Annotated in this window: 113 protein-coding genes (2 of these 113 running past the window's edge); 72 read left to right on the top strand and 41 right to left on the bottom strand. The window is 70.1% G+C overall.

Annotated features, from left to right (window positions below; translation table 11 throughout):
• From FNH21_RS05105 to FNH21_RS05090, 4 genes are all read right to left on the bottom strand, one after another.
• Positions 1 to 209 carry the start of a dipeptide ABC transporter ATP-binding protein gene (locus tag FNH21_RS05105; protein WP_152812764.1) on the bottom strand. 1708 nt of this gene lie to the left of the window's left edge, so only the first 209 of its 1917 coding nucleotides appear in the window; it begins with the start codon at positions 207 to 209; its stop codon lies off the left edge, out of view.
• A 98-nt stretch (positions 210 to 307) separates the two neighbouring features.
• Positions 308 to 775, bottom strand: a complete 468-nt coding sequence (gene aroQ, locus FNH21_RS05100; RefSeq protein WP_152812762.1) for a type II 3-dehydroquinate dehydratase — start codon at positions 773 to 775, stop codon at positions 308 to 310.
• 7 nt (positions 776 to 782) lie between these two features.
• Positions 783 to 2108 (bottom strand): MFS transporter, encoded by a 1326-nt coding sequence (locus tag FNH21_RS05095; RefSeq protein ID WP_338403156.1) that lies wholly within the window; start codon positions 2106 to 2108, stop codon positions 783 to 785.
• A 75-nt stretch (positions 2109 to 2183) separates the two neighbouring features.
• Positions 2184 to 2765 (bottom strand): TetR/AcrR family transcriptional regulator, encoded by a 582-nt coding sequence (locus FNH21_RS05090; protein ID WP_152812760.1) that lies wholly within the window; start codon positions 2763 to 2765, stop codon positions 2184 to 2186.
• A 117-nt stretch (positions 2766 to 2882) separates the two neighbouring features.
• Here FNH21_RS05090 and FNH21_RS05085 point away from each other — a divergent pair, with 117 nt between their 5' ends.
• On the top strand, positions 2883 to 3305 hold the full coding sequence (locus tag FNH21_RS05085; RefSeq protein ID WP_152812757.1) for an organic hydroperoxide resistance protein: 423 nt from the start codon (positions 2883 to 2885) through the stop codon (positions 3303 to 3305).
• A 73-nt stretch (positions 3306 to 3378) separates the two neighbouring features.
• Here the strand turns inward: FNH21_RS05085 and acs are convergent, their stop codons facing one another.
• On the bottom strand, positions 3379 to 5337 hold the full coding sequence (gene acs / locus FNH21_RS05080; protein WP_152812756.1) for an acetate--CoA ligase: 1959 nt from the start codon (positions 5335 to 5337) through the stop codon (positions 3379 to 3381).
• A 294-nt stretch (positions 5338 to 5631) separates the two neighbouring features.
• Between acs and FNH21_RS05075 the strand changes: the two genes are divergently transcribed.
• From FNH21_RS05075 to FNH21_RS05065, 3 genes are read left to right on the top strand one after another with little or no spacing between them, the layout of a single operon-like run.
• Positions 5632 to 6969 carry a hypothetical protein gene (locus FNH21_RS05075; RefSeq protein WP_152812754.1) on the top strand — a complete coding sequence of 446 codons (1338 nt, stop codon included), beginning with the start codon at positions 5632 to 5634 and terminating at the stop codon, positions 6967 to 6969.
• 60 nt (positions 6970 to 7029) lie between these two features.
• On the top strand, positions 7030 to 7833 hold the full coding sequence (gene nth / locus FNH21_RS05070) for an endonuclease III (protein WP_338403155.1): 804 nt from the start codon (positions 7030 to 7032) through the stop codon (positions 7831 to 7833).
• A 51-nt stretch (positions 7834 to 7884) separates the two neighbouring features.
• Complete coding sequence (locus FNH21_RS05065) at positions 7885 to 8604, top strand: NUDIX hydrolase (protein WP_338403154.1); 720 nt, start codon at positions 7885 to 7887, stop codon at positions 8602 to 8604.
• Here the strand turns inward: FNH21_RS05065 and FNH21_RS05060 are convergent.
• Together FNH21_RS05060 and FNH21_RS05055 are read right to left on the bottom strand one after the other, a co-directional pair.
• Positions 8516 to 10009: a WXG100-like domain-containing protein gene (locus tag FNH21_RS05060; RefSeq protein WP_152812750.1), complete on the bottom strand. Its 1494-nt coding sequence runs from the start codon at positions 10007 to 10009 to the stop codon at positions 8516 to 8518. The two genes, FNH21_RS05065 and FNH21_RS05060, sit on opposite strands and share 89 nt — an antisense overlap.
• Positions 10010 to 10102: 93 nt before the next feature.
• Positions 10103 to 11794 (bottom strand): bifunctional 3'-5' exonuclease/DNA polymerase, encoded by a 1692-nt coding sequence (locus FNH21_RS05055; RefSeq protein ID WP_152812748.1) that lies wholly within the window; start codon positions 11792 to 11794, stop codon positions 10103 to 10105.
• Positions 11795 to 11910: 116 nt separating this feature from the next.
• Here FNH21_RS05055 and ssd point away from each other — a divergent pair, with 116 nt between their 5' ends.
• From ssd to FNH21_RS05020, 7 genes are all read left to right on the top strand, one after another.
• Positions 11911 to 12987, top strand: a complete 1077-nt coding sequence (gene ssd / locus FNH21_RS05050; protein WP_152812746.1) for a septum site-determining protein Ssd — start codon at positions 11911 to 11913, stop codon at positions 12985 to 12987.
• Positions 12984 to 14294, top strand: coding sequence for a TadA family conjugal transfer-associated ATPase (locus FNH21_RS05045; RefSeq protein WP_152812744.1), 1311 nt, complete (start codon positions 12984 to 12986; stop codon positions 14292 to 14294). The genes ssd and FNH21_RS05045 overlap by 4 nt, the downstream gene beginning before the upstream one ends.
• Positions 14291 to 15091 (top strand): type II secretion system F family protein, encoded by an 801-nt coding sequence (locus tag FNH21_RS05040; protein ID WP_241742733.1) that lies wholly within the window; start codon positions 14291 to 14293, stop codon positions 15089 to 15091. Before FNH21_RS05045 ends, FNH21_RS05040 begins: the two co-directional genes overlap by 4 nt.
• Positions 15092 to 15174: 83 nt before the next feature.
• The gene (locus FNH21_RS05035) at positions 15175 to 15693 is read left to right on the top strand and encodes a type II secretion system F family protein (protein WP_206687027.1); all 519 of its coding nucleotides are present in this window, start codon (positions 15175 to 15177) and stop codon (positions 15691 to 15693) included.
• A gap of 348 nt (positions 15694 to 16041) precedes the next feature.
• The gene (locus FNH21_RS17030) at positions 16042 to 16578 is read left to right on the top strand and encodes a DUF4244 domain-containing protein (protein ID WP_241742731.1); all 537 of its coding nucleotides are present in this window, start codon (positions 16042 to 16044) and stop codon (positions 16576 to 16578) included.
• Positions 16578 to 17048 carry a TadE family type IV pilus minor pilin gene (locus FNH21_RS05025; protein ID WP_152812740.1) on the top strand — a complete coding sequence of 157 codons (471 nt, stop codon included), beginning with the start codon at positions 16578 to 16580 and terminating at the stop codon, positions 17046 to 17048. Before FNH21_RS17030 ends, FNH21_RS05025 begins: the two co-directional genes overlap by 1 nt.
• Positions 17041 to 17427, top strand: coding sequence for an Rv3654c family TadE-like protein (locus tag FNH21_RS05020; protein ID WP_152812738.1), 387 nt, complete (start codon positions 17041 to 17043; stop codon positions 17425 to 17427). The genes FNH21_RS05025 and FNH21_RS05020 overlap by 8 nt, the downstream gene beginning before the upstream one ends.
• 125 nt (positions 17428 to 17552) lie before the next feature.
• Here FNH21_RS05020 and FNH21_RS05015 read toward each other — a convergent pair whose 3' ends face one another.
• Complete coding sequence (locus FNH21_RS05015; RefSeq protein ID WP_191931629.1) at positions 17553 to 19943, bottom strand: DEAD/DEAH box helicase; 2391 nt, start codon at positions 19941 to 19943, stop codon at positions 17553 to 17555.
• A gap of 48 nt (positions 19944 to 19991) precedes the next feature.
• Complete coding sequence (locus FNH21_RS05010) at positions 19992 to 20642, bottom strand: GNAT family N-acetyltransferase (RefSeq protein WP_191931628.1); 651 nt, start codon at positions 20640 to 20642, stop codon at positions 19992 to 19994.
• Between the two features lie 92 nt (positions 20643 to 20734).
• Between FNH21_RS05010 and trhO the strand changes: the two genes are divergently transcribed.
• The 6 genes from trhO to proC all read left to right on the top strand — a co-directional run bounded on the left by trhO (position 20735) and on the right by proC (position 29408).
• Positions 20735 to 21655, top strand: a complete 921-nt coding sequence (gene trhO / locus FNH21_RS05005) for an oxygen-dependent tRNA uridine(34) hydroxylase TrhO (protein ID WP_152812732.1) — start codon at positions 20735 to 20737, stop codon at positions 21653 to 21655.
• Complete coding sequence (locus FNH21_RS05000; protein WP_152812729.1) at positions 21655 to 23520, top strand: DUF7059 domain-containing protein; 1866 nt, start codon at positions 21655 to 21657, stop codon at positions 23518 to 23520. Before trhO ends, FNH21_RS05000 begins: the two co-directional genes overlap by 1 nt.
• A gap of 123 nt (positions 23521 to 23643) precedes the next feature.
• Positions 23644 to 26391 (top strand): type I DNA topoisomerase, encoded by a 2748-nt coding sequence (topA, locus tag FNH21_RS04995; protein ID WP_191931626.1) that lies wholly within the window; start codon positions 23644 to 23646, stop codon positions 26389 to 26391.
• A 55-nt stretch (positions 26392 to 26446) separates the two neighbouring features.
• Positions 26447 to 27460: a Ppx/GppA phosphatase family protein gene (locus FNH21_RS04990; protein ID WP_152812726.1), complete on the top strand. Its 1014-nt coding sequence runs from the start codon at positions 26447 to 26449 to the stop codon at positions 27458 to 27460.
• 1 nt (position 27461) lies between these two features.
• Positions 27462 to 28262, top strand: a complete 801-nt coding sequence (locus tag FNH21_RS04985; protein WP_152812724.1) for a sugar phosphate isomerase/epimerase family protein — start codon at positions 27462 to 27464, stop codon at positions 28260 to 28262.
• Positions 28263 to 28550: 288 nt separating this feature from the next.
• A complete protein-coding gene (gene proC / locus FNH21_RS04980; RefSeq protein ID WP_152812722.1) occupies positions 28551 to 29408 on the top strand; it encodes a pyrroline-5-carboxylate reductase in 858 nt (285 codons plus the stop codon).
• On the opposite strand, the gene FNH21_RS04975 is transcribed toward proC, so the two are convergent.
• From FNH21_RS04975 to FNH21_RS04965, 3 genes are read right to left on the bottom strand one after another with little or no spacing between them, the layout of a single operon-like run.
• Positions 29374 to 30561 carry a glycosyltransferase 87 family protein gene (locus FNH21_RS04975; protein ID WP_206687026.1) on the bottom strand — a complete coding sequence of 396 codons (1188 nt, stop codon included), beginning with the start codon at positions 30559 to 30561 and terminating at the stop codon, positions 29374 to 29376. The genes proC and FNH21_RS04975 overlap by 35 nt on opposite strands.
• Before the next feature lie 46 nt (positions 30562 to 30607).
• Positions 30608 to 31276: a potassium channel family protein gene (locus tag FNH21_RS04970; RefSeq protein WP_055767514.1), complete on the bottom strand. Its 669-nt coding sequence runs from the start codon at positions 31274 to 31276 to the stop codon at positions 30608 to 30610.
• Positions 31269 to 32681, bottom strand: a complete 1413-nt coding sequence (locus FNH21_RS04965; protein WP_152812719.1) for a TrkH family potassium uptake protein — start codon at positions 32679 to 32681, stop codon at positions 31269 to 31271. Before FNH21_RS04965 ends, FNH21_RS04970 begins: the two co-directional genes overlap by 8 nt.
• Before the next feature lie 128 nt (positions 32682 to 32809).
• Here FNH21_RS04965 and FNH21_RS04960 point away from each other — a divergent pair, with 128 nt between their 5' ends.
• From FNH21_RS04960 to FNH21_RS04945, 4 genes are all read left to right on the top strand, one after another.
• On the top strand, positions 32810 to 34012 hold the full coding sequence (locus tag FNH21_RS04960) for an acetoin utilization protein AcuC (protein WP_241742730.1): 1203 nt from the start codon (positions 32810 to 32812) through the stop codon (positions 34010 to 34012).
• 50 nt (positions 34013 to 34062) lie between these two features.
• A complete protein-coding gene (locus FNH21_RS04955; protein ID WP_152812717.1) occupies positions 34063 to 34581 on the top strand; it encodes an ArsR/SmtB family transcription factor in 519 nt (172 codons plus the stop codon).
• A gap of 251 nt (positions 34582 to 34832) precedes the next feature.
• Positions 34833 to 35045: a helix-turn-helix domain-containing protein gene (locus tag FNH21_RS04950; RefSeq protein WP_152812715.1), complete on the top strand. Its 213-nt coding sequence runs from the start codon at positions 34833 to 34835 to the stop codon at positions 35043 to 35045.
• 207 nt (positions 35046 to 35252) lie between these two features.
• Positions 35253 to 35351: a 30S ribosomal protein bS22 gene (locus FNH21_RS04945; protein WP_003792170.1), complete on the top strand. Its 99-nt coding sequence runs from the start codon at positions 35253 to 35255 to the stop codon at positions 35349 to 35351.
• Positions 35352 to 35618: 267 nt separating this feature from the next.
• Here FNH21_RS04945 and FNH21_RS04940 read toward each other — a convergent pair whose 3' ends face one another.
• Complete coding sequence (locus tag FNH21_RS04940; RefSeq protein ID WP_152812713.1) at positions 35619 to 36431, bottom strand: HAD family hydrolase; 813 nt, start codon at positions 36429 to 36431, stop codon at positions 35619 to 35621.
• Between the two features lie 60 nt (positions 36432 to 36491).
• On the opposite strand from FNH21_RS04940, the gene FNH21_RS04935 reads away from it, so the two are divergent.
• Together FNH21_RS04935 and FNH21_RS04930 are read left to right on the top strand one after the other, a co-directional pair.
• Positions 36492 to 36755: a glutaredoxin family protein gene (locus tag FNH21_RS04935; protein WP_152812711.1), complete on the top strand. Its 264-nt coding sequence runs from the start codon at positions 36492 to 36494 to the stop codon at positions 36753 to 36755.
• Positions 36756 to 36973: 218 nt separating this feature from the next.
• Positions 36974 to 37660, top strand: a complete 687-nt coding sequence (locus tag FNH21_RS04930; protein WP_152812709.1) for a redox-sensing transcriptional repressor Rex — start codon at positions 36974 to 36976, stop codon at positions 37658 to 37660.
• A gap of 16 nt (positions 37661 to 37676) precedes the next feature.
• Here FNH21_RS04930 and FNH21_RS04925 read toward each other — a convergent pair whose 3' ends face one another.
• Complete coding sequence (locus FNH21_RS04925; RefSeq protein WP_152812707.1) at positions 37677 to 38348, bottom strand: hypothetical protein; 672 nt, start codon at positions 38346 to 38348, stop codon at positions 37677 to 37679.
• A gap of 288 nt (positions 38349 to 38636) precedes the next feature.
• Positions 38637 to 39194, bottom strand: a complete 558-nt coding sequence (locus FNH21_RS04920; RefSeq protein ID WP_152812704.1) for a YceI family protein — start codon at positions 39192 to 39194, stop codon at positions 38637 to 38639.
• A 171-nt stretch (positions 39195 to 39365) separates the two neighbouring features.
• Here FNH21_RS04920 and FNH21_RS04915 point away from each other — a divergent pair, with 171 nt between their 5' ends.
• The 5 genes from FNH21_RS04915 to ccsB all read left to right on the top strand — a co-directional run bounded on the left by FNH21_RS04915 (position 39366) and on the right by ccsB (position 44354).
• Complete coding sequence (locus FNH21_RS04915; protein ID WP_152812702.1) at positions 39366 to 40037, top strand: histidine phosphatase family protein; 672 nt, start codon at positions 39366 to 39368, stop codon at positions 40035 to 40037.
• Between the two features lie 90 nt (positions 40038 to 40127).
• Positions 40128 to 40697: a TlpA family protein disulfide reductase gene (locus FNH21_RS04910; protein ID WP_152814048.1), complete on the top strand. Its 570-nt coding sequence runs from the start codon at positions 40128 to 40130 to the stop codon at positions 40695 to 40697.
• A gap of 33 nt (positions 40698 to 40730) precedes the next feature.
• Positions 40731 to 41534: a cytochrome c biogenesis CcdA family protein gene (locus FNH21_RS04905; protein WP_152814046.1), complete on the top strand. Its 804-nt coding sequence runs from the start codon at positions 40731 to 40733 to the stop codon at positions 41532 to 41534.
• Positions 41535 to 41589: 55 nt separating this feature from the next.
• Positions 41590 to 43320 (top strand): cytochrome c biogenesis protein ResB, encoded by a 1731-nt coding sequence (gene resB, locus FNH21_RS04900; RefSeq protein ID WP_422108745.1) that lies wholly within the window; start codon positions 41590 to 41592, stop codon positions 43318 to 43320.
• Positions 43320 to 44354, top strand: a complete 1035-nt coding sequence (ccsB, locus tag FNH21_RS04895; RefSeq protein ID WP_152812700.1) for a c-type cytochrome biogenesis protein CcsB — start codon at positions 43320 to 43322, stop codon at positions 44352 to 44354. Before resB ends, ccsB begins: the two co-directional genes overlap by 1 nt.
• 367 nt (positions 44355 to 44721) lie before the next feature.
• Here ccsB and FNH21_RS04890 read toward each other — a convergent pair whose 3' ends face one another.
• Entirely contained in the window at positions 44722 to 45168 is a 447-nt protein-coding gene (locus tag FNH21_RS04890) for a PLD nuclease N-terminal domain-containing protein (protein WP_152812698.1), read from the bottom strand.
• 30 nt (positions 45169 to 45198) lie between these two features.
• Here FNH21_RS04890 and FNH21_RS04885 point away from each other — a divergent pair, with 30 nt between their 5' ends.
• The gene (locus FNH21_RS04885) at positions 45199 to 45495 is read left to right on the top strand and encodes a DUF4229 domain-containing protein (protein WP_191931625.1); all 297 of its coding nucleotides are present in this window, start codon (positions 45199 to 45201) and stop codon (positions 45493 to 45495) included.
• 38 nt (positions 45496 to 45533) lie between these two features.
• Here the strand turns inward: FNH21_RS04885 and FNH21_RS04880 are convergent, their stop codons facing one another.
• The 4 genes from FNH21_RS04880 to FNH21_RS04865 all read right to left on the bottom strand — a co-directional run bounded on the left by FNH21_RS04880 (position 45534) and on the right by FNH21_RS04865 (position 49307).
• Complete coding sequence (locus FNH21_RS04880; protein ID WP_191931624.1) at positions 45534 to 46418, bottom strand: 1,4-dihydroxy-2-naphthoate polyprenyltransferase; 885 nt, start codon at positions 46416 to 46418, stop codon at positions 45534 to 45536.
• A gap of 53 nt (positions 46419 to 46471) precedes the next feature.
• A complete protein-coding gene (locus FNH21_RS04875) occupies positions 46472 to 47602 on the bottom strand; it encodes an AMP-binding protein (protein WP_191931623.1) in 1131 nt (376 codons plus the stop codon).
• A 7-nt stretch (positions 47603 to 47609) separates the two neighbouring features.
• Positions 47610 to 48563 (bottom strand): 1,4-dihydroxy-2-naphthoyl-CoA synthase, encoded by a 954-nt coding sequence (locus tag FNH21_RS04870; protein ID WP_191931622.1) that lies wholly within the window; start codon positions 48561 to 48563, stop codon positions 47610 to 47612.
• Positions 48564 to 48665: 102 nt separating this feature from the next.
• On the bottom strand, positions 48666 to 49307 hold the full coding sequence (locus FNH21_RS04865; protein WP_338403201.1) for a GAF and ANTAR domain-containing protein: 642 nt from the start codon (positions 49305 to 49307) through the stop codon (positions 48666 to 48668).
• A gap of 208 nt (positions 49308 to 49515) precedes the next feature.
• Between FNH21_RS04865 and FNH21_RS04860 the strand changes: the two genes are divergently transcribed.
• Positions 49516 to 50370, top strand: a complete 855-nt coding sequence (locus FNH21_RS04860; RefSeq protein ID WP_152812695.1) for a tyrosine-protein phosphatase — start codon at positions 49516 to 49518, stop codon at positions 50368 to 50370.
• A gap of 268 nt (positions 50371 to 50638) precedes the next feature.
• On the opposite strand, the gene FNH21_RS04855 is transcribed toward FNH21_RS04860, so the two are convergent.
• On the bottom strand, positions 50639 to 51502 hold the full coding sequence (locus FNH21_RS04855; protein WP_152812693.1) for an SGNH/GDSL hydrolase family protein: 864 nt from the start codon (positions 51500 to 51502) through the stop codon (positions 50639 to 50641).
• 20 nt (positions 51503 to 51522) lie between these two features.
• The gene (locus FNH21_RS04850; protein ID WP_152814035.1) at positions 51523 to 51873 is read right to left on the bottom strand and encodes a PaaI family thioesterase; all 351 of its coding nucleotides are present in this window, start codon (positions 51871 to 51873) and stop codon (positions 51523 to 51525) included.
• A gap of 530 nt (positions 51874 to 52403) precedes the next feature.
• Here FNH21_RS04850 and FNH21_RS04845 point away from each other — a divergent pair.
• Genes FNH21_RS04845 through FNH21_RS04825 form a run of 5 tightly spaced genes read left to right on the top strand, consistent with a single transcriptional unit; the run spans position 52404 to position 58142 of the window.
• A complete protein-coding gene (locus FNH21_RS04845) occupies positions 52404 to 53696 on the top strand; it encodes an extracellular solute-binding protein (RefSeq protein WP_191931620.1) in 1293 nt (430 codons plus the stop codon).
• Between the two features lie 3 nt (positions 53697 to 53699).
• On the top strand, positions 53700 to 54686 hold the full coding sequence (locus FNH21_RS04840; protein ID WP_152812691.1) for a carbohydrate ABC transporter permease: 987 nt from the start codon (positions 53700 to 53702) through the stop codon (positions 54684 to 54686).
• Between the two features lie 11 nt (positions 54687 to 54697).
• Positions 54698 to 55597 carry a carbohydrate ABC transporter permease gene (locus FNH21_RS04835; protein ID WP_152812689.1) on the top strand — a complete coding sequence of 300 codons (900 nt, stop codon included), beginning with the start codon at positions 54698 to 54700 and terminating at the stop codon, positions 55595 to 55597.
• Positions 55594 to 57063, top strand: coding sequence for a GH1 family beta-glucosidase (locus FNH21_RS04830; RefSeq protein ID WP_152812687.1), 1470 nt, complete (start codon positions 55594 to 55596; stop codon positions 57061 to 57063). The genes FNH21_RS04835 and FNH21_RS04830 overlap by 4 nt, the downstream gene beginning before the upstream one ends.
• Positions 57063 to 58142, top strand: a complete 1080-nt coding sequence (locus tag FNH21_RS04825; protein ID WP_055767590.1) for a LacI family DNA-binding transcriptional regulator — start codon at positions 57063 to 57065, stop codon at positions 58140 to 58142. The genes FNH21_RS04830 and FNH21_RS04825 overlap by 1 nt, the downstream gene beginning before the upstream one ends.
• On the opposite strand, the gene FNH21_RS04820 is transcribed toward FNH21_RS04825, so the two are convergent.
• Entirely contained in the window at positions 58073 to 60268 is a 2196-nt protein-coding gene (locus tag FNH21_RS04820) for a S9 family peptidase (RefSeq protein ID WP_152812685.1), read from the bottom strand. The two genes, FNH21_RS04825 and FNH21_RS04820, sit on opposite strands and share 70 nt — an antisense overlap.
• 186 nt (positions 60269 to 60454) lie before the next feature.
• On the opposite strand from FNH21_RS04820, the gene FNH21_RS04815 reads away from it, so the two are divergent.
• The 4 genes from FNH21_RS04815 to paaZ are packed head-to-tail and all read left to right on the top strand — an operon-like array spanning position 60455 to position 65431.
• Entirely contained in the window at positions 60455 to 61663 is a 1209-nt protein-coding gene (locus FNH21_RS04815) for a thiolase family protein (protein WP_152812683.1), read from the top strand.
• Entirely contained in the window at positions 61663 to 62409 is a 747-nt protein-coding gene (locus FNH21_RS04810) for an enoyl-CoA hydratase/isomerase family protein (RefSeq protein ID WP_152812681.1), read from the top strand. The genes FNH21_RS04815 and FNH21_RS04810 overlap by 1 nt, the downstream gene beginning before the upstream one ends.
• Positions 62409 to 63347 carry a 3-hydroxyacyl-CoA dehydrogenase family protein gene (locus FNH21_RS04805; RefSeq protein ID WP_152812680.1) on the top strand — a complete coding sequence of 313 codons (939 nt, stop codon included), beginning with the start codon at positions 62409 to 62411 and terminating at the stop codon, positions 63345 to 63347. The genes FNH21_RS04810 and FNH21_RS04805 overlap by 1 nt, the downstream gene beginning before the upstream one ends.
• The gene (paaZ, locus tag FNH21_RS04800) at positions 63344 to 65431 is read left to right on the top strand and encodes a phenylacetic acid degradation bifunctional protein PaaZ (protein WP_152812678.1); all 2088 of its coding nucleotides are present in this window, start codon (positions 63344 to 63346) and stop codon (positions 65429 to 65431) included. The genes FNH21_RS04805 and paaZ overlap by 4 nt, the downstream gene beginning before the upstream one ends.
• 125 nt (positions 65432 to 65556) lie before the next feature.
• On the opposite strand, the gene FNH21_RS04795 is transcribed toward paaZ, so the two are convergent.
• Both FNH21_RS04795 and FNH21_RS04790 read right to left on the bottom strand, forming a co-directional pair.
• Positions 65557 to 66366, bottom strand: a complete 810-nt coding sequence (locus tag FNH21_RS04795; RefSeq protein ID WP_152812676.1) for a hypothetical protein — start codon at positions 66364 to 66366, stop codon at positions 65557 to 65559.
• 266 nt (positions 66367 to 66632) lie between these two features.
• A complete protein-coding gene (locus tag FNH21_RS04790; protein ID WP_055767609.1) occupies positions 66633 to 67247 on the bottom strand; it encodes a TetR/AcrR family transcriptional regulator in 615 nt (204 codons plus the stop codon).
• A gap of 146 nt (positions 67248 to 67393) precedes the next feature.
• Between FNH21_RS04790 and FNH21_RS04785 the strand changes: the two genes are divergently transcribed.
• The 8 genes from FNH21_RS04785 (at position 67394) to FNH21_RS04750 (ending at position 73043) form a co-directional block, all read left to right on the top strand.
• Entirely contained in the window at positions 67394 to 67837 is a 444-nt protein-coding gene (locus FNH21_RS04785; protein WP_152812674.1) for a helicase associated domain-containing protein, read from the top strand.
• A 115-nt stretch (positions 67838 to 67952) separates the two neighbouring features.
• Positions 67953 to 68357 (top strand): DUF7793 family protein, encoded by a 405-nt coding sequence (locus FNH21_RS04780; protein WP_152812672.1) that lies wholly within the window; start codon positions 67953 to 67955, stop codon positions 68355 to 68357.
• A gap of 79 nt (positions 68358 to 68436) precedes the next feature.
• Positions 68437 to 69417 carry a 1,2-phenylacetyl-CoA epoxidase subunit PaaA gene (gene paaA / locus FNH21_RS04775; protein ID WP_152812670.1) on the top strand — a complete coding sequence of 327 codons (981 nt, stop codon included), beginning with the start codon at positions 68437 to 68439 and terminating at the stop codon, positions 69415 to 69417.
• Complete coding sequence (gene paaB / locus FNH21_RS04770; protein WP_055767621.1) at positions 69418 to 69765, top strand: 1,2-phenylacetyl-CoA epoxidase subunit PaaB; 348 nt, start codon at positions 69418 to 69420, stop codon at positions 69763 to 69765. It begins immediately after the preceding gene.
• Entirely contained in the window at positions 69762 to 70586 is an 825-nt protein-coding gene (gene paaC / locus FNH21_RS04765; protein WP_191931619.1) for a 1,2-phenylacetyl-CoA epoxidase subunit PaaC, read from the top strand. Before paaB ends, paaC begins: the two co-directional genes overlap by 4 nt.
• The gene (paaD, locus tag FNH21_RS04760; RefSeq protein WP_338403153.1) at positions 70583 to 71092 is read left to right on the top strand and encodes a 1,2-phenylacetyl-CoA epoxidase subunit PaaD; all 510 of its coding nucleotides are present in this window, start codon (positions 70583 to 70585) and stop codon (positions 71090 to 71092) included. Before paaC ends, paaD begins: the two co-directional genes overlap by 4 nt.
• Complete coding sequence (gene paaE / locus FNH21_RS04755) at positions 71092 to 72222, top strand: 1,2-phenylacetyl-CoA epoxidase subunit PaaE (RefSeq protein WP_152812668.1); 1131 nt, start codon at positions 71092 to 71094, stop codon at positions 72220 to 72222. The genes paaD and paaE overlap by 1 nt, the downstream gene beginning before the upstream one ends.
• Before the next feature lie 41 nt (positions 72223 to 72263).
• Positions 72264 to 73043, top strand: coding sequence for an enoyl-CoA hydratase/isomerase family protein (locus tag FNH21_RS04750; protein WP_152814027.1), 780 nt, complete (start codon positions 72264 to 72266; stop codon positions 73041 to 73043).
• Positions 73044 to 73178: 135 nt separating this feature from the next.
• Here FNH21_RS04750 and FNH21_RS04745 read toward each other — a convergent pair whose 3' ends face one another.
• Positions 73179 to 73904: a hypothetical protein gene (locus FNH21_RS04745; RefSeq protein WP_152812666.1), complete on the bottom strand. Its 726-nt coding sequence runs from the start codon at positions 73902 to 73904 to the stop codon at positions 73179 to 73181.
• Positions 73905 to 74503: 599 nt separating this feature from the next.
• Between FNH21_RS04745 and FNH21_RS04740 the strand changes: the two genes are divergently transcribed.
• Positions 74504 to 75730 (top strand): MalY/PatB family protein, encoded by a 1227-nt coding sequence (locus FNH21_RS04740; protein ID WP_152812664.1) that lies wholly within the window; start codon positions 74504 to 74506, stop codon positions 75728 to 75730.
• An 81-nt stretch (positions 75731 to 75811) separates the two neighbouring features.
• Positions 75812 to 76468, top strand: a complete 657-nt coding sequence (locus tag FNH21_RS04735) for a dihydrofolate reductase family protein (protein ID WP_152812662.1) — start codon at positions 75812 to 75814, stop codon at positions 76466 to 76468.
• Between the two features lie 79 nt (positions 76469 to 76547).
• On the opposite strand, the gene FNH21_RS04730 is transcribed toward FNH21_RS04735, so the two are convergent.
• Positions 76548 to 76991: an Lrp/AsnC family transcriptional regulator gene (locus tag FNH21_RS04730; protein ID WP_055767641.1), complete on the bottom strand. Its 444-nt coding sequence runs from the start codon at positions 76989 to 76991 to the stop codon at positions 76548 to 76550.
• 206 nt (positions 76992 to 77197) lie between these two features.
• Between FNH21_RS04730 and pdhA the strand changes: the two genes are divergently transcribed.
• Genes pdhA through FNH21_RS04715 form a run of 3 tightly spaced genes read left to right on the top strand, consistent with a single transcriptional unit; the run spans position 77198 to position 81073 of the window.
• Positions 77198 to 78409, top strand: coding sequence for a pyruvate dehydrogenase (acetyl-transferring) E1 component subunit alpha (pdhA, locus tag FNH21_RS04725; protein WP_152812658.1), 1212 nt, complete (start codon positions 77198 to 77200; stop codon positions 78407 to 78409).
• Positions 78406 to 79482 (top strand): alpha-ketoacid dehydrogenase subunit beta, encoded by a 1077-nt coding sequence (locus FNH21_RS04720; RefSeq protein WP_152812656.1) that lies wholly within the window; start codon positions 78406 to 78408, stop codon positions 79480 to 79482. Before pdhA ends, FNH21_RS04720 begins: the two co-directional genes overlap by 4 nt.
• A gap of 1 nt (position 79483) precedes the next feature.
• A complete protein-coding gene (locus tag FNH21_RS04715; RefSeq protein ID WP_152812654.1) occupies positions 79484 to 81073 on the top strand; it encodes a dihydrolipoamide acetyltransferase family protein in 1590 nt (529 codons plus the stop codon).
• Between the two features lie 24 nt (positions 81074 to 81097).
• Here the strand turns inward: FNH21_RS04715 and FNH21_RS04710 are convergent, their stop codons facing one another.
• Positions 81098 to 81373, bottom strand: a complete 276-nt coding sequence (locus tag FNH21_RS04710) for a hypothetical protein (RefSeq protein ID WP_152812652.1) — start codon at positions 81371 to 81373, stop codon at positions 81098 to 81100.
• Between the two features lie 569 nt (positions 81374 to 81942).
• On the opposite strand from FNH21_RS04710, the gene FNH21_RS17395 reads away from it, so the two are divergent.
• The gene (locus FNH21_RS17395) at positions 81943 to 82752 is read left to right on the top strand and encodes an ANTAR domain-containing protein (RefSeq protein ID WP_338403152.1); all 810 of its coding nucleotides are present in this window, start codon (positions 81943 to 81945) and stop codon (positions 82750 to 82752) included.
• A 140-nt stretch (positions 82753 to 82892) separates the two neighbouring features.
• Here FNH21_RS17395 and FNH21_RS04700 read toward each other — a convergent pair whose 3' ends face one another.
• On the bottom strand, positions 82893 to 83393 hold the full coding sequence (locus tag FNH21_RS04700) for a MarR family winged helix-turn-helix transcriptional regulator (RefSeq protein WP_152812648.1): 501 nt from the start codon (positions 83391 to 83393) through the stop codon (positions 82893 to 82895).
• A gap of 108 nt (positions 83394 to 83501) precedes the next feature.
• Between FNH21_RS04700 and FNH21_RS04695 the strand changes: the two genes are divergently transcribed.
• Genes FNH21_RS04695 through FNH21_RS04685 form a run of 3 tightly spaced genes read left to right on the top strand, consistent with a single transcriptional unit; the run spans position 83502 to position 87182 of the window.
• Positions 83502 to 83906, top strand: a complete 405-nt coding sequence (locus tag FNH21_RS04695) for a RidA family protein (RefSeq protein WP_152812646.1) — start codon at positions 83502 to 83504, stop codon at positions 83904 to 83906.
• Between the two features lie 52 nt (positions 83907 to 83958).
• Positions 83959 to 84573: an NAD(P)H-dependent oxidoreductase gene (locus tag FNH21_RS04690; protein WP_152812644.1), complete on the top strand. Its 615-nt coding sequence runs from the start codon at positions 83959 to 83961 to the stop codon at positions 84571 to 84573.
• Positions 84574 to 84623: 50 nt separating this feature from the next.
• Positions 84624 to 87182, top strand: a complete 2559-nt coding sequence (locus FNH21_RS04685) for an excinuclease ABC subunit UvrA (RefSeq protein ID WP_422108744.1) — start codon at positions 84624 to 84626, stop codon at positions 87180 to 87182.
• 36 nt (positions 87183 to 87218) lie between these two features.
• Here FNH21_RS04685 and yczR read toward each other — a convergent pair whose 3' ends face one another.
• Positions 87219 to 88631 carry a MocR-like transcription factor YczR gene (gene yczR, locus FNH21_RS04680; RefSeq protein ID WP_152812642.1) on the bottom strand — a complete coding sequence of 471 codons (1413 nt, stop codon included), beginning with the start codon at positions 88629 to 88631 and terminating at the stop codon, positions 87219 to 87221.
• A gap of 61 nt (positions 88632 to 88692) precedes the next feature.
• Between yczR and yczE the strand changes: the two genes are divergently transcribed.
• Both yczE and FNH21_RS04670 read left to right on the top strand, forming a co-directional pair.
• Positions 88693 to 89331 carry a membrane protein YczE gene (gene yczE, locus FNH21_RS04675; RefSeq protein WP_152812640.1) on the top strand — a complete coding sequence of 213 codons (639 nt, stop codon included), beginning with the start codon at positions 88693 to 88695 and terminating at the stop codon, positions 89329 to 89331.
• Between the two features lie 134 nt (positions 89332 to 89465).
• On the top strand, positions 89466 to 90329 hold the full coding sequence (locus tag FNH21_RS04670; RefSeq protein WP_152812638.1) for an MBL fold metallo-hydrolase: 864 nt from the start codon (positions 89466 to 89468) through the stop codon (positions 90327 to 90329).
• Between the two features lie 21 nt (positions 90330 to 90350).
• On the opposite strand, the gene FNH21_RS04665 is transcribed toward FNH21_RS04670, so the two are convergent.
• Positions 90351 to 91625: an FAD-binding protein gene (locus tag FNH21_RS04665; protein ID WP_152812636.1), complete on the bottom strand. Its 1275-nt coding sequence runs from the start codon at positions 91623 to 91625 to the stop codon at positions 90351 to 90353.
• A 140-nt stretch (positions 91626 to 91765) separates the two neighbouring features.
• On the opposite strand from FNH21_RS04665, the gene FNH21_RS04660 reads away from it, so the two are divergent.
• The 6 genes from FNH21_RS04660 to FNH21_RS04635 all read left to right on the top strand — a co-directional run bounded on the left by FNH21_RS04660 (position 91766) and on the right by FNH21_RS04635 (position 98897).
• Positions 91766 to 92785 carry a LacI family DNA-binding transcriptional regulator gene (locus FNH21_RS04660; RefSeq protein WP_152812634.1) on the top strand — a complete coding sequence of 340 codons (1020 nt, stop codon included), beginning with the start codon at positions 91766 to 91768 and terminating at the stop codon, positions 92783 to 92785.
• A gap of 309 nt (positions 92786 to 93094) precedes the next feature.
• A complete protein-coding gene (locus tag FNH21_RS04655) occupies positions 93095 to 94447 on the top strand; it encodes an ABC transporter substrate-binding protein (RefSeq protein WP_152812632.1) in 1353 nt (450 codons plus the stop codon).
• A 99-nt stretch (positions 94448 to 94546) separates the two neighbouring features.
• Positions 94547 to 95497 (top strand): carbohydrate ABC transporter permease, encoded by a 951-nt coding sequence (locus FNH21_RS04650; protein WP_152812630.1) that lies wholly within the window; start codon positions 94547 to 94549, stop codon positions 95495 to 95497.
• A 3-nt stretch (positions 95498 to 95500) separates the two neighbouring features.
• The gene (locus tag FNH21_RS04645) at positions 95501 to 96430 is read left to right on the top strand and encodes a carbohydrate ABC transporter permease (protein ID WP_152812628.1); all 930 of its coding nucleotides are present in this window, start codon (positions 95501 to 95503) and stop codon (positions 96428 to 96430) included.
• A gap of 50 nt (positions 96431 to 96480) precedes the next feature.
• Positions 96481 to 97992, top strand: coding sequence for an arabinosylfuranosidase ArfA (gene arfA / locus FNH21_RS04640; RefSeq protein ID WP_152812626.1), 1512 nt, complete (start codon positions 96481 to 96483; stop codon positions 97990 to 97992).
• Entirely contained in the window at positions 97989 to 98897 is a 909-nt protein-coding gene (locus tag FNH21_RS04635) for an aldose 1-epimerase family protein (RefSeq protein WP_152812624.1), read from the top strand. The genes arfA and FNH21_RS04635 overlap by 4 nt, the downstream gene beginning before the upstream one ends.
• A gap of 18 nt (positions 98898 to 98915) precedes the next feature.
• Here FNH21_RS04635 and FNH21_RS04630 read toward each other — a convergent pair whose 3' ends face one another.
• A complete protein-coding gene (locus FNH21_RS04630) occupies positions 98916 to 99545 on the bottom strand; it encodes a nucleoside/nucleotide kinase family protein (protein WP_338403151.1) in 630 nt (209 codons plus the stop codon).
• 319 nt (positions 99546 to 99864) lie between these two features.
• Here FNH21_RS04630 and FNH21_RS04625 point away from each other — a divergent pair, with 319 nt between their 5' ends.
• Entirely contained in the window at positions 99865 to 100125 is a 261-nt protein-coding gene (locus tag FNH21_RS04625) for a DUF2630 family protein (RefSeq protein ID WP_152812622.1), read from the top strand.
• Here FNH21_RS04625 and FNH21_RS04620 read toward each other — a convergent pair.
• Together FNH21_RS04620 and FNH21_RS04615 are read right to left on the bottom strand one after the other, a co-directional pair.
• A complete protein-coding gene (locus tag FNH21_RS04620; protein WP_152812620.1) occupies positions 100122 to 101099 on the bottom strand; it encodes an NAD-dependent epimerase/dehydratase family protein in 978 nt (325 codons plus the stop codon). The genes FNH21_RS04625 and FNH21_RS04620 overlap by 4 nt on opposite strands.
• A gap of 54 nt (positions 101100 to 101153) precedes the next feature.
• Positions 101154 to 101570, bottom strand: coding sequence for a hypothetical protein (locus FNH21_RS04615; RefSeq protein ID WP_152812618.1), 417 nt, complete (start codon positions 101568 to 101570; stop codon positions 101154 to 101156).
• A gap of 89 nt (positions 101571 to 101659) precedes the next feature.
• Between FNH21_RS04615 and FNH21_RS17265 the strand changes: the two genes are divergently transcribed.
• Positions 101660 to 101785, top strand: a complete 126-nt coding sequence (locus tag FNH21_RS17265) for a hypothetical protein (RefSeq protein WP_277819704.1) — start codon at positions 101660 to 101662, stop codon at positions 101783 to 101785.
• A gap of 33 nt (positions 101786 to 101818) precedes the next feature.
• On the opposite strand, the gene FNH21_RS04610 is transcribed toward FNH21_RS17265, so the two are convergent.
• Positions 101819 to 102355 carry a GNAT family N-acetyltransferase gene (locus tag FNH21_RS04610; protein WP_191931617.1) on the bottom strand — a complete coding sequence of 179 codons (537 nt, stop codon included), beginning with the start codon at positions 102353 to 102355 and terminating at the stop codon, positions 101819 to 101821.
• A 74-nt stretch (positions 102356 to 102429) separates the two neighbouring features.
• Between FNH21_RS04610 and FNH21_RS04605 the strand changes: the two genes are divergently transcribed.
• The 5 genes from FNH21_RS04605 (at position 102430) to FNH21_RS04585 (ending at position 105220) form a co-directional block, all read left to right on the top strand.
• Complete coding sequence (locus tag FNH21_RS04605) at positions 102430 to 102954, top strand: GNAT family N-acetyltransferase (protein ID WP_191931616.1); 525 nt, start codon at positions 102430 to 102432, stop codon at positions 102952 to 102954.
• Positions 102955 to 103129: 175 nt separating this feature from the next.
• Positions 103130 to 103876: a dienelactone hydrolase family protein gene (locus FNH21_RS04600; protein ID WP_152812613.1), complete on the top strand. Its 747-nt coding sequence runs from the start codon at positions 103130 to 103132 to the stop codon at positions 103874 to 103876.
• Complete coding sequence (locus FNH21_RS04595) at positions 103869 to 104354, top strand: fluoride efflux transporter FluC (RefSeq protein ID WP_241742728.1); 486 nt, start codon at positions 103869 to 103871, stop codon at positions 104352 to 104354. Before FNH21_RS04600 ends, FNH21_RS04595 begins: the two co-directional genes overlap by 8 nt.
• A complete protein-coding gene (gene crcB / locus FNH21_RS04590) occupies positions 104351 to 104734 on the top strand; it encodes a fluoride efflux transporter CrcB (protein ID WP_152812611.1) in 384 nt (127 codons plus the stop codon). Before FNH21_RS04595 ends, crcB begins: the two co-directional genes overlap by 4 nt.
• 183 nt (positions 104735 to 104917) lie before the next feature.
• Complete coding sequence (locus FNH21_RS04585) at positions 104918 to 105220, top strand: hypothetical protein (protein WP_152812608.1); 303 nt, start codon at positions 104918 to 104920, stop codon at positions 105218 to 105220.
• Positions 105221 to 105230: 10 nt separating this feature from the next.
• Here the strand turns inward: FNH21_RS04585 and FNH21_RS04580 are convergent, their stop codons facing one another.
• The 3 genes from FNH21_RS04580 to FNH21_RS04570 all read right to left on the bottom strand — a co-directional run bounded on the left by FNH21_RS04580 (position 105231) and on the right by FNH21_RS04570 (position 106891).
• Positions 105231 to 105515, bottom strand: a complete 285-nt coding sequence (locus FNH21_RS04580; protein ID WP_152812606.1) for a DUF6510 family protein — start codon at positions 105513 to 105515, stop codon at positions 105231 to 105233.
• Between the two features lie 69 nt (positions 105516 to 105584).
• Complete coding sequence (locus FNH21_RS04575) at positions 105585 to 106301, bottom strand: FAD-binding oxidoreductase (RefSeq protein WP_338403150.1); 717 nt, start codon at positions 106299 to 106301, stop codon at positions 105585 to 105587.
• Positions 106298 to 106891 carry a sulfite oxidase-like oxidoreductase gene (locus FNH21_RS04570; protein ID WP_152812602.1) on the bottom strand — a complete coding sequence of 198 codons (594 nt, stop codon included), beginning with the start codon at positions 106889 to 106891 and terminating at the stop codon, positions 106298 to 106300. Before FNH21_RS04570 ends, FNH21_RS04575 begins: the two co-directional genes overlap by 4 nt.
• A 189-nt stretch (positions 106892 to 107080) precedes the next feature.
• Between FNH21_RS04570 and FNH21_RS04565 the strand changes: the two genes are divergently transcribed.
• The gene (locus FNH21_RS04565; RefSeq protein WP_191931614.1) at positions 107081 to 108319 is read left to right on the top strand and encodes an MFS transporter; all 1239 of its coding nucleotides are present in this window, start codon (positions 107081 to 107083) and stop codon (positions 108317 to 108319) included.
• Positions 108320 to 108397: 78 nt separating this feature from the next.
• Here FNH21_RS04565 and FNH21_RS04560 read toward each other — a convergent pair whose 3' ends face one another.
• The 3 genes from FNH21_RS04560 to FNH21_RS04550 all read right to left on the bottom strand — a co-directional run.
• Positions 108398 to 108991, bottom strand: a complete 594-nt coding sequence (locus tag FNH21_RS04560; RefSeq protein ID WP_152812600.1) for a hypothetical protein — start codon at positions 108989 to 108991, stop codon at positions 108398 to 108400.
• A gap of 10 nt (positions 108992 to 109001) precedes the next feature.
• Positions 109002 to 110150 carry a zinc-dependent alcohol dehydrogenase gene (locus FNH21_RS04555; RefSeq protein WP_152812598.1) on the bottom strand — a complete coding sequence of 383 codons (1149 nt, stop codon included), beginning with the start codon at positions 110148 to 110150 and terminating at the stop codon, positions 109002 to 109004.
• 105 nt (positions 110151 to 110255) lie between these two features.
• Positions 110256 to 111062, bottom strand: partial view of a phosphatase PAP2 family protein gene (locus FNH21_RS04550; protein WP_152812596.1) — the 3' portion only. The gene runs 108 nt beyond the window's last position; the window shows 807 of its 915 coding nt (coding positions 109–915); the start codon falls outside the window, past its right edge — the gene reads right to left on this strand; its stop codon occupies positions 110256 to 110258.

The raw sequence follows: 111062 nt of genomic DNA, 5'->3' as shown, positions 1-111062 counted from the left end.
GCCATCGCCGTCGTCGACTTGCCGGAGCCGGACTCACCGACGATGGCCAGCGCACTGCCGCGCTTCAGGCTGAAACTGGCGTTCTCGACTGCCTGGACCTCGCCGTGCGTGGTCCGGAAACTGACTGCGAGGTCCCGTACCTCCAGCAGGGGTGCGTCGAGATCCTCGGGCCGGTCGGTCGCGTGCGCGGCGGGGGTGATGTCCGTCATAGCACCATCGTGCCCTATCGAGGGGCCTGTTCCCGCCTGGTCGGGGCCGATAGAAACAACTTTTCGGGAACGATGGACGGGCCGGTGCGGTGCGTCTGCTACGCCTCGGACGTCCGGTGCCCGGTCAGGCGGCGGGCGAGGTGATCGACGGCGAGCCGGTACCCGTCGATGCCCGCCCCCACGATCACGGCGTCGGCCACGCCCGAGATGTACGAGTGGGCCCGGAAGTCCTCGCGCCGGTGCACGTTGCTGATGTGCACCTCGACGACCGGCAGCCCGACGGCCGCGAGCGCGTCCCGCAGTGCGATGGAGGTGTGCGTGAACGCACCGGCATTGATGACGATGCCGTCAGCGGTGCCCCGCGCCGCGTGGATCGCGTCGATGAGCTCGCCCTCGTGGTTGGACTGCATCGCCGTCGTCGTGCAGCCCGCTGCCTGCGCGGACTCCTCGGCCAGGCGCACGACGTCGTCGAGCGTGGCCGTGCCGTACACGGCCGGCTCCCGGGTGCCGAGCAGGTTCAGGTTGGGGCCGTTGATCACGAGGATGCTGGGCGTGTGGTGCGTCATGCACCCACTATGCCGCACGGCTCCCGGCCGGCACCGGATCGGCGAGCCGCGTGCGCAGGCGGACGGCGCCGAGCGCGCCGGCCACCGTCACGAGGCTCATGGCGGCGAGGATGACGCCGGGGTGCCACCAGGCGCCGTCGGTCGCGATGCCGAAGCGCTGCGTGATCGAGGGTGCGAACCCGGCCACGATCGCGGCGATGCTGTAGGCGAAGGACAGGGCGGTGAACGCCGTCGCCGGCTTGAAGATGTCCGCCATGAGGCCACCGAGAGCGGCCCAGCTCGCCGTCGGCAGGATGCCGCCGAGGATGATGGCGGCGATGTACATCGGTTCGGTGGCGATGCTGATGACCCAGTACAGCGGGAAGGCGATCAACGCCGTTCCGAGGGCCCCGCCGGCGACGACCTTCGCGGACCCGATGCGCATGGCGAGGTAGCCGAACGCCGGGATGGTGCCGAGCTGGAGGATGGACCCGACGAGGGCGGCGTTGAGCACCGTGGCCTGTGAGAGGCCGAGCGTCTCGGTCCCATAGGCCTGGGTGTAGGTGACCATGAGGAAGTAGGAGCCGATCCCGAGCACCGCGGAGGCGATCGCGACGACGATCGCGACCGGCTGGGACTTCAGGACCTCGAGGAAGGGGATGCGGGGCAGCCGGTGTCCCTCGCTCGCCTGCTTGAAGACCGGGGTCTCGTCGATCGCGAGGCGCAGGTAGATCGCGACGGCGAGGAACGGGAAGGCGAGCAGGAACGGGATGCGCCAGCCCCAGGTGGTCATGACCTCGGGTGCGACGACGGCGAGGACCAGGAAGATGACCGAGATCAGCATGGTGCCGACCGGGGAGCCGAGCTGGGGGATCGACGCGTAGAGCGCGCGCTTGCGGGGTTCGGCGTGCTCGGTCGCGATGAGGATGGAGCCGCCCCACTCGCCGCCCAGGGAGAGTCCCTGCAGAAACCGGAGCGCGGTGAGGATGATGGGCGCCCAGATCCCGATGGTGTTGTAGTCGGGCAGCAGTCCCACGGTTCCTGTAGCGAGGCCCATCAGCGTGATGGTCCAGATCAGGGTCCGCTTGCGGCCGATCCGGTCACCGAGGTGGCCGAAGAGGATGGCTCCGAGGGGGCGGGCGACGAATCCCATCGCGAAGACCAGGAACGCCGAGAGGGTGCCGGTCAGCGGATCCTGCTCGGTGAAGAAGACGACATTGAACACGAGGGCGGCTGCGGTGCCGAACACGTAGAAGTCGTAGGACTCGAGTGCTGTTCCGACGAACGAGGCGCCGGCGACGCGGCGGGCCATGCGCGGATTCGATACGGGAGGCTGCTGAAGGGTAGTGGACACGCTGAAATTGTCCTCTCGGCAGTGCCGTGGGGCCACGTTTCAGGACGAACATCACACTGCCGCGGTCCAGGGAGCCTACGCGGGCAGGGACCGTCGCATCTGCGCCCCGATGATCGCCCGCCCCGCCGTCACGAGTGCGTCGGTCACGGCGGCGGGGTCCTCCATGAAACCGTGCACCATGGCGCCGTCCCGCAGCATGATGAGCTGGTCCGCGACGAGGTCCGGCTCGTCCGCGCCGAGGTCGCGCAGGAAGCCTGCGACGACGTCGTGCAGCCAGGAGCGGTACCGGGCGACGGCGGCCCGCACCGGGTTACCGGCCGCGGGATACTCGGCTGCGGCGTTGATGAAGGTGCAACCCCGGAAGCCCGGACGGCAGGCAGCGCTGCCATTGGCTTCGGCGACGTGCAGCAGGACCGTGCAGGCGTCGAGCCCGGCCGCACGCTCCTTCGCCACGGCCTGCTGCAGCAGCCCGAGCTGCTGATCGAGGTAGGCGACCACGAGGTGGTCCTTGGAGGGGAAGTGGCGGTAGAAGGTCACCTTGGTGGTGCCGGCGTCGGCGATGACGCGATCGGCGCTGACCGAGCGGATGCTCGTGGCGTCGAACAGTGCGGTGGCCGAGGCGAGGATGCGCTCGCGGACGGGCAGCTGGGCGGTCATCGTGCTCCATTCGGGGTTCAGGGGCTTCTCGGGCGACGATTTTGTCGGCGTAGAGTTACTAGTTAGTCTACAAGAGATGGGCGTCACCCTGGCACCCGGGACGAAAGGATCGACACCATGAGTGCTCTCTACACCGCAGTGGCCACGGCAACGGGCGACGGGCGCAACGGCGAGGCCCGGACCGACGACGGGCAGCTCGCCGTCGACCTGGCCGTCCCGAAGGAGATGGGCGGAGCCGGTGGCGCGACCAACCCGGAGCAGCTCTTCGCCGTCGGCTACGCCGCCTGCTTCCACAGCGCCCTGAAGCTCGTCGCGGGCCGCAGCAAGGCGAAGATCAGCGACACCGCCGTCACGGCGGAGGTCAGCATCAACCCGACCGACGGCGGCGGGTTCCAGCTCGCCGTCGCACTGCACGCCGAGATCGGCGGCGTGGACCAGGAGACGGCAGACTCCCTCGTCGAGCAGGCCCACCAGGTCTGCCCCTACTCGAACGCCACGCGCGGCAACATCGAGGTCACGGTGGACGCCACGATCGGCTGACCCGGCCTGACGGACCTGGCTTCACCGACGCGGAAGGCCCCTGCCCGCGGGCAGGGGCCTTCCGCGTGCGCTCCTACTTCCGCAGGGACACGGCGATCTGCTGCATGATCGTCGGATCCGACAGGGTGGTGGCGTCACCGACCTCGCGACCCTCCGCCACGTCCTTGAGCAGGCGGCGCATGATCTTCCCGCTGCGGGTCTTCGGCAGTTCCGGCACCACCAGGATGTTCCTCGGCTTGGCGATGGGCCCGATCTCCTTGCCCACGTGATTCCGCAGGGTGGTGACGATGTCGTCGTCGTCCTTCGCCGAGCCCCGCAGGATCACGAAGGCGACCACGGCCTCACCCGTCGTCTCGTCGCTCGCGCCGACGACGGCCGCCTCCGCCACCGACGGGTGGCTCACCAGCGCCGATTCGATCTCCGTGGTGGAGAGCCGGTGGCCCGAGATGTTCATGACGTCGTCCACGCGACCGAGGAGCCAGATGTCGCCGTCGGCATCCTTCTTGGCGCCGTCCCCCGCGAAGTACATGGCGTCGAAGCGGGACCAGTAGGTGTCCTTGAAGCGCTGGGGATCGCCCCAGATGCCTCGCAGCATCGAGGGCCACGGCTCGCGGATGACGAGGTAGCCGCCGGAGCCGTCGGGTACCGAGGCGCCGAGCTCGTCGACGACGTCGATCGCGATGCCGGGGACGGCGACCTGCGCCGAGCCCGGTTTCGTCGCGGTCACGCCGGGCATCGGCGCGATCATGTGGGCACCCGTCTCCGTCTGCCACCAGGTGTCGACGATCGGCGCCTTGCCACCGCCGATGACCTCGCGGTACCACATCCAGGCCTCGGGGTTGATGGGTTCGCCGACGGAACCGAGGACGCGGATGGAGGACAGATCGTATTTCCCGGGGATGTCGCGCCCCCACTTCATGAAGGTGCGGATGGCCGTCGGGGCCGTGTAGAGGATGGTGACGCCGTACTTCTCGACGAGTTCCCACCACCGGCCCTGGTGCGGGGTGTCCGGTGTCCCCTCGTACATCAGCTGCGTCGCGCCGTTGACGAGGGGCGCGTAGGCGACGTAGCTGTGGCCCGTCACCCAGCCGATGTCCGCGGTGCACCAGAAGACATCGGACTCGGGGCGGAGGTCGAAGGTGTTCCGGTGCGTGAAGGCGGTCTGCGCGAGGTAGCCACCGGTCGTGTGGAGGATGCCCTTCGGCTTCCCGGTGGTGCCTGAGGTGTAGAGGATGAACAGCGGGTGCTCGGCGTCGTGGGCCACCGCCTCGTGCTCGTCGGACGCCCCCTCCACGACGTCGTGCCACCAGACGTCGCGCCCCTCGGTCCATTCGACGGGTTCGTTGTTGCGGCGGACCACGACGACGTTGGTGACGGTGTGCCCCTCCTTCTCGAGCGCACCGTCGACCGCGGGCTTGAGGGCGCTGGGCTTGCCCCGACGGTAGGTGCCGTCGGAGGTGACCACGAGCTTCGCCTCGGCATCGTCGATGCGGCTGCGGAGGGCATCCGCGGAGAACCCGCCGAACACCACGGAGTGGACCGCGCCGATGCGTGCGCAGGCGAGCATCGTGACGACGGCCTCCGGGATCATGGGGAGGTACACCGCAACGCGGTCGCCCTTCTCGACGCCGAGCGATTCGAAGGCGTTGGCCGCCTTCTTCACGTCTCGCGTGAGATCCGCGTAGGTGATGGTCCGGGTGTCACCGGGCTCGCCCTCGAAGTGGATGGCCACGCGATCGCCGAGCCCGGCCTCGACATGGCGGTCCAGCGCGTTGTAGGCCGCATTGATGGTCCCGCCCACGAACCACTTGGCGAACGGCGCGTCGGTCCAGTCGAGCGTCTGCGTGAAGTCCGTGTCCCAGGACAGGAGCGCACGGGCCTGGGCGGCCCAGAACTCCGTGCCCTGCTCGCGCGCCTCGTCGTAGAGGGACGGCTGGGCCACGGCGTTCGCGGCGAACTCCGCGCTGGGCGGGAAACGGCGCTCCTCGTGCAGCAGGTTCTCGAAGGCGTCGCCCTGGCGATCGGCGCTCATGTTCTACCCCTTTTATGACGTGTCCGGTACAGATTCGATGGAGGAGCCCGGCCGGGGCCGCGAGGAACCGCAGCACCGCGACGTGCTCCACCGGAACACTATCGAGTTCTCCGCCTCGCCGTGTGCCCGCGGTCACACGGCCTAGCCGAGATGCGGCGATTGTGCGGTGAGCGGCCAGGACGCTCCAGGCCTGGTTGGTGGAGTTGCCACGGAGCGGTGGCTAGGGTGGACGAAGGCAATCAACGCCGGTGGTCGGGGGCCGCCGGCGACCAGCGCTACGAACGGGAGAAGACCATGACCGAATCATCCGAGGGGCAGCGCGCCGCCGGCGCGGACACCGGAGGGCCGGCACCCTCGTCCTCGGGGCACGGCTCGGATTCGGGTGTGTCTTCCTCCCCGGTCGGCCCCAGTACGGCGCTCGTCGGTCCCTTCACGCTCCGCGAAGCGGTCTTCGGCGGGGGCGTGGCCCTGGTCTTCATCGGCACGCTGCTGCCGTTCATCGACGGCATGGTGCGCTCTGCCACGTTCTGGAACAGCGAGCCGCTGTTCTTCATCGGCATCGGCATCCTGATGCCCGTCATCGCGCTGGCACTGCTGGCCGGTCGTCGGCTCGGCTCGCACGGGCTCCGGGTGGGATCGCTCTCCGTCGACCAGTTCGCGTCCGTGAGCGCTGTGCTGGCCGCTGCCTTCTTCTTCCTGGAAACCGTCACCGACTTCCGGGCCGGGTCCCTGCTTGCGCTGATCGGAGCCCTCGGCATGCTGGCGGCGACCGTCGTCGGCCCCTTCGTGCCCGTGGTGAGGAACGACTTCGAGGACCGGCCGGAGGTGGCGGCCCATCGCATGGCACGTCCCATGACGGCCGCCGGCCCGCGCCCGCCCAGGCCCGAGAAGGCTGAGAAGCCTGGGGCGGCGCTGAAAGCCGAGAAGCCTGGGAAGGCGCTGAAGGCCGAGAAGTCGGCAGCATCCGTGACGTCCGGACCGGCCACCGGCGGCGCCGGCAGCTCTGCGGCTCCCGGCGGGTCCGGCGCCACTGATCGCGGACGAGCGGCCGATGCCGTCAATCCGGCTGCGGCTGCCGTCCGGCAGAACGGTGCGGGCCTCTACGGTGCCGGCGGTGCGGGTGCGGTGGGAGCAGGAGCCGCAGCGTCGGGCCAGTCCGGGCTGGAGCGGTCCGGAGCACAGGCATCCGACCGCAACGCGTCGGCCGAGTCCGGCGCTCACTCCATCGGTGAGGAATCCGATGAGCGGACGGATGACCGCTCCGACCGCTCGCCGGGGTCCCGGACGGGCGCCGCGGATCAGACCCGGGTGCACGACGTCGTGCAGGACGGGTCGACGAAGACCTACGGGGCGGCCGATGCAGCGCCGGAGGAACGCGCGCGGCAGGAGCCGATCACCGCCACCCGGTCCGCGGATGAGGAACCGGTCGTCGAAGCCTTCTGGTTCGCCGTCGGATCCCCCCGTCCCGTCGTCGACGAACAGTCGGGACGAGAGATCTTCACCCTGCAACCCGGGGACTGGGAAGTGGGCATCGAGGACCGGGGGCGCGAATTCCTCGTCCAGGACAAGCGCACGGGCGCCGTCGGTATCCTGCGCGATCTCCGCAACATCGAGCGAGCCCCCCGCGACTGACGCACGGACCGCCACGGCGAACACCTGGACCGAGACGCACCGCTGGAAGGAAGCCCTATCGTGGCAGGCAGGAAAGTGAAGCTCGAGGAGGAGGCTCCGGTCACCCTCAAGCGCCGTGCTCGGAAGATCAACCGGATCCTCGGCGAGACCTATCCGTACGCAGTCGCCGAACTCGACTTCAGGAATGCTTTCGAGCTCCTCGTTGCGACCGTCCTGTCGGCTCAGACCACCGACGTCCGCGTGAACCTGACCACGCCGGCCCTGTTCGAGCGGTATCCGGACGCCAGGGCGCTGTCCGAGGCGGACGAGATGGAGCTGCAGGAGATCATCCGCCCCACCGGGTTCTACCGTGCGAAGGCGAACAGCCTGTTGTCCCTGTCCCGCCGCCTCGTCGACGACTACGACGGTGAGGTCCCTCCCTCGCTGCAGGATCTCGTGACTCTGCCCGGAGTGGGCCGCAAAACGGCCAATGTGGTGCTCGGTAACGCGTTCGGCGTTCCGGGCATCACGGTCGACACGCACTTCGGGCGTCTGGCCCGCCGCTTCCGGTGGACGGCATCGGACGATCCGGTGAAGGTCGAGATGGAGGTGGGCGCGCTGTTCGACCGCAAGGACTGGACCATGCTGTCCCACCACGTCGTCTTCCATGGCAGGCGGATCTGCCACGCCAAGAAGCCCGCCTGCGGCGTCTGCCCGGTCGCAGCCCTGTGCCCGTCCTATGGAGAGGGCGAGACGGACCCCGTGAAGGCGGCGAAGCTCCTCAAGTACGAGCTCGCGCCGGGACGCGAGGACCTCCTGGACCTCATGCGAGCGGGGCGCACCCGGGCAGAGCTCCGCGAGGCAGGGCACGGACTGGGTGCCTGAATCATTGACGCCCAGGGGAAGGGCCGCAGCCTCGTGGTCGGTCGATCGTCGGTGGCTACGACGCCCCCTGCCGATCGGCCGGCGATGAACGTCCGCGACGAGGTGTCCGTCTGGGTCCGGTCGATGCAGGGCACGGACTCTGCGCTCGTGCGGCCCGACGGCTGGCAGTTCGCTAGGCTCGATCCGGCACGAACCCGTCGTGCGGCCGTCCTGGTGCTGTTCGGCGCGCGACAGGATCGCAGCCAGGCCCCGGCGCCGGGGGACATCACCCATGACGACCTCGATCTGCTGTTCGTGGTCCGCGCCGGCTCGCTGTCCCATCATCCCGGGCAGGTGGCGTTTCCCGGCGGGACCATCGATCCCGGTGACGTCGACGAGGGCAGCGCAGCGCTCCGGGAGGCGTGGGAGGAGACCGGCCTCGATCCCGAGGGGGTCGAGCTCCTCGGCCCCCTTCCGGAGGTCGGCCTCCCGGTCAGCAATTTCATGGTCACTCCCGTTCTTGCCTGGTGGGCGCGGCAGTCGCCGACCCGCGCCGTGGACACTGCGGAGTCCGAGCTCGTTTTCCGGTGCCCCGTGAGTACCCTGCTCGACCCGGACCGCAGACGGACGGCGTTCCTGGAACGCGACGGCTTCGTCAGCCGCACCCCGGCCTTCATCACGCCCCACGCCGTGATCTGGGGATTCACGGCGATGCTCCTGGACGCGATCTTCGACGGACTGGGGTGGACCCGCGTGTGGGACCGGTCGCTGGAGATCCCCGCACCGCTGTGAGCCGGCCCGGGCCCTCCGGGAGCGGCACTGCCGAGGGTTTCGCCGGCAGGTAGCGTTCGCCCAAATGGGCCGGCAGGCCGACGAGCCCCTCGACGGTGTCGAGGCGTTCCTTCGTCCTGACCGCGGTGCCTGCCGCCGGGAGCAGCTGTGTCCCGAGGCCCTTCGCCCGGACCAGTTCGAGCACGCGTTCCGGCGTGTTCCCCTGCGGCATGACCGATCGCAGGACCGTCCGGCGGGTGGCGACCGGCAGGAGGCCGAGGGCGAGGGAGGCGGGATTGGAGAGGGCCAGGGAGACCGCTGTCGAATCAACGAACCTGACCCCGGCAACCCCGACGGGGTGTACGACCCGCACTGCCGGCGCGAGCCGTGAGAGTCGGGGGGAGGAGGCGACATGCCGGGCCATCACGGTCACCGTCTGTCGTGTCGGACCGACGAGCGAGGACAGGGCGGCCGGTGTCCGTGAGAGCGCATGCAGCCCGTCCGTCAGCCGGCCCGCCCCCGGCAGACGTGCCACGACCACACCGACCGAGCGGGCCGCCGCGGTGAGCCGAGCCAGCACGGACTGCACCCGGATCACCATCTGCGCAGCCCGCCCCGCCCCGACGAGGGACGTGATCGCCGCCGATCCGCCGAGTGTCACGAAACTCAGGGCGACGCCGACGCCCGCGAGAGCCGCGCACTCCAGCAGGAAGGATTGCGTCTCGTCGATCAGTTCTTCATGTGCGAGAGTGATGGCCCCTGCGAGCGAGCTGCATCCGCCGGCGATGTCCCGCGCTGCCAGCGCGATCAGCCGGCCGGTGTCCTGGAGTGCCGCGTTCCTCGTACGGAACTTCGTCAGGTCCACCGAGGCGAGCCCCTGCACGGCGTCGCCGGCCAAGGTCGCAGAACCGTCCATCCCCACCTCGATCTGCGCCGCGAGCTCCATCCATGCCGTGCCCGCGGACCGGAGCGACTCAGGGTCTCCGGCAGGCCAGAGGACGCCCGCGATCCCCGCGACGATGTCCCAGCCAGGCGGAGGCCAGCCCGGATTGCCATCAGCGGCCGAGGGAAACACCGAGGTCGGCCCGTCCGGACGGAACGCGGGCAGGAACGGCCTGATGAGGGCAGAGACACCCATCGACGCGACATGCTCGGCCTGGAGGTAGTTCCCGGCTGCGATGGCGAGCGCGCGCGAGGTGTCCGAGCAGGCGAGGGCGAGTTCACAGCAGGCATCAACCGCTTCAGCGGCGGCCGGATCGTACGAGGCAGCCCAGTCGGACCCCAGGGCGTCCCAGCCCGCCATTCCTCCGCTCCGGTCGAGGATCCCGCCCAGGACACCGACTGCATCGGAGATTCTGCTGCCCGCCGCCTCGGCGCATGCGGACGCCTCCTCCATCCGGTCCGTGTCGATCCTCAGCGCGTGCATCACACTCACCCTCCCCTGCGTCCGTGCCACCGTACGGGCCGGACGGTCTCCTCGGACGGGAGGGCGGGGCGATGTGGACAACTCTGCACGGCGCTACTTGGCGTCCGCGTAGGAGCTGACGATCGCCGTCGTGATCGCGAAGTCGATGGGGATGTCCCCGAAGATGAGGCGCGTCGCGGCTCGTGCTGCGTCTTCGAGGATGAACTGCGCCTCCTCGGCGCGAGCGACGGGGACGTGCAGCATCACCTCGTCGTGGAGGAAGAAGGCGATGCGGCTGCGTGGCTCAGGAAAAGCCGCCGTCGCGATGCGCCGCCGCACCTCCGCCAACCAGCACAGGGCCCATTCGGCGGCGGAGGCCTGCACCACGAAATTACGGGTGAACCGCCCGCGGGCCCGTGCCGCGCTGTCGGCGCGACGCTGTTCCTCCGCCGTCGTCGTCCGCTGCCGCGCGAACCATTCCTCGGAGGCGGGAGGACACCCGCGGCCCAGATAGCTCGAGACGCCCCCGCCCGTCTCGCCGGCCCGCGCCGCGGCCTCGACGACACCGATCGCGCGCGGGTAGGCGCGCGTCAACTGGGGCATGAGTCTGCCGGACTCACCGCTCGTGGCCCCGTACATAGCCCCGAGCATGGCCAGCTTCGCCTTCGACCGGTCACCCCCGAAGCCCTGGTCGGCGATGCCCTGGTACAGGTCCCGGCCGCGCGCCGCAGCCGCCAACGCGGAATCACGACCGAGGGCCGCCAGGACCCGGGGCTCGAGCTGCGCGGCATCGGCGACGACGAAGCACTGACCGTCGTCGGGCCGGACGGCGTCGCGGACCTGGCGTGGGATCTGCAGCGCGCCACCGCCGCGGGACGCCCAGCGACCGGAGACCACTCCACCGACGACGTACTCGGGGCGGAATCGTCCGCCATGAACCCACGTGTCGAGCCAGGTCCAGCCGTTCGCCGTGAGAAGACGGGACAGCTTCTTGTACGCCAGGAGCGGTTCGATGGCTGGGTGATCATGCTGCTCCAGCTCCCAGGAGCGGGTGGTCCTCACCTCGATGCCCGCGCGATGCAGCGCCCGCAGCATGTCCTGCGGGGAGTCGGGATTGAGTGCAGGGCTGCCCAGGGCAGTACGCAGTGCCTCGGCCAGCCGCTCGAGTTCCACCGGCCGCGCTCCTTCCCGAGGTCGCGGTCCGAGGGTCCGTTCGAGAAGGTCCTCATGGACGTCCCTCCGCCACGGCAGGCCGGAGTGCTCCATCTCCGCAGCGATCAGTCCGCCCGCGGACTCGGCGGCGATCAGGAGGGAGAGCCGGGAATGGTCCGTGGTTCCTGCGCTCGCAGCGAGCTGGTTCCGGAACTCTTCGACGACCTTGTCGAGGCGTGGGCCCGGGGGCTCCTGGGGCTGGTCGAACAGCGAATGCTGGTTGGCGGCTACCGGAGGCGGCAGCAGGGTGCGGGGCGGCTCCGTCCCATCACCACTCGGCCCGTTCGCCCTCAGCGCGACGAGGTAGGGCGACGCGCCGGAAGAAGGGGAGTTCGTCAGGATGGTGCGGGTCAGGGCCACATCCCAGCAGCGGTCCACATCCGAGCCTGCCCGCAGCAGATCCGGGTACCACTGCCGTGTACTGCTCCAGACCCACCTCGGCCGACCCGGCTCCTCGGTTGCCACGACTGACGGTAGCTCCCTGCGGGAAACCGTTCGGGCCCCGCCGACAAGCTCCCCGTCGACGTCGAGGCGCTGCAGCTCGACGTCACCGGCATCAGCGCGCCCGGACGGCGGGGCCACGGCGATGTACATGCCCATATTGTCGGCCGTCCCGGTGTCATTCCTGTAATCCGCAGCCGTCCCGGCTGCTTGTCCACATAGCCGTACGTCCGCCCCATCGTCGTCCTACGGAGAACGAGGCTTGCCCCATGACACAGCAGGGGTGGAAGGCCGATACCGCGCGGCACGGGGTCGTCCTCGCGGGTGGATCGCAGTTCATCAGGGACCAGGTCGCCCGGGCCTGCGCTGCAGCCGGTATCACTCCGGTCGTCGTGAACGGTATTGCCGAGGCCCTTCACCTCGACCCCGAGGTACTGCTGGTGGGTGTGGACGCACCCCTCGACCAACTCTCGGCGACCCGCGACGTGATCGTGGTCGCCGCGGCGGACGAGGAGGCCCGGGTGTGGGGGAAGGCGGCCCGTCTCGCATCGTCACGGGTGGTCATCGTGCCGCAGGGTGGCGGGTGGCTGGCCGAACACCTCGGGCGTCGCCTCCATCCGGGAACAGGTGGGTCCGTGATCGGATTCACCGGCGTCTCGGGTGGTTGCGGTGTCAGCTCCTTCGCCTTCTGGTGCGCGCGGACACTGTCCGCCGAAGGGCACAGGACGCTGCTGGTGGACGGACACCCCGCCGGCGGGGGACTGGAGGTGAGCATCGGTTGGGAGGAACATCCCGGCGTCCGGTGGGAGGATCTGGAGGGCATCCGGGGCATGCTCAACGCCGATCAGCTCTCCTCCGCATTGCCGACGGTCAAGGACCTGTCGGTCCTGTCCCACAGGGCGCCATCGGGAGAGCGAGCCCGAGGGGGGCTGCAGACCACGGCCGAAGCGGGCGGGATCGTCCTCGATGCCGCCCGTGCCGGATTCGACCTCACCCTCGTCGACCTGCCCTCCGGGCAGGCCGGCGGCGGCCCGCTGGCGCAGCTGTGCGATGCCCTCGTCCTCCTCGTGCCGTCCCGGCCGCGCGGCATCATGGCGGCCGGTGCCGCTCTCCGCTCCCACGCAGCCCTTCCGGTCACCGTCGTGCTGCGAGGCCCCGTCACCGCGGGACTCGATGCCTGGTGCGTCGCGGAGGTGCTGGGGGTACCGGGTCCGCTCCCGTTCCTTCCAACCGTCCGCGGGGCGTCCGCTGCCGAGGTGAGCGGCCGCCAGACCGACCTCCGGCTGCCGCGGAAGGCGCGCAGAACCGTCGATACGATCTGCCGGGTCGTCAGAGGGCCGGTATGACGGACGGGAGATCGGGGGAGGGCCGGACGCGCCGCGAGCTCCGCCTCTCGTCGGAGCAGCGGGGGAGCCGTAGCACCGATGTGTCGGGGTTCCTCCGCCCGGAGCACGGGCACCGCGATGCTGCCATCGTGGACCCCGTCAGGCGGGCTGTGCTGGCCGGAGAGGTGGCCGCGACGGACGCGGCCTTCGCCGGCGCGATCGGGTCCACCGGCAGGTTGCTCGGGTCCGAGGGCGTCCTGACCGCTCTCGACTTCGTCCGAGCCGAGCTCGAGGGTCTCGGGCCACTGGAACAGCTCGTCGCCGATCCCGCGGTCACCGACATCCTCGTGAACGGGCCCGGGGACGTATGGGTCGACGGACATGACGGGTTGCAGCGGGTCGGTCGGATCTTCGCCGCGGACGCGGAGGTGCGGACCCTGGCCGTCCGGTTGATCGCGGCCGGGGGCCGGCGTCTTGATGACGGGTGTCCGGCCGTCGATGTTCAGCTCGACGGTTTCCGTGTCCATGCGGTCCTTCCGCCGATCTCGACCGCAGGGACGCTCCTGTCCATCCGGATCCGCAGGCGGCGTGTCTTCACCCTGGAGGAACTGGTGGCGTCCGGGGCGGTGGCACCGGTGATGGCGCAGGCCCTGACCCTGATGATGCAGGCGCGGTTGAATTTCCTGATCAGCGGCGCCACGGGTACGGGGAAGACCACCTTGCTCTCCAGCTTGCTCGGGCTCGCGTCGCCGCAGGAGAGGCTGGTGCTGGTCGAGGACGCGGCGGAACTCGATCCCGCCCATCCGCACACGGTGGGTCTGCAGGCACGCCACGGGAACCTCGAGGGAGCCGGCGTCCTCGACCTCACCGCACTGGTTCGGCAGGCCCTGAGGATGCGGCCGGACCGCCTGGTCGTCGGGGAGTGCCGTGGCGCCGAGGTCAGGGAGCTCCTGGCCGCGATGAACACGGGTCACGACGGCGGCGGTGGGACCATCCATGCGAACTCCGCCGAGGCCGTACCCGCACGGCTCAGTGCGCTCGCCGCCCTGGCGGGTCTGACACCCGAGGCACTCGACCGCCAGGCGGCCAGTGCGCTCGACGTCGTCGTGCACGTCGCCAGAGATGGCCGTGGGCGGTACGTCGGGAGCCTGAACCTCCTCCGACTCGAGCGGGTTGCCGGGCTGGTCGTCGACCCCGTCCTCGTCGACACCGGGCGCGGTTGCTTCCGATCCGGCGGGTGGGTCGACTTCGCGCGGCGCGTGGGCTGGACGGGCCCCGCCCCGGAAGTCGCGGTGGAGGCACGGCTCCCGGCCCGCACGGCCCCATGAGAGGGGCAGCAGTAGCCCTGTTGCTCGCGCTCGCCGTCGTCGTGCTCGCGGACCCGGGCAGGCTTGTCCGTCACGAAGGCGCAACGGCTTCCGCCGGTCGGAGGGCCGTGGGGCGGCCGCCCGGGGTCCTCTGGCTCCGGTGGCGACTCGGGCGCATGCTGCGTTCGGGTTCGGGTTCGGGTTCGGGTTCGGGTTCGGAGTCGGTGGAGGAGCTACCCCTGTTCGTCCGCCAGATGGCCGGCCTGCTCAGGGCGGGGAGACCTCCCTCCGTGCTGTGGGCCGATCTGGACGCTGTCTACGCGGAGGAGGACACCGGGTTCGCCGCGCGGGCGAGGCCTGTGATCTCGGCGGCGCGGCGGGCGTCCGCCTTGGGCCTGAGCGTCCCGGAAGCCCTGAGCGATGCCCTCGGTCCCGCGCCGCGGGACGTCACGGGGGGCCTCCTGTCCGAAGCGGTCGGTCGTCTCTGGGGAGATCTTGCGGCATGCCTGGCCGTGGCGGAGAGGAGCGGTGCACCGCTGGCCACGATCCTGGACCACTATGCCGCTCAGCTGGAGTCCGAGTTCGCTGGGCGGGCCGCGAGGGAGACGGCTCTTGCCGGACCGCGCGCCACGGTCGTCCTCCTGACCTGGCTGCCCGTCGTGGGACTGCTGCTCGGCTTCGCGCTGGGCGTCGATCCGGTGCAGGTGCTGTCCACCGATCCCTTCGGGCGATCAGCTTTCTGCGTGGGCGTGATTCTCATGATCGTCGCGCGGTCGTGGTCGGGGCGCCTCGTCCGACGAGCGGAATCGGCGTCCTGATGGAGGGTGTGGTGACGGCGCTGCTGCTCGCTGCAGGGACTGTCCTCCTCTCTCTGCACCCACCTCGGACCAGGTGCGCATCGGTGCCGTCGGGACGCTCCCGCGAGCGGCGTGGTGTGGACGACGCGCCCCTGCTCCTCGACCTGATGGCAGCGATGCTCGACGCGGGGTCCTCGGTCGAGAATGCCTTGGCCGCGGTTGCCGCGGTCGCGGACGTCGACGTCGGTATCCCACTGAGCCGGGTCCATCAGGCACGACTTCTCGGAGCCGCCTGGGACGATGCATGGGAGATGGTCGCGATGACGTGGACGGAGCCGGGCGGCCGGTCGCGCGGTCCCCTGCGTGGAGGGGAGCAGCGCGCCGCACGGACCGTTGACGCCGTGCGTCGTGGACTCCAGTTCGCGGTCGCGACCGGGGCGCCGTCAGCCGAACTCCTGCGGGCACACGCCCTGCAGATCCGGCGTCGCCGCATCAGAGCGGGAGAACGCAAGGCAGCGGCGCTCGGCGTGCACCTCGTCCTGCCGCTGGGACTCTGCTCTCTGCCGGCGTTCATCTGCCTCGGCGTCGTTCCCGTGGTGCTCGGCCTCCTGCCGACGCTCTAGGTGGGTCCACCGGTGTGCTCCGTCGGGGCTCCGTCGGCTCCGCTCATGCCGTGCCTGGTCCGGGACGTCGATCCCGGTCCGGCCGAGTCCGATTTGGACGTCGCCCTACCCTCTGCCGTGCACGTCTGGGCCGGCGGTCCTATCCCCTGCCGTGCACGCCCGGGCCGACGGCCGCCGGACTGGCCGATGCGGTGGTCGGGCCGGAGCAGGACCTGCCACGTCTTCCGCGACCGGTTATCCACTTAGCGCCTCCGTCCGGCCGGCACATCGGTCGAGCCGACCAGAGTTGTTCGTGCGACGACCGTCGCGCACAGAGCGTGGGGAAGCCCACGACGAGAAGGAAATGTCATGGTGAAACAACTGCCCACGAGTCGCCCGGAGACCCACCAGAGGACGCTGCACGCCGGGGAGGGACTGCACCGTGATGATCCCGTTCACCCGTCGGGCCCGGCAGGAGGACGCGACCCGCGTGAAGCCGAGTCCTCCGCATCTGCCGACTGCAGCGGTGGCTCGAGGATGATCGCCGTGCCGCGCCTCCCCGTCATCCCGCATGCCGGCCCCGGCCCCGGTGATGGAGACGGTGGCGGACGTCGGTATACCAGCGGACCCGACGGAGGGACCTCGCTGCACGCAGGGGTCGACGATGCCGGGCGGAACCGGGTGGCCCGGCGCGCTTCCGCGCAGCGCCACCGCTCCAACAAGCGGATTCTCCGCGACCGCGGGGCCGGGCCGATCGATCGCGAGGCCGGTATGGCGACGGCGGAGTACGCGATCGCGACGCTCGCGGCGGTGGGTTTCGCCGCACTGCTCGTCGCGGTCCTCTCCAGCGGGGAGATCAAGGGGCTGCTCATGTCCCTCATCGCGTCGGCTTTGAACTTCGGCTGATGCGCAGAGATCAGGGCGGGTCCGACGGCGGTCATGTCGGAGCCCGGGCTGCTCCCGGCGTGGACCCCGCTCGCGACCCTGCGCGGGTCCTGCAGTCCTTCGATCACACGCGGGTGCAGGGCCGCGAGTGCTTCGAACGCGGGTCGGTCACCGCCGAGGTCGCCGTCGTGGTGCCCGCCCTGGTCCTCCTCGCAGGTCTCCTCCTCGGCATCGGCCATGTCGGCGTGCTGCAGCTGCGCATCGACGAGGCGGCGCGCGCCGGAGCGCGGGAGGCCGTTCGCGGCGAGAGCAGCGCCTCCGTGCAGCAGACCGTGCGCAGGCTGGCGGGCGAGGGCGCCGTCGCCTCCATCGAATCCCGCGGTGGCTGGACGACGGTACACGTCCGGGCCGAGGTCGTGGGGCCGGTCGTCGACCTGATGGACATCGACCTCATCGCGTCGGCGTCCGGTCGGGAGGAGGCGAATGGCTAGGTCGACCGCTCCAGGGGTCGGCCCGGATCGGCTCGACCATGAGACGGGCGCCGGGACGGTGCTGATGGCGGGACTCGCACTGCTGGCACTGCTGCTCATCGGATCGGCCGGACTACTCCTGCAGGCGGCCTCCGCTGCATCGAGAGCGGCGACGGCGGCGGACCTGTCCGCATTGGCCGCGGCGGACACAGCCCGGGGGCTGACGGCCGGGGAGCCCTGCGTGGTGGCGGCCGAGGTGGCGGCCAGGCACGGAGCCACGGTGCAGGACTGCGCTGTGGGGGCGACCGGCGAGGGAACTGTCACCGTTCGCGTGAGTATCGACGTCGTCGGCGTCCTGCCCGATGCGGTCGGAGCGGCACGCGCGGGGCCGCCGCCGTGAGGACGTTCATCTGCCCGGGAGGAGGGCCCGCCGGGCGGCGGCCGGTCGTCCTGCTGCATGCGACGATGTCCGCGACGCCGGCGCGTCACGGGCGCAGCCGGTCCGCTCCCCGGGGCGTGTTCGGATCAGTCGTCCCCGCCGGCGGGGACGGACCTGCCCGTACCTGCCGCCCGGTTCCCGGACGCAGCGCCGGGTGCGGACCCCGCCTGCTGCAGGATGAGGGACAGCACGGCGACTGCCCCGCCCTTGCTGAGCGGATTGTTGCGGTTGCCGCACTTCGGCGACTGCACGCAGGACGGGCAGCCGGACGCGCACTCGCAGGCCTCGATCGCATCGCGCGTGGCGGACAGCCATGTCCGGGCGGCCTCGAAACCACGCTCGGCGAACCCCGCCCCGCCGGGATGGCCGTCGTACACGAAGATGGTCGGCTGCCCGGTGTCCGCATGCAGTGCCGTGGACACCCCGCCGATGTCCCAGCGGTCGCTCGAGGCCACCAACGGCAGCAGGCCGATCGCCGCGTGCTCGGCCGCGTGGAGAGCGCCGGGCAGCTCCTCCGCGGAGATGCCCTCGGCCTCGAGGAGCTGCGGGCTGATCTCGAACCAGACGCCCTTGGTGAAGAGGTCCCGCGCACCGAGTTCGAGGGGTTCCTCACCCAGGATCTCGTTCGACGAGAACGCCTTGCGCTGGAAGGAGACCACCTGCGTGGTCACCTTCACGTCGCCGAAATTCGCGAGCACCCCTCCCCACAACACGCTGATGTCTCGCCCGATCACCTCGATCTGCGTGACATCGCGTGCCTGCGTGTAGTAGTCGGGGTGTGCCCTCGACACCACGGCGCAGTGGTCCTCCTCGTTGAGTTCCTGCACCACGTAGGTCCGTCCCTGGTGGACGTAGACCGCACCGGGATGAGCCTGGTAGTGGCTCTGCGGGGAGTCCATCGTCCCGAGCAGCGCGCCGGACTCCTCCTCCACGATGTTGATGGGTCCGCCGCCGTCGGCCCGCAGGTTGACCATCGCCGCCGCGCTCTGGGGATGCGTCCAGAACCACCCGGCCGGCCGGCGGCGCAGGAAGCCCTGCTCGCACAGGGTGCCGAGGAGTTCATCCGAGGTGGGACCGAAGAGGTCGAGGTCCTCGTCGGTCAGGGGACGCTCCGCGGCGGCGGCGCAGAGGTGCGGGCCGAGGACGTAGGGGTTCGAGGGATCGAACACCGTGGCCTCGACGGCGAGATCGAACACGGCCTCCGGATGGTGGACCAGGTAGGTGTCCAGGGGATCGTCGCTCGCGACGAAGGCGGCGATGGCGTCCTGACCCGACCGTCCGGCCCTGCCGATCTGCTGCATCAGGGAGGCGCGGGTACCGGGCCAGCCGGCGACGAGCACCGCATCCAAACCGGAGATGTCGATGCCGAGCTCCAGCGCGGACGTGCTGGCCACCCCGAGGAGCTCGCCGCTGCGGAGGGCGGATTCGAGGGCGCGCCGCTCCTCCGGCAGGTAGCCGGAGCGGTACGCGGCGATGCGATGGGGCAGGCTGGGGTGCACGTCCTCGAGCATGCGGCGCGACGTCTGGGCGATGCTCTCCGCTCCCCGTCTGGACTTGATGAAGGCGATGGTCCTCACCTGGGCGGCGACGAGATTGGCCAGCAGGTCGGAGGTCTCCGCGATGACGGTTCTCCGGGTGGCCGCTCCGTTCTCGCCCCTGGCACCGGTGAGTTGCGGCTCCCAGAAGGCGACCGTCGTCGAGCCGTGCGGGGAACTGTCCCGGTCGACGGCCCGCACGGGTGCCCCGATCAGCCTGCCGAAGGACGCCGCGGGCTCGGCCGAGGTGGCCGACGCCCCGATGAACACGGGATGCGCCCCGTAGCTCGCGCAGATCCGCCGCAGTCTCCGCAGCAGATTGGCGACGTGGGAGCCGAAGACACCGCGGTAGCTGTGGGCCTCGTCGATGATCACGTACTTCAGCCGCCGGAAGAACCTCGCCCACCAGGTGTGGTTCGGGAGGATCCCGTAGTGGAGCATGTCGGGGTTCGCGAGCACCAGGTTCGCATGGTCGCGGATCCAGCGGCGAGCCCCCGACTCGGTATCGCCGTCGTAGGTCTCGGCGCGCACGGTCGGCAGCTTGAGAGCGTTGATGGCGGACAGCTGGTCCGCGGCCAGCGCCTTCGTCGGGGCCAGGTACAGCGCCACCGACCCGTTGGGCGCGAGCGTGGCGCGGTTCGCGAGTTCGCTGCGGTGGATCTCGTCGAGCACCGGCAACTGGTAGCACAGGGATTTCCCGGAGGCCGTCCCGGTCGCGATGATGGTGTGCTCCCCATCGTGGGCCGACGTCGCCCCCTCGACCTGGTGCCGCCAGGGCTCACGGACGCCGCGAGCCCCGAAGGCCTCGACGACGTCGGGGTGGGCCCAGTCAGGCCATGGAGCGTGCTCCGCCTCGCGCGCCGGGATCTCCCGCACATGGAGGAGCTGCTCGGGGTCGGTTCCACCCCCGAGCAGGGGGATCAGGGGGTTCGGCGGCGCCACCCGGCAATTCTCCCATCGGGTCGGGCGCAGCGACGGGTCGGAGGGGGTTTATCCTCTGATGACGAACACGTCCGCCAGGTGTTGCCAGCCGAGGAACTCGTACAGGGCGCGGCCGTCGGCGGATGCCATGAGGAGCCCGGTCGTGACATCGTCCTCGAGGACACCGGCGGTCAGGGCCCGCATCACGTAGCTGCCGAGTCCGCGGCGCCGGAAGTCCTCCTCGGTGACGATGCGGTCGTACACCGCGTAGTCATCGACCACCGAGACCGACCCTCGTGCGGCGACGGCGTCGCCGGCCCGTACGGTCACGCGCCGGCAGGCGCCCTCGCTGTCCCGTTCGAGCGTGAATTCGTCACCCGGCGGCCGCGGGTCCTCGACGTCCTGTCCGTGCATGTCCGCGCTCATCAGCGACTGCTGCCGATCGGTCACCCGCAGCCCGGCGGATTCCGCCTCGTCGATCAACTCCCGCATCCGGTTCGTGACCACCGTGAGGATGCGCCGCGGGTCATCCTTCGTCTCGGCCGCAAGCTCCCTGAAGCGTTCAGCGGTGGGTTCGAAGAGGAAGTGCTCCGTCTGGTCCTGCTGGTCGGTCAGGAGCACGGAGGTGCTGCGCGCGTCCCGGTGCGCCTCGTACCCGCGGCACGCGGACCATCCGGTGATCCAGGTCTGGAGGAGTTCTTCGTCTGCATGTACGCCCATGTGCTGAACCATAGTTCTCGGCGGCGGCTAATCACAGGGACGGCCGCGAGGGTGACCGTTTTGAGACGCAAAGTAGGCTTTAAGTCGTGTCGATGAACCGTGTTGCCCTGTATTACGCCTTTGCGCCGCTCCCCGATCCCGACGCCATCAGACTCTGGCAGCGCGCTCTCTGCGAGAAGTGGGGGCTGCGCGGCCGGATCCTGATCTCGAAGGACGGCATCAACGGCACCGTCGGTGGGGACATCGCCGCGGTCAAACAGTACGTGAAGACCACCCGCGAGTATCCCGCGTTTAAGGGCATGGACATCAAGTGGTCCGACGGCGGCGCAGCGGACTTCCCCCGCCTCAGCGTGAAGGTCAGGGACGAGATCGTCTCCTTCGGGGCGCCGGGCGAGCTCCGCGTGGACCGCGACGGGGTGGTGGGCGGCGGCACGCACCTCGCACCCGAGGAGCTCCACGCCCTGGTCGACGCCAAGAAGGCGGCGGGGGAGGAGGTCGTCTTCTTCGACGGGCGCAACGCCCTCGAGGCGCAGATCGGGAGGTTCAGGAACGCGATCGTCCCCGACGTGCGGACGACCCACGACTTCGTCCGCGAGCTCGACTCCGGCAAGTACGACGACCTCAAGGACAAGCCGGTGGTCACCTATTGCACGGGCGGTATCCGCTGCGAGGTCCTGTCCAGCCTCATGGTCAACCGCGGCTTCCGGGAGGTGTACCAGCTCGACGGCGGGATCGTCCGCTACGGCGAGAAGTACCGCGACGGGGGACTCTGGGAGGGTTCGCTGTACGTGTTCGACAAGCGCATGCACCTCGAATTCAGCGACGACGCCGTCACTCTCGGCAGGTGTGTGCGGTGTACGGCGCCCACCAGCACCTTTCAGAACTGCTCCAATCAGGAGTGCCGGAACCTCACCCTGTACTGCGCCGGCTGCGCCGCCGACCCCGTCACCCTGCGCTGCCCCCAGGGCTGCGAGGCCGACGAGTCCGAAGCGACCGCAGCGGGTGCCGCCTGATGCGCGGACGTGACGACGCGGTCAGGTCGAGCGACGCCGACGCAGGCGCCGACGGAGACGGCGGCGTGGCGGCCGCGGCTCGGGCCGGCAGCACGTGGCCGGAGTTCGACGCTGATGTCTCCACCGCGCCGTCGAGCCGGGACCCCGCACTGCTCGTCGCATTCGCCGCCGACCTCGAGGCGCTCGACTACACGGTCGACGGCGTCGGCGCTCTCCTGGGCCCGGCCGCCTACGCGGCCCTCGCCCGGGGACAGCTGGCTCCGGCACTTCTGGAGGCCAGGAGGCTGCTCGGGAAGTCGGCGCCCGAAACCACCATCGGGCCGTCACCGCAGCGCGTCGACGGCGGCGGGCCCCCGCGGTCCGCGCCGGAGAGAGCCGTCCCCGTGCTCCTGTGGCTCCTCGGGGAAGCCCTGGACGGCACCGCGATCGATGCAGCCTTCCCCCGGACAGGACGAGCGGGACTCCTCCGGCTCCGTTTGGTCGAGGAGGGAGAGCCGGTCGAGGAGGGCAGGTTGGCCGAGGACGGCAGGTCCGCCGGCGCCGGCGGTTCCGCCGTGACGTGGGCGGACCCTGCAGCCCCCACGGGGACGACGCCCGGACCCGGCGTGGGCATCCGGGCCTCCGTAGAACTGCGCCCCTACGGCTCCGACGTGGGCGGGGACCTGTGGGTCGCGAGCGACCTCGGCTCCGAGCAGCGTCCCGGGCCCCTCCGCCACGACCACGTCCTGGGAATCGGCGGTGCGTCGCTGACCCTGGCGCAGACCGTGATGCGGACGCCGGTGGACCGCGCTCTCGATCTCGGGACGGGCTGCGGCATCCAGGCCTTCCATCTGCTGTCCCATGCCCGGCACGTCACCGCCACGGACATCTCGGAGCGGGCGCTCGCGTTCGCCCGCTTCAACCTGATGCTGAACGGGCCCGCGCTCGGGGTCGATCCGGAGCAGCCCGGGGACCGGATCACCCTGAGGCTCGGGAGCCTCCTCGACCCCGTTGCCGGCGAGCGCTTCGACCTGGTTGTCTCGAATCCGCCCTTCGTCATCACGCCGCGCACCGGTCCGCAGGAGGAGTCCTACACCTACCGCGACGGCGGACTGGCAGGGGACGCCATCGTGGAGACGCTGATCCGCGAGATCCCCGGGGTGCTCGCGCCGGGCGGCGCCGCCCAGCTGCTCGGCAACTGGGAGATCACGGAGGGCACCCCGTGGGACCGGCGGATCCGCTCCTTCGTCCCGGCGGGCGTCGATGCCTGGGTGATCCAGCGCGAGCAGCTCACGCCGGTACAGTACGCCGAGACCTGGCTGCGCGACGCGGCGGAGAACCGGGACCGCGCGGCGTACCTCGACAGCTTCTCCGCGTACCTCGCGGACTTCTCCTCACGGGACGTCGAAGCCGTCGGATTCGGCTCCGTCTGGCTCAGACGCCCTGCCGGGGAGGACGCGCTCGTCCGGGTCGTGCTCGAGGAGATCACGCACGAGATCGAGCAACCCATCGGCCCGCACCTGGCTGCCGCCGTCGAACGCGCGGACTGGCTCTCCGCGCGGACCGAGCAGTCGGCGTCGGGCCTCGGCATCGCGGACGAGTTCCTCCTCGTGGCCGATGACGTCACCGAGGAACGGCACCAGCGCCCGGGCGCCGAGCACCCCGGCGTCATCCTGCTGCGTCAGGGCGCGGGTCTCCGGCGGACCTCGCTCCTCAGCACGGAACTCGCGGGCTTCGCCTCGGCGTGCGACGGCGACCTCACGGCAGGGCAGATCGCCGGGGCTCTCGCGATGCTCCTCGAGCGGCCGGAGCCCGCGTTCAGCAGCGGGCTGCTGGTCGATGTCGAGCAGCTGATCCGCGAGGGGTTCCTGATTCCGGGGGCCTGAAACCAGCCGTTACCCTTGTGCAGGTACGCATGACGCATACTGTGTGGTGAGGCCCAGCAGGGGGTTCCGGACCGTGAACCCGCGAACCTGCCGAGGTATCGCACCCGTATATATAGGAGAGAAGTGCCGACCAAGGCCACGGACAAGAAGCACGGCAAGAAGCTCGTCATCGTCGAGTCCCCGAGCAAGATCAAGAGCATCTCGGGGTATCTCGGTGAGGGTTTCCAGGTCGCGGCCTCCATGGGGCACATCCGTGATCTCCCCCAGCCGTCGGACCTGCCGGCGGAACTCAAGAAGTCCTCGGTGGGCAAGTTCGCGGTCGATCTCGACAAGGATTTCGAGCCGTACTACGTCGTCTCCCCGGAGAAGCGGAAGACCGTCGCCGAGCTGAAAGCGGCCCTGAAGGACGCCGACGAGCTCTATCTCGCCACCGACGCCGACCGCGAGGGCGAGGCCATCGCGTGGCACCTGCTGCAGGTCCTGAAGCCGAAGGTCCCCGTGTACCGCCTGACCTTCGGCGAGATCACCAAGGAAGCCGTCACCCGCGCGCTTGGTGAACTGCGCGAGGTTGACATCCCGATGGTGGACGCCCAGGAGACCCGGCGCATCCTCGACCGGCTCTACGGCTACGAGATCTCGCCCGTCCTGTGGCGCAAGGTGGCCCGTGGGCTCTCGGCGGGACGCGTCCAGTCCGTCGCCACGCGCCTCGTCGTCGAGCGCGAACGGGAGCGCATGGCGTTCCGCGCCGCGTCCTACTGGGACCTGACCGGCACGTTCACGCCCGAGGACTCCTCGAAGGGCAGCGCGTTCCCCGCGAAGCTGGTAGCCGTCGACGGCAGCCGGATCGCCTCCGGCAAGGACTTCACCGACCGTGGCGAGCTCAAGTCGTCGGCCGTGGCGCGCCTGGACGAGGACTCCGCGCGGTCGCTGGTCGCCGGCCTCGAGTCGGCCGCGTTCGCGATCCGCTCGGTGGAGACCAAGCCCTACACGCGGCGTCCCGCCGCCCCGTTCACGACGTCGACCCTGCAGCAGGAAGCCGCGCGCAAGCTGCGCTTCAGCTCGAAGGTGACCATGCAGGTGGCGCAGCGCCTGTACGAGAACGGCTACATCACGTACATGCGTACGGATTCGTCCTCGCTCTCGGACCAGGCCATCAATGCGGCGCGCCGGCAGGCGTCGGAGCTGTACGGACCCGAGTACGTGCCCGAGGCGCGGCGCGTCTACAAGGGCAAGGCCAAGAACGCTCAGGAGGCGCACGAGGCCATCCGCCCCGCGGGTGACTCCTTCCGCACGCCCGCCCAGGTGGCGCAGTCCCTGCGCGGCGACGAGTTCCGCCTCTACGAGCTGATCTGGAAGCGCACCGTCGCCTCGCAGATGGCCGATGCCAAGGGGTCGACGGCGTCGCTACGCCTCGGCGCGACGAGCGCGGACGGCAGGGACGCCGAGTTCGCGGCGTCCGGCACCGTCATCACCTTCCGCGGCTTCATGGCCGCCTACGAGGAGGGACGCGACGCCGACCGCGCCGAGGACGGCGCCGACGACGACGCGCAGGGGACCCGCCTGCCGAACGTCGCCACGGGTGACGCACTCGGGGCGAAGGCCATCGAAGCTGTGGGCCACGAGACGTCCCCGCCCCCGCGCTACACCGAGGCCTCCCTCGTGAAGGTCCTCGACGAGCGCGGCATCGGCCGTCCGTCCACCTACGCGGCGACCATGTCCACCATCATGGACCGCGGCTACGTCCGGACACGCGGCCAGGCGCTGGTACCGAGCTGGATCGCGTTCTCCGTGGTGCGCCTGCTCGAGGAGCACTTCAACGACTACGTGGACTACGACTTCACGGCGGAGCTCGAGGAGGACCTCGACCGCATCTCGCGCGGCGAGGCCGGCCGCGTCGAGTGGCTGAACCGCTTCTACTACGGCGATCGCAAGGAGACGGGACTCCACACGATCGTCAACGACCTCGGCGAGATCGACGCACGGCGCATCAACTCGGTGGAGATCGCGGACGGCATCACGCTGCGCGTCGGCAAGTTCGGCCCCTACCTCGAGAAGCCGCTCCCCGCGGACGCGCCCGAGGGGACGGAGCCGCAGCGTGCCAACGTGCCCGAGGATCTCGCTCCGGACGAGCTGACGGCGGAGAAGGCCATCGAGCTGATGGAGGCTCCGACGTCGCAGGAGCGCGAGCTCGGGAAGGATCCGGAGACGGGGCGCACCATCGTGGCCCGCGACGGGCGCTACGGGCCCTACGTGATCGAGCTGATCCCGGAGGTGACGGCCGAGGAACTCGCGAGCCAGCCCGTGGAGTACTACAAGAACGGCAAGCCGAAGCCGCCCAAGAAGCCGGCGAAGGTCAAGCCGCGCACGGGATCGCTGTTCAAGTCCATGTCCGTGGACACCGTGACGCTCGAGGACGCCCTCAAGCTCATGAACCTGCCGCGCGTGCTCGGCACGGACGAGGAGGGCAAGGAGCTCACCGTGCAGAACGGCCGCTTCGGGCCGTACCTGAAGAAGGGCAGCGATTCCCGGTCGATCGGCTCGGAGGAGGAGATCTTCACGATCACCCTCGAGCAGGCTCTGGAGATCTACAAGCAGCCCAAGCAGCGTGGCGGCCGCACGGTCACCCCGCCGCTCGCGGAGTTCGGGGATGACCCGGTGAGCGAGAAGCCGATCGTCGTGAAGGACGGGCGCTTCGGTCCCTACGTGACCGACGGCGTCACGAACATCACCGTGCCCGGATCGATGGCGATCGAGGAGCTCACGCGCGAGCAGGCGATCGACATGCTCGCCGAGAAGCGCGCCAAGGGTCCGGCGCCGAAGAAGACGACCCGGCGGGCACCCGCCAAGCGCAAGGTCGCGGCGGGCAAGTAGCCGCGGCACTGCGGACACGGACAATGGTGGGGGCTGAGCTGGGAGCGCGGGAACAATGCGGCTAGGTGTGCTGGACATAGGGTCGAACACGGTCCATCTTCTTCTCGTGGACGCCCACCCGGGCGGCAGGCCCGTCCCGTTCGCGTCCCACAAGAAGCCCCTGCAGCTCGTCGCCTACCTCGACGAGCGCGGGTGCATCTCCCGTGAGGGCCAGGACGAGCTCGTGGGGTTCGTGCAGGAGGCACGCGCCTTCGCGGACCGGCACGACGCCGAGGACTTCCTCGCCTTCTGCACCTCTGCCATCCGGGAGGCCGGCAACGGCAGCGAGGTGCTGGCGCGGGTCCGTGCGGAGACCGGCGTCGACCTCCAGGAACTCTCCGGTGACCAGGAGGCTGCGGTCACCTTCCAGGCCGTGCGCCGCTGGTACGGCTGGGGTGCCGAGTCGATCCTCAACCTGGACATCGGTGGAGGGTCCTTCGAACTGGCGATGGGCACCGACGAGCTGCCCGAGATCGCGCTGTCCGTCCCCCTGGGTGCGGGCAGGCTGACCCGGGACTGGCTGCAGGGTGATCCTCCGTCGGCCAAGAGCGTCAAGGAACTGCGCCGATACATCAGGTCAACCCTCCGCGAGGCCGTGCCGCAGTTCGCCCACCTCGGCCGGCCGCACCTGGTCGCGGGGACCTCGAAGACCTTCCGGTCCCTCGCGCGGATCGCCGGTGCCGCGCCGTCGGCTGCTGGTCCTTTCGTCCGCCGCGAACTGCGCCGGGAGGACCTCACTCTCTGGACCAAACGGCTCGCCGCCATGAGTGCGAAGGACCGGACCAACCTCGACGGAGTCTCGGAGCTCCGCGCGCCCCAGGTGCTCGCCGGCGCGCTCGTCGCCGAGTGCGCCCTGGAACTGTTCGAGGTGCCCTCCATGGACATCTGCCCCTGGGCGCTGCGCGAAGGGCTGCTCCTGCGACGGTTCGACGCCAAGATGTTCGAGGCCGAGGAGCCGCTGCCCGGTGCGGGCGTGGGCCACGCCCAGCTCGATTCGACGCGGCGCGGCCCGCTGTCCAGCGGAGCCTGACATGGCCTTCTCGCCAGAGGCACTTCCCGCCATCCCCGTGGCGCTCTCCAGCGCCTCGGTCTACCCTCTCGCAGTGCACGATGCCTTCGCCCTGGCGCAGGATCTCGGGTACGACGGTGTCGAGGTCATGGTCACCAACAACTCGGTGAGCCAGGACCCGGACCAGCTCAATGTCCTCAGCGAGCGGTACGAGATGCCCATCCTGGCGATCCACGCGCCGACGCTCCTGCTCACGCAGCAGGTGTGGGGCAAGGCATGGACGAAGATCGAGCTCTCCGCAGCCATGGCCGCGGAGGTGGGTGCGAAGACCGTGGTCACGCATCCGCCGTTCCGCTGGCAGACGGGGTACGCCGAGGAGTTCCCCCAGGGCATCCGGCGGGTGGCGGCGGAATACGGCGTCGAGATCGCGGTCGAGAACATGTATCCCTGGAAGGTCCGTGGCCGCGAGGCGAAGGCCTACCTGCCGCACTGGAATCCCGTACCGGAGCCCTACGACCGGATCACCTGGGACTTCTCCCATGCCGCGATCGCCGGGATGGACTCCTACGAGGAGATCCGCGGGCTGGGGGACCGGCTCGCGCACGTGCACCTGACGGACGGGACACCGAACGGCAAGGACGAGCACCTGCTGCCGGGCCAGGGCCAGCAGCGGTGCGCCGAAGCGCTGGAACATCTTGCCGCCGATGCCTGGAACGGTGTGGTGGCTGTCGAGGTCAGTACGCGACGCGCCCGAGGTGCGGGCGAACGCGAGGAATGGCTCGCCGAGACCCTCCGCTTCGCGCGCGAGCATCTCGTCAGCTGACGCTGCGCGACCACCTCGCCGACCGATCGCGTACGTCCGTCCGTGGGGAGGACGCGGGGAAGGTGGCGACGATGCGACCGGGCACGGCGGCTTAAAGAGGATGGCGCCGGTGGACTGTCCAGATGTTGGGGGGATCATCTGTTGCCACCGACGCCGGACCGGATCAGGAATTCCGGTCCTCATCACTCGCACCCTTATGAGGTACCAGTAACTCTAGGACGCGTCCTTGTGCTGCAACGGCAAGGACGCTGGGAGTAGGCTGTGAGCCCCTCGTGGCAGGATGACTGCATGACTGCCGACACCTCACCGCGCATCGCCTTCCTCGGCTGCGGATCCATGAACGAGTCCATCCTGGCCGGCCTCCTGGCTGCCGGCACCGACCCCGCAGGCGTCACCGCCACGGTCCGCCGGTCGGCGCGGGCGGAGGAACTCCGTGCACGGCACGGCGTCACTGTCCTCGCCACGGGTGACGACGACGGCGCCAACGCCGCCGCGGCGCGCGGAGCCGACGTCGTCATCCTGGGGGTGAAGCCCGTGGGAATCGTCCCGCTCGCCCGCGAGATCGCTGCGGCGCTGAAGCCGACCGCCGTCGTCGTCAGTGTCGCGGCCGCGGTCTCGCTCGCCATGATCGAGGCCGCTCTGTCCGAGGGCCAGGCCGTGGTCCGCTCGATGCCGAACACGCCGTCGAGGCTGGGCAGGGGCGTGCTCTCGATCTCTGCGGGCTCGGCGTCGACGCCGGAGCACATGGGCAGGGTGCGGGAGCTCCTGGCCGCTGCCGGCACGGTGGTGGAGATCCCCGAGTCCCAGGTGGACGCCCTCTCGGCCGTCAGCGGTTCCGGCCCGGCCTACGCCTTCTACCTCGCCGAGGCCATGGCGGCGGCGGGAGTCGAGCTCGGACTCGACGCGGACCTGTCGGCGCTGATCGCCCGGGAGACCGTGGCCGGGGCAGGGTTCATGCTGGCGGAGGAGGACGCCGATGCCACAGCACTGCGGCGCGGCGTCACGAGTCCCAACGGCACCACGCAGAGCGCCATCGAGACGTTCGAGGCGATGGGGCTGCCGTCGATCATCGCGAGCGGGGCGCGGGCGGCGACGGCACGCGCCGCCGAGATCACGCGCGAACTGGCTGCTCCGGCGTCGTCCTGACCGGATGCAGGGACCAGACTGCCAGCAGGGCCACCGGCACCACGACGCCGAGGCCGGAGAAGATCGCCAGCGGCAGCGGCCCCTGACCGGACACGGTGCCCGTGAGGGTCAGGGTGACGGTGATGGAGGAGAACATCATCACCGGTAGGAGCACCGCGAGCAGGATCCACGTCACGACGCGCGTCACTCCCGCCCGCGATCGCGCGAACACGAGACCCACCGGGAACAGCAGGGCGATCCACACCCAGTGGTGGAACCAGGAGATGGGTGAGATCGCCAGCATCACGACGGCGTTCGCGGTGATCGCGCGCAGGAGGTCGCCGTCGTCGTCGGCACGCCTGATGGCGCGGTAGCCGGCCACGATCACGGCGAGCGACGCAAGGAGCCAGAGCGGGCGCTGGAGGCCGTCGGGAAGGCCGGACTGCATGACGATCGAGTTGAGCGACACGTTGTAGAGGTCCGCGGTGTCGCCCACGCGGGAGGCGTCGAAGAGCGCGCCCAGCCAGAAGATCGCCGAGTCGCGGGGTGCCACCAGCCAGGCGACCGCGACCGTGGAGCCGAAGGAGGCGGTGAGCCAGGCGAGCGAGCGCCAGTCGCGGCGGGCCAGGAACACCAGGCCGAAGGCGAGCGGCGTCAGCTTGATCCCCGCGGCGATGCCGATCAGGACCCCCGGGGGAAGCCGCGTGGAGCGCAGCAGGTCGGCGAGGACCAGCACCATCAGGAGTGCGTTGACCTGCCCGAAGCCGAGGCCCTCCCGCCACGGTCCGCTGATGCCGATCAGGAGTACCACCGCCGGCAGGGCCAGGGGCGGCCGGCTCCAGGACACACCGGCGGAGCGCAGGTACCGTACGACGACGACCGACACCCCCACGAGGCAGATGCAGGAGAGCCCGGTGACGAGTGCCAGGGCGCAGGCCTCGGGGACGAGTGCCACGGGGATGAGGAGGAGCGCCGCGAAGGGCGGGTAGGTGAAGGGCAGCCCGCGGGTGTCCGTCCGGACCAGCACGTCGTCGTACAGCTCCTTGTCGCCCGCGCGGCCCAGCAGGGCGAGCGCACCCTCCCGGTACACCGTGAGGTCCAGGCCATGGATCTGCGCGGCGAGGACGACGACGGCGAGCACCAGGGCGCAGGCGGCAGCATTGAGTGCGGCCACCCTGCCGGACGCCGTCGGTGGCGCCGGGGTCTGGAGTGCCGGCACCCTACGGCCGGCCGGCGAAGCGCTCGAGCAGGTCCACGTGCCCCGAGACGATCAGCATGTCCCGGCCCGAGACCTTCGTGTCCGGGCGGGCGTAGGTGAAGTCCTCGCCCGGCGATTTCACGCCGACCACGGTGACGCCGTACTTGGAGCGCACCGCCGATTCCGCAAGCGTGAAGCCCTGGGTCTCCTTCGGCGGGTACATCTTCACGATCGCGAAGCCGTCGTCGAACTCGATGAAGTCCAGCATCCGTCCGCCCACGAGGTGCGCTGCGCGCTGCCCGGCGTCGGCCTCGGGGTAGATGACATGGTTCGCGCCGATGCGCTTCAGGATCTTGCCGTGCGAGGGGGTGATCGCCTTGACCCACAGGTGGTCGATCCCGAGGTCCACGAGGTTCGCGGCGATGAGCACGCTCGACTCGATCGACGTGCCCACCCCGACGACGGCCGCGGAGAACTCCTGGGCGCCGAGCTGGCGCAGCGAATCGATGTTCGTGGCATCCGCCTCCACGACGTGCGTGAGGATGCTCGCGAACTTCTGCACGAGTTGCGGATCCCGCTCGATGGCGAGGACCTCGCGCCCCTGGCGGACCAGTTGCTCGGCGGTCGCCGCACCGAACCGGCCGAGGCCGATCACGAGGACGGGGGCGTTGTGGGCGGGTCTCTCAGCCAATGATCGGCCTCTCGTCGGGGTATCGGTAGAGCGTGCTGCGCTGCCTCAGCGCCAGGGCTGAGGCGAGCGTGATGGTTCCCATGCGCCCGGCGAACATCAGGGCGGACAGGACGTACTTGCCGGCGGGTGGGAGTTCGGCACTGAGGTTCGTACTGAGGCCGCAGGTCGCGAACGCTGAGATGACCTCGAACACCACCTTGTCCAGGGGCTCGTCCGTCATGCTGAGGATCAGCGCACTGCCGATCAGCACCAGGGTGGCGCCCATGAAGATCACGGAGATGGCCACCCTCATGGCGCCCGAGGGGATGGTGCGGCCCCAGGCCCTCACATCGCTGTCCCCGCGGGCCTCCGCGACGATGGCGAGGAACATGACGGCGATGGTGGTCACCTTGATCCCGCCCGCGGTCGAGGCCGAGCCGCCGCCGGCGAACATGAGGGCATCGGTGAGCAGCATCGTGGTGGACGTCATGTCGTTCTGGTCCACGAGGTTGAAGCCACCGGACCGCGTCATCACCGAGGCGAACAGGGCGTGGATCGTCTTGTCGGCGACGCTCAGGTTCGAGATGGTGCGTTCGTTCTCCCACTCGAGGAAGCCCCAGGCGAAGGTGCCCGCGACGAGCAGGATCAGGGAGACGGAGACGGTCAGCTTCGCGTGCAGCGTCCACTTGCGGAAACGGTGCCGCACCTGGACGAGCACCATCACCACGGGGAAGCCGAGACTGCCGAGGAACACGCCGACCATCAGGGGCGTGAGGATCCAGAGGTCGGTCTCGTACGGCACCAGCCCGTCACTGTGCGGGGTGAAGCCGGCGTTGTTGAAGGCGGAGATGGAGTAGAAGACGCCGTGCCACACCGCCTGCCACCATGGCTCGCCGAGGATCACGAACCGGGGGATCAGCACGATGGCCAGGACGATCTCGATCACCACGGAGGTGGTGATGACGATCCGCAGCAGCGTGCCGATCTCGCCGAGCCGGCTGGCGTTGTTGAGTGCCTCCTGGGCCAGGAGCTTCCCACGCACCCCGAGCCGCTTGCTCACGATCAGCGCGAGGAGCGACGCGAGGGTCAGGGTGCCGAGGCCGCCGATGAAGATGCCGAGGAGGATCACCAGCTGCCCGAAGAAGGACCAGTGGGTGGCGGTCGAGACGACGGTGAGGCCGGTGACGCAGACGGCGGATACCGCGGTGAAGAACGCGTCGTGCAGCGCCGTGACCTCTCCGGTGGCCGAGGACATCGGCAGGCTCAGCAGCGCGGTGAACACGAGGATGACCGCCGTGAAGATGAAGAGCGCCAGCCGGGCGGGGGAGCTGTTCGCGAAGGAGTCGACGAAGTCGCGGACCGAGGCCAGCAGCCTGACGTACCCGCGTCGATCGTCCTTCAGCCACCGTGGCTGTTGACTTACCATTGACGTCCGCTCTGCCCCGTGTGCCGGTCCTTCCGCCGAAGCGGCTGCCCCTGATTCTCCCCTGCAGTAGTAAAGCATCTCACTCCGCCCCGTCGTGGGAAGATCAGGCATCGCGTACCCTTGCAGGGATGTCTACGCACACCGGTCCGGCGGTACCCCTGCAGGTCGCCTGGGACGAGGCCATGCTGGCCTACGATTTCGGCCTGCAGCACCCCATGAACCCGGAGCGGCTGCACCTGACGGCCCGGCTCCTGGGTGATTCCGGACTGCTCGACCTCGACGGCGTCCGGGTGGTCGCCCCGTCCGTCGCCTCCGACGAGGACCTCGCGACGGTCCACAGCGAGGACTACATCCGTGCCGTCCGCGACCTGAGCTGGAATCCGGACCGATCTGACGCCGCGCACGGCATCGGCACCGAGGACAACCCCGCGTTCAGCGGCATGCACGAGGCCAGCGCGCGGCTCGCCGGCGGGTCCCTGGATGCCGCCGACGCCCTCATGAGCGGCCGCGCCGTCCGGGCCGTCAACTTCGGTGGCGGGATGCACCACGCGGCGCGGTCCCGGGCCAGCGGCTTCTGCATCTACAACGACGCCGCCGCCTCCATCCAGCGACTGCTCGACCGCGGAGCGCAGCGCGTCCTCTACGTCGACGTCGACGCCCACCACGGGGACGGCACCGAGAGCATCTTCTGGGACGATCCCCGGGTCCTGACGATCTCCCTCCACGAGACCGGGATGAGCCTGTTCCCGGGTACGGGATTCGCGAACGAGATCGGCGGGCCGGGCGCGGAGGGGTCCGCGGTGAACGTGGCACTGCCGACGACGGCCGGAGACGCCGCTCTCCTGCGGGCCTTCCACGCAGTGGTCCCACAGCTTGCCGGAGCCTTCGCTCCGGACGTGGTCGTCAGCCAGCACGGCTGCGATTCCCACCGCGAGGATCCCCTGACGAACCTGAGGGTCAGCATCGATGCCCAGCACATCCTCATGCTGGCAGTCAGGGACCTGGCGGACCGGCTCTGCGGAGGCCGCTGGATCGCGACCGGCGGGGGCGGGTACGCGCTCGCCAGCGTGGTCCCGCGGTCGTGGACGCTCCTCGTCGCCGTCGCTGCGGGGGCTCCGATGGGCCCGGCGACACCCGTCCCTGCGGCGTGGCGGGACTACGTGCTCGAACGGCACGGCGTCGATGCGCCACCCCTCATGGGTGACGGCGCCGACACCTGGTGGCGCTCCTGGGAGATCGGCTACGACCCCGACGACGAGCTGGACCGGACCGTCATGGCGACGCGCAAGGCCGTCTTCCCCCTCCACGGGCTGGACCCCTGGTTCGACTGACCATCGCGCGGCAGGATGCCGTCCGGCGTATATATCGCTAGGGTGGGCGGATGGGTATCGATGATGTTTTCGCTGTCATCGCCGAGAGCACGCGCAGACAGATCCTCGAGCATCTGCGCGACGGCGACAAAGCGGTGGGGGAGCTCGTGGTCGAGCTGCACGTGAGCCAGCCGACCGTATCGAAGCATCTCAAGGTCCTCCGGGAGGCGGGACTGGTCTCCATGCGGGCCCAGGGGCAGAAGCGGTTCTACTCGCTCGACACCGCCCCACTGGGCCTCGTGAGGGAGTGGCTCGACGGCGTGGAGCCACGACCGCTCGCCGAGGCGGAGGCGGAGGCGCCGACGGTGGAGGATCTCGTCGAAGCGCTCGGCACGCAGCCGGGGCAGGGCCGGGCCGGGGAGGGTCAGGCACAGGACGCCGTCCTGGCCGCCGCGGTCCTCGCCGGACCGGACCCGCTCGCCGAGGCGGACGGTTCGAGGGCGCAGCTCGGCCGGACCATGGGACGCGCGGCGGAGCGGGCCGCGGATCTCCTGTCGCAGCTCCGCCGGCGTCGCGATCCGTCCTCGTAGCGTCGGGCGATCGCGCCGCGCTTCGAGGCTGAAGAAGGGCAGGAGAACGGCGGGAGAACGGCTGGTCGGAGCCGGCGGGCACGGGCTCCGGGGCGCCCTTTCACTTTGGCCACATCAGCCACTACAGTGATCCCCTAGGCGGATAATCCTTATGCTTCAAGGCGACACGCCGATCAGTCGCTCAGGGGTGTCTTTCTCGATGCCGGTCTCAGGGTGAGTTACGGACCTCCATGCAAAGGAATAGTGGTGAGATGGCAGACGGGATTAACTTCTCGGATGTGCAGTTCTTGACGGTCGCGGAGGTCGCCGACCTCATGCGGGTGTCGAAGATGACCGTGTACCGGCTCGTGCACGCCGGGGACCTGCCCGCCGTGCAATTCGGTCGTTCATACCGTGTTCCGGAGTCGGCCGTCGAGGAATTCCTCCAGCGGGCCCAGGTGGAGGGTCAGTCCGAGAGCGCCTGAGCCACCGTTGCCCGGCCGGGCCGTCCTGACCCTCCACCAAACGGATGTACCCTGTTAAGGAGCGTTTTCGGCGGCCACAGGTCCGTCCGAGTCAGTGCATCATCCGGGCGATTGCCACCAGGTACACGCCTTTCGTCAACCCCGGTACCGACTCCTGGCACGTCGCCGGAGGGCGGGACCGGCACCACAACAGTCTGTGAGGACTCTATGGGTTCAGTAATCAAGAAGCGCCGCAAGCGTATGGCCAAGAAGAAGCACCGCAAGCTGCTGCGCAAGACGCGCCACCAGCGCCGCAACAAGAAGTAGACAGCCCGGCCCAGCGCCGAGGTCTGCCGAACGGCCCGGAATCCCACCCTCGTGGGGTGCCGGGCCGTCGTCGTTCCCGGGGACGGCCGGGATCGATCACCGGCCACCGGAGGTCCGAGATCGGCGGCAGGAGATCGGGGTCGCTCGTCGGCCACCGGAGATTGGAGATCGGTCACGGTCCGGGGTCGCTCGTCGGCCACCGCTCACCCGCCGCCGGATGCAGAGCGGTGTCGCGACCGCGGGGTCGGCGACCTGAGCCGCTCGGCGTCAGCGGCTCCGGAAGCGGGAGAAGCCCCGCCAGAGGCCGTAGACCGATCCCGCGACCGTCGCCGCCCGCAGCCCGAGCGTCGCGGCGCGCCGTCCGCTCCGGAAGTCGTAGACGGGCCAGTTGTTCGCGCGGGCGTGGCGGCGCAGCCTGCCATCCGGGTTGATGGCCACGGGATGGCCGACGGCGGTCAGCAGCGGGATGTCGTTGTAGGAGTCGCTGTACCCCCAGCAGCGCGAGAGATCGAGGTTCTCCCGTTCCGCGAGGTCGAGGACGGCGACGGCTTTCGCGGGTCCGTGGAGGAACTCGCCCACCAGCTTCCCTGTGTAGAGACCGTCGGCCACTTCGCCGACGGTCCCGAGGGCGCCCGTCAGGCCCAGCCTGCTCGAGATGACCGCGGCCACCTCGACCGGCGTCCCCGTGACGAGCCAGACCTGGCGGTTCGCGGACAGGTGGTGTTCGGTGAGGGCGCGTGCGCCGGGCCAGATCTTGGAGGCGATCATCTCGTCGTACACCTCTTCGCCGAGGGCGAGGATGTCCTCGTGGGCGATGCCGATGGCGAAGGCGAGGGCGGCGTCCCGCACCGAGTTGACGTCCGTCATGGTCTCGCCCCGCATGATGAAACGGAGTTGCTTCCACGCGAGGCCGGCGGCGAAGCGCAGGGTGAACGCCTTGCGCTGGTACATCTTCCGGCCGACGTGGAAGAGGCTCGCACCGCGCATCAGGGTATTGTCCACGTCGAAGAAGGCGGCCTCGCCCTGGACGGTCGCCGGAGGCCCTGGCATGGGCTGCGTGCCCCGAGCGGCGTCCGGCATGCTCCGAGTGTAGTTCGTCGTCCCGCTGCCCCCGACGTCACCCGGCAGTACGGTGGAGTGATGGAAGCATCGGCGGAGATCCCCGCGACCGGCACCGTCCTCCTGACCCGTCCGGCGTGCCATCTCTGCGAGGACGCCCGGCTCGTCGTGGCCCGCGTCGTGCAGGAGCTGGGGCTCGAGTGGCAGGAGGTCTCCGTCACCGAGGCTCCCGCGGCAGGAGCCCGCTTCGCGGAGGAACTGCCGGTGCTGTTCATCGACGGGGTGCAGCGCGATTTCTGGTCCATCGACGAGGCGAGGCTGCGGAGGCTGCTCTCCGGCGGTTGAGGTGACGACGAACGGTGCCCGCCGAGCTCCTCCGGACCTCCGCCGAGCCACGGCCGGGCTGTCCGGGGGTGTCGGGCGACGGTGGGCTTGGTGGCCCTGCGCGCTCGGCATAAAGTGGTGATACTTCCGCCCCCGCCGTCGAGGGTCCAGGATCCGCCGTCCTCCGCCGGGGTGCGGCGGCGCTAGCAACGGAGCCGCACACTGTGACACCACCGGACATGCCAGGCCTCCACCCCGTGGGCGATCCGGTGCGCCATATCCCTCCCGCCTCGGTGGCGCGCCTCACCATCTACCTGAGGGCGCTCAACACGCTGCTCGGCGAGGGGATCGAGCGTGTCTCCTCGGAGGAGCTGGCGGACGCCGCGGGGGTCAACTCGCCGATGCTCCGCAAGGACCTGTCCTACCTCGGCTCCTACGGCACGCGCGGCGTCGGCTACGACGTGCAGTACCTCAACCGGCAGATCTCCATCGCCCTCGGGCTGACGCTCGACTGGCGGGTGGCCATCATCGGCGCCGGTAATCTCGGCCGGGCGCTGGCCGGCTATTCGGGCTTCGTCTCGCGCGGCTTCGAGATCGTGGCGCTGTTCGACGCCGACCAGCTCGTCGTCGGAGCGGAGGTCGGATATCTCCGGGTCAGTGCCGTGGACGACCTCGAGACGGTCCTGGAGCGGACCCGTACCAACATGGCCGTGCTCTCCGTGCCCGGGTCCGTCGCCCAGGAACTGTGCGACCGGCTGGTGGCGGCCGGCATCTCCAGCATCCTGAGCTTCGCCCCGGTGGTGCTGCAGGTCCCGTCGCACGTGCAGCTGCGCAAGGTCGACATGTCCACCGAGCTGCAGATCCTCGCCTACCACGCGCAGAGGGCGCAGGAGCCGGACCTCGGTCCGATCTCCCGCGCCCAGTAGTCGCAGGTCGGGGCGGTCAGTACCCGAGTCGCTGCGGCGCGAAGTAGGGCCGCGCGGGCTTCAGGTAGGTCATGACGACGCCGGCCACGCCGAGCAGCATGACGAGGAGGCCGAGCGCCGTCGAGATCACGGGCGTCTCGGGGACGACGGTCCCGCTGGCCTCCGCGGCCTGGTTGATGATCGGCAGGAGCAGGAGCGACCCGACCGTGGACACCACGTTCAGCGCGGCCAGGACGGTCGCGGTGATGCGTGCCCAGTTCTGTCCCCGGCGGATGAACAGCGCCAGGACCACGTAGACGGCCGCGAACACCACGGCGAAGACCAGCCTGATCCCGACCCCGAACGAGCCGCCGGCCATCTCGGGCATGTCGATCAGCAGCGCCGAGGTGATCGAGGAGACGAGGTAGGCGACTCCGGCGGCCAGGATCAGGTAGTACGCCCGCATGACCTCTTTGGGGGCCGGGCCCTTCCCGGGCGCGTCCGAGCCGTCCGCGATGTTCCCGGAGGTCGGGTAGGCGTAGCTCGAGGGTTGGGCGGGCTGGTAGCCGTAGGGCCCTGAGCTGTCCTGCTGCCCGTACTGTTGCCCGTACTGTTGCCCGGCTTGGCGGCCGTCCTGGCTCGCGCCTCCGGGCGGGTTCCAGCCCTGCGCGTTGTTCCCCGGGCCCTGGTCATTGTGTGGCGTACTCATCGCGGCGTCCTCCGTGTGCAGTGCGTGGCTGTCCTGGATCCGCAGGATCGGCGCCGGTGCCCCCATGGACGTCCCCGCCGCCGGTGCGGTCTTCCGCCAGCCTAGTAGGTCCCCCGCGAGGGTGACAGGCCGACGGCGTCCGACGCGGGCGCGGACGTGCGGGCCGGTCACGGGGGCTCGCCACGTCCGCCGGGTCCACCGCGGGAAGCCTGTGGGACGCCGACGGCCGGCGTCGTCGGGGGACGACGCCGGCCGTCGGGCGGTGCGGCGGCGGGGAGGAGAGTCGGGTCAGACCGTCGCGGCGACGGGAGCGACGAACTCCGCTTCGATGCTGATGGTCACCTTGTCACCGACGAGGACGCCGCCGGCTTCGAGCGCGGCGTTCCAGGTCAGGCCGAAGTCCTTGCGGGAGATGGTCGTGGACGCCGAGACGCCGGCGCGGGTGGTGCCGAAGGGATCGACGGCGACGCCGTTGAAGTCGGCCTCCAGGACCACGGACTTGGTGATGCCGCGGATGGTGAGGTCACCGGTGATGGTGTAGCTCTCGCCCGAGCCGGCGTGCGACGTCGAGACGAAGGTCATCTCCGGGAACTGCTCGACGTCGAAGAAGTCGGCACTCTTGACGTGGCCGTCGCGGTTCTCGTCGCCCGAGCTGAAGGAGGCGGTCTTGATGGTGACGGTGATGGCGGAGTCCTCGAGGGAGGAGCCGACGGCGAGGGAGGCGTCGACATCCTTGAAGGAGCCTCGGACCTTGCTGATGCCGGCGTGGCGGACACTGAAGCCGACCTCGCTGTGCGCGGGGTCGAAGGACCAGGTGCCGGAGGTGAGGCCTGTGGGAACGGTCATGATGATCTCCTGGAGAAGAGGGATGGCGAATGCTTACGAGATGGAAAAGCATGCGTTTGCATGTTTTATTCCACACATCGCTCAAGTCTTCAACCAACTGATCACGAGAGCGCCCTGCGCCTCCTCGTCGGCGATTGGCCGTGACGCGGTGGCATGCGGGAAACTGGGGGCATGCAGAGATCAACCGTCCACCTGGTGCGCCATGGTGAGGTCCACAATCCGGAGGGCGTCCTCTACGGCAGGCTCCCCGAGTTCCACCTCTCCGAGCTCGGGCGGCGCATGGCGTCCCAGATGGCCGGTCACTTCGCGCAGCGACGGGACGACGGCGCGAACATCGTCCTGCTGGTGGCCTCTCCCCTGACCCGTGCGCAGGAGACGGCGCAGCCCGTCGCCGAGGCCCTCGATCTCGAGATCTCCACGGACGAGCGCATCATCGAGGCGGACAACCGCTTCGAGGGGATGTCGAGGATCAAGAGCCGCCTCCGCCAGCCCCGGTACTGGCCGCTGCTCGTCAACCCGTTCCGTCCGTCTTGGGGCGAGCCGTACAGCGAGCAGGCGGAGCGGGTCATGAGGGGCGTGCAGGACGCACGGCGCCGCGCCGTCGAGCTGGGCGGTGCGTCCGAGGCCCCGGCCGAGGCCATCCTGGTGAGCCACCAGCTGCCCATCTGGGTCACGCGACTCGCGGCCGAGCGCCGCCGTCTCTGGCACGATCCGCGCCAGCGCGAGTGCACGCTGACCTCGGTGACCTCGATCGACTTCGAGGGTGACGTCATCCGGCGGGTCCGGTACGCCGAGCCCTGCGCGGACCTCCTGCCCGGTGCCGCGAATGTCCCCGGGGCGTAATAGAATTACTACACGTCGTAGAAATCAACGGAAGAAGCCGTGACCACACTCGTCCGCTCCACCAGGCGTCACCTGCTGCTCAGGCTGGGCATGGCGCTGGCCTTCACCGTGCCGGTCTCCCTCGTGGTGACCTCGTGCGCCGCGGACGATCCCCTGGCCCAGCAGGCCGATGCGGGAGACGGCAAGAACTACATCGCCGGTGACGGCTCCGTCACGGAGTACGACCCGACGGTCCGGGGCGAGCCCGTCGCCATCGACGGCACCCTCTTCGACGGGACGGCGGTCTCCAGTTCCGACTGGGCCGGCCAGGTCGCCGTCCTCAACTTCTGGTACGCCTCGTGCGCGCCCTGTCGCGAGGAGGCACCCGACCTCGTCTCGCTGCACGACGAGTACGCGCCGCAGGGCGCGGTCTTCCACGGGGTGAACATCCGCGATGAGCAGGCGACCGCCGAGGCCTTCGAGCGCAGTTTCGACATCCCGTACGAGAGCTTCGACGACAAGGACGGCGGCGTCCTGCTGGACATGACGCAGTACGTCCCCCCGCAGGCCGTGCCGACCACCCTCGTGCTCGACAAGGAGGGGCGCGTGTCCGCACGCATCCTCGGCCTCGCGGACCGCAGCACGTTGAAGGCGCTGATCACCGATGCGCTCGCGGAGTAGCGCCGTGCGCGCACCGCGCCGATGATCACCTCGATGGTCCTGCCCGAGGCGGGTCACCTCTCCACCTCCGTTCCCCTCGTCGCGGGGAACGCGTTCGCCGATGCCGTGCTCAGCGGGTCCATGCTCCTCGCGCTGCCGGTCGCCCTGCTGGCCGGGCTCGTCTCCTTCGCCTCACCCTGTGTCCTTCCGCTCGTCCCCGGCTACCTCGGCTACGTCACGGGTCTCACCGGGGTGGACCTCGAGAAGCAGCGGCGCGGCCGGATGTTCGCCGGGATCGGACTGTTCGTGCTCGGGTTCTCCGTCGTGTTCATGGCCTACGGGGCGCTCTTCGGCCAGCTCGGGGCCTTCCTGCGCGTCTCCCAGGGCTGGCTCATCCAGGTGTTCGGCGTCGTCGTAATCCTCCTGGGCGTCGTCTTCATGGGCGGGTTGTCCTGGTTCCAGCGCGAGAGCCGCGTGCACGCGAAGGTGCCCGCCGGCCTGCTGGGAGCCCCGCTGCTCGGCGTGACGTTCGGGCTCGGGTGGGCGCCGTGCATCGGCCCCACGCTCGGAGCGGTCCAGCTCCTGGCCATCTCGGGCAATGACGCGACGGCGCTCAAGGGTGCCCTGCTGACCTTCGTCTACTGCCTCGGACTCGGGCTCCCGTTCCTCCTGATCGCACTCGGCGTCCGGCGCGGCATGGGGGCACTCGCGTTCTTCCGCAGGCACCGCCTGCTGCTGCAGCGCACCGGAGGCGGCATGCTCGTGCTCGTCGGCGTGCTGATGGTGACGGGTCTGTGGAACATCTGGATCACCCGGCTGCAGGACCTGGTGATCGGGAATGTGGTGCTGCCGATATGACGACCCCACGCGCCGGTAACAGCCACGAGGACGAAGCACGGACGGGAAGGGCACTGTGAAGCAGGACATCTCGCAGGACATCTCCGAGGACACGAGGGGCACGGCCGGCGGCGGCCAATCCGACGTCGTCCTGCCCTCCCTCGGCTTCCTCGGCACCCTGCGGTGGGCCTGGACGCAGCTGACCAGCATGCGCACCGCGCTGTTCCTCCTCCTGTTCCTCGCCGTCGCGGCGGTGCCCGGTTCGCTCTTCCCGCAGCGCCCTGCGAATCCCGCGGTCGTCACGCAGTACATCCAGAACAATCCGGACACGGGCCCGGTGCTGGACTGGTTCCAGCTCTTCGACGTCTACTCGTCCGTCTGGTTCTCCGCGATCTACCTCCTGCTCTTCATCTCGCTCATCGGCTGCGTGGTCCCCCGGGCACGGGCGCACTTCAGGGCTGTGCGCTCCACGCCCCCGAGGACGCCCAAACGGCTCTCGCGACTGCCCGTCTACGGCACGCTCGAGGTCCCCGCCCCTCGGGCACGCGCGGCCGGGCTCACGCCGTCGGCCGCTGCCGAGGAGGCCGCAGCCCTGCTGAAGAAGCGCGGATACCGGGTGGACGTGCGCGACGCCGGCACGGACCGTCCCTCGGTGGGTGCGGAGCGCGGACTCGCGAAGGAGTTCGGCAACCTCGTCTTCCACACCTCGCTCATCGGCGTGCTCGTCTCCGTGGCGGTCGGAGGGCTGTTCGGCTACAACGGCCAGAAGGTGATCGTCGAGGGCGACAGCTTCGTCAACACCCTGATCGGGTACGACAGCTTCAACCCCGGATCGAACTTCTCCGACGACCGGCTCGATCCCTTCTCGATCCGCCTCGACTCCTTCGACGTACGCTTCGACCGCGAGCAGACCAGCCACTACGGCCAGCCCCTGGACTTCACGGCGAACATCACCACGCAGGAGGGGCCGGGCGCCGACGAGGAGCCACAGGTCCTCAAGGTCAATGCGCCGGTGACCATCGGCGGCACCAACGTCTATCTGGTCGGCAACGGGTATGCGCCGGTCGTGACGGTGCGCGACGGCGAGGGCAACATCGCCTCCGAGGGGCCCGTCGTCTCGGTACCGTCCGACGGTCTCTACACCTCGCTGATCGTCATCAAGGCGCCCGACGCGAAGCCGGACCAGCTCGGCTTCGTCGGATTCTTCCTCCCCACCGCCTTCGTCGACGAGCAGGGCGTCTCCTTCTCGAGGGATCCTGATCCCTTCAACCCGCAGCTGAACCTCAACTCCTACTACGGGGACCTGGGGCTCGACGACGGCACGCCCGAGAACGTCTACGTCCTCGACACGGAGAACCTGACCGAGCTCAACAGCCGCACCAACGACGACGGCGGGATCGTGCTCGGGGTCGGCCAGACCTACGACCTGCCCGAGGGCAAGGGCTCGGTCACCTTCGACGGACTGAAGCGCTACGTGGCGCTGGACATCCACCACGACCCGGGGGAGGTCGGAGCACTCGTCTTCTCGACGCTCGCGCTTCTGGGCCTGACGGCGTCCCTGTTCATCGGCCGGCGCAGGCTCTGGGTCCGAACGGGCGAGCATCCCGACGGGCGCATCATGCTCGAGTACGGTCTGCTCGCCCGCGGCGAGGACCACCGACTGCCTGCCGAGGGCGAGGCCGTCGAGAAGCTGCTGGCCGACCGCTGGCTGGCACCCGAGGGTGCCGCGGAGGAAGATACATTGCAGGAGGCCGGGACATCGGCAGCCGGCACGGGGAATTCGCACCACACGACGAAGGACAACTGATGCCACAACCAGTCAACGCCGAGCTCGGGCAGATCAGCGAGCTCCTCATGCTGCTGGCCTCCATCGCCTATGTGGTGGCCCTGATCTTCTTCGTGCTGGACCTCGTCCGGTCCAGCACGACCATCGGCACGATCGAGTCGCGGCTCGCGAGCCAGCAGGGTGCGCCCGAGCGTGCACTCGCCGGCGTCGGGGCACGGGGCGGGGCGTCGGCAGCGGGGTCCACCCCGGCGGCCCGCTCGACCGCGGACGACTCCATGGACTACGGCGCCGGCCCCCGGCGCGGGACGGCGCGGATCGCCGTGTCGCTGACGATCCTCGCGGCCGTGATCCACGGCGCTGCCGTCGTGAGCCGTGGTGTCGCCGCGAACCGCGTGCCCTGGGGCAACATGTACGAGTTCTGCACCACGGGTGCCTTCCTCGTCGCGGCCATCTTCCTCATCACCCTCACCCGCAAGGACCTCCGCTTCGTGGGCTCCTTCGTGGTGGGCCTCGTCGTGATCATGCTGTGCGCCGCCACGGTCGGCTTCCCCACGCCCGTCGCCCGCCTGATCCCGGCCCTGCAGAGCTACTGGCTGATCGTGCACGTGTCCATCGCCGTCGCGTCCTCGGCCCTGTTCACCATCACCTTCGCGATGTCCGTCCTGCAGCTTCTGCAGACCAGCCGGGAGGCGAAGCTCCTCGCGGGCAAGGTCGACACCGCGAAGTTCCTCCGCCTGGTGCCCTCGGCCCTCAGCCTCGAGAACCTGTCCTACCGCCTGAACGCGATCGCGTTCGTCGGCTGGACCTTCACCCTCATGGCCGGCGCCATCTGGGCGGAGCAGGCCTGGGGCCGCTACTGGGGCTGGGACACCAAGGAGGTCTGGACCTTCGTGATCTGGACCGTCTACGCCGGCTACCTGCACGCTCGCGCCACCAGGGGCTGGACGGGTACGCGCGCCGCCTGGCTCTCGATCGTCGGGTACCTCTGCATCGTCTTCAACTTCACGATCGTGAACATCTACTTCTCGGGCCTGCACAGCTACTCCGGCGTCTAGGAGCAGCGGGCCCCACGACGAAGCCCCGCGGTCACGACCGCGGGGCTTCTCCGTGTCCCGTTGTATTGCGTGCCTGGCACTCGGGGAGCTGCAGGTGCTGATCTGCCCGCCGGAGGGCTCCGCACGTGGGGAGGGTTCGAACCATCGCACGTCATCCCCGTGAAGGGTGTGAGGGACCCGGCGCGGAGGTCCTGATGGAGGGTGGGAGGCATGTAGCGCACGATCGGCCGCTTGGGTAGCCACTACTGACACCGGACGTCCCTGGAAGGGCCGGACGCGGCGCTGAGAATCCTTCGAACGGACCGCGACGGGCGATGAACGCCCTCGGGACGTCCGATATGGGCGATGGGGGCCCGCCGAAGGCCCGCTAGGGGCGGTGTGCTCCCGCGGGGCCGGATCCGGCGTCGTCGTTCCCCTCGCCGTCGGCCTTGCCGTCCTCGGCAGGGCTCCGGGCTTCCCGCTCGCGTGCCTTCGCGTCGAGATCCTTCTGCTCCTGCTCACGCCGTCGGCGTTCCTGCTCGCGCGCCTGCTGCCGCCGCTGTGCCTCGAGGTTCTGGAGGAAGGCGGGATCGTCATCGGGTGCGGTGGGCTTGCGCGGTGCGGGCCGGCGCGGACCGGACGGGCCGTCGTTGCGCGGCCGGCCGAGGAGGAACCACATGCCGGCTCCGATGAGAGGCAGGACGAGGATCGTGATGAACCACGCGGTCTTGGAGATGCTGCGTACCTCGTGTTTGCGGCTCATCACGCAATCGATGAGCGCGTAGATGATGACGGCGACCCCGAGGATCGCGGCGAACAGCAGGAGGCGAGGCATGCGCCAATTGTAGGCGAGTAAACTTGGAGCGTGGCCTTCCTCAAATTCAGCGCCCTGCGCCTCCTGCTGATCGTCGTGTTCTACGTGGCCTGCGTGCTGCTGGGCCTCGGACTGTTCTTCTCCGCCGTGGTCGCCGCGGTCCTCGCCTGGTGCCTGACCTACCTCTTCGCCCGCGACCTCCGGGACGCCGCGGCAGCGACGCTCCAGCGTCGGTTCACGCCGGGGGCACCACCTGTGCGCACCGCCGTCGAGCTCGACGACGCGGCCGCGGAGGACGCACTGGACCCCAATACGCCGGTCAACTCCGACCGCAAGCCCCGCGCCTAGCAGGACCCGCGCAGGAGGACCCGCCAGGACCTCCGGAGCTAGGCGAGCGCCGTGGTGATGACGATGCCGGCGCCGAACAGGATGCTGAAGGCGAGGTTGATCAGGCCCGTCTGCTTCAGGACCGGGATCAGGCTCTTGCGCTTCTTCCCCTTCAGCATCAGCCAGCTGGGCATGAGGCAGGCCGGGATGAGCAGGAGCACCAGCAGCACCCACGGGTAGTCGTAACTGAGCGACAAGGGCAGCAGGACGGCTGCCGCCAGCATCATGACGTAGCTGATGCGGGCGGCGGTGTCGCCCAGCCGCACCGCCAGGGTCCGTTTGCCCACCACGCTGTCCGTGGGGATGTCGCGGACATTGTTGGCCATGAGGAGCGCCGTGGCGATCAGCCCGGTGCAGACGGCGCCGATCCATGCCGGTGCGGAGAGCTGGTCGGCCTGCGTGTACGTGGTGCCGAGGGTGGCGACGAGCCCGAAGAACACGAAGACGAAGACGTCACCGAGCCCCAGGTAGCCGTACGGGTTCCTGCCGCCGGTGTAGCCCCACGCCGCCGCGATGCAGCCCACGCCGACCAGCAGGAGTATCCAGGCCTGGGACAGGACGATCAGGGCGAGGCCCGCCAGCATCGCGACGCCGAACGCCGCGAAGGCCGCCCGCTTCACCTGCCGCGGCTCTGCTACGCCGGAGCCGGTGAGGCGGAGAGGCCCCACGCGCTCGTCGTCGGTCCCGCGGATGCCGTCCGAGTAGTCGTTGGCGTAGTTCACGCCGACCTGCAGCAGCACGGAGACGATCGCCGCCAGCACGGCGTTGACGGGCTTGAACCCGCCGAGCCCGAAGGCCGCCGCGCTGCCGATGATCACCGGGGCGAACGCCATCGGCAGGGTTCGGGGGCGGGCTCCTTCGAGCCACTGAGCGGCAGTCGCCACGGGGAGGTCCTTCTGGTCGGTGCGGATGTCGGAGGAGCCCTCTGCCCGGAGGGTCAGGCGCGTTCGAGCAGGGTGTGGATGGTGCGGCGGTCCGGCTTGCCGCCCGGCAGGAGGGGGAAGGCGTCCAGGGTCACGATGGCCTTCGGCACGGCGTGTGCTCCCAGTTCGACGTGGACCGCCTGGCGGATGACGTCGGCGTCCACGTCGCCCACGATCGCCGCCGCCACGGCCGTGCCCCACTCCTCGCTGCGGAGGCCGAGGACCATGGCCTGTTCGACGCCCGGAAGCGCCTCGATCACGTCGGTGACCCTCGCGGCGGAGACCTTCAGGGCGCCGGTGATGATGACGTCGTCGAGCCTGCCGTGCACCGTCACCGAGCCGTCGAGGGCCACGTCCCCGGCGTCGTCGGTCGCGAACCACCGCTGGCCGGCATTGAAGACGAACCGCTCCTCGGTGAGCTCGGGCGCGCCCAGGTACCCCTCGGCGAGGACCGTCCCACCGATGCGCAAACGTCCGTCGACGGAGCGGAGGTCGACGCCGTCGAGCGGGACGCCGTCGTACACGCACCCTCCGCAGGTCTCGCTCATGCCGTAGGTCTCGACGATCCGCAGGTCGTGGCTGCGTGCCAGGGAACGCAGGGCGGAACCGGCAGGTGCGCCGCCGAGGAGGATCCGGTCGAAGCGCCGCAGGACCCGCAGGGTCTCCGGGGAGGGATCGGTCAGCAGGCGGTGGAGCTGCGTGGGCACCAGCGATGTGAAGCGGACCTTGTCCGTCAGTTCGGCGGCCCCCGCCGTGAAGGCTGCCGGGGTGAACCCTGCCGAGGTGTCCATGACCCACGGCTGCGTCCCGGCGAAGAGCGACCGGACGAGCACCTGGAAGCCGGCCACGTAGTGCACCGGCAGGGTGAGGAGCCACTGTCCCTCGGCCTTCAGGGCGAAGGCCGTCCCCATGGCCGAGGCGGCGAGGGCGTCGACGCTCAGCATCGTCTGCTTGGGCGTGCCGGTGGACCCGGAAGTACTGATCACGGCGGCGATCTCGTCGTTGGGCAGCGTGCCCCGGAACTCCTGGTCGGGCAGCACGTGGGGCGCGACGGCGGGACCCTCGCCCGCGAGTGCCGCGGCGAGGGATGGGAGCAGCTCCAGGGGATCGGAACCGTCCGGGGTATGGACGGGAAGAAGTTCCACGCCGCTCCTAGAAGTAGTAGGGGAACGAGGACCAGTCTGGAGCGCGTTTCTCGAGGAACGCCTCCTTGCCCTCCACGGCCTCGTCGGTCATGTAGGCGAGGCGCGTCGCCTCACCCGCGAAGACCTGCTGCCCGGCGAGGCCGTCGTCCGCCAGATTGAAGGCGAACTTCAGCATACGGATGGCCTGCGGGCTCTGCCGGGCGATGTCCGCCGCGTATCCGAGCGCCACCACCTCCAGCTCCGCATGATCGACGGCCTCATTGACGGCCCCCATCTCCACCATCTCCACCGCAGAGTACTCACGGGCCAGGAAGAAGATCTCCCTCGCCTTCTTCTGCCCGATCTGGCGCGCGAGGAGCGCGGACCCGTATCCGGCGTCGAAGCTGCCCACGGTCGCGTCGGTCTGCTTGAACTTCCCGTGCTGCGCCGAGGCGATCGTCAGGTCCGCGACGACGTGCAGGCTGTGCCCTCCGCCGGCTGCCCAGCCGTTGACGACGGCGATCACGACCTTCGGCATGGTGCGGATCAGGCGCTGCACCTCGAGGATGTGGAGCCGTCCGGCGCGTGCCGGGTCGATCGTCTCCCTCGTCTCACCGTCCGCATAGCGGTAGCCGTCCCGGCCGCGGATCCGCTGGTCGCCACCGGAGCAGAACGCATGGCCTCCGTCACGAGGACTCGGCCCGTTGCCGGTCAGCAGGACCGTCGCGACGTCGAGGGTCATGCGGGCGTGGTCGAGCGCGCGGTACAACTCGTCGACGGTGCCCGGACGGAAGGCGTTACGGACCTCGGGGCGGTCGAACGCGATGCGCACCGTGGGGAGGTCGCGCACCACGTCGCCGTCGTGGTCGCGCTCCACCTGGCGGTGGTAGGTCAGGTCCGTGAAGTCCTCGAATCCCGCGACGACACGCCAGCGGGCGGGGTCGAAGGTGTCGGATACCGAGGCGGGAAGCTCTGAAGTCACCCGTCGAGTCTAGCCGCGCGGGAGGTACGCCCTGCCGTGCTTCGTGCGCGATACACGCCGCCGTGCGCCGGGGCCGAACGATCCGGGTGCCGCGGCTTCCGGTCACGGCGCAGGCGGGGGATCCGCGGTACCGCCGGCGGAGGCGACGACGGCGGCTGCCACGTCCCTCAGCTTCAGGTTGCGGACGCTGGAGGCGCGCTCGAGGAAGGTCAGCGCCTCCTTCTGCGAGCAGTGGTTCTGCGCCATCAGGATCCCGACGGCGGTGTTGATCGTCGACCGCGAACGCAGGGCGGCATCGAGATCGTCCCGCTCGGAGGCGAGCACGGCGAGGCGGACGGCGAGCCGGAGTGCATTCGAGGTCTCGCGGACGAACTCGTGCGCGACGCCGATCGACGCGGCAGAGAAGGCGTCAGGGGACGAGCTGTAGAAGTTCAGGCCCGCGTTCGCCTCGTCGGCGAGGTGGAACGGCGTGCCGAGGATGGAACGTACTCCCTGTCCGCCCGCCGTCTGCAGGTAGTCGGGCCACCGGTCGTCCTGCAGCGTGTCCGGGACGTACACCGTCTCGAGCGAGCGGGCTGCCGTGATGCACGGCCCCTCGGCCACCCGGTTCTGCTCGTCGTCCAGTCGCCGCGCGTCCTCGCTGCTCCAGGCGACGGTCATGGGGCGGCGCCGGCGCAGCAGGGAGACGGCGCACATCACCTGGTGGTCCGGCGTCGTGAGGTGGCGCGCGGCCCGGGTGGCGATCTCCTACAGGAAATCGTGGACGTCCCCCGTTTCGGTCACGAAGTCCAGGAGATCGCTGTCCACCGATTGCTCGACGGCGCTGCTGTCATCGGTCCCGTTCGGCGTCATCGGATCACCGTAGTCGGCGCCGACGGCCGATGCAGGAGTCTTCTCCGTCGACGATGGGCCGTGCGCCGCCCGCCGGACTGTGCTTGCTAGGCTTCGGCGCATGGACGCCGCACCGGTCTCGAGCCCGCTCCACCCAGTCCCGCCCGTCCGCTCCGGCGCGTCCTTGCCGCCCGCCGAGGGCCGAGCATCGTCAGGCTCGCACTCACCGGCCGCCGGAGCCACGGCGCCGGGTCCCCTCTGGGACGGAGCGGTGAACGCGCGTGACGTCGGAGCGGCCGTGTCCGCCGTGCAGCCGGGGCGCCTCTACCGGATGGGCCGGCACGAGTGGGTCACGGAGGCGGGGTGGGAGCAGGCCTGGGAGCACGGCGCCCGCACCGTGATCGACCTGCGCAATCCGTTCGAGCTGGGACGACGTTCCCAGGACCCACGCGTCCGGCCGGATGTCCTCGCCCGGTTCACGGTCCTCAACCTGCCGACCGAGGACCAGACGGACGCCGACTTCATGGCGTTGACCGGCCCGTACCTGAACACCCCCGAGCACTACCGCGAGAACCTGTACCGCTGGCCGGAGAAGTTCGGGGCCATCGCCCGGGCGTTCGTCACCGCCCCACCCGGCGGGGTCGTCATCCACTGCGCCGCCGGCAGGGACCGGACGGGCATGGTGGTGGCGCTGCTGCTGGCCGCCTCCGGCATCCCGCATCCGGAGATCGGCGCCGACTACGCGAGAGCCGTGACGGCGATCAATGACCGCTACCGGGGCCAGGAGGTGCCACACGAGACGCCACGCTCCCACGAGGAACTGGCCGAGTGGCTCGCCGTCGCGCAGGGTCACCTCGGAACGCTGCTGTCCTCACTCGACGCCGCGCGCTACCTGCTCGACGCCGGGCTCACGGAGGCCGAGCTCGACCTGCTGCGCGAGCGGCTCACCGGTTCGCGAGCGCCCGTGCAGGCCTAGCGACGCCGACCGGCGGGCGGTGTCCGGGCCGGGAGGCCGGCTCCGCAGGCCCCGAAGGAACCGCTGGAATCACAGGCCCCGAAGGAACCGCTGGAACCGAAGGCCCCGCAGGAATCACAGGAACCACAGGAACCACAGGAACCACAGGAACCACAGGAACCACAGGAACCACCGAGCATCGAGGTCCGCGGGGCCGCTCGCCCCCGACGGGAGATCGCTGCCCGACGGGACCGGGTGCTGCCTGGACCTGTCCGGCGGGAAGGGGTGATCAGCGCTGCAGCTGGGCGAGGTTGACCGAGCTGCGGACGGCGGGGAAATACCCCGACTTGTACCCCTCCGCCGTCGGGTGCAGATTGTCCACCGCGCCGGCGCGGAAGGTGATCCACGGCGACGGCGAGCCGAGGCCGTGGCCGTCGAACTTCTGCACGAGGTCCACGAAGGTGTACCCGTGCGCCTCGGCCTGCTTCCGGATGACCGCATTGAGCGCATCCGTTCCGGCGTTGAAGGCCGTCTGCGAGGCGACGGGGATGACCGGGATGCCGAACTCGGGGGAGAACAGGTGGGGGTACCCGGTGACGGCGACCGTCGCGTTCGGCGCGGCCGCGTCGATGGAATCGAAGAGCGTGTCCAGGTTCCGGTCGAGCGCCGGCAGCGCTGTCGCGTTCTTGCCGGCGATCACCTGGGCGCATACGGCCGTGGACTGCGTGGCGCACGCACCGGCGATCTCGCCGAATCCGACGTCGTTCCCGCCGGCCGAGAGGGTGACGAGGTCCGTGGCGGGGGAGAGCGCGCCTGCGGCCGCCACCCGAGCCACCTGTTCGGGGAGATCGAGCGCGCCACCCGGCTCCGTGGCGGCCTTGGCGCCTGCGCAGGTGGCGTCGGCGACGAGCTGCACCTGCTTCTTGCCATCGAGGATGCCGGGTAGGCCCAACGGTGACTGACCGCACCCGTTCACGTAGGAGCCGGCACCGAAACCGGAGGCATAGGAGTCACCGAGTGCGACATAGGAGAGCGGCTGCTTCGGCGCTGCTGCCGCGGGGGCGGCGCCACCGGCCAGGATGGCGGAGGCTGCGGTCGCGAGGACGGCGAACCTGAGGGAGTGCTGACGGAGGACACGCGCGGCGGGAGTCATGGCCTAACGGTACTCGCGGATCAGCGCTTGTCGAGGAGGAGGTTCGTGATCCTCAGGGTGCACAGGCGCCGGCCTGCCGCATCGGTGATCAGGACCTCGTGGGTGGTGAGGGTCCGGCCCAGGTGGAGCGGGGTCGCGGTGATGGTGATGACGCCCTCGCGCGCACTCCTGTGATGGGTCGCGGACACGTCGACACCGACGGCCGTCCTGCCCTGGGTGGAGGCGTGGATGACCGCCGCCCAGGAGCCGACGGCCTCCCCGACGGCCAGGGAAGCGCCGCCGTGCAGCAGTCCGAAGGACTGGCGGTTGCCCTCGACGGGCATCGTGGCGACCACGCGTTCCACCGACTGCTCGAGGATCCTCACGCCCATCTTCTCGTCGAGCTCGCCGAGGGTGATGGTCCAGGGTGCGGGGGATTCGTGGGTCACGGCTGCGGTCTCCGGGGCGGTGGAACGGGGTCGGTCGACGGCAACTCTAGCCCTTCCCCGGGGGAGTCCTCGGGTTCCCGATCGCGTCCTTCCGGTAACGATCCCATCACGAAGACCATCATGTCCCGCCCCTGACCTGCGACGATGCCGCGCTCTCGAAGTCTCTCGACTACCGTGGAAGCGCTCCCACTTGACAGTGCCGTACGTCACAGTCAGGATGATCTGACAGCGTGAGAGCGCTCCCACCGCTCCTGATCAGCGTGGCGGGAACCGACGTCTTGGGCTGCCGAATCCACTCGCTCCGGCGGCGGGTTCCGGGTGCTCCCGGTTCTCGCCGCCGCCACCCCCGTCCTGGTCCCGGTTCGTCATCCATCGCGGTGAGAGAACCCGTCCGGCCGCCAGGAAAGTCCACCCAAAGAAACCCCTCGACAGCCCTGCGCCCGCAGGTGTCGAAGCTGACAAAGGAGTCACCCGTGCACAGCAGAGCACGCATCACAGCACTTTCCGCCGCGGCGGCATGCCTCGCCCTGGCCCTCACCGCCTGCGGATCCGGCGGAACCGAGAACGCAGGAACCGAAGGCGAGACCGGCACCGAGGACGTCACCCTCTCGGTCGGCACCTTCAACGAGTTCGGCTACGAGGAGCTCTTCACCGAGTACGAGGAGCTCAACCCGAACGTCACGATCGAGCACAAGAAGGCTGCGACCTCCAACGAGGCCCGCGACAACCTCACCACGAGGCTCGCCGCCGGCTCGGGCCTGTCCGACATCGAGGGCATCGAGGTCGACTGGCTGCCCGAACTGCTCGAATACCCCGACCAGTTCGCCGACCTCAGCGATCCCGCTGTCGAGGGCCGCTGGCTGGACTGGAAGATGGCGGCCGCGACCACCGAGGACGGCCAGCTCATCGGCTACGGCACCGACGCCGGCCCCCAGGGCGTGTGCTACCGCGCGGACCTCTTCGAGAAGGCCGGCCTGCCGAGCGACCGCGAGTCCGTCGCGGACATGCTCGACGGCTCCTGGCAGGACTACTTCGACGCCGGGAAGGAATTCGTCGCCGCCAGTGACGGCGTCGCCTGGTTCGACTCCGCCGGAGCCACCTACCAGGGCATGATCAACCAGGTCCAGAACGCCTACGAGGACAACGAGGGCGCGGTCATCGCGACCGACAACTCCGAGGTCAAGGACATCTACGAGCAGGTCCTCCAGGCCTCCGTCACCGACGGCCTCTCGGCCCACCTCACGCAGTGGGAGGACGACTGGGTGGCGAGCTTCCAGTCCGACGCCTTCGCCACCAAGCTCTGCCCGGGCTGGATGCTCGGTGTCATCGAGGGCAACGCCGAAGGCATCGAGGGCTGGGACATCGCTGATGTCTTCCCCGGCGGCGGCGGCAACTGGGGCGGCTCGTACCTGACCGTCCCGACCCAGGGCGCCAACCAGGCCGAGGCGAAGAAGCTCGCCGAGTGGCTCACGGCTCCCGAGCAGCAGGTCAAGGCCTTCGAGTCGAAGGGGACGTTCCCCAGCCAGGTCGAGGCGCTCGAGAGTGACGCGCTGCTGGGCCAGACCAACGCCTTCTTCAACGACGCGCCGACCGGCGAGATCCTCGCGAACCGCGCCACCGCCGTCGAGGTCACGCCGTTCAAGGGCCCGAAGTACTTCGCCATCAACGACGCGATGCAGCAGGCGCTGACCCGCGTGGACGTCGACAAGACCGACGATCCCGACTCCTCCTGGGAGAAGTTCGTCACCGCTGTGGGCGCTCTGTAGCCGATGGCCGTCACGGACCGGGTCCACACCCCACCCCCTACGAGACAGCGGTCTCCACGCGACAAGAGCGTGAAGCGGCTGGCCTTCTCCCAGAAGGTATCGAAGTGGGACGTCAAGCTGTCCCCGTATCTCTACATCTCGCCGTTCTTCCTGCTCTTCGCCGTCACGGGCCTCTTCCCGCTGCTCTATACGGCATGGGTCTCGCTGCACTCCTGGAACCTCATCGGAGGCCAGGGCGAGTTCACCGGGCTGGAGAACTACGAGTTCGTGCTCGCGCAGCCGTTCTTCTGGAACGCGGTAGGCAATACGTTCAGCATCTTCCTCCTCTCGTCGGTCCCGCAGGTCGTCATCGCCATCGCCATCGCCGCGGTGCTGGATGCGAACCTCAGGGCCCGGACGTTCTGGCGGATGGGCGTCCTGGTTCCCTTCGTGGTGGCCCCTGTGGCCGTGGGGCTGATCTTCAACAACCTCTTCGCTGACCAGGCAGGCCTGTTCAACGAGATGTTGGTGGGGGTGGGCCTGGACCCGGTCCGTTGGCACTCCGACTCGCTGGCGAGCCACGCGGCCATCGCCACCATGGTCAACTTCCGCTGGACGGGCTACAACGCCCTGATCTTCCTCGCGGCCATGCAGGCGATCCCGAGGGACGTCTACGAGGCCGCGACCATCGACGGCGCGGGGCGGCTCCGCCAGTTCTTCTCGGTCACCGTGCCGATGCTGCGCCCCACCATCATCTTCGTGGTCATCACCGCCACCATCGGCGGACTCCAGATCTTCGACGAGGCCCGGGTGTTCGACCAGGCCGGCCTCGGCGGGGCGGACCGCCAGTGGCAGACGCTCACCATGTACATCTGGGAGCTCGGCTGGGGGCAGCGCAACTTCGGCAGGGCATCCGCCGTCGCCTGGCTGCTGTTCCTGATCATCGTCATCATCGCGATGGCGAACTTCCTCATCACCCGCCGCATCGCCAACCAGGGAGGCCGACAGTGAGCTCCGTCCCCATGATCGAGCAGACTGCGGGCAAGGGCGCTGCCCGGGCCGCCCAGCGTGGCCTGGGCGCCCGGCGCCGCGGAGGCGCCGGTGGAACCATGCGACGCCCCGGCTTCCTGACCTACGGCTTCCTCGGCGCGGTGATCCTCGGATCCGTGTTCCCGCTCTGGTGGTCCTTCCTCGTGGGCAGCCACGACAGCTCGGTGATCAGCAAGGGCGTCCCGTTGACGCCGGGCGGCAACTTCTTCGCCAATGCCGCCACCGTGCTGGACAGCATCCCGTTCTGGAAGGCCCTGAGCAACAGCATCATCGTCTCCACCGTCACGGCCGCCTCGGTGGTGCTGTTCTCCACGCTTGCCGGCTTCGCGTTCGCCAAACTCCGTTTCCGCGGCAGCAAGGTGCTGCTCGTGTTCGTCATCGCCACCATGGCGGTGCCCACCCAGCTCGGCGTGGTCCCGCTGTTCATCGTGATGGCGAAACTCGGGTGGACAGGGTCCCTCTGGGCCGTGATCGTGCCCGGCGTCGTCACGGCTTTCGGTGTCTTCTGGATGACGCAGTACCTTCGCGACGCCTTGCCGGACGAACTCATCGAGGCCGTGCGGATCGACGGCGCGTCGATGATCCAGGCGTTCTGGTACGTTGGGCTGCCGGCAGCACGGCCCGCAGCCGCGATGCTCGCACTCTTCACCTTCGTCGCCACGTGGACCAACTTCTTCTGGCCGTTCATCGTGCTGGATCCCTCCAACCCCACCCTTCCGGTGGCTCTGCAGCTGCTCCAGGCCGCGCACTTCGTCGACTACTCGATCGTGCTCGCCGGGGCCGTGCTGTCCACCATCCCGCTGCTGCTCCTCTTCGCCGTCGCGGGACGCCAACTCGTTTCAGGAATCATGCAAGGAGCAGTCAAAGGATGAGCAGCACCGACATCACCTTCCCCGAGGGTTTCCTCTGGGGAGCCGCCACCGCGGCCTACCAGATCGAGGGCGCAGCCCGGGAGGGCGGCAGGGGGCCGTCCATCTGGGACACTTTCAGCCGGGTGCCGGGAGCGGTGGCGGATGCACACAACGGCGACGTCGCGTGCGACCACTACCACCGGTCCGCCTCGGACGTCAGCCTCATGAAGAGCCTCAACCTGCAGGCGTACCGCTTCTCGACGTCGTGGTCGCGCTGCATGCCCGACGGCGTCACCCCGAACGCGGAGGGCATCGCGTTCTACTCGGCGCTCGTGGACCAGCTCCTCGAAGCGGGCATCAAGCCGTGGCTCACCCTCTACCACTGGGACCTCCCGCAGGCCCTGGAGGACGAGGGCGGCTGGACGAACCGCGAGACGGCCTACCGCTTCGCCGAGTACGCGGCGGTCATGCACGAGGCGCTCGGGGACCGGGTCCGCGTGTGGACCACGCTGAACGAGCCGTGGTGCGCGGCCTTCCTCGGCTACGCCGCGGGCATCCATGCGCCCGGCCGCCAGGAGCCGACGGCGGCACTCGCCGCCGCACACCATCTCCTGCTCGGGCACGGACTCGCCACGCAGGAACTGCGCCGGCGTGACGCGGAGGCGACCCTCGGCATCACGCTGAACCTCACCGTCCCCGACCCGCTCGATCCCGAGAGCGAGGCGGACCGCGATGCGGCCCGCCGGATCGACGGGCAGTTCAACCGCATCTTCCTCGATCCGGTACTCCGGGGCGCCTACCCCGAGGACGTCCTCGCGGACGTCGCGCACCTCGGTATGACGGAGCACATCCGTGAGGGCGACCTGGAGGTCATCGGCACGCCGATCGACGTCCTCGGGGTGAATTACTACCACGGCGAAGCCGTCACCATGACGCCGGCCGGGGAGTCCGTCCCCCAGGAGGGCCATGCGCCGCTCGAACGCCCGATCTCCTCGCCCTACGTCGCGGCACACGGCGTGCGTTCGGTCCCACGCGGCCTGCCCGTCACCGCGATGGACTGGGAGGTGCAGCCGGAGGGACTCCGCCGTCTGCTCAACCGCCTGCAGGACGAGTACACGGGACCCGCGGGGATCCCCGTGTACGTCACCGAGAACGGGGCGGCCTACGACGACGTCCCGGACGAGGGTGGCTTCGTGGACGACCAGGACCGCCTCTCCTTCTTCGACCAGCACGTCCGGGCCATGAAGGACGCGATCGATGACGGGGTGGACCTCCGGGGCTACCTGGCCTGGTCCCTCCTGGACAACTTCGAATGGGCGTGGGGCTACCACCAGCGCTTCGGGCTGGTCCGGGTGGACTACGCGACGCAGGAGCGCATCCCGAAGGCCAGTGCCCTCTGGTACGCGCGCCTCGCCGCGACCAACGCACTCAGCGCCGACGCCTCGGCCGCGGACGCGGGAAAGCCGGGTGTCGTATTGTCGAGGTGATGAACGCCTCCCCGCCCCGGTCACTGCGCCAGGTGCCAGGCCGCCCGAGCCCCACGCTCGAGGACCTGGCCCTGGCCGCCGGGGTGTCGCGCTCCACGGCCTCACGCGCGATCAACGGAGGGGACCGCGTCAGTCCCGAGGCCCAGGCAGCCGTGGACCGTGCCGTGGTGTCCCTCGGCTACATCCCGAACAGGGCTGCCCGCAGCCTGGTGACGCGGCGCACCTCGTCGATCGCGCTGGTCATCCCCGAACCCGACGTCCGGGTCATGATGGATCCCTTCTTCGCCGTCGTCATCACCGGGATCACGGAGGCGCTCCGCGAGACCGACGTCCAGCTCGTGCTGCTGATGTCGAGGACCGACGACGACTCCGCGCGCACCCTGCGCTACCTCCGCGGAGGCCACGTGGACGGCGCGATCGTCGTCTCCCACCACAAGGCCGATTCCTGGGCGAGATCGCTCTCCGAGACCGGCCTGCCCACCATCTTCATCGGCCGCCCCTGGGACACGGCGTTCGACGTCACGTATGTGGATACCGACAACGAGGGTGGCGGGCGCATCGCCGCCCGGCACCTGAGCGGCATCGGTCGCCGCAGGCTCGCGACCGTCGCCGGACCCGCGGACATGACGGCCGCCGTCGACCGCCTCCGCGGCTGGCAGGCGGGCCTCCGCGAGGCGGGCCTGCCCGAGGGGCCGGTGGTCCACGCCGACTTCACGACCGACGGGGCCGCCGCTGCTGCCCGGCGGCTGCTGGCCGAGCACCCGGACATCGACGGCATCTTCGCCGCGTCGGACCTCATGGCGCTCGGCGTCATGGAGGCCATCCAGGCGGCGGGCAGGAGCGTGCCGGGGGACATCGCCCTCATGGGCTACGACAACCACGCCGTGGCGGAGACGGCCGCCACGCCCCTCACGACCATCACGCAGCCCATGGTCGAGATGGCCGTGAAGGCGGGCACCATGCTCCTCGAGGAGATCGAGGCTCCGGGCTCGCACCCGGAGCCCGTCATCTACTCGACCGAGCTCGTGGAACGCGCCAGCACATCCGTGGCGCCGACGGCCTCGGCGGCGAAGGCGTAGTCCCACGCGATGTCGCGCCAGCGGGAGTAGCGTCCGCTGGCGCCGCCGTGTCCACCGTCCATCTCGGTCTTCAGGACGATCGGCTCCGTGCCCGTCGTCGTCTCCCTGAGCTGCGCCACCCACTTGGCCGGCTCGACGTACAGGACCCGGGAGTCGTTGTAGCTCGTGACGGCCGCGATCCGCGGGTAGGCCACGGGCCGGACGTTCTCGTAGGGCGTGTACTCCTTCATGTACCGGTACACCTCGGGGTCCGTGATCGGGTTGCCCCACTCCTCCCACTCGAGCGCGGAGAGCGGGAGCTCCGGGTCGAGGATGGTGGTCAGGGCGTCGACGAACGGGACCTGCGCCACGATCGCCCGGTACTTCTCGGGCGCCAGGTTCGCGACGGCACCCATGAGCAGTCCGCCCGCCGAACCGCCGATCGCGGCGATGCGCGCAGGGTCCGCCCAGCCCGAGGAGCCGATGTAGGTGGTCGCATCGACGAAGTCGGTGAACGTGTTCTTCTTCGCGAGCTTCTTGCCCTGCTCGTACCAGGTCCGGCCCATCTCGCCGCCCCCACGGATGTGCGCGGTCACGTAGACGATGCCGCGGTCCAGGAGCGAGAGCCGCGCGATCGAGAAGGCGGGGTCCATGCTGACCTCGTAGCTGCCGTAGGCGTAGACGACGGCGGGATGCGTGCCGTCCTGCGCGAGGTCGGCGCGGCGGACCACCGACAGCGGGATCAGCGTGCCGTCCGCGGCCGGAGCCCACTGCCGCTCGGCGACGTACTCCGCCGGGTCGTACCCGCCACGGACGTCTGTCTCCTTGCGCAGCTCCAGTGAACCGGCCGCGAGGACGTAGTCGTAGACGCGTGGCGGAGTGAGGTAGGACGTATAGGACAGCCGGATGACGGGGGACTCGAACTCGGCGTTCGCGAGGTTGCAGGTGAACAGTTCCTCGTCGAAGTCGGGTTCCGTCGGCAGCTCCTGGTCGCTCGACCCGAGACCTGCCAGCGGCAGGACCTGGACGCGCTCGATGGTGTCCTTGCGGACCGAGAGGACGAGGTGCGTCTGCGTGACGGTCAACCCGTTCACGCGGACGGCGTCGTCGTGCGGGAGGACTGTGGTCCACTCCTGGTCCGCGAGCGGGCGGTCGAACTCCGAGGCCCGTACGAGGCTGACCATCGAGTTCCTCGCGTCGCGGTCGTGGGTGAGCAGGTAGTGCGCGGCGCCGTCGATGACGACGGGCTCGGCGTCGTACAGGATCCGCTCGTCTCGGGAGATCAGCGTGGTGAGGCCGGCGTCGGGCCGCGCGAGGTCCAGGACGCGGTACTCGCTGTACTCGGAGCAGCCGATGCTGATGAGGAGCTGCGTGCGGTCCGCCGAGACCTCGAAGCCCGTCCACATGGCGACGTCGTCCTCCTGGTAGACGACGTCGTCGTCCGTCACCGCGGTGCCGAGGGTGTGCGAGCGCACCTGGTACGGGCGCCACGAGTCATCGACGACGGTGTAGTAGACGCGGGATCCGTCGGGGGAGAAGGCGAGGCCGTAGAAGACGTTCGGCACCTCGTCGGGGAGGAGCTCGCCGGTCGTCAGGTCCTTGACGCGGAGCGTGAAGCGCTCGTCGCCGGCGTTGTCCTCGCAGTATGCGAGCAGCGTCCCGTCCTCGGTCACGGACAGGCCGCCGAGGGAGAAGAAGGGCTTGCCCTCGGCGAGCTCGTTCCCGTCGAGCATGATCTGCTCGCCGGGCACGGGGCGGCCGGGCACCACCTCCGGCGGCGTCCAGTCACGGCCGACATCACCCGTGTCCGCCGCGGCGACGCGGCACTGGATGCCGTACTGCTTGCCCTCCTCGGTGCGCGAGTAGTACCACCAGCCCTTCTTGCGGGCGGGCACCGACAGGTCGGTCTCCTGGGTGCGGTCCTTGATCTCCGTGAAGATGGCCTCGCGCAGCGGCTCCTGGTGCCGGGCCACGGCTTCGGTGTAGGCGTTCTCGCGCTCGAGGTACTCGATCAGCTCCGGACTCTCCTTGTCGCGCATCCACTCGTAGTGGTCGACGAAGGTGTCGCCGTGGTGCGTGCGGTCGGAGGGGACCTTCCTGGCGGCGGGCGGGACGGGGACTTCAAGCGCGGTGGCGTCAGCGGTCATGGCTCCCATCTTGCCACTGCCCGCGCGGCGGAGGGCGACCCGCCGGGCCCGGTCTCCTGGGTCGGGTTGCCGCCGGTTGACCGTGCAGGGTGGGCATGTAAGGGTGGAGCAGGCCTTTACAGAACGAGCGTTCAGTAATTCGTTCCGAGCGACGGGGCCGAACCTGTGACGACGAGGGAGACGACCATGGCCGAGGCATTCCTGGTAGGGGGAGTCCGCACCCCCGTGGGCCGTTACGGCGGGGCACTGTCCAGTGTCCGCCCCGACGATCTCGCAGCCCTCGTCCTCTCGTCGGTGGTCCAGCGTGCCGGCCTCGATCCGGCCGCTGTCGACGAGGTGATCCTCGGCAACGCGAACGGCGCCGGCGAGGAGAATCGCAACGTCGCGCGCCTCGCGTCCCTGCTCGCAGGGTTCCCGGACACCGTCCCCGGCATCACTGTCAACCGCCTGTGCGCATCCGGCCTCTCCGCCATCATCATGGCCTCCCACATGATCAAGGCGGGTGCCGCGGACATCGTGATCGCGGGCGGCGTCGAGTCCATGAGTCGCGCGCCCTGGGTCATGGAGAAGCCGGACAAGGCTTTCGCCAAGCCGGGCGCCGTCGTCGACACCTCCATCGGCTGGCGCTTCACCAATCCGCTGCTCGCCGCACGGGAGAAGACCACCTACTCGATGCCCGAGACGGCCGAGGAGCTCGCCTCGGTGGACGGCATCACGCGCGACGACGCCGACGCCTTCGCGCTCCGGTCCCACGAGCGGGCGCTGGCCGCGATGGAGGCGGGGCGCTTCGACGACGAGATCGTGTCCGTGCAGGTCAACCGGGGCCGCACGTCCTTCGCCGTGGACACCGACGAGGGACCGCGCGCCGAGACGACCCTGGCGGTCCTCGGTGGACTCCGACCCGTCGTCCGGCCGGGCGGGATCGTCACGGCCGGGAATTCCAGCTCGCTCAACGACGGCGCGTCCGCCGTGATCGTCGCCTCGGAGGCGGCCCTGCAGCGCTACGGGCTGACGCCACGGGCCCGGATCCTCGACGGTGCCTCCGCCGGCGTACCCCCGGAGATCATGGGGATCGGTCCCGTACCCGCCACGCAGAAGGTCCTGGACCGGACCGGAGCGGGCATCGCCGATCTCGGCGCCGTCGAACTCAACGAGGCCTTCGCCACGCAGTCCCTCGCGTGCATCCGCCGCCTCGGTCTCGACGAGGAGATCGTGAACCGGGACGGCGGGGCCATCGCCCTCGGCCACCCGCTCGGCTCCTCGGGCTCCCGCATCGCCATCACCCTGCTGGGGCGCATGGAGCGGGAACTCAGCGGGGAGGCGCGCCGCCTCGGGCTCGCGACCATGTGCGTGGGCGTCGGCCAGGGCACCGCGATGCTGCTCGAGGGCGTCTGATGCCCGCCGCGCTGAAGCTCACCGAAGTCGAGGGCTCGAATGTCCTGGTCGTCGAACTCCACCGGCCCGAGGTCCGCAATGCCATCGACCGGCAGATGGTCGATGAGCTGCATGCCGTCTGCGCGGACCTCGAGCGCGCTCCGCGCACGCTGATCCTGATCGGGTACGGCGGCGTGTTCGCCTCGGGCGCCGACATCGCCGAGCTGCGGGAACGGCGGCGCGACGACGCCCTCGCGGGCATCAACTCGACCCTGTTCGCCCGCATCGCGGCCCTGCCGATGCCCGTCATCGCCGCCCTCGACGGCTATGCGCTCGGCGGCGGCGCCGAGCTGGCCTTCGCCGCCGACCTCCGCATCGGCACCCCCCGCCTGAAGATCGGGAATCCCGAGACGGGCCTCGGCATCCTGCCCGCCGCCGGAGCCACGTGGCGCCTGAAGGAACTCGTGGGGGAGCCGCTCGCGAAGGAGATCCTCCTCGCAGGGCGCATCCTCTCCGCGGAGGAGGCCCTCGACGCACGCCTCATCTCCTCGGTCCACGAGCCCGACGAGCTCCTGGCGGCTGCCCACGGACTCGCGGACCGGATCGCCCGCCAGGACCCCCTCGCCGTCCGGATCACCAAGAGCGTCTTCCACGCCCCCCGGGAGTCACACCCCGTGATCGACCAGCTGGCGCAGGCCATCCTGTTCGAGTCCGAGGCCAAGTTCGATCGCATGCAGCACTTCCTCGACCGGAAGAAGGGTTCCTGATGACCTCCCTCGACGTCCCCTCAGTCGTCGGTGTCCCCGCCTCCGTCGGTGTGCTCGGCGGCGGTCGCATGGGCGCGGGGATCGCGCACGCCTTCTGCCTCGCGGGCGCGCGCGTCGTCGTCGTCGAGCGTGACGACGCTGCAGCCGCGGCCGGGCTCGACCGCGTGACGCAGGCCCTCGGCCGCAGCGTCGACCGCGGGACGACGCCGGATGACCTCGGAACCCTGTCCGCCCGCGTCTCGGTCTCCACGGACTACGCCGCCTTCGCGGACTGCGGGCTCGTCGTCGAGGCGGTTCCCGAGGACCTGGACCTCAAGCGTCACGCACTGCGGGCCGTCGAGGACGTGCTCGACGGCGGCGCCTGGCTCGCCACGAACACGTCGTCGCTCTCGGTCGATGCGCTGGCCGGCGCCCTGCGGCGGCCGGAACGGTTCTGCGGCCTCCACTTCTTCAACCCCGTCCCCGCCTCCGCCCTGATCGAGGTGGTCGTGGGCAGCCAGACCTCCCCGGAGCTCGAGGCCGCCACGCGGACCTGGGTGACCGCGCTCGGGAAGGCGCCCGTCGTCGTGCGGGACACCCCCGGCTTCGCCAGTTCGCGACTCGGCGTCGCGATCGCCCTCGAAGCCATGCGCATGCTCGAGGAGGGCGTCGCGTCGGCGGAGGACATCGACGCCGCGATGGTCCTCGGGTACCGGCATCCGGTCGGGCCGCTGCGCACCACCGACCTCGTGGGCCTCGACGTCCGCCTCGGCATCGCCGAATACCTCGAGTCCACACTCGGCCCCCGTTTCACCCCGCCGGCCATCCTGCGTGACAAGGTGGCCGCGGGGCACCTCGGACGCAAGAGCGGCCGCGGCTTCTTCGACTGGGAGGATGCGCCGTCGTCCTCCGTCTCCCCTCCTCCCTCGGCACAACCAGCGAAAGGTGAGCGGCCATGACCACCGCCCCGGAACGAGTACAGATCGACGTCGTCCCCAGCTTCATCGAGGACGCCTGGTGGACGCCCGACCGCGCGGCCGCGGACGACGACGGCACCGTGGTTCGCGACGCCAGCACGGGCGAGGAGCTCGCCGTCGTCAGCACGGCCGGCATCGACACCGCCGCGGCGATCGGGTTCGCGCGGACCACGGGGCAGGCCGAGCTCGGTCGCTTCACCTTCCACGAGCGCGCCCTGAAGCTCAAGGAGCTCGCCCAGTACCTCAACGCCCACCGTGAACCGCTGTACGAGCTGTCCGCGAAGACCGGCGCCACGAGGATCGATTCGATGGTGGACATCGACGGCGGCATCGGCGTGCTCTTCACGTTCGGCTCGAAGGGCCGCCGCGAGCTGCCGAACTCGCACGTGATCGTCGACGGTCCGCCCGAGGTGCTCTCGAAGGACGGCTCCTTCCTCGGGACGCACATCCACACGCGGATCCCGGGCGTCGCCGTGCAGATCAACGCCTTCAACTTCCCGGTGTGGGGCATGCTCGAGAAGCTCGCCCCCGCGTTCCTCGCCGGCGTCCCGACCATCGTGAAGCCCGCCACGCCCACCGGGTTCCTGACCGCCGCCGTCGTGAAGCTCATCATCGGCTCGGCGATCCTGCCGACGGGCGCGCTGCAGCTGATCTCCGGTCCCGCCCGCGACATCCTCGACCACCTCGACTACCGCGACCTCGTCTCCTTCACCGGTTCGGCCTCGACTGCCAATCACCTCAAGTCGCACGCATCCATCGCGCGCGGCGGCGTCCGCTTCACGGGCGAGACGGACTCCCTCAATGCGGCCATCCTGGGACCCGACGCCGTCCCCGGCACCCCCGAGTTCGACGCCTTCGTGAAGTCGCTCGTCACGGAGATCACGGTCAAGGCCGGCCAGAAGTGCACGAGCATCCGGCGGTCCATCGTGCCCGAATCCCTGGTCGAGGACGTCGTCCGGGCTGCCGGCGATCGGATCCGGGAGCGGGTGACCCTCGGGGATCCACGCGCCGAGGGCGTCACGATGGGCGCGCTCGCCTCCCTCGCCCAGCTCGAGGGGGTGCAGGAATCCGTGCGCGAACTGATCGCGGGCGGCGCGTCCCTGGCGTTCGGGTCGCTGGACGCGCCCGACGTCGTGCTCGCCGACAACACCTCCGGCAAGGCGCCGGGCGGGGCGTTCATGGAACCGGTGCTGCTCACCTGGCAGGACGTCGAAGCCGGGGCGCTCCACTCGGTCGAGGCCTTCGGCCCCGTCGCGTCGGTGATCGGGTACGACGACGTCCAGCACGCCGTCCGCCTCGCGGCCCTCGGATCCGGTTCGCTCGTCGCCACGGTCTGCACCAACGACCCCGCTGTGGCGCAGCAACTGGTCCTCGGCATCGCGGCGCACCACGGCCGCGTGCTCATCCTGAACCGCGAGGACGCCCGCTCCTCGACCGGGCACGGCTCGCCCGTCCCGCACCTGGTGCACGGTGGGCCCGGCCGGGCCGGAGGCGGCGAGGAGCTCGGCGGGATGCGCTCGGTGCTGCACCACATGCAGCGCACCGCGGTCCAGGGCTCCCCGAACATGCTCACGAGCATCACCGGTGAGTGGCACACGGGAGCGGACCGCCGCTTCGACGACGTCCACCCGTTCCGCAAGGACCTCGCGACGCTGCGGATCGGCGACAGCGTCCGGTCCGCACTGCGGCAGGTGACGCTGGCGGACATCACCGCCTTCGCCGAGACCACGGGCGACACCTTCTACGCGCACACCAACGAGGAGGCCGCTGCCGCCAACCCGTTCTTCCCCGGCATCGTGGCGCACGGTTACCTGCTGCTCTCCTGGGGCGCCGGCCTGTTCGTCGATCCCGAGCCCGGGCCCGTCCTCGCCAACTACGGCCTGGAGAATCTGCGCTTCATCACGCCGGTCGCCGCGGGTGATTCCATCCGGGTCACGCTGACGGCCAAGCGCATCACGCCGCGGGAGACCGACGAGTACGGCGAGGTGGCCTGGGACGCCATCCTGCACAACCAGGACGACGAGATCGTGGCGACCTACGACGTCCTGACCCTCGTGCAGAAGTAGCCGGAGCTGCTGGTCCCGGTTCGGGGCTGCCGTTCCGCCCACTCCGGGGCCGTCGGGACGCGTTCCTCCCACTGGCCGAGGCCGGTCAGTGGGAGGAGACGCTTCTGCCCACCGACCGATCGCGGTCACGGGGCAGAGTGCGCCTCGAGGGCCGCCCTGACGAGTCGAATGAAGGTGTCCGGATCCCTCTGCAGCAGGGACCAGGTGACGCGCAGCACGGGCATCCCGCGTGCTGGCAGCAGATTCCACCGGCGACGGTCTTCCTCGAAGGCGCGCCGGTCACTGTGGTATTCGCGCCCGTCGGCCTCGACCCCCAGGACTCCATCGACAACGAGGCCGAGACGACCGACGCCGGACACCTGCACCTGCGACGCGACGTGGAAACCGGCCTCGAGCAGTCGATACCTCGCGACCGTCTCGAGGATCGACTCAGCCTGCGGATCGATCAGCGCCACGATCCGGCGCAGGGCGCCGGACCTGTGCCCGACGACGTGCTCCCGCAGGTCATCGAGCGTGACGGCGCCCCGGACGACTGCTGATTCGACGATGCACAGGGCATCGAGTTCCGGCAGGCACCGCATGACCTGCAGGCACACGACGAGATCCGTCACGCGGCGTGCCGCTCGATGAACGCGCAAGCCGGCAGTGTCGATCTGCCGCCCGTGGTCCGTGGCAACGTGCATCAGCCGGGGTTGTCGAAGGATCCAGAGCCCGCGGTGGTGCGCCGCACTGACGCAGGCGAGTTCGACGCCCAGCCGTAGCGCGTCCACGACCGCGGGATCATGGTTTGGAAGCGCACAGATACCGCGGGCAACCCGGAGGACCTGAGCCCGTTCGCACGCCGTCGTGATGGCGGCCCTCCCCGTACCGGCGGCCACGAGCTCCGTCAGCCGGGCCACCCCACCCAGCCCGGAAAGCAGGTGAACGACCGTCATGGGACCACTGTGACGGCCCGTCGGGATCCAGGGTGCCGTGTTGTCCCTCTGTGGACGACGCCACGGCCCCGTTGCGGTGACGCGTCAGCCCATTCACCGGCTTCCGTCGGTGGGAAGGAGCGTCTATTCCCACTGACCGGCAACGGTCGGTGGGAGGAGCGGGCGGCAATCCCCCACTCGGAACTCCTCAGCGATGGGAGTCTTCGCGCCTTCGTCCCCCGGGACGCCGGTGGGCGGGAGTCCTCCGACGCCGGAGAGCAGCCCGGTCAGCGCCGATGCAGGCCGTCGAAGACCATGAGGATGATGTCGTCGGCCAGCTTGTCGGCGGTGAGCGGTCCTCCGGGTCGGTACCACTCCACGATCGAGTTGATGGTCCCGAAGATGAGGCGCGTCGTTGTCCGCGGGTCGATGTCGTCGCGGATGGAGCCCTCGTGGCGGGCGGCGTCGACGAGCGCGGCGATCTCACGGTCGAACCTCCGGCGCCGGTCGAGGGCCTCACGCTCCACCTCCGTGTTGCCGCGGAGCCGCAGCAGGAGCGTGACGAAGGGGAGGCGCTCGGTCAGGACGGCGATGGTGCCACGGAGGACGAACTCCAGCCGGGCGTCCGCGGCACCGGTGCCCGCGCGGCTGTCCTCGAGCACGGCCTCCAGCCCGCCGAGCGCGTGGTCGAGCGCGAGCCGGAGCAGGTCGCCCTTCGACGGCACGTGGTGGTAGATCGCCGACTTGCTGATGCCGAGTTCCTCGGCGAGCATGCCCATCGACGTCGCCTCGTAGCCGTGGCGGTTGAAGGCCGTGACGGCGACGGCGAGGACCGACTGCTGGTCGTACCCGGGACGTCCCCGGCGGGCAGTGGGGAGCGGTGCGGCTCCGGCAGCAGTCATACGGTCATTTTTGCACGACCGTTCGGTCGGGAGAGCGGGCAGGACGGCAGGCCACGGCGTCACAATCGAACACAATCCTTAGTTTGCCTAGAGAGTAGTAGCCTTACTGTCGATACCACTGCATCACCCGTGAAAGGGCGCTCACCGTGCCGACCACCTCCTGGGACCTCCGTCTCCGCGCCCTGACCGCCTTCATGAACGCCGAAGGCCGTGAGCCCTCGTCCCGATCTGCCATTGCCGGTGAGCACCGTCTGGCCCTGTGGCTCGACGAGCAGCGGAAGTCGGTGCGTGCCGGACGGATGGGGCCCGCTCGTCGGGAAATCCTGCAGCAGGCGGGGTTGCTCACGGCGGACGAGCTCGGTAGCCCCCGCACCGGTACGGCATGGCTCAGGGTGGCCAGTGTGGCCGAATTCGTCGAGGAGGAGGGTCGGTTGCCCTCCTTCGTGGCGCCGGCCACGGCGGGGGAGAAGCGCCTTGCGGACTGGATGCATGTGCAGCTCTCCGGCCGAGCGGCCGAGACGAAGCCACTCCGCGCACTTCGTGCCATCCTCGACGCGGTGGCTGTCGACGGGCTCGCGCACACCGTCTGAGCAAGGCCCGCCCCTTACGCTGCCTCCTGACGAGTGATAGGTTCTGCGCACGTGCAGCGCTGCAACGGACCCGGACGTGCCCGGGCCGCCAGGGCAGCATTCTGCGAGGAAGCCGATGGACAGCGTGGTGGCGGCGAGCGGCCGAGCGACAGTCTCCTTGATCGCGCCCGGCCTGCAGCGCCTCTCCTGGAGTCCGGGCACGCACATCGACCACGACGACGCGCTCTCGGTGCTCGCCGCGAGCAGGGTCATGTCCTCGGACGGGCCCTACGCCATCCTGGTCGACATGACGACGACGGTCGACGTCCGGTCCGATGCACGGGCCGCCTTCAACGCGGAGTCGCTCGTGGTCGCGGCCGCCCTGCTGGGCGACGGGCCGATGGACGAGGTGCTGGCCGCGGCAGCATGCAGGGCGGTGCATCCCACCCGGTACTTCACGTCCGTCTCCCTGGCGCTCACCTGGCTGGAGGAACGCCTCGCTGACCGGCAGATCCCGTCCGGCGACCCGTCGTTCCGTTGACTGCTCAACGCCCCGCTCCCTATACTGAACGAACGGTCGGTAAATACGCCGCATACGTCCAGACGAGCGAGGTAGCACGATGACGACGACAGCGATTGATCCGCGGAGCCGCGAGGACCACGACGCCGCCGGTGAGCGTCGATTCGACGAACTGATCGCCCAGGACTCACGCATCGAACCGCGTGACTGGATGCCGGCCGACTACCGCAAGTCGCTGACGCGCCAGATCTCCCAGCACGCGCACTCCGAGATCATCGGCATGCAGCCCGAGGCCAACTGGATCACGCGCGCGCCGTCCCTCAAGCGCAAGGCCGTCCTCATGGCCAAGGTGCAGGATGAAGCCGGCCACGGGCTCTACCTCTACTCCGCGGCCGAGACCCTCGGAACGCCCCGTGACCAGATGACCGAGGACCTGATCGCCGGCAAGGCGCGCTACTCGAGCATCTTCAACTACCCCGTCCTGACCTGGGCCGACATCGGTGCGATCGGCTGGCTCGTCGACGGTGCAGCCATCTGCAACCAGGTGCCCCTGTGCCGTGCGTCCTACGGCCCGTACGGCCGGGCGATGGTGCGCATCTGCAAGGAGGAGTCCTTCCACCAGCGCCAGGGCTTCGAGATCCTGCTCGAACTGGCCAACGGCACCGAGGCGCAGAAGCAGATGGCGCAGGACGCCGTGAACCGCTGGTACGCGCCGTCCCTGATGATGTTCGGTCCGCCGGACGAGGACTCGCCCAACTCGCAGAAGTCCATGGAGTGGAACATCAAGCGCTTCTCGAACGACGAGCTGCGCTCGCGCTTCGTCGGCATGATGGTCGAGCAGATCAAGGTTCTCGGGCTCGACCTGCCCGACAAGGACGTGCGCTTCGACGAGGAGACCGGCCGCTGGCAGCACGGGCCCCTGGACTGGAACGAGTTCAAGGAGGTCCTCGCGGGCCGTGGACCCTGCAACGCCCAGCGCATGGAGCGGCGTCGCGAAGCCCACGAGGACGGCGCATGGGTGCGCGAGGCCGCTGCGGCCTACGCCGAGAAGCAGGTCCTCAAGACCGCGCAGGCGGCGTAGGTGACGGGCGGATCGACCACGGGCGACGACGGCGCGAAGGCACCGTCGTCGGGTCCGCGGGAACCACGTGCTGCCTGGCCGCTCTGGGAGGTGTTCGTGCGGTCGTCGCGCGGGCTCTCCCACGTCCACGCCGGATCGCTCCACGCGCCCGACGCCGAGATGGCCGTGCGGAACGCTCGTGACCTCTACACGCGGCGCAACGAGGGCGTGAGCCTCTGGGTGGTCCCGGCGACGGCGATCATCACCAGCGATCCCGACGCGAAGGACCAGTTCTTCGAATCCCCCCAGGGCAAGGACTACCGGCACGCGACGTACTACACCAAGAGCGAGGGAGTGAAGCACCTGTGAGCGAGGCCAACGCCAGCGCCACCCGCATCACCCCGGGCAATGCCCTGCGGCCGGAGGACATCGCACTGCTCGAGACGAAGCCAGGGGACGCCGTCGCGCAGTACGCACTGTGGCTGGGCGACGACGCCCTGATCCTCGCGCAGCGGCTCGGCTGGTGGATCTCCCGAGCACCCGAACTCGAGGAGGACGTGGCTCTCGCCAACATCGCGCTCGACCAGATCGGCCATGCCCGGTCCTTCCTCACCTATGCGGGACGGGCATGGGACAGGACGGAGGACGATCTCGCCTACTTCCGCCGGGAGCCCGAGTTCCGCTCGGTCCACCTCGTCGAGCAGCCCAACGGCGACTTCGCCCGCACCATCGCGCGGCAGTTCGTCGTCGCCCTCTACCAGTGGGAGCTCTACTCGCGGCTGGTGGATTCCAGCGATCCCACCCTCGCCGCGATCGCCGCGAAGGCGGTCAAGGAGGTGGACTACCACCGCGACCACAGCATCCAGTGGATCCTGCGCCTCGGCCAGGGCACCGAGGAGTCGCGCCACAGGATGATCGCGGGCCTCAAGCTGACCTGGCCGTACGTCGAGGAACTCTTCACCGATCACCCACTCGTCGATGAGCTCGGAGACGTCGGTGTCCGCCCGAGCACTCTCCGTGCGCCCTTCGACGCGGCGGTGCAGGTGGTCCTCGCCGAGGCCGATCTGGAGGTGCCGCAGGTGCCCGGATCCGTGGGCGGCGGGCGTCTCGGCCGGCACAGCGAACATCTCGGCTACATCCTCGCCGAACTTCAGGTGCTCGCGAGGGAGTACCCCGGGGCGTCGTGGTGACCGTCATCGACCTGCGGCCCTCGTCCGCCGTGGACGCCGCCGCCTGGGACATCGCGGCGACGGTCTGCGACCCGGAGATCCCCGTCCTCACGATCGAGGACCTCGGGATCCTCCGCGACGCCCATGTCGCGGAGACCGGGCAGGTCCTCGTGACCATCACCCCGACGTACTCGGGCTGCCCCGCCATGGACGCCATCCGCGACGACGTCACCGCGGCCCTCACGGGAGCCGGGTACGACGACGTCGCCGTGCGCCTGGTCCTCTCGCCGGCCTGGACCACGGACTGGATGAGCGACGACGGCAAGGCGAAACTCGTGGACTACGGCATCGCCCCGCCCACGGGGAAGGCCGCCGCCGGTCCGGTCCGGATCGGGCTCAGCGTCAAGTGTCCGCAGTGCTCGTCGCTCAACACCCGCGAGATGACGCGCTTCGGCTCGACCTCCTGCAAGGCCCTGTACGTCTGCAACGACTGCCGGGAACCCTTCGACTACTTCAAGGTGCACTGATGGCCGTCGTCCTCGCCCCCTCCACCCAGCGACGGAGCGCCTTCAACACGCTCACGGTCCGCGAGGTGCGCCGCCTCACCGATGACGCGGTCGAAGTCACCCTCGACGTTCCCGCCGAGCTCCAGGAGAAGTACGACTACCTCCCCGGCCAGTACGTGGCGCTCAGAGCGACGCTCGACGTCGACGGGGCGCCGAGGGAGGTAAGGCGCAGCTATTCGATCTGTGCCGATCCGCGCCCCGGCGAGCTCCGCGTGGCTGTCAAGCGCGACCTCGGCGGCGTGTTCTCGACGTGGGCCAACGAGTCGCTCGCGACGGGGGCCACCCTCGACGTCATGAGTCCGCTGGGACAGTTCACCCCGCGCACGACGCCGGGTGAGCAGGCCGTCTCCCTCGTCGCCGTCGCGGCGGGATCAGGCATCACGCCGGTGATCTCCATCGCACGGTCGATGCTCGCCGGCAGCCCCAAGGCGCGCTTCGACCTCATCTACGCGAACCGGGCGGCGATGGACGTCATGTTCCTCGAGGAACTCGCCGACCTCAAGGACCGCTACCCCGCGCGGTTCGCGCTGCACCATGTCCTGTCCCGGGAGCAGCGCATCTCGCCGCTGCTGTCCGGCCGGATCGACGCCGAGAAGTTGGAGAAGCTCCTCGGGACGGTCCTGGCCGCCGAGCGGGTGGACGAGTGGTTCCTCTGCGGGCCCTTCGAGCTGGTGCAGCTCTGCCGGGATGCGCTCGCGGAGCGAGGCGTCCCCGCTGAGAAGATCCGTTTCGAGCTGTTCACGACGGGCGAGCCCACACGTCCCGAGGGGAGCATCGGCCGGCCGGTCGCGCCCGCGGAGAGCGGCGAGAACTACACCATCTCCTTCAACCTCGACGGCCTCCAGGGATCCGTGCAGAGTCCCACCCATGCGCGGGAGTCCATCCTGAACGCCGCCCTGCGGGTGCGGCCCGACGTCCCCTTCGCATGCGCCGGTGGGGTCTGCGGCACGTGCCGCGCGAAGGTGGTCGAGGGCACCGTGGAGATGACCGAGAACTACGCGCTGGAGCCCGACGAGGTGGCGAAGGGCTTCGTGCTGACGTGCCAGGCCCATCCCACCAGCGACACCGTCACCGTCGACTACGACGCCTAGGAGCAGCGATGACCGCATCACAGGACACCACCGCCACGAGCATGGTCCGGCTGACGATCGCCGACGGCATCGCCGACGTGGTGCTGGATGCGCCCTACCGGCTCAACGCCGTCGATGCCCGGGCGCTCGAGGACCTGGCTGCCGCGTACGACGACGCCGCAGCCGGTGTGCGGGAAGGCACGGTCCGAGCCCTGGTGCTGCGCGGGGAGGGGCGTGCCTTCTGCGCGGGCCGCAACCTCGGGGCCATCACGTTCGAGGACGATGACGCGTACGAGTTCCTCGACGTGACCCTGACGCCCCTGCTCCGGAAGATGGCCGACTTCCCGGCTCCGACGTTCGCCGCGGCGCAGGGCGCGTGCCTCGGCGTCGGGCTCGGCCTGCTCATCGCGACCGACGTCGTCTACGTCGCCGAGGACGCCAAGATCGGCTCGCCCTTCGCCAATCTCGGGCTGATGCTCGACTCCGGCGGGCACTGGCTGTTCATGGAACGGCTCGGCTCGCACCGGGCCCTCGACCTGATGTACACCGGCGACCTCATGACCGGCGCGGAGGCCGTGGCCGGTGGCCTCTTCAGCCGTGCGGTGCCTGCGGCGGACCTCCTCGACCTCACGAGGGCGAAGGCCGCCCGGGCCGCCGGCGGACCGCTGCAGTCCCTCGTCGCCTCGAAGCAGCTCATCGGGCGGATCCGCGACGAGCGCCTGGGCCTGTGGGACGCCATCCGCGGCGAGAACGACGCGCAGGCCGTGCTCGGCAGGTCCGAGGACTACCGCGAGGGTCTCGCGGCCTTCCGGGAGAAGCGGGCTCCGCGCTTCGGCAGCTGATCGGCTCCCGGTTCCGGGCGTTGCCGCCGGTCCTGCCACGCACTGATCGCGCACACGTCCGGACTCCCCGGTACGTGCCCGCGACGACGGCGGCCATGACCAGACTGCAACCTAGCGCGTCGAGGTGGAGGGCTCCTAGGGAGTCGGCAGGATGTAGAGCTGCGCCATCGCCTCGGAGAAGAAGGCAGGGTCGGCGTCGAGGACGGCCTGCGGACAGGTCATGACGGCGCTGACCACCCCCTCACTCGCCGGCATGGCGCGGGTCGCGACGTAGCGCACCCCGGTATCGCCCGCGAGGGTGAGACCCGGGAGCGTCGTCGTCGAGAGGTCCATGGTGGGTCCGCCGGCGAAGTTGATGCTGAGGGGCACGGTGCCGGCCTCGCCCTCGGTCGGTCCGCCTTCGAGGTCCGCGAAGAATTCGAGCAGGTAGACCATGTAGCTCGAGGTGGCAGGAGCGTCACTCAGGAGGTCGCCGTCACCCTCGAGCGGCGGCATGTACGCCTGCTCCAGCAGGAGGTCGCAGCCGTTCGGGCTGCTGAAGGTGGAGATGCCGTCGGCCGGGATGTCGTCCATGGTCCATGTCTCCAGCGGCTGCGCCCAGGACGGCGGGGCCGTGAAGAAGGCGGACGTGTCGAGCGGTTGCTGCTCGGGAGCGTCGATCGCGCCGGCGGCGGGGTCGGGGCCGGTGCCGTCCGGGACGGGGACCCCAGGGACTTCCGACGACGGCGGAGCGGCGAACCCCGTCTCGGAGGCCGTTGTGGTGGTGAACGTCGCGGCGAGACCGAGGATGGCGAGGACCACCACCACACCGATCAGGCCGACCACGAGTGTCCCGGCACCGATCAGGACCCAGCCCCACACCGGCAGGCCCTTCCTGTGCGGACGCGGGCCACCAGGGCCTGGCGCATAGCCGCTGACGGTGCCCTGCGGAACCTGACCTGGTCCTGTGAACTGCGGCGGGGAAGGCCGGCTCCCGACGAGCTGCTCGGCGTCGCCGGGTCCGGGTGTCGCCCACAGGTTCTCCGTGCGGGGGCCGTCGGTCCGCGGCACATCATCGAAGGACGCGCCGCGGCCCGGACCATTGTCGAAAGGGCCGGGGGGAGTCGCACCGCCCCCGAGCGGGCCCGGGGGAATCGGCGGTACGCCGGACCCGCCTGCGCCGTGCGGGCGCCTCCCGTCGTCGTGCTCCTGACCGCCGGTGCTCCCTGAACCAGTCATTCTCTCCCCCACGTGGAACCACGCGAACCCGGCCCCGCGGATCTGCTTCGGTCATTATGCCGGGGTGCGGGGAGCAAACACCATGGGTAGCCCTGCCGAGGTAGCGGGAGAACCGTGACGAAGGTCGGCAGAAGCAGAAGCAGAAGCAGAATCAGAAGCAGAATCAGAAGCAGAATCAGAAGCAGAAGCAGAATCAGGCATGGCAAGCTGGCGACATCGCATCGCCCACAGGAGGAGCCACCATGGCCGGTATCGCGAATCCGCTGGAGGAGTTGTCCCTCGAGGACCTCCGGCGCCGCACGAGCGTCAAGTGGCGGACCTACCCGGAGGACGTCCTTCCCCTGTGGGTCGCCGAGATGGACGTCAGACTGGCCGAACCGATCGCCGCCGCGCTCGTACAGGCCATCGAGCACGGCGACACCGGCTACCCCTCAGGGCGGGGACTCGCCGAGGCCTACGCGGGGTTCGCCGCGCGGCGTTGGGGTTGGGCCGGCGTCGATCCGGCGAACACCGCCCTGGCACCCGACGTCATGCTCGGCATCGTCGAGGTGATCCGGCTCCTGACGTCGCCCGGCGACACCGTCGTCGTCAGCGCACCCGTCTACCCGCCGTTCTACGCGTTCGTGGAGCATGACCAGCGCCTGATCAGGCACGCGCCGTGCACCGAGGCGGGCCGGCTCGACCACGAAGCGCTCGACCGCGTGTTCGGCGAGGTCCGTGCAGCAGGCAGGCCCGCCGTCTACCTCATGAGCAACCCCCACAACCCGACCGGCACGGTCCACTCCCGCGCCGAACTGGAGCAGCTGGCGGACCTGGCGCGCCGCCACGGCGTCCGCGTGGTCTCGGACGAGATCCACAGCCCGCTCGTCCTGGCGGGTGCCGCCTTCACGCCCTATCTGAGCGTGGCCGGCGCGGAGGACGGCTTCGCCGTGGTGGCCGCGTCGAAGGCCTGGAACCTGGCCGGCCTGAAGACGGGGCTGATCGTCGCCGGTCCGGGTGCGGCGGCCGACCTCCGGCGTCTGCCCGAGGAAGTGGGACACGGTGCTAGCCACCTCGGCGTCATCGCCCACGCCACCGCTTTCGACGAGGGGGAGCCCTGGCTGGACGCCCTGCTCGCAGGACTGGCGGACAACAGGACGCTGCTGCGCGAGCTCGTCGGGGAGCGGCTCCCGCAGATCGGCCTGCGTCCGCCCGAGGGGACCTACCTCGCGTGGTTGGACTGCCGCCCGCTGGGCCTTCATGACCCTGCCGCGGACGGTGCCCCGGGTATCGTGACCGACCTGGCCGGTCCGGCACGGTTCTTCCTCGACCACGCCCGGGTCGCCCTGAGTTCGGGCCATGTCTTCGGCGCCGGCGGGGGAGGTCATGTCCGGTTGAACTTCGCGACATCGCGCGCCGTCGTCACCGAAGTGGTGGACCGGATGGCGCGGGCGCTGGAGGTTCGCGAGATGTCCCGGCCGGGCGGGTAGAAGCCGGGTGTGCAGCATCGGGTGACCCGCGACGCGGCGGGCCCTACAGTGGGTCCACGCCACCAGCACCCAGGAGCTGCCATGTCCCTCGTCCGCGTGCACAACTTCTCCATCTCCCTCGACGGGTTCGGCACCGGGGAGGGCCAGACGCTCGAGGCCCCGTTCGGGCATGCCGGCTCGCGGCTCGTCGAATGGGCGTTCGAGACCCGCACCTTCCGCGGGATGGGCCTGCACGGGGAGTCGGCGGGTTCCTCCGGCGTCGACGAGGCCTTCGCGAGCGCCTGGAAACCCGGTATCGGTGCGGAGGTCATGGGCCGCAACAAGTTCGGACCCCACCGCGGCCCCTGGGAGGACCACGAGTGGAAGGGGTGGTGGGGCGGGAATCCCGTCTTCCACACGCCCGTCGTCGTCCTCACGCACCATCCGCGGCCCGTGCTCGAGATGGAGGGTGGGACGACGTTCCACTTCGTCGATGCGGAGCCGGCGGCGGCGCTCGCGCAGGCACGCGAGCTGGCGGGAGGCCTCGACGTCCGGATCGGCGGCGGCGTCACCACGGTCCGCGCGTTCCTCGAGGCCGACCTCATCGACCACCTGCACATCGTCCTCGTGCCGATCGTCCTCGGGCGGGGCGAACGCCTCTGGGACTCTCTCGAAGGACTCGAGCAGCGCTTCGCCATCGAAGCCACGCCGTCCCCCAGCGGCGTGGTCCATCTGATCCTCACCCGCAGGGCGCGGTGACCGCCGGTCCTCGCCGGCCGCGGTGACCACCGTGACCGCCCGTCCTCCGACGGGAACGGCGACACGAGGGCGGATGCCCTCAGCGCGTGTCGAGGTCCTCGAAGACCAGGAACGTCTGGGTGTCGAGCACCCCGGGCATGGACTGCAGCTGGTCGAAGATCACGCGCCGCAGGCCCACGTTGTCCTCGGCCCGCACCAGGAGGATGACGTCGAAGTCCCCGCCCACCAGGGCGATGTGGTGGATCTCCGGGACGTCGCGGAGTTTGTCCCGGAGCTCGCGCCAGGAGTGCTGCCGTACCTTGAGGGTGACGTAGGCGGAGGAGCGGAGGCCTGCTTTCGCGGGATCGATGATGGCCGTGAACCGGGTGAGGACGCCGTCCTCGGTGAGTTTCGCGATCCTCGAATAAGCGTGAGCGCGGGAGATGTGCACCCGTTCGGCGACCGACGTGACGGACTGCCGTCCGTCCCGCGTCAGTTCGGCGAGGATCCTCCGGTCGACGTCGTCGAGTTTTCCGTCCGCCACCTGTCCACGCTCCTTCACGTAATCCAGCTCACACTAGCGATTCGTCCAAACAATACTCCTTCCTGGATTCGAACATCCAGACTTCTGCTGCTCTCTGGATACAAAAGAGGACCGCTGGCCATACTGGAGCGACACAGCATCCAGCGCCGGGGATCCCGGCGCGCGGGATCGACGCGCCGCTGCAGCGGCCGGTGACGGAGGCGGACATGAGTACGGCAACGAACGAGGGCAGGGGCATGATGGGCGTGCCTGCGGAGGACGGAACGACGTCGGCGGCAGACCGCGCGCTCCTCCCGTCGGCCCGGCCGGTGCAACTGATCGACCCCGCGGGGCGGCACACGCACGACGACCGCTACCCCCTCCCCGACGGTGAGCGCCTGCTCGGGGTCTACGGCCGGCTCGTGACGGGCCGCCGGATCAACGACCAGGCGAACGCGCTCGTGCGCCAGGGCCGCATGGCGGTCTATCCGTCCTCGCACGGACAGGAGGCGTGCCAGGTGGCCGCCGCCGTCGTGCTGGACGAGGAGGACTGGCTGTTCCCCACCTACCGTGACACGGTCGCGGTCATCACGCGCGGCGTCGACCCGCTCGAGGTCCTGACGCTCCTGCGCGGTGACTGGCACGGCGGCTACGACCCCTACGAGCACCGCGTCGCCACGCAGGCCACCCCGCTCGCAACCCAGCTGCTGCATGCCGTCGGTGTGGCGCACGCCGCGAAGCTGCGCGGTGAGCCGACCGTGGTCCTCGCCATGTGCGGTGACGGTGCGACCAGCGAGGGGGACTTCCACGAAGCCCTGAACTTCGCCGCCGTGTTCCACGTCCCCGTGGTCTTCTTCATCCAGAACAACGAGTTCGCCATCTCGGTGCCGCTCTCGAGCCAGACCGTGGCGCCGTCGCTGGCGCACAAGGCCATCGGCTACGGCATGCCGGGCGAGCGGGTGGACGGGAACGACCTCGCTGCCCTCCTCTCCGTCCTCGGCTCCGCCGTGGACCGCGCGCGTGACGGCGGGGGCCCCTCGCTCATCGAGGCACACACCTACCGCATGCAGGCGCATACGAACGCCGACGACGCCACCCGCTACCGCTCGGCCGACGACGTCGAGCAGTGGGTGCCGCGCGATCCCCTCCTGCGGATGCGCACCTACCTGCGGGACCTGAACCTGCTGACCGATGACGGGGAGCGCACGCTCTCCGACGAGGCGGAGCGCATCGCGGCCGCCATCCGCCAGGGACTCAACACGGAGGTCGACGTGAATCCGGCAGAGCTCTTCGAGTACGTGTACACCGAGAAGACGTCGCAGCTGCGCGAGCAGGCGGAGCAGCTGCGCGAGGAACTGGCGCGCGGCGCCGACCCCGCTGCGGACGACGCCGGCGACGCACCCGGCGCCGGCGACCAGGCGACGGGGGACCGGCCATGACGCAGACCACGGAGGCGCCCGCCCGCGCAACCCAGGACCGGCAGGCCGGCGTCGTACCACCCGCACCACGATCCACCTCGACGTTCGCGAAGGCCCTCAACGCCGCCCTCGCGGACGCCATGGAGGCCGATTCCGCCGTGCTCATGTTCGGCGAGGACGTCGGGAGGCTCGGCGGGGTCTTCCGCATCACCGACGGACTCACCGCCCGGTTCGGCGAGGAGCGGTGCTTCGACACCCCGCTCGCCGAGGCCGGCATCATGGGCATGGCCGTGGGCATGGCGATGAACGGCATGAAGCCCGTGGTCGAGATGCAGTTCGACGCCTTCGCCTACCCGGCCTTCGAGCAGGTGGTGAGCCATGTCGCGAAGATGCCGAACCGGACCCGCGGCAAGGTGCGCCTGCCGATCGTCATCCGGATTCCCTACGCCGGCGGGATCGGCGGCGTGGAGCACCACTGCGACTCCTCCGAGGCCTACTACGCGCACACGCCGGGCCTCACCGTGCTGGCGCCCGCGACAGTGCGCGACGCCTACTTCATGCTGCGCGAGGCGATCGCCTCCCCGGACCCCGTCGTCTTCCTCGAGCCGAAGAAGCTCTACTGGTCCAAGGAGGAGGTGGACCTCGCGGAGCTCCGCCGCACGTACGACGACGGTCAGGCGCCCCGGCGGATCGGCCGCGCCGTCGTCGCCCGCGCGGGAACCGACGCCACGCTCATCACCTACGGTCCGTCCGTGCCCACGGCGCTCGCCGCTGCGGCTGCCGCCGCCGAGGAGGGGCGCTCGATCGAGGTCATCGACCTGCGCTCCATCGTGCCCTTCGACGACGAGACCGTCTGCGAGAGCGTCCGGCGTACCGGCCGCGCCGTGGTCGTGGCCGAGGCCCCCGGGTTCGCGTCGGTGGCGTCGGAGATCGTGGCCCGCGTGCAGGAGCGCTGCTTCCACTCGCTGGCGGCACCCGTCCTCCGGGTCACCGGCTTCGACATCCCCTACCCCTCGCCCAAGCTGGAGCACTTCTACCTGCCGAGCGTGGACCGCATCCTGGACGCCGTCGACCAGCTGCAGTGGGAGGACTGAGATGAGCACGCCGACCGTTGCCGAGAAGCTCCTCGTCTTCATGCTCCCCGACCTGGGGGAGGGCCTCACGGAGGCCGAGCTGGTGTCCTGGCTCGTGGCGGAGGGGGACACCGTCGCCGTCGACCAGGCGATCGCCGAGGTCGAGACCGCCAAGTCCGTGGTGGAGGTACCGTCCCCCTTCGCGGGAACGGTCGCCGTCCTCCACGGGCGGCCGGGCGAGGTGCTCGACGTCGGCGCCCCCTTCCTGTCCGTGCGGCCCGAGGGGGCTCCCGCGACAGGATCCGGCGCAGCTACCCCCGATGCCGCAGTCACCTCTGATGCCGCGGCGATCGACGGCGCCGCCGAGGAGCTTCGCGAGGATTCCGGTGTCCCGGCGTCCGCGACACGCCCCGACGAGCAGCCACCGGTCGTGAGCGAGGGGTCGGGGAACGTCCTCATCGGTTACGGCACCCCGGGTGGGCTGACCGGCGGCCGGACGCGACCGCGCAAAGGTGCGGCCCCGACAGGCACGCGACCGGCGCTCGTAGGTGCTGTGGATTCGACGAGCAGCCCGGCGAGCGCATCCGCACACGTCGCCGGGCGGGCGCCGACCCAGGGTCCGGCTCGCACTCCGGCCGGGAGGCCGGCTCACGCCTCGACGGACCCGGGTGAGGCTCACGAGCGACGCGCACCCCTGTGCGTCTCGCCGCTCGTGCGCAAGCTCGCCCGCGACCACGGGATCAAGCTCGACGACGTCCTCGGGTCGGGGGAGAAGGGCCTGATCCTCCGGCGCGACATCGATGCCGCCATCGCCGCGCACGTCATCCCCTCCGGCCTGGCGGATGGTCCCGAAGCGGCCGCGCCCCCTGCGGAGCCATCGACGTCCCGCGACTCACGGTCCGGCCTCGCCATCCTCGAGCGGACACCACTGCGCGGCGTGCGGCGGACGATCGCGGACGCCATGTCGCGGAGCCGGCGGGAGATCCCCGAGGCGACCGTATGGGTGGACGTCGACGTCACGGCCCTCGTCGAACTCCGCGACGGCATCAAGCGACGCACGCCCGACGCCGTCCCCGGCATCCTCGCTTTCGTGGCGCGCTTCGTGGTCGCGGGCCTGGCGCACTATCCCGAGTTGAACAGCAGGATCACCACGGGCGAGGACGGCACGCAGGAGCTCGTGCGCGTGGACGGCGTGAACCTCGGCATCGCGGCCCAGACCGACCGAGGTCTCGTGGTGCCGAGCGTCCGACGCGCCGACACCCTGTCGGCGCGTGGACTCGATAACGAGATCCGGCGGCTGGCCGCCCTGGCGCGTGCCGGGAAGGCGACGCCGTCCGATCTATCCTCCGGCACCTTCACGCTGAACAACTACGGCGTCTTCGGAGTGGATGGCAGCGCCGCGATCATCAATTACCCGGAATCGGCGATCCTCGGCATGGGACGCATCATCGACCGCCCCTGGGTGGTCGACGGTGAGCTCGCCGTACGGAAGGTGACCGAGCTGACGCTCGCGTTCGACCACCGGGTGTGCGACGGCGGGACGGCCGGCGGGTTCCTCCGCTTCGTCGCCGACGCGATGGAGAACCCCGGCGGGATGCTGGCCGACCTCTGACCGGCCGCGGACGACGCTGTCCGGTCAGCCCCTGCCGGGGTCTTCCAGCAGACCGCGCTGCGCGAGGTCGGCCTCCGGAGCGGCCTCCGGGGGCAGCGGATCCGTGGCGTCGGGGACGTCGTCCGGCACGTAGTCCTTCAGGCCCAGGGCCACTTCCTCGCGTTCGGTGGCGAGCGCGAGGGCGTCGTCGTCCACGTGGTCGTCGGACTTGCCGTGGGTCCGGGGCGAGGGCCGCGGCAGGGCGTCGTTGTCGGGGTTGAGATCGTCCAGCGTCGGGAACTCTTCGTTGATGTCAGCCATCACTCCAGCCTAGGAACGCGTGCAGTCGGTCGCGACGTGCGGATCGTGCCGGTCGATGCCTTCCGCTCGATGACGGCGCGATTTATGATCCGCAGCCTCGCCCCGGGCAGTACCGAGACCCCGGTGTGCTGTTCCGGCACCATCCTTGGAGAACCCGCACGAGGATCATGTGGCGGAGGTGGTACCTCGGGCTCTCTTGGGATCACACGCCGGAACGTGACTCCATGGAAGACGTCGATCGACGACTGTTGCTGTCAGCACCTGCGGGGGAGAGGCGGTGAGCGAGGTTCCACCACCTCCGTGACAACCTGACACGTCGGCCGCTGCTCGACCGGGCAGGGTGCCTGGAGAAGCCTCAGCTGCTCAGGACGTCCCTCAGCAGTCGAGTGATCGAAAGGGGGCTGGTGCTCGGGGTCCTGGGATGGGCCGGCATCGTTCTGTGACCAGCAGGCGCACGAGCAGTGAGCGCGACCATAGTCCGTCAGGGATGCATAGGCGCATATTTTCCGGCCTGGAGGATGAGGCCTGCGGTTAGGGTTGAACGTTCTGACATCGGTCTCGATTGAAGAGTGTCGAGGTGTTGGACGAAGAGCGAGGGACGCAGCGTGGAGCGGTACGGCAGTGCAGGCGCGGAAGAAGAGGTTGATCGGATCACAGCTCATGCTCGGGGTATCTTCGACGCGACGTCGTCGGCATATTCCCTGATGGATCCCGAGTACGTGATCCTCGACGTGAATCCAGCGTTCGCAGAGTTGGTAGGGATCTCTGCCGCTGACCTCGTCGGGCGCCAGGCTTTCGAGGTGTTCGCAGAGAGCCCGTCGCAATCCGGTCAGGAGCCGGCCAGGGTGATGCGCGAATCACTGGAACGGGTGAAGAGGACCGGACAGAGGGACAGCATGCTCCTCCACCGGTTCGACATCCCTGATCCTGCCCGCCCCGGCGCCTTCCTCGAGCGGTACTGGAGTCCGGTCAACAGCCCGGTGCTGGACGGCAGCGGTCGAGTGGTCGCTCTCCTGCAGGAGGTGCACGACGTCACCGAGCACCGCGAGGACCTCGTCCGTCTCCTCGAATACCTCAAAGCTGATCCGGACGCACCCTACGCGGACCGGCATCAGCGGTTCACGGAATACTCGGCGGCGACCATGGTGACCTCCGGTCTCTACCGATCCGCGCGCCAAGAGGTGGAACAACTGCAGGAAGCGATGAACTCGCGGGCCGGTATCGAGCAGGCCAAGGGTGTTCTCATGGCCCAGCATCACTGCACCGGCGAAGAGGCTTTCCTCCGGTTGCAGAGACTGTCCAACGACACGAATGTCAGGCTGAAGGACGTCGCAGCCGCCATCATCTACCAGGCCGCAGCACCTCCCAGCGACGAATAGCCGTGCACCGGACCCGATCACCCTCGAGGCGCAAGCCAGGAGTGACTGCTGTTGCGACCTCTCGCGTCCGCCGGACCACTCGCCGAATCCGCACCGTCGATCACCCGCGGCAGGCTCTGCAGACGGCCTCGGCCCTCCGGCTACGCCAGGTCCTCGGGCCGGGTGCGGAGCTTCCGGGCGATCACGGCGAGGGCACGCTGGTCGTCCTCGTCCAGCGGGTCGAGGACCGACTCCCTGACGGCCCGGACGTGCGTGGGCGCCGCTGCCACGACGACGTCGAAGCCCGGGGCGGTGAGCGCCACGAGGGTGTAGCGCCCGTCGGCCGGATCGGGCGATCGCGTCACCCACCCCCGCTGCTCGAAGCGCTTCACCACGTTGGACAGCCGGGACAGGGAGCCGTTCGCGAGGTAGGCGAGATCACTCATGCGGATCTCGTGGTGCGGTGTCTCCGAGATGTGGCTGAGGGTCAGGTAGTCGAACAGGGTCAGGCCGGCTTCCTGCTGCAGGGGTGATTCGAGGCGTCCGGGCATGAGGAGCACCAGCGACACCAGCCCGGTCCAGGCTTCCTTCTCGTCGGGGGACAGCCAAGCGACGGGCTCCGACGCGCTGCCTACGGGGTCGATGCTCGAGGAGGAAACCATGCATCCATCGTATCGGCGGTCCCTTGACTTCACGCATGAAGTCATGCTTGAATCACTTCACGCTTGAACTCATTGAGTCACCTCGATCCCCGACCCGAAGGACATGCCATGCCCGTCACCCTGATCAACCCGGAGAACCACATCTCGGTCCCGCTCTACCACCACGTGGCCGTCGCGTCCGGCTCGCGGCAGGTGCACATCGCCGGGCAGGTGGCCTGGGACGCGGAGGGGCGGCTGGTCGCGCCGGGAGATCTCGCCGGACAGATCGTCCAGGTGCACCGCAACGTCGCGAAGGCACTCGCGGCCGCCGGGGCGACCTTCGACGACGTCGTCCGCTTCACGTGGTACGCCGCGGGCTGGAAGCGGGAGATGTACGGGGCCTTCACCGAGGGCATGGACCGGGCGCGTGAGGAGTTCTCGATCCCCGCAGTCCCTGCTGCGCTCATCGGTGTCGAGATCCTCTTCGAGCCCTGCATCCTCATCGAGGCCGAGGTGACGGCGGTCATCCCGTGAGGGCCGTGTCCGAGGGCGGTCTCGCGAGCACCAGGCCCAGCAGGTGCCCCCGATGACGGTCCTGATCGTCACGGCGCACCCCGATCAGGGCTCCCTGACGCATCACGTCGCCGACCGCCTCGGCGGACTGCTCGAGGGGCAGCAGCCGCAGTTCGCCCACCTGGACCAGGAGCAGTTCGATCCCCGTTTCACCGTCGAGGACCGGCGGCTGTACCGCGGTGCAGGGCAGCCCCAACCGTCCGTCCTGCGCGAGCAGGAACGGCTCGACGCCGTGACGGACGTGGTGCTCGTCTTCCCCCTGTACTGGTGGTCCATGCCGGCGATCCTCAAGGGGTGGATCGACCGGGTCTTCATCGGCGGGTGGGCCTTCGACGACGACGGCGACGGTCCGGTGCGGCCCCTGCTCCAGCATCTGACCATGCACCTGCTTCCCCTGGCCGGAACCGAGGAGGAGTCGATCAGGCGGCACGGGTACGCGACGTCGTTCGCCACGCAGATCGAGCAGGGCATCATCGGGTTCTGCGGGATGCGCCATGGGACCACGGCCTTCATCCACGAATCCGAGTCCACCGACCGTGCAGCGGTCGAGGCAGCGGTCGTCGCCGCGACGACGCGGGTCGCGGCCGGCATCCGGCGCACCTCCCTCGATGCGCGCATGGTGGGCTGAAGCCCGGGGGAGGTGCGCCCGGGGGCGCGGGGGACCGTAGGGTGGGACCGGTGATCGAATCGACCGAAAGCATCCCCTCCGGCACGCCGACCAGCCGACCCGGCTTCGTCCGGGTCCTCGGCGCCACCGAGAACAATCTGCGCGGAGTCGACGTCGACTGCCCCCGGGACGCCGTCGTCGCCTTCACGGGTGTCTCCGGCTCGGGCAAGTCCTCCCTCGCGTTCGGGACCATCTACGCCGAGGCCCAGCGCCGCTACCTGGAGTCGGTGGCCCCGTACGCGCGGCGGCTCATCCAACAGGGCCACACCCCGCATGTCGCCTCGATCACCGGGCTGCCTCCCGCCGTCGCCCTCCAGCAGCGGCGCGGCACCCCGAGCGCCCGCTCGACCGTCGGCACGCTGACCACGCTGTCCAACTCCCTGCGGATGCTCTACTCCCGGGCCGGCACATACCCGGCGGACGCCGCCGGACGGCTCGAGTCCGACGCCTTCTCGCCGAACACTGCGGCCGGCGCCTGCCCGCGCTGCCATGGGCTCGGCATAGCCCGAGACGTCACGGAGCAGTCCCTCGTGCCCGATCCGACGCTCAGCATCCGCGACGGCGCCATCGCCGCCTGGCCGGGCGCCTGGCAGGGCAAGAACCTGCGCGACGTCGTGAGCGAACTGGGTCACGACATCGACGTCCCCTGGCGTGAGCTGCCCGAGGACGCGAGGACGTGGCTCCTGTTCACCGAGGAGCAGCCCGTCGTCGAGGTGACCCCGCAGCGGGACCGCGTGGCCAAGCCCTACAAGGGGCGCTTCTGGAGCGCGAAGAGCTACGTGCTGCACACCCTGCACGATTCCAAGAGCCAGCAGATGCGCGAGCGCGTGCTGCCCTTCATGGAATCCGGGCCGTGCGGGGTCTGCGGCGGGAGCGGATTGCGGCCGGAGGCGCTCGCGGTGACGTTCGCCGGCCTCTCGATCGCCGCGGCCAACGCCCTGCCGCTGGCGGAGCTGGCTGCGCACCTCGAACCGGCAGCGACCCTCGTCCACCCGTCCGCCGCACACCGGTCGTGGACCTCGGGGGAGGGGACGGAGGTGTCGGTGACCATCAGCAGGGACCTCGTGCAGCGGCTCGGCACGCTCGTGGACCTCGGGCTCGGGTACCTCAGCCTCGGCCGCGCCACGCCCACGCTCTCACCCGGGGAGATGCAGCGGCTCCGGATCGCCACCCAGCTCCGCTCCGGCCTGTTCGGCGTGGTCTACGTCCTCGACGAGCCCTCGGCGGGCCTTCATCCGGCCGACGTCGAGCCGCTCCTGGCCGTCCTCGAGGAGCTCAAGGACGCCGGCAACTCGGTGTTCGTCGTCGAGCACAACATGGACGTGGTGCGCCACGCGGACTGGATCGTCGACGTGGGCCCGGGCGCGGGCGAGGGCGGTGGCACCGTCCTCTACAGCGGCCCGGTCGACGGCCTCGCCGCCATCCCGGCATCGGTGACGGCACCGTTCCTCGCCGGAAGCGGATCCGCGGACGCCGGTCCTCCCGCCCCGCGTTCGCCCGCGGGCTGGCTGCGCCTGACCGGCATCCACCGCCACAACCTCGCGGGACTCGACGCCGAGATCCCGGTCGGCGTGCTGACGGCGGTCACCGGGGTGTCCGGTTCCGGGAAGTCGACCCTGGTCAGTACGGTCCTGGCCGAGGCCGTCGGGGCGCACGTGCGCAACGACACCCCGGAGGAGATCGACGACGACGCCGACAGTCAGGCCGGCGCGGCAGAGCCGCCAGTGGCGGGCATCAGCGGCCTCGAGGCCGTCGACCGGCTCGTCAGCGTCAACCAGAAGCCGATCGGGCGGACGCCGCGATCCAACCTCGCCACCTACACGGGGCTCTTCGACGCCGTGCGGAAGGCCTTCGCCGCGACGGACGAGGCCCGGGCCAGGGGCTTCGGAGCGGGTCGCTTCTCCTTCAACGTTCAGGGCGGCCGCTGCGAGACGTGCCAGGGCGAGGGCTTCGTGTCCGTCGAGCTGCTCTTCCTGCCCGGGAGCTACGGGCCGTGCCCCACCTGTCACGGCGCGCGCTACAACGAGGAGACGCTCTCGGTCACGCTGGACGGCCGCAGCATCGCCGACGTGCTCGCCCTGACGGTCGACGACGCCGCCGGCTTCCTCGCGAACGTCCCCGCCGCAGCGCGCTCCCTCGCCACGCTCCGCGAGGTGGGCCTGGGCTACCTCCGCCTCGGCCAGCCGGCCACCGAGCTGTCCGGGGGCGAGGCCCAGCGGATCAAGCTCGCCACGGAACTGCAGCGCGCCCGCCGCGGGCACACCCTGTACCTGCTCGACGAGCCGACCACGGGCCTGCACCCGGCCGACGTCGTCCTGCTCCTCGCCCAGTTGCGCACGCTCGTGGACGCGGGGAACACCGTCGTGGTCGTGGAGCACACCATGTCCGTGGTGGCCGCGGCCGACTGGGTGATCGACCTCGGGCCCGGAGGCGGTTCGGCGGGCGGGTCGATCGTCGCGACGGGGACGCCTGCTGACGTCGCCCGCCTCGACGCGGGGACGAGCGCCACGGCGCCCTATCTCGCACTCCATCTGGCAAGTCATCGGGCGGCGCCCGCGCACCAGCTGTGACGCGACCGGGTCCGCGCCGCGGTGCCGGTGCGCCCGCTAGACCAGTGCGGGGGCGAAGTCGTCGCGCGCGGACCTGCTGCCGTCGAGGGCTGCCCACGCCCCGGCGAGGATTCCCACGGCCCGTCGGGTGTCCTCGGCCGGATAGCTGAAGGGGACGCGGAGGAAGCGCTCGAACACGCCGTCCATGCCGAAGCGGGGCCCGGCTCCCAGCAGCAGGCCGCGGTCGCGCGCGGCGAGGGCGAGTTCGGAGCTGACCGGGGCGCCGAGATTGACCCAGGTGCAGAGGCCGCCCGAGACGCGCGGTACGTCCCACCCCGGCAGCTGTGCGGCGAGGAGCCGGCCGAGCTCCCGCTGTCCGTCGGCGAGCTGCTGCGCCCGGAACCGGAGCAGCGCGTCGTAGTCGCCGAGCATCTCGAGGGCGATCAGCTGCTCGAGGATCGGCGTCCCGAGGTCCTGCGCGTACCGGGACTGCACGAGCCGCCGGATCACCTCGCGCTCCGCCCTGATCCAGCCGATGCGCAGCCCGCCCCAGACGGTCTTGCCCATGGAGCCGATCAGCACGGCGGGACCGAACGCCGCGAGGGGCGGCTCGGCGTCGCCCTCGATCCGCAGCTCGGCCATCGTCTCGTCCGCCACGACCACCGTGCCGGCCCGGGCCGCGGCGGACATGAGGCGCTCGCGCTGTCCGGGCGGCATCACGGCCCCTGTGGGGTTGTGGAAGTCCGGCATCACGTAGGCGAGGGCGGGCCGTGCCCGGTCGAAGGCCTGCTCCAGGCCGTCGTCGTCCCAGCCGTCCCCCGCGCCGACGGAGACGGGGACGAGCCGCCGGCCGGCCGCGCGGAGCGCTTCGTAGGCGTGCGGATAGCTCGGGGCCTCGACGAGGACGGTGTCGCTGCGCGTGAGCCAGGTCCGCGCGAGGAGCGAGATGGCGTGCTGCGCGCCGAGGGTCACCATGAGCTGCCCGGGCTCGGTCGGCACGCCGCGGGCGGTGTACCGGTCGGCGAGGGCCTGCCGCAGCCGGGGGAGGCCGAGCAGGTCGTAGCCGTCACCGTTGAGGTAGGCGGGCAGCTCGGAGGCGGCACGTACGGCTGCTTCACCGACCTGCGGGGCGGCGGGCAGTGCTGCCTTGCTGAGGTCGAGCACGACGCCGGAGCCGCCGTCGTCGTGCGCCGGGGCGCCGCGTCCCGGCATCGCCACCACGGATCCCGAGCCGCGCGTGCTCTGCACGTACCCGGCCGAGCGCAGGCGCGCGTAGGCGGCGGCGACGAGCGTGCGGCTGACCGCGAGCTGCACCGCGAGTTCCCGTTCGGCCGGTAGCCGTGACCCGAGGGGGATCCGGCCGTCGAGGGTGAGCAGGCGGATGCGGTCGGCCAGTGCCGCGTAAGCGGGCCCGGCGGTCCGCCAGGAGCCGAGTTCCGCGGCGAGGCGCCGCGCGGTGAGGACCATCATGGAGCCACCATTTCACAATTGGCATCTTGTTGTCAGTCCAATTACACGTTGTACTGAAGGCATGACCTTCCTCGGTGTCCGGCGCGGACTGCAACTCCTGCTCGGACTCTTCCTCTACGGCCTGTCCCTCGCGATGATGATCCGGGCGACGCTCGGCGTCTCGCCCTGGGACGTCCTCGGGCAGGGCGGGTCCCTCCGGACCGGCATCCCCTTCGGTTTCATGACCAACATCATCGGTCTGATCGTCCTGCTCCTCTGGATCCCGCTGCGGCAGCGCCCGGGCATCGGCACCGTCCTCAACGTCGCGCTCGTGGGGCCGAGCGCGGAGATCGGCCTGGCACTGCTCACCGAGCCCACCCAGCTGTGGGCGCGGATCCTGCTGTTCACCGGCGGCCTGGTGCTCCTCGCCGTCGCCAGCGGCCTCTACATCGGTGCCCGCCTGGGGCCCGGACCGCGCGACGGACTGATGACGGGCATCCACGCGCGCAGCGGCCTGCCCATCTGGCTCGTCCGCACCGGCATCGAGGGCACGGTGCTGGTGCTGGGCTGGCTGCTCGGCGGGACCGTGGGGCTGGGCACCGTCGCCTTCGCGCTCCTCATCGGGCCGCTGATCAACCTCGCCCTGCCGGTCTTCCGGGTGCCGGAACGCCCGCGGCCCGCCCCGGACACCGCCCCGGACACCGCGACTGCCGGGACCTGACGCTGCAGATCCCGGCTCCGACGCCCGGTGGGGTCGCCGGGTCGGCTCCTCGCGCCACGAGGTCACGGCCTGCTCCCCGGCGGGCGGACCCGGCCGACCTAGACTGGGAGTCCTGCCGCGACCGAGAGGACCCCATGACCACCGACGTCCCCAGCGCCGAGACCCGCAGCCCCTGGCGCGAGCTCGCGCCGGGCATCTACCAGCTCCCGACTCCCGGCTTCCGGATGAACGCGGGCCTCGTCGTCGGGCGCGAGCGCGCCCTGGTGGTCGACGCCGGTGCGGGTCCCGTCGGGGCCGCCGAGGTGTACGCGCAGGTCCGGGGCATCACCGATCTGCCCCTGATCGTGGTCAACACGCACGCGCACGCGGACCACTTCTTCGGCAACGCCTATTTCGCCGCGCAGGGTGTGGAGGAGTTCTGGGCCACCGCGAGGTGCAGCGCCGCGCAGGGTGAGACCGGCGAGGACCAGCGGACGCTGGTCGCCGCCGTCGAACCGGCCATGGGCACGGGCGACGGCGTCCACACGCAGATCCTCCCGGCCAACCGGCTCGTGGAGGGCACGCCCGTGGACCTCGACCTGGGGGAGGTGTCGGTGACGCTCTTCCACCTCGGCCGCGGCCACACGGACCACGATCTGCTCGTCGGCGCCGGGAACGTCCTCTTCACGGGTGACCTCGTGGAGGAGGGCGCGGATCCGGCGTTCGAGGACTCCTTCCCCGTGGACTGGGTGCGGACGCTCGGGAAGATGGTGGCGCTGGAGGACCTCTACGACGTGTTCGTCCCCGGTCACGGAGCTCCCGTCGGCGTCGCGGAGGTCACCACGCAGATGAACAAGATGCGCAGTGCCATCAGGGTGACGCGCTTGGCCATGGACGAGGCCTCCGTGGACATGACCAAGGCCATCCCGATCCTCCCGTACGGCCCCGAGCAGTCGAGGGCGCTCCTGATCCGCCTCCGCACCCTGGCCCACTGGACCTGGCTGACGCGCAAGCACTGACCGGCCGGGTGGTCCGAGGACCTAGGCGGTCGAGCCGAAGACGGTCCGGTCCAGGAAGGCGTTGCGGAATTTGCCCTCGGGATCCATGCGTGCCGCCAGGGCGCGGAAGTCGTCGAAGCGCGGATACAGCGGGGCCAGCCGGGCGGCATCAGCAGTGAACAGCTTGCCCCAGTGCGGACGCATGGCGAACGGCGCCAGGGCGGCCTCGATCTCCGGCAGCAGCGCCTCGACCTCGGGCTGGGCGGGCTTCCAGGTGAAGTGGAGGCCGATGCCGGCCCGCTGGTAGTTGTTGCTGAGCCAGAGCCCGTCCGCGGCCATCGAGCGGATCTCCGAGACCTGCAGCAGCGGCGTGATGCGTGGCGCGAGGGCGCGCACGGCCTCGATGGCCGCGACGGCGTGTTCGCGGCCCACGAGATACTCGGTCTGCAGTTCCTCGCCGTTGCTGGGGGTGAAGGCGAGGCGGAAGTGGGCCAGGCGGTCCGACCACGGGCCCGAGACGCCGAGCTGCTGCGTGCAGTGGTCCGCGGCCACGCCCGGCACGGGGTGCAGGGCGGCCTCTGCCGGGGTGCCGCCGAAGAAGTCCGTGGGGACCGCGGTCCCGCTGTCCACGCGGCTCTTCAGCCAGGCCTGACCGATGGTGCCGCCGGTCCAGTCCGTGAAGAGGCTGACGCTGTAGGCGGCGGAGGTGGCGGCGTCGTAGTCGGCGAGCACGGCGTCCCACGGGACGTCCGTGAATACGTCCTGGCGGACCTCGAAGGTCGGCTCGATGCGCAGCGTCACGCGGTGGACGACCCCGAGGGCGCCGAGGCCCACCACCATGCCGTCGAAATCGTCGTCCCCCTGTGTGACGGTGAGGACGTCACCGGAGGCCGTGACGAGCTCCAGGCCCACGACGGCGGTCGCGAGGTTCCCGTTGCGGTCCCCCGATCCGTGGGTGGCGGTCGCGATGGCGCCACCGATGGAGATGTGGGGGAGGGAGGCGAGGTTGTGCAGGGCGTAGCCGCGGCGCTGCAGGTGCTCGGCGAGGACGCCGTAGCGCACTCCCGCGCCGACCGTGACCGTGAGGGCCTCCGGATCGACCGAGACGGCCGGGTCCATGACGTCCAGCGACACGAGGGTGCCCGGGCTGTCCGCGATGTCGTTGAAGGAGTGGCGGGAGCCGAGGGCGCTGACGCGGGTGCTTCCCGTGACGGCCCGTTGCAGCTCCGTGAGCGTGGTGGGGTGGGCGATCGCCTCGGCGGCATACGCATGGTTTCCCGCCCAGTTGAGCCGGTCCCGTACCTGTTCCTCGATCATGGTGTCCTTGTCTGGCAGGGTCGCGCCGGCGGGAAAGGAGCCGCAGGACACAAGCGGTAGGGTGCCCGGCAATCCTACAACGTTGTAGACTCGCGGGACGCGTGACGTGCAGGGCATCACCGGTGGATCGAGGGAGCGCAATGGCGGCCACACTGAAGGACGTCGCCCTGGCGGCCGGCGTCTCGATCAAGACCGTCTCGAACGTCATCAACGACTACCAGCACATCCGGGCCGACACCAAGCAGCGGGTCATGGAGGCCATCGACGAGCTCGGGTACAGCCCCAACCTCTCGGCACGCAGCCTCCGGTCCGGCAGGACCGGCGTGATCGGCCTCGCCGTCCCCGAGCTGTCCCTCAGCTACTTCGCCGAACTGGCCGATGCCGTCATCACGGCCGCCGAGCGGCGGGGGCTCAAGGTCCTCATCGAGCAGACCGGCGGCGGTGACCGGGCACGCGAGCTGGAGATCCTGCGGAGCCCACGGCTGCAGATGACCGACGGCCTGCTCTTCAGTCCGCTCGGCATGTCGAACGAGGACGCCCACTACCTCGACGTCAACTTCCCGCTCGTCCTGCTCGGCGAACGGATCTTCGGCGGCCCCACCGACCACGTGACCATGAGCAACGTGGAATCGGCGCGGGCCGCGACGGCGCATCTCATCTCCAAGGGCCGGCGCCGCATCGCCGTCGTCGGCGGCCACCGGGGTGAGGTGATCGGCTCGGCCGGTCTCCGCCTGCGCGGCTACCAGCAGGCACTGGAGGAGGCGGGGATCCCCTTCGATCCCGCCCTCGTCGGCTACACCACCTTCTGGCACCGTGCCAATGGGGCGACGTCCATGCGCGAGCTCCTCGAATCGGGGGTGGAGTTCGACGCGATGTTCGGCATGAACGACACCCTGGCGCTCGGTGCCATGCGGGTGCTGCAGGAGGCGGGGCTGCGGATCCCCGACGACGTCGCCGTCATCGGGTTCGACGACCTCGACGAGGGGCGGTACTCCCTGCCGACCCTCTCCACCATCGACCCGGGCAGGCTCGAGATCGCGGACACCGCGGTCCGGGTGCTGCAGGAGCGGATCTCCCGGCGCGACGGTGATGTGCCTCCCCGCGAGTTCGAAGCCCGCTACCAGGTGATCGAGCGCGAGTCCTCCGCGCTGCCCGGCTGAGCTGCCCGCGCCGCGGGTCATGGTGCCGACGCCGGGGAGGATTCCCGCAGCACCTGCTTGACAGTGACCGGCCTCACTCTGCATGCTTCTTCTACATCGTTTACCTACAACGATGTAAACGACGGAACCAAGCCCTGCTCCACACCTCTCCACCGGAGGTCGACGCGCAGGAGGACGGGACCCGGATCAAGGAAGATTCGAGCGGGCACGCCATCCGGGTGCCCCGGTGATCCTCCTCCCTGCAGGACCTGGACCGGCCGCCCACGGGCTGGCCACGGTGGAACGCCACCGCGAGAGGAAGCACACGATATGAAAGCCACGTTCCTGGCATCGGTCGGCATCGTCGCCGCCACCGCCGTAGCACTGACCGGCTGCTCCGGAGGGGAATCCGGCGGCGGAGGAGGGGGCTCCGAAGCGGCCTCCTGCACCAACACCGTCGTCAACGCCGAGGCTCCCCAGGTGACCGTCTGGGCCTGGTACCCCGGTTTCGACCAGGTGGTCGACACCTTCAACAACGCCAACGACGACGTCCAGATCTGCTGGACGAACGCAGGTCAGGGCAATGACGAGTACACGAAGTTCTCGACGTCGATCGAGTCCGGGTCCGGAGCCCCGGACGTCATCCAGCTCGAGTCCGAGGTCCTCTCCAGCTTCACCATCCGCGACGCCCTCGTGGACCTGACCGAGTTCGGCGCGAACGACGTCGAGGGGGACTACGCCGAGGGTGCCTGGGAGGACGCATCGAGCGGCGACGCCGTGTATGCGATCCCGGTCGACGGCGGACCCATGGGCATGCTCTACCGCCAGGACATCTTCGACGCCGCGGGCATCGAGGTGCCGACCACCTGGGAGGAGTTCGAGGCGGCCGCGCAGACCCTGAAGGCCTCGGGTGACGGCGCGGTCATGGCCGACTTCCCGACCAATGGCCGCGCATTCAACCAGGCGCTCTTCGCCCAGGCCGGGTCCGTCCCGTTCGAGTACGACTCCGCGAACCCGCAGGAGATCGGCATCAACGTGAACGACGACGGCGCCAAGAAGGTGCTCGAGTACTGGGAGGGACTCGTCAAGGACGGTCTCGTGGCCACCGATGACGCCTTCACCGCCGACTACAACACCAAGCTGGTCGATGGTTCCTACGCCGTGTATCTCGCGGCGGCCTGGGGGCCCGGGTACCTGCAGGGGCTCTCGGACGCCGACCCGACCGCGGTCTGGCGTGCAGCGCCGCTTCCGCAGTGGGACGCTGCGAACCCCGTGCAGGTCAACTGGGGCGGCTCGACCTTCGCGGTGACCGAGCAGGCCTCCGACAAGGAGCTCGCCGCGAAGGTGGCCATGGGCATCTTCGGGAACGAGGAAGGCATGAACCTCGGCGTCGACGCGGGCGCCCTCTTCCCCTCCTACGCGCCGGTCCTGGAATCCGACGAGTTCGCCACCAAGGAGTACGAGTTCTTCGGCGGGCAGCAGATCAACAGGGACGTGTTCCTCGATGCCGCTGCCGGCTACGAGGGCGCCACCTTCAGCCCCTTCCAGAACTACGCCTACGACCAGCTGACGGTGCAGATCTACGCCATGGTCCAGGGCGAGAAGGACGCGAGCCAGGCACTCGACGACCTGCAGGCCTCGCTCGAGCAGTACGCCACCGAGCAGGGCTTCACGCTCACGTAGCCTGCCGGCAGGGTGCCCGCCCCAGGGCGGGCACCCTGCCTCCCGGTCCCTGCGGAGACCTTCACCCCACATCCGTTCCGATCCCGAGGAAAGACCACCATGGCCACGACCACCGCGCCGACGTCGTCCCACCGCGCCGAGGCACACCAGCCGGTCAAGCACCGACCGGACAGGAACTACCGGCGCCGCCAACGCTGGGGATGGCTGTTCGTCGCACCCTTCGCCCTGATCTTCCTGACCTTCCTGGTCCTCCCGCTCGTCTTCGCCTTCCGGATGAGCCTGTTCACGAGCACGCTCGCCACCGGCGACAGGTTCGTGGGATTCGCGAACTACGCCAAGGCCTTCACCGATCCGCTCTTCCTCGACGGACTGCTCACGGTCGCGAAGTTCGGGCTCATCATGATCCCGGCGCAGATGATCGTGGCGCTGATCGCCGCGCTCGTCCTCGACAACCTGGCCACCTGGGCGTCGAAGTTCTCCCGGCTGATGATCTTCATCCCCTATGCCGTGCCCGTGGTCATCGGCGCGCTCATGTGGGGCTTCCTCTACAGCCCGCGCTTCGGTCCCGCGAGTACGGTCTTCGCCCTGTTCGGGGCCGAGGCGCCGAACTTCCTCGCGCAGGACAGCATCTTCGGCAGCCTCGTGAACATCGTCACCTGGCAGTGGGCCGGCTACTACATGATCATCATCTACGCGGCGCTGCGGGGCATCGACCCGGGTATCTACGAGGCGGCCGTGCTCGACGGCGCCTCGGACCGGCAGATCGCCACGCGCATCAAGGTGCCGATGATCTCCTCGTCGCTCGTCATGGTGGTGATCTTCGCCCTGATCGGGACCCTCCAGTTCTTCACCGAACCACAGGTGCTGCGGGGGGTGGCGCAGGGTGCCATCCCCACGGACTACACACCGAACATGTACGCGTTCTCGCTGGCCTTCTCCTACAGCCAGTTCAACTACGCCTCGGCCATCTCCTTCGCCCTCGGCATCGTGGTCTTCGTGTTCTCCTTCTTCTTCCTTTTCCTGACCCGCAAGCAGAGCGGACTGAAATAAGCCATGGCACTCGTCACCGACACGCTCGATCCGAAGCAGCAGGGCGGCAGGGGCCGGAGCGCGGCGTCGCGCACCAGGGCCCGCAGCGGCGGACCACGCATCGGCTCGCACATCTTCCTGCTCATCCTCGTCATCTACTTCATCACCCCCATCTGGTGGCTGTCCGTCGCGAGCACCAAGGACACCGCCGGCCTCTTCAGCGGCTCTGGTGGGCCGCTGTGGTTCGACGACGAGTTCCACTTCTTCGACAACGTGCAGGGCCTGTTCGACCGCCAGAACGGCATCTACTGGCGGTGGCTCGGCAACTCGTTCCTGTACGCCATCTCCGGCGGTGTGGGTGCGACGGTCCTCGCGGTCCTCGCCGGCTACGGCTTCGCCAAGTACAGGTTCCGCGGCAGGGGCGCCTTCTTCGGCGTCCTCCTCGGCGCGGTCATGGTCCCGCTGACGGCGCTCGTCATCCCGACGTTCGTCCTGCTCAGCGAGGTGGGTCTCGTCAACACCATCTGGGCCGTCATCCTCCCGTCGCTCCTCAGCCCCTTCGGCGTCTACCTCATGCGGGTCTTCGCCCAGGAGGCGGTGCCGGACGAACTGCTCGATGCCGCCCGGATCGACGGGGCGGGGGAACTCAGGACGTTCTTCACCATCGCGCTGCCGCTGCTCCGCCCGGCCATCGTCACGGTGCTCCTGCTCTCCGTCGTCGGCACCTGGAACAACTTCTTCCTGCCGCTCGCGGTCCTCAGCGACCCGCTGCTGCTCCCCGTCACCGTGGGACTCAACGGCTGGACCGCCCTCTCCAACGCCGGCAGCGGCGGCGAGGCGCTGTGGAACCTCATCACCACGGGTGCCTTCATCTCGATCATCCCGCTGATCATCGCCTTCCTGTCCCTCCAGAAGTACTGGCAGGGCGGACTGTCCCTGGGCTCGCTCAAGTAGCCCGGGCACCCGCCCCCACCGACCCACGACACCGCGCAGAAAGTAGTTCGATGCAGAACGCACGCCTCACCCTCGACCCCCACTTCACGGTCGGGCCGATCAACCGCAACATCTTCGGCGGCTTCGTCGAACACCTCGGCCGCCACGTGTACGACGGCATCTACGAACCCGGCCACGCCACGGCCGACGACGAGGGCTTCCGCCAGGACGTCGTCGAGCTGGTCAGGGAGATGGGTGTCTCGACCATCCGCTACCCGGGCGGCAACTTCGTCTCCGGTTTCCGCTGGGAGGACAGCGTGGGCCCGCGCGAGGAGCGCCCCACGCGCCTCGATCTCGCATGGCACTCCACGGAGACCAACCAGGTCGGGATGCACGAGTTCGCCTCCTGGCTGCGGAAGGTGGACAGCGACCTCATGCTCGCGGTGAATCTCGGGACGCGCGGCACGCTCGAGGCCCTCGAACTGCTCGAATACGCGAACCTGCCCAAGGGCACGGCTCTCGCCGACCAGCGCATGGCCAACGGGCGGCCCGACCCGTTCGACGTGAAGATCTGGTGCCTCGGCAACGAGATGGACGGTCCGTGGCAGCTCGGGCACCGCTCCGCGGAGGACTACGGCAAGCTCGCCTCCCGCACGGCCAAGGCCATGCGCCAGCTCGATCCGTCGATCCAGCTCGTGGCCTGCGGCTCCTCCAGCGCCCACATGCCGACCTTCGGCGAGTGGGAGCGCGTGGTCCTGTCGCACACGTACGACGATGTCGACTACATCTCCTGCCACGCCTACTACGAGGAGAAGAACGGCGACCTCGCCTCGTTCCTCGCCTCCGCCGTGGACATGGACCACTTCATCGAATCGGTCGTCGCCACCGCCGACCACGTGAAGGCCGTCCGCGGCAGCTCGAAGACCATCAACATCTCCTTCGACGAGTGGAATGTCTGGTACATCAGCCGCTTCGAGAACGTCGACAAGATCCAGGGCCTCGACAACTGGCCGGTCGCCCCGCGCCTGCTCGAGGACTGCTACTCGGTGGCGGACGCCGTCGTGTTCGGCAACCTGATGATCTCGCTGCTCAAGCACGCGGACCGAGTGACGTCGGCGTCGCTGGCGCAGCTCGTGAACGTGATCGCGCCGATCATGACGGAGCCGGACGGCCCGGCATGGCGGCAGACGACCTTCTTCCCGTTCGCCATCACCTCACGCCTGGCGCAGGGCTCCGTTCTCGAACTCAAGCTCGACGCCGGCACGTACGAGAGCGCCGAGTACGGCGTCGTCCCGCTCGTGGACGCCGTGGCGACGCACGACGACGCCGCCGGTACCGCCGCCGTCTTCCTGGTCAACCGCTCGCAGACCGAGGAGATCACCGTGACGATCGACATCGCGGCCCTCGACGGCTTCACCGGCGTCAGCGCCGAGTCGCTGTACGATACGGACGTGTATGCGAAGAACACTCTCGAGGAGCCCGAGCGCGTGACCATGAAGCCCAACACCACGGCGACACTCGACGGCGGCGCCGTGACCGTCACGCTGCCACCCGTGTCATGGACGGCCGTAGCCCTCGCATGAACCATCCCGAATACAGGATCGAGGGCGACGGCTATGCGGCCGTCGTCCTCGGTCTCGGTGCCGCCGTCCGTGAACTGACGTACGAGGGCCGCCCCCTCGTGGTCGGCTTCGGCCCCGACGAGGACATGCCCAACTTCCGCGGCGCCTTCGTGGCTCCCTGGCCCAACCGGATCGCCGACGGGCGCTACACGTTCGACGGCGTCGATCACGAATTGGCGATCAACGAACCCGAGCGGGTCACGGCCCTCCACGGACTCGTCTTCGACATCCCCTGGACGCTCGTGGAGCACACGGCCTCCAGCGTGACGCTCGGCTGCACCATCGAGCCGAGCGCGGCGTACCCCTTCACCGTGGCGCTGCACGCGCGCTTCGGCGTGGGCCCGGACGGCTTCCGGACCGAGGTCACCGCGCTGAACACCGGATCCAACCGGGCCCCCTACGGGGTCTGCCCCCACCCGTACCTGGTGGCAGGCACGTCCGCGCTCGACGACTGGGTGCTCGAACTCCCCGCCTCGACGGTGCTGACCGTGACTGCCGACCGCCTGCTGCCGGTCGGCAGGGAGGACGTGGACGGGACGCCCTTCGACTTCCGCTCGGCGCACGCCCTCGGGGACGTGCAGATCGACCACGCGTTCACCGGGATCCAGCGTGATGCCGCGGGGTTCGCGACCGTGCGCCTCATGGACCCTGCCGATGGGACGGGGACGGCCATGACGTGGGACGAGAGCTGCCCCTGGGTCCAGATCCACACCGCGGACCTCCCGAAGAAGCCCGAGAGCACGCGCCTCGGTCTCGCCGTCGAACCCATGACCTGCCCGCCGGAGGCCTTCAACTCCGGCGAGGACCTCGTGGTGCTCGAGCCCGGGCAGACGCACCGGACGGGCTGGACGATCAGCGCGCTCTAGGCGGCGCCGGGCGGGTCCCTACGGGGTGCGAGAGACCGCGAGCAGGCGGTCGCTCGCGGATGCGGCGCCTTCGCCGTCGACGAGTGCGAGCAGGTCCTCGAGCACGTCATGCAGGGGCCTCGACGCGTCGACGGCCGTGAACGAGGCGAACTCGGACAGGGCGCGGTACCCGGCCTCCAGTGCCGTCAGGTCCGCCGGGTCCTCCTCGTCGGTGGCGCGGAGCCTCACCCGGTCGACGGCCACGTCGACCGGGACGTCGAAGAAGGCGACGACGTCCGCGGCGGGCAGCAGGCCGAGGAGCCAGGGCACCATCACGCCCCGCGGCAGGCCCCGGGCGGCGCGGAGCGCCAGCTGGCACTCCAGGCCCCGGTCCAGCACCGCGACGCCGTCGTAGGTCCGCATCCGCAGCTCGTTGCGCAGGACGTTGACCACCCGGGCGACCGTCTCGAGTGCGTCGAGGACACGCGGACCCGGTGCGTGTCCGAGCCGGGCCCACCACCCGGCCATCGTCCGGCGGCCTGCAGGATTCCTGAAGACGGCGGCGGCCTGCCCCCGGCCTACGAGGGCCCGCTCCAGCTCGTGCGCTGCCGTGCTCTTGCCGGAGCCGTCGATACCGATGAGGAGGATGCGCAGCGAAGTACCTTTCACGAGAGGGGACACACCGTCCAACGGGAGGTCCGCGCGCGGTGTTCCCTGTCCTGCGGTCCGACAGGCGGATGCACAGCAACCTCACAGCGCCGGAGGGCCCGACCGCACAGCCGGCATCCGCCGCCGTCGTGCCGTCGGGGGAAGCCATCGCCGGCAGGGCACGGCGTGGCGCTGCTCCGCCCGCTCGGGCTCGACGTGGTGCTCCAGGAACGCCGGTCTGGTCCGGATCGTGCGATCCGGGTACGGTACGTGCACCGCGTGCGCCCGTACACGGTCCGCAGCGTGAGCACTGCGCGCGGAGACGCCGAGGAGGCCCAGCATGGACGACCAGAACATCCTCACCACGATCCGTTCGCTCGTGGACGAGGAGCACGACCTGCGGCAGAACGAGGCAGGCAGCATGCGCGGTCAGGAGAACTCCGAGCGGCTGCGCCACCTGGAGGAGAGCCTCGACCAGTGCTGGGACCTGCTACGCCAGCGCCGGGCGAGGTCCCAGTACGGACAGGACCCGGACGGTGCCGCCGTCCGCCCGGTGAGCCAGGTCGAGGGGTATTGGCCGAGGACGCGCGGGCGCTCCTAGAGCGAGGCCAGCAGAGCGAGCTCCTCCCGGCGCGTCAGTCCCGATCGTCTGTCCCGCGTCAGTCCCCGCGCGCGTTCGTCGTCGAGCGTGTCCTCGAGGGTCCGCCGAAGGTCCCGCAGGCTTCCTCCCGCAGCCTTGAAGGCGGCGTTGCTGCGCCGGTTGAACCCGGAGAAGTCTTCGGGTAGCCAGAGTGGGAGCGACCGCGGGCCCGCCCAGTAGGTCACGGCCTGTTCCAGCAGCCAGTCCGACGGCGCCTCGACGACGGCACCGGTATGTCCCGCGACCGAGCGGGCCTGGACCAGCATGCCGCCGAAGGACGTCTCGTCACCCACCGCGTTGATCGAGCCCGTGGTCCCCGCACGGCCGGCGTCGACGGTCCACGCCGCGAGGTCCCGGACATCGATGACCTGGATGAAGCGGCCGGCGAGGGTCGGTGCCAGGACGGCGCCGTCGCCGGCCAGGGCGCAGCGCGATACCCAGTAGCCGAAGCGGTCGCTGCCGTCGCCGGGACCGGCGATCAGGCCTGCGCGGACGGTGAGCAGCCGATCTGCGAGCACCCTGCGTGATTCCTGCTCGCACATCACCTTCGCCGTGGCATAGTCCGTGGTATCAGCACCGGCCCCGACGTCGACGAGGGCGGCGGCTTCATCCGCCCCGGGCTCGGTGTTCGAGGCGTACACGGAGCACGAGGACACCAGGGTCCAGTGGGCGGCGCGATCGGCCAGCGCGGCCAGGGCGCCGGAGACGTGCTGCACGTCCCACGAGATCTCGACGACCTCGTCCCAGTCCTCGGAGGCGACGGCCCGGTAGGCGGCGGGATCGGCACGGTCGGCTGCGGCGAAAACGGCTCCAGCCGGTGGCGGCCCCGCCGTGCCGCGCGCCAGGCAGGTCACCTCGTCCCCTTCGTCGAGGAACCGCGCCGCCAGTTCCCTGCCGAGCCAGGCCGTGCCACCGAGGATCAGCACGCGCCTCATGGCGCTCCGACCCAGCACACAGAGCGCTTCACGGCACTGCGCTCGAGGGCGTCGTCACGGCGACCACCGGCCGGACGGCGGCGCCGCAGCGTCCGCGAGGACCCGTGCCCTGCCTGCGGTCGGCGAACCCGGAGCATCTGCCCCGTACCCGGCCTCCGAGCCCCGGTCCTCGCTCGCCGCCCGGGCCCGGTCCTCGCTCGCCGCACGGGCCAGGCGCGCGGCGAGCGTCCGGGCCTCGCGCAGGCGCTCCGGCGGACATTCGGGTACCGCCGGCAGGGCGAACTGCGGAACGGGCGCAGGGTCGGCCCGCGTCGCGGCGGGGTCAGTGCCGGTGGAGAAACAGGAGCGCGCCAGAACGATCCCGCCCGCGGCGAGAAGGAGGAACGGGTAGCCCCGGACGCCCGCGAAGAGCGCGAGGATCCCGAGGGAGGTGCTGATCATGCCGAGTGGTACGAGGAGTCTAGAAGCCATCACGCGTCCGTCGTCGTTGACTGAGGGTGGTGGCACCGATGGTACCCGCTGATCCGCCTGCCGGCGCTCCCGGCACCGCGTGTCCTGACGTGGCGCGTGTCGGAGAGGGTCTGTCCGACGTCGAGCGCCCGGTGCCGTACCCGGCGTCGTGCCGTGCGCAGGCCTGGGCCGCGGCCTCCGCCGTGCCGACGGCGCAGGCCCTCGGCGCGCTCTGACGGGCGGTTACCAGGGTCCGCAGCCGGTCCCGGTCAGGCGAGGATGCGCTGGTACAGGAGGTGGTCCTGCCATCGGCCCGCGATCCGGAGGTAGGAAGGCGCCGATCCGATCAGGGTGAAGCCCGCCCGGTCGAGGAGAGCCCGGGACCCGGCATTGTGCGGCAGCACCGAGGCCTGCACGCGGTGCAGCCCCAGGTCGTCGCGGGCCGCGGTGAGGACCGCCCGGAGTGCGGCCGACGTGATGCCCCGTCCCTGCAGCGCGGCGTCCACCCAGTAGCCCACGTGGGCACTGAGGAAGGGGCCACGGACGATCCCGGAGAGGGTGACCGCTCCGACGATCCTGCCCTCGGCCTCGAGGACCCAGGGCGCGTCCGTCCCTGATGCGAGGCCCGCGAGTCGGGCGGCGACCGCACCGGCCTGACCCTCCACGGTGAAGAAGTCCTCCTCGCGCAGCGGCTCCCACGGGGCAAGGTGCTCGCGGTTCCGGCGATACGCGGCGGCGAGCTCAGCGGCGTCGGTGGACTCGAGCAGACGCAGGGTCGTCCCGGATGGCAGGGTGGTGCTGGACACCGCGCCATCGTAGCCGAGCGACGGCCGGACCCGACCGTGCCGGAGTCGGGACGGTCGCCGGAGAGGGGGGAACAGTGCAGAGCAGCTGGGTCATCAGGGAGGCGACGGCGGTCGACGCACCCGGATTCGCCCGCTCCCAGATCGACGCGTGGCGGGCGGCGTACGGGGGCATCCTGCCGGCCGACTACCTGGCCCGGATGGACCATGCACGGTTGACCACCGGGTGGGAGCAGCGGCTCGGGGCACAGACGCCCGACGTCCGGCAGCTCGTCCTCGCGGTCGGGGGCGAGGTGGCGGGCTGGTCCGGCTTCGGTCTGCCGCGGGACGACGTCGACCGGGGCGTGGGGGAGCTGCAGGCCATCAACCTGGCTCCCGAGTACTGGTCCAGGGGCTTCGGGTCCCGGCTCTTCACCCGCAGTGTCACCGAGCTCGCGGGAATGGGGTACGGCAGCGGCTATCTGTGGGTGGCGGCGGGCAACGCGCGGGCACTGGTCTTCTACGCGCGGCACGGCTGGCGGGCGGACGGCGTCGAGAAGGACGACGACCGCTTCGACCCACCCCTCCGCGAGCTCCGCGTGAGCTGTTCCGTCCTGGCCTGACGGGGCGCTCCACGCCGTCGCCGGCACACTGTCTCGATGCAAGGGACACCCGATCCGCGTACCGACGACGACAACGCACCCCGCCCGCATCACTGCGGGAGGTCTTCCGCGACATCGTCGCGGACAACCGGGCGGGTGGTTGGCGCGGCACGGTGAAGCGTGCAAACCTAGGCGGATGAGCACCCTCCAGGACATCGACACCCCCTCGGGCACCGTCTCCGCCTACGTCGTCCGGCCGGAGGGACCCATCCGGGGCGGGCTCGTGCTCGTCCACGAGGTGTGGGGGCTCGTCGGCCACACGCGTGATGTCGCCGACCGCTTCGCGCGTGAGGGCTATGTCGTGGTCGCGCCCGATCTCCTCGCGGACCAGGGCATCACCGAGCAGAACACCCTGGGCCTGGGGGAGGCGCTGGCCGGGCCCGACGACGAGGCGCGGAACGAGGCGCAGCCGAAGCTGCGTGCGCTCCTCGCGCCCCTGCGCAGTCCCGAGTTCGGCGCGCTCACCACGGAGCGCGTGCGGGCCTGTTTCTCCCATCTGTTCGACGACGCCGAGGTGGCCGGGCGCGTGGGCATCATCGGCTTCTGCTTCGGAGGGACGTACAGCTTCTCCCTCGCCGTGCACGAGCCGCGCCTCCTCGCAAGCGTGCCGTTCTACGGCCATGCCACGTTCACGGCGGAAGAGCTCGGGCGCATCGAGGCACCCGTCCTCGCCTTCTACGGGCAGGACGACGACGGGCTCCTCCAGGAACTGCCGGCCCTCGAGGCGGCGATGCAGCACGCCGGGGTCGATTTCACCGCCGTCGTCTACCCGGGTGCCGGCCACGCCTTCTTCAACGACTCCAACCGCTTCGCCTACCGGGCAGCTCCGGCCGAGGACGCCTGGCAGCGCACGCTGGAGTTCCTCGCGCGGCACGTTGCCTGATCGCGACGACGCACCGGGCGCTGCCCGGCCTCCCGCCGGGCGGCGCCCGGTACACCTCCGGCCGCGGTACCTGGGGCTGGTCCTCATGGGCGGCACGGCCGGCACGCTCGCCCGGTTCGGCCTGGCCGAGGTGCTCCCGGCTCCGGGTGGCCTGCCGCTCGGTATCCTCCTGATCAATGTCACCGGCGCGTTCGCCCTCGGCGTGCTGCTCGAGGCGCTCGCGCGCCGAGGTCCCGACGTGGGACGGCGCCGGGCGCTGAGGCTCGTGCTCGGCACCGGATTCCTGGGGGGGTTCACGACCTACAGCGCGCTCGCCGTCGACACGTCACTCCTGGTGTCCGGCGGGCGCCTCCTCGCAGGACTCGGCTACCTGGCGGTATCGGTCCTCATGGGACTGGTGGCGACGGCGGCCGGTATCGCCGTCGGGCACAGCGTGCGTCCGACCGGGGAACAGCACCATCGCGGGTCCGAGCGATGAGCGTCGCCGTCGTGCTGGCCGTCGGTCTCGCGGGCGGACTGGGATCCGTGGCCCGCTTCGTGCTCGACGGGATGATCCGCTCGCGGATGCACGGGGCGGCCCCGGTCGGCACCATGACCGTCAACATCTCCGGCTCCCTGCTCCTGGGCCTGCTCACCGGGATCGTCCTGGCGGCGGCCCTGCCGCCGGAGTGGACGCTCATCGCCGGGACCGGATTCCTCGGCGGATACACCACCTTCAGCACGGCGAGCGACGAGACCGTGCGGTTGGTACAGGCCGGTCGGACCCGCGCTGCCCTCCTCTCCGGACTCGGCACAGCGGTGACGGCGCTGGCCGCAGCCGGCCTCGGGCTGTGGGCGGGGTTCCTTCTGGCCGGGTAGACCCGGGTATCCCTGGTCTGCAGCCATGTCCACGCCCGCCGGCATGCCGCTTCCTCCGGATCCCGCCCGGCACGGCGGGCGTACCCTCCTTCGTCGAGGGTCCGGGACCCCTTGACTCCTCCGCTGGACGCGGGACCATCGAGACAGTGCACCCTGAGAGTGGTGCCTGACGAGGAGGTAAGCGTGGACCAGGACCTGCAGCCCGATCTTCCTGCGGCACCGGCCGTCGAGGCCGAGGATCTCGCCACCCGTGTGCCGTGGCCCGCTGCGGCCGGCACGACCATCGCCTGCGCCCCGCTTCCCGCCCTGGCCCTCGAGGAGGGGCCACCCGACTACACGGATGCCTCGGTGCTCCGGGCGGGCGACTCCCTGCACGCTTATGTCACATCCAGTCACGGTGATCCGCAGGGTGGCCTGCCCGCGTCCTTCGGGGCCTCGGATTCGTTCGGGGCGGGCGCCGACGCGGGCGACGGCGGCGGCGAGTAGGCGTGGACGATCAGGGTGTGCTGATGACGAGGCGCCGTACGCCGTCGACCGTGAGGATCTGCCGGTCACCCTGATCCGTGAGGCACAGCAGGACCGCGGTGCAGCTGGGACAGCGCAGCACCATCCCGGGCGCCTGCCGGTAGAGCAGCGCCGCGGCCAGGGGGCCCGAGGTCCCGCATCCGGCGCACATGCAGTCGGCGCTCGTGAGGTCCGCGACGAACTGGTCCAGGGCGCCGGCGAGGGCGTTGCCGTCCACATGCTCCTGGTCCGGTGAGTACTCCTGCGTGCTGTCCATGCTCCGTCCTTCCCCTGCTGTCCCGGTGGCCGCCGATGTCCTGCGCGATCGGCTCGCCCGCCGTCGTGCCTACCCGCCGTAACGCTCCGTGCGGATGCGGGCCGGTTCGTGTCCGTCCTCCACGAGCCAGGAGGACACCGCTTCCACGAAGCCCGTGGACCCGCAGATGTAGATGGCCGGCGCGTCCTCGGGCGGGAAGCACGACGCCGTCACGGCTTCATGGGTGAGCCTGCCCGCTGTCGCTCCCTCTGGAGCCTCACGGGAGTAGGCGATGTCCAGCCGCACCTGCGAGTTCTCCTGCCCGATCACGGCGAGTTCGCCCCCGTAGAACATGCTCGCGGGGCTGCGGACCGAGTAGAGCAGCCGGGCCGGGACCGCCGAGCGGGACTCGGAGTGCGAGCGCAGCATCGCCATGAGCGGTACCACGCCCGATCCTCCCGCGATCAGCTGGAGAGGGCCGCCGTTGTCGGGTGTCCACGTGAACCAGCCGCCCACGGGACCGCGCACCTCGAGGTCGTCACCCACGGCCAGGACGCCGACGAGGAACGGGGACACCTCGCCGTCGTCCAGTTCCTCGACCGTCACCTCGAGCTCGTACGGCGGGACCCAGGCGGCCACGGAGTAGGAGCGGACGGCCTGGTACCCGTCCTCCGCCGTCAGGCGCAGGTCCACGTGCTGGCCGGCCGTGCCGGTCACGGGTTCGGGGAAGCGCAGGCGGATGGTGCGGGCGTCGGCGGTCTCGGGCCGGGCGGCGCTGACCTGTGCGGTCTGCCACGTCCTCCTCACCAATAGCGTTCCTCCCGCCACGGGTCCCCGTACATGTTGTAGCCGTTGGTCTCCCAGAAGCCCGGCAGGTCCTGGTCCATCATCCGGATCCCGCTGACCCACTTGGCGCTCTTCCAGAAGTACAGGTGCGGCACCAGGAGCCGGGCCGGGCCGCCGTGCGCGGAGGGGAGGGGTTCGCCGTCGAACTCGTGGACGAGCCACGCCTTCCCGTCCAGGAGGTCATCGAGCGGGACGTTCGTCGTGTACCCGCCGTAGGAGTGCACCATCGTGTACTCGGCGTCGGACTCGACGTCCTCGAAGAGCGTGTCCAGCGTAACGCCCCGCCAGGTGGTGCCGAACTTCGACCAGTGCGTCACGCAGTGGATGTCGGTGGTGACGTCCTCCTGCGGCAGGGCCTGCAGCTCCTCCCAGCTCCACCGGTGCGTCCGGCCCGGCCCGGCCGCGATCTGGAAGCTCCAGTCCCTGAGCAGCACGTGCGGGGTGGGCCCTGCGGACATCACGGGGAAGCTGTCCGTCAGGTACTGGCCCGGTGGCAGGTTCGCGCCCCTGTTCTGGCGCCTGCCGGTGAAGCCTGAGGTCGGTGTCGCCATGGGTGCTCCCGCCGGGATGAGGCCGCCGGGTCAGCCGCGGCGGTAGGAACAAGGTAGTCCGCCGGGCCCTCTCCGTCCAGAGCCGCGGTCACGTCGTCGTCGCGCTGCGTTGCCGCGGTCCCTCTGTTGACGTAGCGTCGCGAGGACATCGACCGCGTCCGATGCCGGCCCTCGGACTAGGGTGGAACGGTGCCCAGGGAAACTTTCGACCTCCGATCGATCGCCGTCGGGGCGTACGGGCCGTCACTGCTCTACGGCGTCGCGACAGGGGCCATCCTGCCCGTCATCGCCCTGACGGCGCGCGACCTCGGAGCAGACGTCGCGACGGCGGCCCTCGTCATCACGCTGTCCGGGATCGGGTCCCTCGTCACGAATGTCCCGGCCACCCTGATCGCCACCCGTTTCGGCGAGCGGAAAGCGCTGGTGGGGGCGGCGCTGTGGTGCGCGGCCGCGATGTTCCTGGCGCTCGCTGCACCGACCCTCCCCGTCTTCGCCGCCGCGGTGTTCATGGTCGGCATGGCCGGTGCCGTGTTCGGCCTCGCCCGGCAGAGCTACCTCACCGAGGCCGTCCCGGCCCATTTCCGAGCACGCGCGCTCTCGACCCTGGGCGGCGTGACGCGCATCGGCGTGTTCATCGGCCCCTTCGCCGCGGCCCTCGCCATGGCCGTGTACGGCCTGGACGGCGCCTACTGGGTCGGCGGGGTCGCGAGCATCGCAGCCGCGGCCCTCAGCTGGCGCGTCCCCGAGCTCGGAGCTCCCGGCCGCCTGGCCCTCACCGCGCAGTCGCCCGTCGGGGCGGCGCTGGCGCCTCCGCCCGCGCCGACCGTGCGGTCCGTCATGCGCAGCCACTCCCGGATCTTCGTCACGGTCGGTGTCGGTGTCCTCCTGATCGCCGCGGTGCGGGCGACGCGTCAGGCCGTCCTCCCGCTCTGGGCGGAGAGCATCGGGCTGGACGCCTCGTCGACGGCGCTCATCTACGGTCTCTCGGGCGCCATCGACATGCTGATCTTCTACCCGTCCGGCAAGATCATGGACGTCAAGGGCCGCCGCTGGATCGCCGTGCCGTGCATGCTCATCATGGGCACGTCCCTGACGCTGCTGCCGTTCACCGCGGACGCAGTCGGCCTGCTGCTGGTGGCGCTGCTCATCGGGTTCGGCAACGGCATCGGTTCGGGCATCGTGATGACGCTGGGCGCCGATTTCTCGCCGTCGCCCGGCCGTCCGCAGTTCCTCGGCATCTGGCGGCTGTTCACGGATGTGGGGAACATGTCCGGACCCGCACTCCTGTCCCTGGTCACGGCGCTGGCGACCCTGTCCGCGGGCATCTGGGCGACGGCCGCCCTCGGCTTCCTCGGTGCTGCCGTGCTCTGGTACTGGATCCCGCGCGCTGCACCGGGCTCCGCGGAACCGGCGGTGCCGCGGAGCTGAGGCATGTGCCGTGCGGCCGATTACGCTCCGGCCGTCGCCGTGACCTGGCCCTCATCAGCGCCGGGCGCGACGCCCTCGTCAGCGCCGGGCGCGACGCCGGACCACCCGCGCCGCCAGAACGGCTCCTGCCGTCGCCACGACCCACGGACCGCCCACGATGACGGGGTCGAGCCACTGGTGGTTGACGTCGGCGCGCCTCTTCCCGAGGCGCGACGCGATGCCGTGCAACCGTCCTTCCGCCAGGACCCCTGTCTCGGTCACCGGGTTGTCCGGACGGAGGGACACCAGGGATCGGAGGTGCGCCCCCCAGGCATCCACCCGGTCGGCCCCGATCAGGATGAGCCAGTGCGCCGCGCGCCCCTCGCTGTAGCGGTAGGCGTACCGGCGGATCCGGCCGGAGACGCCGTGCAGCGGTGCGCTGGTGCCGAAGACCGGCGTCAGCTGCCCGTGCTCGATCGAACGCTCCCGGCCCTCCCGGCCCGATTGCTGCTCCTCGGGGTAGTCCCAGTGCGCGCCGGTGCCCGCGGGGTCGTACACCTCGCGGGGGTAGGAGGGCCGGTCCTTCGGGTCGAGGTCCGCACCCCAGCCCGGGATGCGCGCCCGGAGAGCCTCCGGGGAGGGGATGTCCTTCGGCTTGTTGGCGACGTAGGGGGTGGACGGCGTCGTCGACATGGTGTGCCTCCTAGCTGGGGTCCGCGATGACGAGGGTCTTGATGCAGTTGTCGAGCTTGGCCGAGAACAGGTGGTACCCCTCGGCGATGTCCTCCAGCGGGATCCGATGGGTGACGATGTCGTTCGGCTTGAGGAAGCCGTTCTGGATATGGCTGAAGAGGCGCGGCCACTGCCGTTTCACCGGTGTCTGGTTCATGCGCAGCGTGAGGCCCTTGTTGAGCGCGTCCCCGAACTTCACGGCGCTGAAGATGGGCCCGTAGGCGCCGACGACGGACACCGTGCCGCCCTTGCGGGCAGCGTCGATCGCCCAGTTGAGCGCGATCGGCGAACCGCCCTGCAGTTTGAGCTTGGTCCCGGTGACCTGCTGGAGGAAGTTCCCGTCCGCCTCGGCCCCGACGGCGTCGATGACGACGTCGGCCCCGAGCCAGTCCGTGGTCCTCTTCATCTCGACCACGATGTCGTCGTACGCCGCGAAGTTGAAGGTCTCGGCGTGGGCGAAGGTGCGCGCCTTCTCGAGCCGGTACTCGAGGTGGTCGACGACGATCACGCGCCCCGCGCCCATCAGCCAGGCGGACTTCGCGGCGTAGAGGCCCACGGGTCCCGCCCCGAAGACCACGACGGTGTCACCCTCGACGATGTCGCCGAGCTGCGCCCCGAAATAGCCCGTCGCGAGGGCGTCCGTGAGCAGCACGGCGTCTTCGCTGTCCATCCAGTCCGGGATGATGGCCGGTCCCACGTCCGCGAAGGGCACGCGCACGAACTCGGCCTGCCCGCCGTCGTACCCGCCCGTGGTGTGCGAGTACCCGTAGATGCCACCGACCGCCGTCGCATTCGGGTTGACATTGTGGCAGTTGGAGTAGAGGCCGCGTGCGCAGAAATAGCAGGAGCCGCAGTAGACGTTGAAGGGCACCATCACGCGGTCGCCGCGCTTCAGGTTCTGCACCGAGGGGCCCACCTCCTCGACCACGCCGATGAACTCGTGGCCGAACGTGTGGCCGATCCGGGTGTCCGGCATCATCCCGTGGTACAGGTGCAGGTCGGAGCCGCAGATCGCCGCCGTCGTCACCCGGATGATGGCGTCGTTCGGGTGTTCGATCCTCGGCATGGGTTTCTCTTCGACGCGGATCTTGTAGGGACCGCGGTAGACCATGGCTCTCATCCGTCTCCTCCTTCGTCGCTCGTCCGGTCAGCGTGGCACCGGACGGTGCGGTGCTTCAACAAGGAGCAGGGGACGGAAAGCGCGTGCGGAGGACCGCGGAGGGTGCTACCGCCGGCAGTCGGTGGCCGGCGCGCGGCGCGCTTGGGCGGCGAACAGCCAGCCCGCGGCCCCGGAGAGGGTGAAGCCCACGCCGACGATCCACGTCAGCCCCCACCAGAAGAAGAGGGGGACGGTCGCGGTCCCCGGCACGGCGGCCGGACCCGCTGCCTGAACGGACACGTACAGGACGGCGGACACGAGCAGGCCGCCCGGGCCCAGGATCCAGCAGAGCACCAGCCAGCCGCGCGAGGAGCCCCACCCGCTGCCGAATCCCTCCCACCGGTTCCAGTGATCGCCCGTCCGCATGATGATGAGGCCGCCGATGAGAGTCCAGGTACCGACGACGAGAAGAGCCGCGACGACGTCCGCCGGACGGTGCCACAGGTTGATGAACGTGGCCACCCCGGCGAGGACGGAGTACGCACCGCCCGCAGCCGCGGCGAAGGGACGCCAGCGGGGGGTCATGATGATGAAGACGGCAGCTGCCGCCGATGCCGCCAGAGTCGTATGCCCGGAGGGTAATGAATTGAAGGCGAGCGTGGCGACGCCGCGGTCGGGCCGGTCGAAGACGAGATTCTTCAGTACCTGGGTGGTCAGGTTCGAGGTCAGGACGACGGCGACGGCGACCACCGCGGCCCCGTACCGCTGCCGCCTGAGCACCACGAAGAGGATGGCCGCCGCGGCGAGGACAACGGAGATGGCGGGAAGAGTGTCGAGGAACCGCAGGAAGGGCAGTTGCGTGTCCGGCGCCGCCACCCCTGCTTCCTGCCAGGCCGACTCGTCCGCGAACTGTCCCGTCGTCGTCCGGACGAA

This window comes from Arthrobacter bussei, assembly GCF_009377195.2.
Classification (GTDB): Bacteria; Actinomycetota; Actinomycetes; order Actinomycetales; family Micrococcaceae; genus Arthrobacter_D; species Arthrobacter_D bussei.
This window is presented reverse-complemented; position numbering and strand designations above follow the sequence as displayed.

Coding starts and splice junctions, on each gene's coding strand:
- paaA (WP_152812670.1), top strand. CDS start 68,437: ATGACGACGACAGCGATTGATCCGCGGAGCCGCGAGGACCACGACGCC.
- FNH21_RS04890 (WP_152812698.1), bottom strand. CDS start 45,168: ATGCCTCGCCTCCTGCTGTTCGCCGCGATCCTCGGGGTCGCCGTCATC.
- trhO (WP_152812732.1), top strand. CDS start 20,735: ATGAACCGTGTTGCCCTGTATTACGCCTTTGCGCCGCTCCCCGATCCC.
- FNH21_RS04720 (WP_152812656.1), top strand. CDS start 78,406: ATGACGCAGACCACGGAGGCGCCCGCCCGCGCAACCCAGGACCGGCAG.
- FNH21_RS04950 (WP_152812715.1), top strand. CDS start 34,833: ATGGCAGACGGGATTAACTTCTCGGATGTGCAGTTCTTGACGGTCGCG.
- FNH21_RS05020 (WP_152812738.1), top strand. CDS start 17,041: ATGGCTAGGTCGACCGCTCCAGGGGTCGGCCCGGATCGGCTCGACCAT.
- FNH21_RS04820 (WP_152812685.1), bottom strand. CDS start 60,268: ATGACCGCTGACGCCACCGCGCTTGAAGTCCCCGTCCCGCCCGCCGCC.
- FNH21_RS04915 (WP_152812702.1), top strand. CDS start 39,366: ATGCAGAGATCAACCGTCCACCTGGTGCGCCATGGTGAGGTCCACAAT.
- FNH21_RS05055 (WP_152812748.1), bottom strand. CDS start 11,794: ATGTACATCGCCGTGGCCCCGCCGTCCGGGCGCGCTGATGCCGGTGAC.
- FNH21_RS04990 (WP_152812726.1), top strand. CDS start 26,447: ATGCGGCTAGGTGTGCTGGACATAGGGTCGAACACGGTCCATCTTCTT.
- FNH21_RS04735 (WP_152812662.1), top strand. CDS start 75,812: ATGTCCCTCGTCCGCGTGCACAACTTCTCCATCTCCCTCGACGGGTTC.
- ccsB (WP_152812700.1), top strand. CDS start 43,320: ATGCCACAACCAGTCAACGCCGAGCTCGGGCAGATCAGCGAGCTCCTC.
- ssd (WP_152812746.1), top strand. CDS start 11,911: ATGACACAGCAGGGGTGGAAGGCCGATACCGCGCGGCACGGGGTCGTC.
- FNH21_RS04555 (WP_152812598.1), bottom strand. CDS start 110,150: ATGAGAGCCATGGTCTACCGCGGTCCCTACAAGATCCGCGTCGAAGAG.
- FNH21_RS05085 (WP_152812757.1), top strand. CDS start 2,883: ATGAGTGCTCTCTACACCGCAGTGGCCACGGCAACGGGCGACGGGCGC.
- FNH21_RS05000 (WP_152812729.1), top strand. CDS start 21,655: ATGCGCGGACGTGACGACGCGGTCAGGTCGAGCGACGCCGACGCAGGC.
- FNH21_RS04960 (WP_241742730.1), top strand. CDS start 32,810: ATGTCTACGCACACCGGTCCGGCGGTACCCCTGCAGGTCGCCTGGGAC.
- FNH21_RS05010 (WP_191931628.1), bottom strand. CDS start 20,642: ATGGGCGTACATGCAGACGAAGAACTCCTCCAGACCTGGATCACCGGA.
- crcB (WP_152812611.1), top strand. CDS start 104,351: ATGAGCGTCGCCGTCGTGCTGGCCGTCGGTCTCGCGGGCGGACTGGGA.
- FNH21_RS04840 (WP_152812691.1), top strand. CDS start 53,700: ATGGCCGTCACGGACCGGGTCCACACCCCACCCCCTACGAGACAGCGG.
- FNH21_RS04985 (WP_152812724.1), top strand. CDS start 27,462: ATGGCCTTCTCGCCAGAGGCACTTCCCGCCATCCCCGTGGCGCTCTCC.
- arfA (WP_152812626.1), top strand. CDS start 96,481: ATGCAGAACGCACGCCTCACCCTCGACCCCCACTTCACGGTCGGGCCG.
- FNH21_RS04790 (WP_055767609.1), bottom strand. CDS start 67,247: ATGACTGCTGCCGGAGCCGCACCGCTCCCCACTGCCCGCCGGGGACGT.
- FNH21_RS04710 (WP_152812652.1), bottom strand. CDS start 81,373: ATGGCTGACATCAACGAAGAGTTCCCGACGCTGGACGATCTCAACCCC.
- FNH21_RS04955 (WP_152812717.1), top strand. CDS start 34,063: ATGGGTATCGATGATGTTTTCGCTGTCATCGCCGAGAGCACGCGCAGA.
- FNH21_RS04860 (WP_152812695.1), top strand. CDS start 49,516: ATGGACGCCGCACCGGTCTCGAGCCCGCTCCACCCAGTCCCGCCCGTC.
- FNH21_RS04795 (WP_152812676.1), bottom strand. CDS start 66,366: ATGACGGTCGTTCACCTGCTTTCCGGGCTGGGTGGGGTGGCCCGGCTG.
- FNH21_RS04805 (WP_152812680.1), top strand. CDS start 62,409: ATGACCTCCCTCGACGTCCCCTCAGTCGTCGGTGTCCCCGCCTCCGTC.
- FNH21_RS04810 (WP_152812681.1), top strand. CDS start 61,663: ATGCCCGCCGCGCTGAAGCTCACCGAAGTCGAGGGCTCGAATGTCCTG.
- FNH21_RS04945 (WP_003792170.1), top strand. CDS start 35,253: ATGGGTTCAGTAATCAAGAAGCGCCGCAAGCGTATGGCCAAGAAGAAG.
- FNH21_RS05045 (WP_152812744.1), top strand. CDS start 12,984: ATGACGGACGGGAGATCGGGGGAGGGCCGGACGCGCCGCGAGCTCCGC.
- FNH21_RS04665 (WP_152812636.1), bottom strand. CDS start 91,625: ATGATCGAGGAACAGGTACGGGACCGGCTCAACTGGGCGGGAAACCAT.
- yczR (WP_152812642.1), bottom strand. CDS start 88,631: ATGATGGTCCTCACCGCGCGGCGCCTCGCCGCGGAACTCGGCTCCTGG.
- FNH21_RS04670 (WP_152812638.1), top strand. CDS start 89,466: ATGACCACCGACGTCCCCAGCGCCGAGACCCGCAGCCCCTGGCGCGAG.
- FNH21_RS04905 (WP_152814046.1), top strand. CDS start 40,731: ATGGTCCTGCCCGAGGCGGGTCACCTCTCCACCTCCGTTCCCCTCGTC.
- FNH21_RS04715 (WP_152812654.1), top strand. CDS start 79,484: ATGAGCACGCCGACCGTTGCCGAGAAGCTCCTCGTCTTCATGCTCCCC.
- FNH21_RS04560 (WP_152812600.1), bottom strand. CDS start 108,991: ATGTCGACGACGCCGTCCACCCCCTACGTCGCCAACAAGCCGAAGGAC.
- FNH21_RS05090 (WP_152812760.1), bottom strand. CDS start 2,765: ATGACCGCCCAGCTGCCCGTCCGCGAGCGCATCCTCGCCTCGGCCACC.
- acs (WP_152812756.1), bottom strand. CDS start 5,337: ATGAGCGCCGATCGCCAGGGCGACGCCTTCGAGAACCTGCTGCACGAG.
- FNH21_RS04655 (WP_152812632.1), top strand. CDS start 93,095: ATGAAAGCCACGTTCCTGGCATCGGTCGGCATCGTCGCCGCCACCGCC.
- FNH21_RS04750 (WP_152814027.1), top strand. CDS start 72,264: ATGGTCCGGCTGACGATCGCCGACGGCATCGCCGACGTGGTGCTGGAT.
- FNH21_RS04660 (WP_152812634.1), top strand. CDS start 91,766: ATGGCGGCCACACTGAAGGACGTCGCCCTGGCGGCCGGCGTCTCGATC.
- FNH21_RS04690 (WP_152812644.1), top strand. CDS start 83,959: ATGACGGTCCTGATCGTCACGGCGCACCCCGATCAGGGCTCCCTGACG.
- FNH21_RS17030 (WP_241742731.1), top strand. CDS start 16,042: ATGGTGAAACAACTGCCCACGAGTCGCCCGGAGACCCACCAGAGGACG.
- FNH21_RS04825 (WP_055767590.1), top strand. CDS start 57,063: ATGAACGCCTCCCCGCCCCGGTCACTGCGCCAGGTGCCAGGCCGCCCG.
- FNH21_RS04625 (WP_152812622.1), top strand. CDS start 99,865: ATGGACGACCAGAACATCCTCACCACGATCCGTTCGCTCGTGGACGAG.
- FNH21_RS04815 (WP_152812683.1), top strand. CDS start 60,455: ATGGCCGAGGCATTCCTGGTAGGGGGAGTCCGCACCCCCGTGGGCCGT.
- FNH21_RS04695 (WP_152812646.1), top strand. CDS start 83,502: ATGCCCGTCACCCTGATCAACCCGGAGAACCACATCTCGGTCCCGCTC.
- FNH21_RS04600 (WP_152812613.1), top strand. CDS start 103,130: ATGAGCACCCTCCAGGACATCGACACCCCCTCGGGCACCGTCTCCGCC.
- FNH21_RS04615 (WP_152812618.1), bottom strand. CDS start 101,570: ATGGCTTCTAGACTCCTCGTACCACTCGGCATGATCAGCACCTCCCTC.
- FNH21_RS04940 (WP_152812713.1), bottom strand. CDS start 36,431: ATGCCGGACGCCGCTCGGGGCACGCAGCCCATGCCAGGGCCTCCGGCG.
- yczE (WP_152812640.1), top strand. CDS start 88,693: ATGACCTTCCTCGGTGTCCGGCGCGGACTGCAACTCCTGCTCGGACTC.
- FNH21_RS04570 (WP_152812602.1), bottom strand. CDS start 106,891: ATGGCGACACCGACCTCAGGCTTCACCGGCAGGCGCCAGAACAGGGGC.
- FNH21_RS04645 (WP_152812628.1), top strand. CDS start 95,501: ATGGCACTCGTCACCGACACGCTCGATCCGAAGCAGCAGGGCGGCAGG.
- FNH21_RS04835 (WP_152812689.1), top strand. CDS start 54,698: ATGATCGAGCAGACTGCGGGCAAGGGCGCTGCCCGGGCCGCCCAGCGT.
- pdhA (WP_152812658.1), top strand. CDS start 77,198: ATGAGTACGGCAACGAACGAGGGCAGGGGCATGATGGGCGTGCCTGCG.
- proC (WP_152812722.1), top strand. CDS start 28,551: ATGACTGCCGACACCTCACCGCGCATCGCCTTCCTCGGCTGCGGATCC.
- FNH21_RS05040 (WP_241742733.1), top strand. CDS start 14,291: ATGAGAGGGGCAGCAGTAGCCCTGTTGCTCGCGCTCGCCGTCGTCGTG.
- FNH21_RS04580 (WP_152812606.1), bottom strand. CDS start 105,515: ATGGACAGCACGCAGGAGTACTCACCGGACCAGGAGCATGTGGACGGC.
- FNH21_RS04850 (WP_152814035.1), bottom strand. CDS start 51,873: ATGGGCGTGAGGATCCTCGAGCAGTCGGTGGAACGCGTGGTCGCCACG.
- FNH21_RS04620 (WP_152812620.1), bottom strand. CDS start 101,099: ATGAGGCGCGTGCTGATCCTCGGTGGCACGGCCTGGCTCGGCAGGGAA.
- FNH21_RS04965 (WP_152812719.1), bottom strand. CDS start 32,681: ATGGTAAGTCAACAGCCACGGTGGCTGAAGGACGATCGACGCGGGTAC.
- FNH21_RS05060 (WP_152812750.1), bottom strand. CDS start 10,009: ATGCACGCGCTGAGGATCGACACGGACCGGATGGAGGAGGCGTCCGCA.
- FNH21_RS04930 (WP_152812709.1), top strand. CDS start 36,974: ATGCCAGGCCTCCACCCCGTGGGCGATCCGGTGCGCCATATCCCTCCC.
- paaZ (WP_152812678.1), top strand. CDS start 63,344: ATGACCACCGCCCCGGAACGAGTACAGATCGACGTCGTCCCCAGCTTC.
- FNH21_RS04650 (WP_152812630.1), top strand. CDS start 94,547: ATGGCCACGACCACCGCGCCGACGTCGTCCCACCGCGCCGAGGCACAC.
- aroQ (WP_152812762.1), bottom strand. CDS start 775: ATGACGCACCACACGCCCAGCATCCTCGTGATCAACGGCCCCAACCTG.
- FNH21_RS04925 (WP_152812707.1), bottom strand. CDS start 38,348: ATGAGTACGCCACACAATGACCAGGGCCCGGGGAACAACGCGCAGGGC.
- FNH21_RS04780 (WP_152812672.1), top strand. CDS start 67,953: ATGGACAGCGTGGTGGCGGCGAGCGGCCGAGCGACAGTCTCCTTGATC.
- FNH21_RS05075 (WP_152812754.1), top strand. CDS start 5,632: ATGACCGAATCATCCGAGGGGCAGCGCGCCGCCGGCGCGGACACCGGA.
- FNH21_RS04635 (WP_152812624.1), top strand. CDS start 97,989: ATGAACCATCCCGAATACAGGATCGAGGGCGACGGCTATGCGGCCGTC.
- FNH21_RS04855 (WP_152812693.1), bottom strand. CDS start 51,502: ATGACTCCCGCCGCGCGTGTCCTCCGTCAGCACTCCCTCAGGTTCGCC.
- FNH21_RS04935 (WP_152812711.1), top strand. CDS start 36,492: ATGGAAGCATCGGCGGAGATCCCCGCGACCGGCACCGTCCTCCTGACC.
- FNH21_RS05025 (WP_152812740.1), top strand. CDS start 16,578: ATGCGCAGAGATCAGGGCGGGTCCGACGGCGGTCATGTCGGAGCCCGG.
- FNH21_RS04700 (WP_152812648.1), bottom strand. CDS start 83,393: ATGGTTTCCTCCTCGAGCATCGACCCCGTAGGCAGCGCGTCGGAGCCC.
- FNH21_RS04920 (WP_152812704.1), bottom strand. CDS start 39,194: ATGACCGTTCCCACAGGCCTCACCTCCGGCACCTGGTCCTTCGACCCC.
- paaE (WP_152812668.1), top strand. CDS start 71,092: ATGGCCGTCGTCCTCGCCCCCTCCACCCAGCGACGGAGCGCCTTCAAC.
- FNH21_RS04910 (WP_152814048.1), top strand. CDS start 40,128: ATGGCGCTGGCCTTCACCGTGCCGGTCTCCCTCGTGGTGACCTCGTGC.
- FNH21_RS04740 (WP_152812664.1), top strand. CDS start 74,504: ATGGCCGGTATCGCGAATCCGCTGGAGGAGTTGTCCCTCGAGGACCTC.
- FNH21_RS04830 (WP_152812687.1), top strand. CDS start 55,594: ATGAGCAGCACCGACATCACCTTCCCCGAGGGTTTCCTCTGGGGAGCC.